Origin of the sequence: Pseudomonas marginalis (assembly GCF_024169655.1) — a bacterium.
Classification (GTDB): Bacteria; Pseudomonadota; Gammaproteobacteria; order Pseudomonadales; family Pseudomonadaceae; genus Aquipseudomonas; species Aquipseudomonas paraveronii.
Genome location: NZ_JALJWV010000001.1, coordinates 2,845,326 through 2,960,668 on the forward strand (window position 1 = coordinate 2,845,326; position 115,343 = coordinate 2,960,668).

95 protein-coding genes and 3 pseudogenes (2 of these 98 cut by a window edge) are annotated in these 115,343 nt (G+C 60.4%); 69 read left to right on the forward strand and 29 right to left on the reverse strand.

All coding sequences use genetic code 11. The annotated features are described in order from the left end of the window. The 5 genes from J2Y83_RS12835 to J2Y83_RS12855 all read left to right on the forward strand — a co-directional run. A protein-coding gene (locus J2Y83_RS12835) for a helix-turn-helix transcriptional regulator (protein ID WP_253395702.1) crosses the window boundary here: on the forward strand, window positions 1-65 show its final stretch. The gene continues 763 nt to the left of window position 1, outside the view; the window shows 65 of its 828 coding nt (coding positions 764-828); the start codon falls outside the window, past its left edge; its stop codon occupies window positions 63-65. An 82-nt stretch (window positions 66-147) separates the two neighbouring features. After that, on the forward strand, window positions 148-576 hold the full coding sequence (locus J2Y83_RS12840; protein WP_253395703.1) for a hypothetical protein: 429 nt from the start codon (window positions 148-150) through the stop codon (window positions 574-576). 168 nt (window positions 577-744) lie between these two features. Next, window positions 745-2,151, forward strand: coding sequence for an NAD(P)/FAD-dependent oxidoreductase (locus J2Y83_RS12845; RefSeq protein WP_253395704.1), 1,407 nt, complete (start codon window positions 745-747; stop codon window positions 2,149-2,151). Window positions 2,152-2,177: 26 nt separating this feature from the next. Then, window positions 2,178-2,519, forward strand: coding sequence for a cupin domain-containing protein (locus tag J2Y83_RS12850; RefSeq protein WP_046383344.1), 342 nt, complete (start codon window positions 2,178-2,180; stop codon window positions 2,517-2,519). A gap of 60 nt (window positions 2,520-2,579) precedes the next feature. Continuing rightward, window positions 2,580-3,659 (forward strand): polyamine ABC transporter substrate-binding protein, encoded by a 1,080-nt coding sequence (locus tag J2Y83_RS12855; RefSeq protein WP_017845708.1) that lies wholly within the window; start codon window positions 2,580-2,582, stop codon window positions 3,657-3,659. A gap of 44 nt (window positions 3,660-3,703) precedes the next feature. Here J2Y83_RS12855 and J2Y83_RS12860 read toward each other — a convergent pair whose 3' ends face one another. After that, window positions 3,704-4,498, reverse strand: a complete 795-nt coding sequence (locus J2Y83_RS12860) for a helix-turn-helix transcriptional regulator (protein WP_253395707.1) — start codon at window positions 4,496-4,498, stop codon at window positions 3,704-3,706. 199 nt (window positions 4,499-4,697) lie between these two features. Between J2Y83_RS12860 and J2Y83_RS12865 the strand changes: the two genes are divergently transcribed. The 7 genes from J2Y83_RS12865 (at window position 4,698) to J2Y83_RS12895 (ending at window position 13,885) form a co-directional block, all read left to right on the forward strand. Beyond that, the gene (locus J2Y83_RS12865; RefSeq protein ID WP_253395709.1) at window positions 4,698-6,062 is read left to right on the forward strand and encodes an APC family permease; all 1,365 of its coding nucleotides are present in this window, start codon (window positions 4,698-4,700) and stop codon (window positions 6,060-6,062) included. Between the two features lie 9 nt (window positions 6,063-6,071). Continuing rightward, window positions 6,072-7,175, forward strand: coding sequence for a DmpA family aminopeptidase (locus J2Y83_RS12870; RefSeq protein ID WP_253395711.1), 1,104 nt, complete (start codon window positions 6,072-6,074; stop codon window positions 7,173-7,175). Between the two features lie 358 nt (window positions 7,176-7,533). Further along, on the forward strand, window positions 7,534-8,967 hold the full coding sequence (locus J2Y83_RS12875; protein ID WP_253395713.1) for a serralysin family metalloprotease: 1,434 nt from the start codon (window positions 7,534-7,536) through the stop codon (window positions 8,965-8,967). Between the two features lie 49 nt (window positions 8,968-9,016). Further along, on the forward strand, window positions 9,017-9,385 hold the full coding sequence (locus J2Y83_RS12880) for a protease inhibitor Inh/omp19 family protein (protein ID WP_253395715.1): 369 nt from the start codon (window positions 9,017-9,019) through the stop codon (window positions 9,383-9,385). 104 nt (window positions 9,386-9,489) lie between these two features. Continuing rightward, on the forward strand, window positions 9,490-11,241 hold the full coding sequence (locus J2Y83_RS12885; RefSeq protein WP_253395717.1) for a type I secretion system permease/ATPase: 1,752 nt from the start codon (window positions 9,490-9,492) through the stop codon (window positions 11,239-11,241). After that, a complete protein-coding gene (locus J2Y83_RS12890) occupies window positions 11,238-12,539 on the forward strand; it encodes an HlyD family type I secretion periplasmic adaptor subunit (RefSeq protein WP_253395718.1) in 1,302 nt (433 codons plus the stop codon). Before J2Y83_RS12885 ends, J2Y83_RS12890 begins: the two co-directional genes overlap by 4 nt. A 2-nt stretch (window positions 12,540-12,541) precedes the next feature. Next, window positions 12,542-13,885, forward strand: coding sequence for a TolC family outer membrane protein (locus J2Y83_RS12895; RefSeq protein WP_253395719.1), 1,344 nt, complete (start codon window positions 12,542-12,544; stop codon window positions 13,883-13,885). 31 nt (window positions 13,886-13,916) lie between these two features. Here the strand turns inward: J2Y83_RS12895 and J2Y83_RS12900 are convergent, their stop codons facing one another. Next, window positions 13,917-14,141 carry a YgdI/YgdR family lipoprotein gene (locus J2Y83_RS12900; protein WP_247405211.1) on the reverse strand — a complete coding sequence of 75 codons (225 nt, stop codon included), beginning with the start codon at window positions 14,139-14,141 and terminating at the stop codon, window positions 13,917-13,919. A gap of 187 nt (window positions 14,142-14,328) precedes the next feature. On the opposite strand from J2Y83_RS12900, the gene J2Y83_RS12905 reads away from it, so the two are divergent. The 3 genes from J2Y83_RS12905 to J2Y83_RS12915 all read left to right on the forward strand — a co-directional run bounded on the left by J2Y83_RS12905 (window position 14,329) and on the right by J2Y83_RS12915 (window position 19,389). Continuing rightward, on the forward strand, window positions 14,329-15,975 hold the full coding sequence (locus J2Y83_RS12905; RefSeq protein ID WP_253395720.1) for a VRR-NUC domain-containing protein: 1,647 nt from the start codon (window positions 14,329-14,331) through the stop codon (window positions 15,973-15,975). Then, window positions 15,972-18,257 carry an ATP-dependent DNA helicase gene (locus J2Y83_RS12910; protein WP_253395721.1) on the forward strand — a complete coding sequence of 762 codons (2,286 nt, stop codon included), beginning with the start codon at window positions 15,972-15,974 and terminating at the stop codon, window positions 18,255-18,257. The genes J2Y83_RS12905 and J2Y83_RS12910 overlap by 4 nt, the downstream gene beginning before the upstream one ends. 211 nt (window positions 18,258-18,468) lie before the next feature. Then, a complete protein-coding gene (locus J2Y83_RS12915) occupies window positions 18,469-19,389 on the forward strand; it encodes an AraC family transcriptional regulator (RefSeq protein ID WP_253395722.1) in 921 nt (306 codons plus the stop codon). Here the strand turns inward: J2Y83_RS12915 and J2Y83_RS12920 are convergent. Together J2Y83_RS12920 and J2Y83_RS12925 are read right to left on the reverse strand one after the other, a co-directional pair. Beyond that, window positions 19,386-20,336 (reverse strand): alpha-E domain-containing protein, encoded by a 951-nt coding sequence (locus J2Y83_RS12920; protein ID WP_247399927.1) that lies wholly within the window; start codon window positions 20,334-20,336, stop codon window positions 19,386-19,388. The two genes, J2Y83_RS12915 and J2Y83_RS12920, sit on opposite strands and share 4 nt — an antisense overlap. A gap of 2 nt (window positions 20,337-20,338) precedes the next feature. After that, the gene (locus J2Y83_RS12925; protein ID WP_247399929.1) at window positions 20,339-21,748 is read right to left on the reverse strand and encodes a circularly permuted type 2 ATP-grasp protein; all 1,410 of its coding nucleotides are present in this window, start codon (window positions 21,746-21,748) and stop codon (window positions 20,339-20,341) included. A gap of 421 nt (window positions 21,749-22,169) precedes the next feature. Here J2Y83_RS12925 and J2Y83_RS29575 point away from each other — a divergent pair, with 421 nt between their 5' ends. Continuing rightward, complete coding sequence (locus tag J2Y83_RS29575; protein WP_301294996.1) at window positions 22,170-22,304, forward strand: hypothetical protein; 135 nt, start codon at window positions 22,170-22,172, stop codon at window positions 22,302-22,304. 51 nt (window positions 22,305-22,355) lie between these two features. On the opposite strand, the gene J2Y83_RS12930 is transcribed toward J2Y83_RS29575, so the two are convergent. From J2Y83_RS12930 to J2Y83_RS12945, 4 genes are all read right to left on the reverse strand, one after another. Next, the gene (locus J2Y83_RS12930) at window positions 22,356-27,353 is read right to left on the reverse strand and encodes a glycosyltransferase family 32 protein (RefSeq protein ID WP_253395723.1); all 4,998 of its coding nucleotides are present in this window, start codon (window positions 27,351-27,353) and stop codon (window positions 22,356-22,358) included. Window positions 27,354-27,574: 221 nt separating this feature from the next. Next, a complete protein-coding gene (locus J2Y83_RS12935) occupies window positions 27,575-28,138 on the reverse strand; it encodes a GNAT family N-acetyltransferase (protein WP_253395724.1) in 564 nt (187 codons plus the stop codon). 100 nt (window positions 28,139-28,238) lie between these two features. Then, window positions 28,239-28,988, reverse strand: a complete 750-nt coding sequence (locus J2Y83_RS12940; protein ID WP_253395726.1) for a helix-turn-helix domain-containing protein — start codon at window positions 28,986-28,988, stop codon at window positions 28,239-28,241. Window positions 28,989-29,198: 210 nt separating this feature from the next. After that, on the reverse strand, window positions 29,199-30,122 hold the full coding sequence (locus J2Y83_RS12945; RefSeq protein WP_253395727.1) for a universal stress protein: 924 nt from the start codon (window positions 30,120-30,122) through the stop codon (window positions 29,199-29,201). A gap of 243 nt (window positions 30,123-30,365) precedes the next feature. On the opposite strand from J2Y83_RS12945, the gene J2Y83_RS12950 reads away from it, so the two are divergent. Beyond that, on the forward strand, window positions 30,366-31,439 hold the full coding sequence (locus J2Y83_RS12950) for an NAD(P)-dependent alcohol dehydrogenase (protein WP_253395728.1): 1,074 nt from the start codon (window positions 30,366-30,368) through the stop codon (window positions 31,437-31,439). Window positions 31,440-31,451: 12 nt separating this feature from the next. Continuing rightward, window positions 31,452-32,690 (forward strand): MgtC/SapB family protein, encoded by a 1,239-nt coding sequence (locus tag J2Y83_RS12955; protein ID WP_253395729.1) that lies wholly within the window; start codon window positions 31,452-31,454, stop codon window positions 32,688-32,690. Window positions 32,691-32,697: 7 nt separating this feature from the next. Here J2Y83_RS12955 and J2Y83_RS12960 read toward each other — a convergent pair whose 3' ends face one another. From J2Y83_RS12960 to J2Y83_RS12990, 7 genes are read right to left on the reverse strand one after another with little or no spacing between them, the layout of a single operon-like run. After that, window positions 32,698-34,062 carry a sensor histidine kinase gene (locus J2Y83_RS12960; protein ID WP_253395730.1) on the reverse strand — a complete coding sequence of 455 codons (1,365 nt, stop codon included), beginning with the start codon at window positions 34,060-34,062 and terminating at the stop codon, window positions 32,698-32,700. Beyond that, the gene (locus J2Y83_RS12965; protein ID WP_017845733.1) at window positions 34,059-34,721 is read right to left on the reverse strand and encodes a response regulator; all 663 of its coding nucleotides are present in this window, start codon (window positions 34,719-34,721) and stop codon (window positions 34,059-34,061) included. Before J2Y83_RS12965 ends, J2Y83_RS12960 begins: the two co-directional genes overlap by 4 nt. Window positions 34,722-34,732: 11 nt before the next feature. Then, entirely contained in the window at window positions 34,733-35,377 is a 645-nt protein-coding gene (locus J2Y83_RS12970) for a tetratricopeptide repeat protein (RefSeq protein ID WP_253395731.1), read from the reverse strand. Further along, the gene (locus J2Y83_RS12975; RefSeq protein WP_253395732.1) at window positions 35,374-36,183 is read right to left on the reverse strand and encodes an SDR family oxidoreductase; all 810 of its coding nucleotides are present in this window, start codon (window positions 36,181-36,183) and stop codon (window positions 35,374-35,376) included. Before J2Y83_RS12975 ends, J2Y83_RS12970 begins: the two co-directional genes overlap by 4 nt. Next, entirely contained in the window at window positions 36,170-36,844 is a 675-nt protein-coding gene (locus tag J2Y83_RS12980) for a TenA family transcriptional regulator (protein WP_247406426.1), read from the reverse strand. Before J2Y83_RS12980 ends, J2Y83_RS12975 begins: the two co-directional genes overlap by 14 nt. Beyond that, the gene (locus tag J2Y83_RS12985; protein WP_253395733.1) at window positions 36,841-38,319 is read right to left on the reverse strand and encodes an AMP-binding protein; all 1,479 of its coding nucleotides are present in this window, start codon (window positions 38,317-38,319) and stop codon (window positions 36,841-36,843) included. The genes J2Y83_RS12980 and J2Y83_RS12985 overlap by 4 nt, the downstream gene beginning before the upstream one ends. After that, a complete protein-coding gene (locus tag J2Y83_RS12990) occupies window positions 38,309-38,986 on the reverse strand; it encodes a thermostable hemolysin (RefSeq protein WP_253395734.1) in 678 nt (225 codons plus the stop codon). Before J2Y83_RS12990 ends, J2Y83_RS12985 begins: the two co-directional genes overlap by 11 nt. Before the next feature lie 182 nt (window positions 38,987-39,168). On the opposite strand from J2Y83_RS12990, the gene J2Y83_RS12995 reads away from it, so the two are divergent. The 6 genes from J2Y83_RS12995 to xylB all read left to right on the forward strand — a co-directional run bounded on the left by J2Y83_RS12995 (window position 39,169) and on the right by xylB (window position 45,847). Beyond that, window positions 39,169-39,720 (forward strand): cytochrome b, encoded by a 552-nt coding sequence (locus J2Y83_RS12995; protein ID WP_247406418.1) that lies wholly within the window; start codon window positions 39,169-39,171, stop codon window positions 39,718-39,720. Between the two features lie 154 nt (window positions 39,721-39,874). Beyond that, window positions 39,875-41,407, forward strand: a complete 1,533-nt coding sequence (locus tag J2Y83_RS13000) for a sugar ABC transporter ATP-binding protein (protein WP_253395736.1) — start codon at window positions 39,875-39,877, stop codon at window positions 41,405-41,407. A gap of 13 nt (window positions 41,408-41,420) precedes the next feature. Further along, complete coding sequence (locus J2Y83_RS13005) at window positions 41,421-42,389, forward strand: ABC transporter permease subunit (protein ID WP_247407449.1); 969 nt, start codon at window positions 41,421-41,423, stop codon at window positions 42,387-42,389. 34 nt (window positions 42,390-42,423) lie between these two features. Further along, window positions 42,424-43,356 carry an ABC transporter substrate-binding protein gene (locus J2Y83_RS13010; protein ID WP_253395738.1) on the forward strand — a complete coding sequence of 311 codons (933 nt, stop codon included), beginning with the start codon at window positions 42,424-42,426 and terminating at the stop codon, window positions 43,354-43,356. Between the two features lie 21 nt (window positions 43,357-43,377). Next, window positions 43,378-44,370: a LacI family DNA-binding transcriptional regulator gene (locus tag J2Y83_RS13015; protein ID WP_253395740.1), complete on the forward strand. Its 993-nt coding sequence runs from the start codon at window positions 43,378-43,380 to the stop codon at window positions 44,368-44,370. A gap of 16 nt (window positions 44,371-44,386) precedes the next feature. Continuing rightward, entirely contained in the window at window positions 44,387-45,847 is a 1,461-nt protein-coding gene (gene xylB, locus J2Y83_RS13020) for a xylulokinase (RefSeq protein ID WP_253395743.1), read from the forward strand. Between the two features lie 126 nt (window positions 45,848-45,973). Here xylB and J2Y83_RS13025 read toward each other — a convergent pair whose 3' ends face one another. Continuing rightward, complete coding sequence (locus J2Y83_RS13025; protein ID WP_253395745.1) at window positions 45,974-46,414, reverse strand: Lrp/AsnC family transcriptional regulator; 441 nt, start codon at window positions 46,412-46,414, stop codon at window positions 45,974-45,976. Between the two features lie 109 nt (window positions 46,415-46,523). On the opposite strand from J2Y83_RS13025, the gene J2Y83_RS13030 reads away from it, so the two are divergent. After that, window positions 46,524-47,420, forward strand: coding sequence for a DMT family transporter (locus J2Y83_RS13030; protein ID WP_253395747.1), 897 nt, complete (start codon window positions 46,524-46,526; stop codon window positions 47,418-47,420). A 40-nt stretch (window positions 47,421-47,460) separates the two neighbouring features. Here the strand turns inward: J2Y83_RS13030 and J2Y83_RS13035 are convergent, their stop codons facing one another. Together J2Y83_RS13035 and J2Y83_RS13040 are read right to left on the reverse strand one after the other, a co-directional pair. Then, a complete protein-coding gene (locus J2Y83_RS13035) occupies window positions 47,461-49,449 on the reverse strand; it encodes a peptidase U32 family protein (protein WP_253395748.1) in 1,989 nt (662 codons plus the stop codon). 116 nt (window positions 49,450-49,565) lie between these two features. Further along, a complete protein-coding gene (locus J2Y83_RS13040) occupies window positions 49,566-49,946 on the reverse strand; it encodes a RidA family protein (RefSeq protein WP_253395750.1) in 381 nt (126 codons plus the stop codon). Between the two features lie 200 nt (window positions 49,947-50,146). Here J2Y83_RS13040 and J2Y83_RS29865 point away from each other — a divergent pair. Together J2Y83_RS29865 and J2Y83_RS29870 are read left to right on the forward strand one after the other, a co-directional pair. Then, window positions 50,147-50,914, forward strand: a pseudogene (locus J2Y83_RS29865) (PAS domain-containing protein); the annotation flags it as partial. 111 nt (window positions 50,915-51,025) lie between these two features. Then, window positions 51,026-51,502, forward strand: a pseudogene (locus J2Y83_RS29870) (methyl-accepting chemotaxis protein); the annotation flags it as partial. A 20-nt stretch (window positions 51,503-51,522) separates the two neighbouring features. Here J2Y83_RS29870 and J2Y83_RS13050 read toward each other — a convergent pair. Further along, window positions 51,523-52,392: an isocitrate lyase/PEP mutase family protein gene (locus tag J2Y83_RS13050; RefSeq protein ID WP_253395754.1), complete on the reverse strand. Its 870-nt coding sequence runs from the start codon at window positions 52,390-52,392 to the stop codon at window positions 51,523-51,525. A 173-nt stretch (window positions 52,393-52,565) separates the two neighbouring features. After that, window positions 52,566-53,468, reverse strand: coding sequence for a diguanylate cyclase domain-containing protein (locus tag J2Y83_RS13055; RefSeq protein ID WP_253395757.1), 903 nt, complete (start codon window positions 53,466-53,468; stop codon window positions 52,566-52,568). A 188-nt stretch (window positions 53,469-53,656) separates the two neighbouring features. On the opposite strand from J2Y83_RS13055, the gene J2Y83_RS13060 reads away from it, so the two are divergent. Further along, window positions 53,657-54,571, forward strand: a complete 915-nt coding sequence (locus tag J2Y83_RS13060; protein WP_253395759.1) for a universal stress protein — start codon at window positions 53,657-53,659, stop codon at window positions 54,569-54,571. A 51-nt stretch (window positions 54,572-54,622) separates the two neighbouring features. Next, window positions 54,623-55,543: a universal stress protein gene (locus J2Y83_RS13065; protein ID WP_253395761.1), complete on the forward strand. Its 921-nt coding sequence runs from the start codon at window positions 54,623-54,625 to the stop codon at window positions 55,541-55,543. A 76-nt stretch (window positions 55,544-55,619) separates the two neighbouring features. Here the strand turns inward: J2Y83_RS13065 and J2Y83_RS13070 are convergent, their stop codons facing one another. After that, entirely contained in the window at window positions 55,620-56,603 is a 984-nt protein-coding gene (locus J2Y83_RS13070) for a zinc-dependent alcohol dehydrogenase family protein (protein ID WP_253395763.1), read from the reverse strand. A 243-nt stretch (window positions 56,604-56,846) separates the two neighbouring features. On the opposite strand from J2Y83_RS13070, the gene J2Y83_RS13075 reads away from it, so the two are divergent. Continuing rightward, window positions 56,847-59,216 carry a phosphoketolase family protein gene (locus J2Y83_RS13075; protein ID WP_253395766.1) on the forward strand — a complete coding sequence of 790 codons (2,370 nt, stop codon included), beginning with the start codon at window positions 56,847-56,849 and terminating at the stop codon, window positions 59,214-59,216. Window positions 59,217-59,232: 16 nt separating this feature from the next. On the opposite strand, the gene J2Y83_RS13080 is transcribed toward J2Y83_RS13075, so the two are convergent. From J2Y83_RS13080 to J2Y83_RS13090, 3 genes are all read right to left on the reverse strand, one after another. Beyond that, the gene (locus tag J2Y83_RS13080) at window positions 59,233-59,658 is read right to left on the reverse strand and encodes a potassium channel family protein (RefSeq protein WP_253395768.1); all 426 of its coding nucleotides are present in this window, start codon (window positions 59,656-59,658) and stop codon (window positions 59,233-59,235) included. A 33-nt stretch (window positions 59,659-59,691) separates the two neighbouring features. Further along, window positions 59,692-61,515: an ATP-dependent zinc metalloprotease FtsH gene (gene ftsH / locus J2Y83_RS13085; protein WP_253395771.1), complete on the reverse strand. Its 1,824-nt coding sequence runs from the start codon at window positions 61,513-61,515 to the stop codon at window positions 59,692-59,694. Window positions 61,516-61,595: 80 nt separating this feature from the next. Further along, window positions 61,596-62,243: a BON domain-containing protein gene (locus J2Y83_RS13090; protein WP_253395772.1), complete on the reverse strand. Its 648-nt coding sequence runs from the start codon at window positions 62,241-62,243 to the stop codon at window positions 61,596-61,598. A gap of 281 nt (window positions 62,244-62,524) precedes the next feature. On the opposite strand from J2Y83_RS13090, the gene J2Y83_RS13095 reads away from it, so the two are divergent. The 3 genes from J2Y83_RS13095 to J2Y83_RS13105 all read left to right on the forward strand — a co-directional run bounded on the left by J2Y83_RS13095 (window position 62,525) and on the right by J2Y83_RS13105 (window position 65,672). Further along, window positions 62,525-63,445, forward strand: coding sequence for a universal stress protein (locus tag J2Y83_RS13095; protein ID WP_253395774.1), 921 nt, complete (start codon window positions 62,525-62,527; stop codon window positions 63,443-63,445). Window positions 63,446-63,480: 35 nt separating this feature from the next. Beyond that, window positions 63,481-64,863, forward strand: a complete 1,383-nt coding sequence (locus J2Y83_RS13100; protein WP_253395776.1) for an MBL fold metallo-hydrolase RNA specificity domain-containing protein — start codon at window positions 63,481-63,483, stop codon at window positions 64,861-64,863. 128 nt (window positions 64,864-64,991) lie between these two features. Further along, complete coding sequence (locus tag J2Y83_RS13105) at window positions 64,992-65,672, forward strand: BON domain-containing protein (protein ID WP_253395779.1); 681 nt, start codon at window positions 64,992-64,994, stop codon at window positions 65,670-65,672. A gap of 10 nt (window positions 65,673-65,682) precedes the next feature. On the opposite strand, the gene J2Y83_RS13110 is transcribed toward J2Y83_RS13105, so the two are convergent. After that, complete coding sequence (locus J2Y83_RS13110; protein WP_253395781.1) at window positions 65,683-67,527, reverse strand: response regulator; 1,845 nt, start codon at window positions 67,525-67,527, stop codon at window positions 65,683-65,685. Between the two features lie 400 nt (window positions 67,528-67,927). Here J2Y83_RS13110 and J2Y83_RS13115 point away from each other — a divergent pair, with 400 nt between their 5' ends. The 8 genes and pseudogenes from J2Y83_RS13115 to J2Y83_RS13150 form a co-directional block, all read left to right on the forward strand. After that, a complete protein-coding gene (locus J2Y83_RS13115; RefSeq protein WP_253395783.1) occupies window positions 67,928-69,310 on the forward strand; it encodes an NAD-dependent succinate-semialdehyde dehydrogenase in 1,383 nt (460 codons plus the stop codon). A gap of 63 nt (window positions 69,311-69,373) precedes the next feature. Beyond that, window positions 69,374-70,513: an NAD(P) transhydrogenase subunit alpha gene (locus tag J2Y83_RS13120; protein ID WP_253395785.1), complete on the forward strand. Its 1,140-nt coding sequence runs from the start codon at window positions 69,374-69,376 to the stop codon at window positions 70,511-70,513. Further along, window positions 70,510-70,851 carry an NAD(P) transhydrogenase subunit alpha gene (locus tag J2Y83_RS13125; protein WP_247396064.1) on the forward strand — a complete coding sequence of 114 codons (342 nt, stop codon included), beginning with the start codon at window positions 70,510-70,512 and terminating at the stop codon, window positions 70,849-70,851. The genes J2Y83_RS13120 and J2Y83_RS13125 overlap by 4 nt, the downstream gene beginning before the upstream one ends. A 9-nt stretch (window positions 70,852-70,860) precedes the next feature. Further along, window positions 70,861-72,297, forward strand: a complete 1,437-nt coding sequence (locus J2Y83_RS13130; RefSeq protein ID WP_253395787.1) for an NAD(P)(+) transhydrogenase (Re/Si-specific) subunit beta — start codon at window positions 70,861-70,863, stop codon at window positions 72,295-72,297. Window positions 72,298-72,489: 192 nt separating this feature from the next. Beyond that, entirely contained in the window at window positions 72,490-72,849 is a 360-nt protein-coding gene (locus J2Y83_RS13135) for a response regulator (protein WP_247396059.1), read from the forward strand. Then, window positions 72,849-73,460, forward strand: a complete 612-nt coding sequence (locus J2Y83_RS13140) for a chemotaxis protein CheC (protein ID WP_253395789.1) — start codon at window positions 72,849-72,851, stop codon at window positions 73,458-73,460. Before J2Y83_RS13135 ends, J2Y83_RS13140 begins: the two co-directional genes overlap by 1 nt. Before the next feature lie 13 nt (window positions 73,461-73,473). Beyond that, complete coding sequence (locus J2Y83_RS13145) at window positions 73,474-74,802, forward strand: ATP-binding protein (protein ID WP_253395791.1); 1,329 nt, start codon at window positions 73,474-73,476, stop codon at window positions 74,800-74,802. A 2-nt stretch (window positions 74,803-74,804) separates the two neighbouring features. Beyond that, window positions 74,805-75,212: pseudogene (locus tag J2Y83_RS13150) on the forward strand (response regulator); the annotation flags it as partial. Between the two features lie 92 nt (window positions 75,213-75,304). On the opposite strand, the gene J2Y83_RS13155 reads toward J2Y83_RS13150, so the two are convergent. Genes J2Y83_RS13155 through J2Y83_RS13165 form a run of 3 tightly spaced genes read right to left on the reverse strand, consistent with a single transcriptional unit; the run spans window position 75,305 to window position 78,363 of the window. Further along, window positions 75,305-76,111 carry a CheR family methyltransferase gene (locus J2Y83_RS13155; protein ID WP_253395793.1) on the reverse strand — a complete coding sequence of 269 codons (807 nt, stop codon included), beginning with the start codon at window positions 76,109-76,111 and terminating at the stop codon, window positions 75,305-75,307. Window positions 76,112-76,132: 21 nt separating this feature from the next. Beyond that, the gene (locus tag J2Y83_RS13160) at window positions 76,133-76,666 is read right to left on the reverse strand and encodes a chemotaxis protein CheW (protein WP_253395795.1); all 534 of its coding nucleotides are present in this window, start codon (window positions 76,664-76,666) and stop codon (window positions 76,133-76,135) included. Window positions 76,667-76,707: 41 nt separating this feature from the next. Continuing rightward, complete coding sequence (locus J2Y83_RS13165) at window positions 76,708-78,363, reverse strand: methyl-accepting chemotaxis protein (RefSeq protein ID WP_253395797.1); 1,656 nt, start codon at window positions 78,361-78,363, stop codon at window positions 76,708-76,710. A 1,041-nt stretch (window positions 78,364-79,404) separates the two neighbouring features. On the opposite strand from J2Y83_RS13165, the gene J2Y83_RS13170 reads away from it, so the two are divergent. From J2Y83_RS13170 to J2Y83_RS13235, 13 genes are all read left to right on the forward strand, one after another. Next, on the forward strand, window positions 79,405-82,287 hold the full coding sequence (locus J2Y83_RS13170) for a sensor histidine kinase (protein ID WP_253395799.1): 2,883 nt from the start codon (window positions 79,405-79,407) through the stop codon (window positions 82,285-82,287). After that, a complete protein-coding gene (locus J2Y83_RS13175) occupies window positions 82,287-82,916 on the forward strand; it encodes a response regulator (RefSeq protein WP_253395801.1) in 630 nt (209 codons plus the stop codon). The genes J2Y83_RS13170 and J2Y83_RS13175 overlap by 1 nt, the downstream gene beginning before the upstream one ends. A gap of 430 nt (window positions 82,917-83,346) precedes the next feature. Continuing rightward, window positions 83,347-84,264, forward strand: coding sequence for a methyl-accepting chemotaxis protein (locus tag J2Y83_RS13180; RefSeq protein ID WP_373423756.1), 918 nt, complete (start codon window positions 83,347-83,349; stop codon window positions 84,262-84,264). A 13-nt stretch (window positions 84,265-84,277) separates the two neighbouring features. Beyond that, on the forward strand, window positions 84,278-84,646 hold the full coding sequence (locus J2Y83_RS13185; RefSeq protein WP_247396048.1) for a response regulator: 369 nt from the start codon (window positions 84,278-84,280) through the stop codon (window positions 84,644-84,646). Window positions 84,647-84,679: 33 nt separating this feature from the next. Beyond that, window positions 84,680-84,997, forward strand: coding sequence for an STAS domain-containing protein (locus J2Y83_RS13190; RefSeq protein WP_247396047.1), 318 nt, complete (start codon window positions 84,680-84,682; stop codon window positions 84,995-84,997). Window positions 84,998-85,001: 4 nt separating this feature from the next. Continuing rightward, window positions 85,002-87,134: a chemotaxis protein CheA gene (locus J2Y83_RS13195; protein ID WP_253395805.1), complete on the forward strand. Its 2,133-nt coding sequence runs from the start codon at window positions 85,002-85,004 to the stop codon at window positions 87,132-87,134. A 26-nt stretch (window positions 87,135-87,160) separates the two neighbouring features. Then, window positions 87,161-89,578: a methyl-accepting chemotaxis protein gene (locus J2Y83_RS29875; protein WP_437181028.1), complete on the forward strand. Its 2,418-nt coding sequence runs from the start codon at window positions 87,161-87,163 to the stop codon at window positions 89,576-89,578. Between the two features lie 3 nt (window positions 89,579-89,581). Continuing rightward, on the forward strand, window positions 89,582-90,088 hold the full coding sequence (locus J2Y83_RS13210; protein WP_253395807.1) for a chemotaxis protein CheW: 507 nt from the start codon (window positions 89,582-89,584) through the stop codon (window positions 90,086-90,088). Window positions 90,089-90,149: 61 nt separating this feature from the next. Further along, complete coding sequence (locus J2Y83_RS13215) at window positions 90,150-90,671, forward strand: chemotaxis protein CheW (protein WP_253395809.1); 522 nt, start codon at window positions 90,150-90,152, stop codon at window positions 90,669-90,671. Continuing rightward, window positions 90,668-91,471: a CheR family methyltransferase gene (locus J2Y83_RS13220; RefSeq protein ID WP_253395811.1), complete on the forward strand. Its 804-nt coding sequence runs from the start codon at window positions 90,668-90,670 to the stop codon at window positions 91,469-91,471. Before J2Y83_RS13215 ends, J2Y83_RS13220 begins: the two co-directional genes overlap by 4 nt. Beyond that, a complete protein-coding gene (locus tag J2Y83_RS13225; RefSeq protein ID WP_253395813.1) occupies window positions 91,464-91,976 on the forward strand; it encodes a chemotaxis protein CheD in 513 nt (170 codons plus the stop codon). Before J2Y83_RS13220 ends, J2Y83_RS13225 begins: the two co-directional genes overlap by 8 nt. After that, window positions 91,973-93,043, forward strand: a complete 1,071-nt coding sequence (locus tag J2Y83_RS13230) for a protein-glutamate methylesterase/protein-glutamine glutaminase (RefSeq protein WP_253395815.1) — start codon at window positions 91,973-91,975, stop codon at window positions 93,041-93,043. Before J2Y83_RS13225 ends, J2Y83_RS13230 begins: the two co-directional genes overlap by 4 nt. Before the next feature lie 284 nt (window positions 93,044-93,327). Beyond that, window positions 93,328-94,605, forward strand: a complete 1,278-nt coding sequence (locus J2Y83_RS13235; RefSeq protein ID WP_253395817.1) for an MFS transporter — start codon at window positions 93,328-93,330, stop codon at window positions 94,603-94,605. On the opposite strand, the gene J2Y83_RS13240 is transcribed toward J2Y83_RS13235, so the two are convergent. Further along, window positions 94,599-95,654, reverse strand: a complete 1,056-nt coding sequence (locus J2Y83_RS13240; RefSeq protein ID WP_253395819.1) for a helix-turn-helix domain-containing protein — start codon at window positions 95,652-95,654, stop codon at window positions 94,599-94,601. The genes J2Y83_RS13235 and J2Y83_RS13240 overlap by 7 nt on opposite strands. Before the next feature lie 638 nt (window positions 95,655-96,292). Here J2Y83_RS13240 and tssA point away from each other — a divergent pair. The 15 genes from tssA to tssK all read left to right on the forward strand — a co-directional run. Beyond that, window positions 96,293-97,849 (forward strand): type VI secretion system protein TssA, encoded by a 1,557-nt coding sequence (gene tssA / locus J2Y83_RS13245; RefSeq protein ID WP_253395822.1) that lies wholly within the window; start codon window positions 96,293-96,295, stop codon window positions 97,847-97,849. 98 nt (window positions 97,850-97,947) lie between these two features. After that, on the forward strand, window positions 97,948-98,445 hold the full coding sequence (gene tssB / locus J2Y83_RS13250) for a type VI secretion system contractile sheath small subunit (RefSeq protein ID WP_247397917.1): 498 nt from the start codon (window positions 97,948-97,950) through the stop codon (window positions 98,443-98,445). A gap of 3 nt (window positions 98,446-98,448) precedes the next feature. Next, window positions 98,449-99,933 (forward strand): type VI secretion system contractile sheath large subunit, encoded by a 1,485-nt coding sequence (tssC, locus tag J2Y83_RS13255; protein WP_253395824.1) that lies wholly within the window; start codon window positions 98,449-98,451, stop codon window positions 99,931-99,933. 159 nt (window positions 99,934-100,092) lie between these two features. After that, a complete protein-coding gene (locus J2Y83_RS13260; RefSeq protein ID WP_017849099.1) occupies window positions 100,093-100,581 on the forward strand; it encodes an Hcp family type VI secretion system effector in 489 nt (162 codons plus the stop codon). 70 nt (window positions 100,582-100,651) lie between these two features. Next, window positions 100,652-101,071, forward strand: coding sequence for a type VI secretion system baseplate subunit TssE (tssE, locus tag J2Y83_RS13265; protein WP_253395827.1), 420 nt, complete (start codon window positions 100,652-100,654; stop codon window positions 101,069-101,071). Window positions 101,072-101,074: 3 nt separating this feature from the next. Beyond that, a complete protein-coding gene (tssF, locus tag J2Y83_RS13270) occupies window positions 101,075-102,790 on the forward strand; it encodes a type VI secretion system baseplate subunit TssF (protein ID WP_253395829.1) in 1,716 nt (571 codons plus the stop codon). Further along, on the forward strand, window positions 102,754-103,761 hold the full coding sequence (tssG, locus tag J2Y83_RS13275; RefSeq protein WP_253395831.1) for a type VI secretion system baseplate subunit TssG: 1,008 nt from the start codon (window positions 102,754-102,756) through the stop codon (window positions 103,759-103,761). Before tssF ends, tssG begins: the two co-directional genes overlap by 37 nt. Continuing rightward, complete coding sequence (gene tssH / locus J2Y83_RS13280) at window positions 103,762-106,494, forward strand: type VI secretion system ATPase TssH (RefSeq protein WP_253395834.1); 2,733 nt, start codon at window positions 103,762-103,764, stop codon at window positions 106,492-106,494. 36 nt (window positions 106,495-106,530) lie between these two features. Further along, the gene (locus J2Y83_RS13285; protein WP_253395837.1) at window positions 106,531-109,158 is read left to right on the forward strand and encodes a type VI secretion system Vgr family protein; all 2,628 of its coding nucleotides are present in this window, start codon (window positions 106,531-106,533) and stop codon (window positions 109,156-109,158) included. A gap of 41 nt (window positions 109,159-109,199) precedes the next feature. Next, window positions 109,200-111,794 carry a DUF2169 family type VI secretion system accessory protein gene (locus tag J2Y83_RS13290; protein WP_253395839.1) on the forward strand — a complete coding sequence of 865 codons (2,595 nt, stop codon included), beginning with the start codon at window positions 109,200-109,202 and terminating at the stop codon, window positions 111,792-111,794. Then, complete coding sequence (locus tag J2Y83_RS13295) at window positions 111,787-112,749, forward strand: pentapeptide repeat-containing protein (RefSeq protein WP_253395841.1); 963 nt, start codon at window positions 111,787-111,789, stop codon at window positions 112,747-112,749. Before J2Y83_RS13290 ends, J2Y83_RS13295 begins: the two co-directional genes overlap by 8 nt. Continuing rightward, a complete protein-coding gene (locus J2Y83_RS13300) occupies window positions 112,746-113,393 on the forward strand; it encodes a DUF3540 domain-containing protein (RefSeq protein ID WP_253395843.1) in 648 nt (215 codons plus the stop codon). Before J2Y83_RS13295 ends, J2Y83_RS13300 begins: the two co-directional genes overlap by 4 nt. A gap of 8 nt (window positions 113,394-113,401) precedes the next feature. Then, on the forward strand, window positions 113,402-113,806 hold the full coding sequence (locus J2Y83_RS13305) for a DUF4150 domain-containing protein (RefSeq protein WP_253395846.1): 405 nt from the start codon (window positions 113,402-113,404) through the stop codon (window positions 113,804-113,806). Between the two features lie 2 nt (window positions 113,807-113,808). After that, window positions 113,809-114,432, forward strand: coding sequence for a type VI secretion system lipoprotein TssJ (gene tssJ, locus J2Y83_RS13310; protein ID WP_253395848.1), 624 nt, complete (start codon window positions 113,809-113,811; stop codon window positions 114,430-114,432). Between the two features lie 63 nt (window positions 114,433-114,495). Next, window positions 114,496-115,343 carry the 5' portion of a type VI secretion system baseplate subunit TssK gene (tssK, locus tag J2Y83_RS13315; protein WP_253395850.1) on the forward strand. 535 nt of this gene lie beyond the right edge of the window, so only the first 848 of its 1,383 coding nucleotides appear in the window; the start codon lies at window positions 114,496-114,498; its stop codon lies beyond the right edge, outside the window.

Here is a 115,343-nt window from a genome sequence, read left to right on the forward strand (position 1 = left end):
ACATTAAAGTGCGCTTTGAGGGCGAGTCGGCTAGATCAACTGGCAATAAAAAAGATGTGGGTTAAACCTGTCATGTTCGACAGGTTTTTCATTCGCGGATTCGTAGTGTAATGCCCAGGCATCTTTTCTTTCAGTTGGAGTGCCGCTATGTCTAAGCACAATAAATCCGCCCACCCGAACGGTCCAGAGAGTGAAGGCCGCATGGACGGAATCATTAACATCGACGGAACGGGTCACACCTTTCAAGCGGACCGTGTGTATATGGATGAGCAAGACGGTGCGCTGAGGTTTTTCGGTGCCCGAACCGTTGACGAGAACCCGGATAAATTCGAAGCGGTTCAAGTGCAACTCACACCGCCCACCATTTCGACGGGTACATACCAGGTGGGCGGGGAGAGTGTTAAAGATGTTATTTACGTCGACCATCAAACCGGTAACAGCTATCCCGCTCACACAGGCAAGGTATCGCTCACCAGGAGCATCCCTCTTAAACGGTTATTCGGGGACGTGAGTTGTGAGCTCAGTGTTGACGGTCGAACGACTATCGTAAACGTCCAATACGCCTTCAAGGGGTGAGATAAATAGTCGGCCCCGCAGCCTCTGCTCGCGTCGGTTAGCGCTAATCATTTGGCGTTGACGGGGCAGCAGGTTGCGCCAACATTTCCCTGCGTGCACGCGCGCAAGACAGCCCCTGACATCCCGCTCTAGGATCCAGCCTATCGAAACGAGGTAGGGGAACCTGGCATGCCGGCATGGCGCACTATCAGTTTATGGATGGACCAGTTGGACGACCCGCTGCTGGCGCGGCCGTCTCTGGAGCACGACCTGGACGTCAACGTGGCCATCATCGGCGCCGGTTACACCGGTCTGTGGACCGCGTATTACCTCAAACGCCAGGCGCCCGAGCTGAACATTGCCATCATCGAGGCGCAAACCGCCGGTTTCGGCGCGTCCGGGCGCAATGGCGGCTGGTTGATGGGCAACCTGTTGGGGGAAGACCGTTTACTCGCCGGCCTCACGCCCGAGCAGCGGCGTGCTTCGTTTGACCTGCTGCACGGCATTCCCGACGAAGTGGCGCAGGTGCTGGCCCGCGAAGGCATCGACTGCGACTACCGCAAGGGCGGCGCCCTGTACTGCGCCGCGCGTTACCCCGAGCAGGAAAGCAGCCTGCGCCTTTATCTGGACAAGCTCTACGCCCAAGGCCTCACCGAGGCCGACTACCGCTGGCTGAACCCGCAACAACTGGCTGAGCAACTGCGAATCGCCAAGCCCTTTGGCGCGGTTTATGCGCCCCATGTGGCGACGATCAACCCAGCCAAGCTGGTCCGCGGCCTGGCGCGGGTGGTGGAACGCATGGGCGTCAAGATCTACGAAAATTCCCCCGTTACCCATTGGCAGTCCGGCCGCCTGCGCACTGCAAAGGCCGGCGTGCGTGCCGCCTGGGTAGTGCCGGCCGTCGAGGGTTACGCGACCACCTTGGCGCCGTTGGGTCGCTACCAACTGCCGGTGCAAAGCCTGATCGTCGCTACCGAGCCATTGCCCGCCAGCACCTGGGACGACATCGGCCTGAGGCATGGCCAGGCCTTCGGCGAAAGCAGTCGCCAGGTCACCTATGGCCAGCGCTCGGCCGACAACCGTCTGGTGTTCGGCGCCCGTGGCGGTTATCAGTTTGCCGGCAAATTGCGCCACGACTTCGATTTGACCGACAGCGAAGTGGCGCTGCGTCGTTACCTGTTCGGCGAGCTGTTCCCACAGTTGAAAAACGTGCGGATTACCCACTCCTGGGGCGGCAACCTCGGCATGTCGCGCCAGTTCCGGCCGCACATGCTCTGCCATCACGCCACCGGCATCGCGCTGTCCGGCGGCTACGGCGGGGAGGGCGTCGGTGCCACCAACCTGGGCGGCCGCACCCTGGCCGACCTGATCCTGGGCCAGGAGACGCCGTTGACCCATCAACCCTGGGTGATCCGCGAGCGTGGCCTGGAGGCGCTCAAGGCCTGGGAGCCGGAGCCGTGCCGCTGGCTGGGCTACAACGCGATCATTCGCAGTTTTGTCCATGAGGACCAGGTATTGGCCAACCCCAATACCGCGCCCTGGCGCCGCAAGTTGGCGATCGGCGTGGCCGGGTTCATGGAAAGTTTCATGCACTGAGCCGTTCCACTCACACAGGTAGCCCCATGAGCATCACTCAATTCAAAGACGCGCTGAATGCCCACCTGCCGGATTCGTCACCGGTCGCCGTGCCCCTGGGCGAGCCGATCGCCGTGGCGTCGACCTTGAGCGTCGAGCGCAGCGACGGCGTCGAAACCGGTATCTGGGCCTGTACCCCTGGCCGCTGGCGTCGACAGATCAAAGCCCAGGAGTTTTGCCACTTTATCCAGGGCCGCTGCACTTTCACCCCTGACGACGGTGAAATCGTCCACCTACAAGCTGGCGATGCACTGATGTTGCCGGCCAACAGCAGCGGAACCTGGGATATCCAGGAAACCGTGCGCAAGACCTATGTATTGATCCTGTAACGCTTTGATCCTTGATCGCCTGCCATAAAAACAGCCCTAAAACCGCCAGGAAATCGAACCATGAAAGCCATTGCCCTGTTGCCCTTGATGTTGGTGGCCGCTATCAGTCAGGCCGCCGAGACGGTGAAGATCTACAACTGGTCGAGCTACATTGCGCCGGACACCACGAAGAACTTCCAGAAACAAACCGGCATCGGTTTCAGCTACGACGTGTACGACAGCAACGAAACCCTCGATGGCAAGTTGATGACCGGTAACTCCGGCTATGACGTGGTGTTCCCCTCCAACCACTTCATGGCGCGGCAGATCCAGGGCGGCGCCCTGAAGAAGCTCGACAAGAGCCAATTGCCCAACTGGAAGAACCTCAACCCGGTGCTGCTCAAGGCCCTGGAAAACAACGACCCGGGCAACGCCCACGGCTTCCCGTACCTGTGGGGCAGCACCGGCATCGGCTACAACGTCGACAAGGTCAAGGCGGTGCTGGGCGATAACGCGCCTGTGAATTCCTGGGACCTGATCTTCAAGCCCGAATACATGCAAAAGCTCAGCAAATGCGGGGTGGCCATCCTCGACAATGGCCCGGAATTGTTGCCGATCGCTCTGAATTACCTGGGGCTGCCACCCCACAGCAAGAAGCCTGAGGACTACAAGAAAGCCGAGGCGCTGCTGATGAAAGTTCGCCCCTACGTGGCGTACTTTCATTCCTCGAAATACACCGGTGACCTGGCCAATGGCGACATCTGCGTGGCCGTCGGTTTCTCCGGCGACGTGCTGCAAGCCGAAAGCCGCGCCAAGGAAGCCAAGAATGGCGTGAACATCGGCTATCAGATCCCCAAGGAAGGTGCCGCGATCTGGTTCGACATGGTGGCCATGCCCGCCGACGCCCCGGACGAAAAGGCCGGGTATGCCTTCATGAATTACTTGCTGGAGCCCCAAGTGATGGCCGACATCACCAACTCCGTTCATTACGCCAACGGCAACAGTGCGGCGGACAGCCTGGTGGACCCGGCAATCAAGGCCGATACCAAGATCTACCCAAGCGCGGAAATGATGGGCAAGTTGTTCGCGCTGGAAGCGATGCCGCTGAATATCGACCGGGTTCGCACGCGGGTGTGGAACACCATTCGTACCGGGCGCTGAAGAACTGATGTGGGAGAGGGCTAGCCCCCTCCCACATTTGGATTTCAGGGGTTTTCCAGGTCATGCCCCAACGACTGGATAAACAACGAGAACAGCTCCGGCTGCGAAGAAATATCCAGCTTGGCGTACAGATGCCGGCGATGCACTTTGACCGTATCCGGCGAGATATTCAGGCGCTCGGCCATGGCCTTGGAGGAGAAACCGCGCAATACCAGGCGGGCGACTTCCAGCTCGCGGTCCGAGAGTACGCCGCAGCCGAAATGGCTCAATGCATCGCGAATCTGGCTGGCCATCGCCTGCGCTGCCGGTACACGCTGGGTGCTTTGCTGCCAATGCTGCTGCATCAACGGCAGCACCCACGCCGCCAAGGTGGTCAGCAGCCCGGTTTCTTCAGCACTGAAGCGCCGCTGCATGCCCAGTGACAGCGACAACGTGCCCGCGCCAGGTAGTTGCAGGATGAATTGCACCTCGTCTTCCAGCACGTTGTCGTGGAAGTAATTGAGGAAGTATTCGCTCTGGCGGAAATGGTCCGGCGCCACTTCCTCCAGGCGGTACACGCCGCTGGCATACTCTTCGCGACAGGCCTGGAAAAACGGGTCAAGCACGTACAGGCCGTTGAGGTACACCAGCATCGACGCCGGTTTGCTGCTGGGCTGGGCGTCGTATTCCTCCAGGGCCTGGGGCAGGCCGTCGAGCGGGTAGAAAATCGCCAGGGCGTTATCGAACGGCAGGCATTGGTGCAACAACAGCACCAGCTGTTTCCAGAATCGCTCGCTGCCGATCTGTGACAGGGTGCGCCCCAGCCCTGCATGCATGCCGACTTCCCTGAACAGGCTCATGTCACAGGTTCCCCTCATCAAAAGATCGGCCAAGGGTTCGGCTTTTGCCGGGTGTCGTCAAGGGGAGTACGCCAATAGGGGAATTGGCTGACAACAGCTCTGGCTTTAACTTCGCGATCATTGAGTGGGAAACATATCCCACGACTTTCAGACTTTTCGTTTCTGCCTCACACCAAAAACAACGACAGAGGATAACGATATGAGTGCTTCCCCCGCGCCTGACGGCGTGCTTAAGCCCACCCTGAGCGTCTTCGATGTGGTGGCCATTACCGTTTCGGCGGTGACGCCCGCCAGTTCGGTGTTCGTGATCGCCCCGTTCGCCATTCAACAGGCCGGCAGCGGCGTGTTCCTGGCCTTTGTCATGGCCGCCTTGCTCGCGCTGATGTTCGCCTTTTGCTACGCCGAACTGGGCCGCGCCCACAACAGCGCTGGCGGTGAATATGTGTATGCCAAGCGGGTATTCGGCGGCATGGCGGGCTATGCGACGTTCCTGACGGTACTGGTGATGTTGTTGTTTATCCCACCGGTACTGGCCACGGGCGCGGCGACCTACTTGAATAACGCCCTGGGCGCCCGGTTCGATGCCCAGACCGTTGCGCTGGTCATTGTGGTGTGCAGTTACGCCCTGGGCATCCTCAATATCAAGCTCAATGCCTGGATCACCGGCACTTGCCTGCTGCTGGAAGTGGCGGCCTTGCTGGTGATCGTGTTCCTCGGCTTCGGCCATCCGGTGCAGCCGGTCAGCGTGCTGTTTCAGCCGCAGATCGTCGAAAACGGCATGTTGCACCTGGCGCCCTGGGCCCTGGTGATCGGCGCGGTCGGCATCGGTCTGTTCTCCTTCAATGGCTACGGGCCGGCGGTGCTGCTGGCCGAAGACATGAAATGCGGCGGCAAGGGCGTACACAAAGCGGTGTTGTGGTCCCTGGGGCTGGTGGTGGTGATCGAACTGGTGCCGATCACGGCGCTGCTGATCGGCGCGCCGTCGCTGAGTGCGATGATCAGCAGCCCCGACCCCATCGGCTACCTGCTGACCAGCCATGGCAACGAAACCTTGTCACGCCTGGTCAGTGCCGGGATCTTCCTCTCGGTATTCAACGCCATCGTCGCCATCGTGATCCAGATCGGCCGCGTGGTGTTCAGCAGCGGCCGCGATGCGCTGTGGACGCCGACCATCAACAAACTGTTCACGCGCATTCACCCGCGCTGGGATTCGCCCTGGCTGGCGACGCTGTTCCTGGCGATCCCTTCGGCGCTGCTGAGTTTCAGCTCCAACCTGGCGGACCTCACCTCGTTCAGTGTGCTGCTGATCATGCTGGTGTACCTGATCGTGGCCTTGAGTGCGCTGATGAGCCGGGTGCTGCTGCGTGAGCGCGCACATCCGTATCGCATGCCCTTGAGGCCGCTGCCGGCATTGCTGGCGGTGCTGGGCGCCGGGTATCTGTTGATGACCTTGATCGCGGAGGCTTCGGTGCGCGACATCATGGTCATCATCGGCTTGCTGGCGCTGTCGGTGATTCTGTATTGCATCAGTGGCCGGTTGAGTCCGGCGTATCAGAAACTGTAAGGAGTGGTTATGCGCGCACGTCAATTGGGCATCACGTTGGGGCTGGGCACGCCCGGCGCGTTGAATGCCATCACCGATGTTCCCGGCGTTCGGGTCGGCCACAGCACGCTCAAGACCCGCGTCGACGGCAAACAGGTGTGTACCGGCGTCACAGTGGTCCAGCCGCGTGCCGGCGAGGCGCGGCAGCAGCCGTGCTTTGCCGGGTATCACGTGCTCAACGGCAATGGTGACGCCACTGGCCTGGAGTGGATCAGCGAAGCAGGGCTGTTGACCACACCACTGGCGATCACCAACACCCACAGCCTCGGCATTGTGCGCGACACCCTGATTGCCCTGGAGCGCGAGCGTCTGGCGGACCCGGCCGTGTACTGGTGCATGCCGGTGGTGATGGAAACCTACGATGGCCTGCTGAACGATATCTGGGGCCAGCACGTCAAGCCTGCGCATGTGCGCGAGGCGCTGGACCACGCCGAAAGTGGCCCGGTGCAGGAAGGCTCGGTGGGCGGCGGCACCGGGATGATCTGCCATGAATTCAAGGGCGGCATCGGCACCGCGTCGCGCCGGTTGCCGGCGGAGCAGGGCGGCTGGACGGTCGGCGTGCTGGTGCAGGCCAACCATGGCAAGCGCCAGGAACTGCGGGTCGACGGCTACCCGGTGGGCCGGCAGTTGATGGCGATTCCATCGCCGTTCGCCGAGCGGGGCACGCCGGGCATGGGCTCGATCGTGGTGATCCTGGCCACCGACGCGCCGTTGCTGCCCCATCAATGCCGGCGCCTGGCGCAACGCGCGTCTATCGGCATTGCGCGCACCGGCGGCGGCACCGAGGACTCCAGCGGCGACCTGTTCCTGGCCTTCGCCACCGGCAATCAGGCGCTGCCCCCGGTGGACTATGGGCGCAAGGACCTGGCGTTCAGCAGCGCGGTGCAGATGGTCAATAACGATCATATGTCCCCGCTGTTCCTCGCCGCGGCGGAGGCGGTGGAGGAGGCGATCGTCAACGCCATGCTGGCCGGTGAGAGCATGACCACCGACGACGGGGTGCGAGTGCCGGGTCTGGACGGCGAAACACTGTTGCAGGCATTGCGCGAGATGGGCTGGAACAGCTGCCGATAATCCGGTGTATTTATAAAGATGCTGGCTCTTTAATGCGGCGAATGACACCGTGACAATATATTGGATCCATCTAAACAAGTGCGCCGCTCAAGTTGAGCGGCTTTACCGCTATTTAATATTTAAATAACAGCGCGGCGGTTTTTGTCGGACAAAAGCAACTAACCCCCTACAAACATTGCGCGCGACTTGCTTAAATTGCTGGCTTGTCGGTTTTCACTGCGTAAATAGATGTAGACGAAAGATTTCAAGTTGTGTCAGTTTCGTGACGCCTTCAAAAGAGGCGAGTGATAGGACGATCTCGCCAGCGAGGTTCCTATCGACCCAAGACTGATGCACTTGCACACAAGGAAGTACGTTTATGTCAAAAGTAAAAGACCAGGCTATTGTATCTGCCGCGCAAGCCAGCACTGCGTATACGCAAATTGATAGTTTCAGTCATTTATACGACCGTGGCGGCAACCTCACGATCAATGGCAAACCCTCTTATTCCGTTGACCAGGCGGCCACTCAACTGCTGCGCGATGGCGCTGCTTACCGGGACTTTGACGGCAACGGCAAGATCGACCTGACCTACACCTTCCTGACCTCGGCCTCCTCGAGCACGCTGAACAAGCATGGCATCTCGGGCTTCAGCCAGTTCAACAGCCAGCAGAAAGCCCAGGCCGCACTGGCCATGCAATCCTGGTCGGATGTCGCCAACGTCGCCTTCACCGAGAAGGCCAGCGGCGGCGATGGGCATATGACCTTCGGCAACTACAGCGGCGGCCAGGACGGCGCGGCGGCCTTCGCCTACCTGCCCGGCACCGGCGCGGGCTACGACGGCACCTCGTGGTACCTGACCAACAGCAGCTACACGCCCAACAAGACCCCGGACCTGAACAACTACGGCCGGCAGACCCTGACCCACGAGATCGGCCATACCCTGGGCCTGGCTCACCCTGGCGATTACAACGCCGGGAATGGCAACCCGACCTACAACGATGCGACCTATGGACAGGACACGCGCGGCTACAGCCTCATGAGTTACTGGAGTGAGAGCAACACCAATCAGAACTTCAGCAAGGGCGGGGTCGAGGCCTACGCCTCCGGGCCATTGATCGACGATATCGCGGCGATCCAGAAGCTCTACGGCGCCAACTACGCCACCCGCGCCGGTGACACCACCTACGGTTTCAACTCCAACACCGGGCGTGATTTCCTCAGCGCAACTTCCAACGCCGACAAGCTGGTGTTTTCGGTCTGGGACGGCGGTGGCAATGACTCCCTGGACTTCTCCGGTTTCACCCAGAACCAGAAGATCAACCTCAATGAGACCTCGTTCTCCGACGTTGGCGGCCTGGTGGGCAATGTGTCCATCGCCAAGGGCGTCACCGTGGAAAACGCCTTTGGCGGTGCGGGCAACGATCTGATCATCGGCAACAATGCCGCCAACCTGATCAAGGGCGGGGCCGGCAACGACCTCATCTACGGCGCTGGCGGGGCGGACCAACTGTGGGGCGGCGCCGGTAACGACACCTTTGTGTTCGGTGCCAGTTCCGATTCCAAGCCAGGGGCGGCGGACAAGATCTTTGACTTCACCAGCGGCTCCGACAAGATCGACCTGAGCGGCATCACCCAAGGCGCGGGCCTGAGCTTCGTCAACGCGTTCACCGGGCATGCCGGCGACGCGGTATTGAGCTATGCCTCGGGCACCCACCTGGGTACCTTGGCCGTGGACTTCTCCGGGCACGGCGTGGCGGATTTCCTCGTCACCACCGTGGGCCAGGCCGCTGTCAGCGACATCGTGGCCTGATGCACGAGCGCGGCGTTTCGGCGCCGCGCTTCCGGGAAGGAGCATGCACATGCCGCGTTTTTCTCATTTGATCGCCTGTGTCCTACAGGTGTTGTTCGTGTCGGCAGGAGCCCACGCAATGGCTAGCAGTCTTGTTTTACCCAGCGCCGCCCAGTTGGCCGGACATTGGCAACTGCACCGAGAGGATCAGGTCTGTGCCCTGGATTTGCTGGAGCAGGCCAACGCCTTGGGTGGCGACGTGGCATGTGTTGAGCAGTGGCTGGGGGACAAACCCCTGACGTGGTCGCCGACACCGGACGGGATCTGGTTGATGAATGCCGAAGGCTCAGGGATTACCCACTTGAATCGCCAGCGCGACGGTGAATACCAGGCACGCACGCCATCCGGCGATCTCGTGACATTGCAACGAATACCTTAGTTTCCAGTTATAACGCTATAACTCGAATTTACTAGTTGGCCGCCGCTTATTCAGGGGTTGGGGTAACTATTGCCGGTCATTGGGTTCAAGGAAGATCAAGCACTATGGCGAAGCCCCAAGTCGTCGCGCCGTTATTCAAGGCGTTGGGTGAATATAAAAGTATTTTGATCAGCGTTGGCTGTTTCACTGCATTGATTAACCTGCTGATGCTGGTGCCGTCCATTTATATGCTGCAAGTGTATGACCGCGTGTTGTCCTCCCAGAATGAAACCACACTGGTGATGTTGACACTGATGGTCGTAGGTTTCTTCGCCTTTATTGGCTGCCTGGAGGTCATCCGCAGTTTTATCGTGATCCGCATCGGTAGCCAGTTGGAGCGACGCTTCAACTTGCGCGTATATAAAGCCGCCTTCGAACGCAATCTGCAGCGCGGCCAGGGGCATGCCGGGCAATCCCTCGCTGATTTGACCCATATCCGCCAGTTCATCACCGGGCCGGCGCTGTTCGCGTTTTTCGATGCGCCGTGGTTTCCGATCTATCTGTTGGTGATTTTCCTGTTCAACGTGTGGCTCGGCGTGCTGGCCACGGCGGGGGCCTTGTTGCTGATCGGCCTGGCCTGCCTGAATGAATACCTGACCAAAAAACCCCTGGGCGAGGCCAGCGGCTACTCCCAGCACTCCAGCCAATTGGCCACCAGCCATTTGCACAACGCCGAAACCATCCAGGCCATGGGCATGCTCGGTGCATTGCGCAAGCGCTGGTTTGCCGTGCATTCAGAGTTTTTGGGTTTGCAGAACACGGCCAGCGACACCGGTTCGGTGATCACCTCACTGAGCAAATCCCTGCGCCTGTGCCTGCAATCGTTGGTGCTCGGCCTGGGCGCGTTTTTGGTGATCAAAGGCGAGATGACCGCCGGGATGATGATCGCCGGTTCCATCCTGATGGGCCGGGTGCTCAGCCCGATCGACCAGTTGATTGCGGTGTGGAAGCAGTGGAGTTCGGCCAAGCTGGCCTATCAGCGGCTTGACGAGTTACTGCGCGAGTTCCCCCCGGAAGTCGCGCAGATGGCATTGCCCGCGCCCAACGGCCAGGTGGGTTTCGAGCAGGTCAGCGCCGGCCCGCCGGGGCGACGCCTGGCGACGCTGCATCAGGTCAGTTTCAGCCTGGGCGCCGGCGAAGTGCTGGGAGTGCTTGGTGCGTCGGGCTCCGGCAAGTCCACCCTGGCCCGTGTGCTGGTGGGCGTGTGGCCAACCCTGGCCGGCACCGTGCGACTGGATGGCGCGGATATCCACCGCTGGGACCGTGACGATCTCGGCCCGCACATTGGCTATCTGCCCCAGGACATCGAACTGTTCAGTGGCAGCATCGCCGACAACATCGCGCGCTTTCGCGATGCCGATCCGCAACAGGTGGTCCAGGCGGCACAACAGGCCGGCGTACATGAATTGATTTTGCGCCTGCCCCAAGGCTACGACACGGTGCTGGGCGACAACGGCGGCGGCCTGTCCGGTGGCCAGAAGCAACGGGTCGCCCTGGCGCGCGCGCTGTATGGCGGGCCGCGGCTGATTGTGCTGGATGAACCCAATTCCAACCTCGACACCGTCGGTGAAGCCGCGCTGGCCAGCGCCATCGTGCAGATGAAGGCCCAGGGCAGCAGCGTGATTCTTGTCACCCACCGCTCTTCGGCCCTGGCCCAGGCGGACAAGTTGCTGGTGCTCAACGAAGGTCACTTGCAGGCGTTTGGGCCGAGCCAGGACGTGCTGCGCGCGTTGTCCGGCCAGCAAGCGGCGCCGAAGGAACAAACCGGCGTCAGTTTCAGTCGTCAGTATCAAGCCGGAAGGAATCCAGGCGCATGAGCATTCTCACTGTTGAACAACGCGGCGCCGGTTTCTTCGTGCGCATGGGCTGGTGGCTGACGGTGCTCGGCGCCGGTGGGTTTTTCCTCTGGGCCAGCCTGGCGCCGCTGGACCAGGGCATTCCGGTACAGGGCACCGTGGTGGTTTCGGGCAAGCGCAAGGCGGTGCAGACCTTCAGCCCCGGTGTGGTCAGCCGGATTCTTGTGCGTGAAGGTGAGACGGTCAAACAGGGCCAGCCGCTGTTTCGTCTTGACCAGACCCAGAACCAGGCCGATGTGCAATCGCTGCAAGCGCAGTACCGCATGGCCTGGGCCAGTGTGGCGCGTTGGCAGAGCGAACGCGACAATCGCGCCGTCATCGTTTTCCCCGCCGAACTCAGCGCCACTCCCGACCCCGCGCTGGCCTTGGTGCTAGAAGGTCAACGCCAACTGTTCAGCAGCCGCCGCGAAGCCTTTGCCCGCGAACAGGCGGGGATTCGCGCGAATATCGACGGCGCCAGGGCGCAGCTCAATGGCATGCGCCGCGCGCGCAGCGACCTGACCGCCCAGGCCCAATCCCTGCGCGACCAACTGAGCAATCTGCAGCCCTTGGCCGACAATGGCTACATCCCACGCAATCGCTTGATGGAGTACCAGCGCCAGTTGTCCCAGGTGCAACAGGACCTGGCGCAGAACACTGGCGAAAGCGGCCGCGTGGAGCAGGGCATCCTCGAATCGAGGCTCAAACTGCAGCAGCACAGCGAGGAATACCAGAAGGAAGTGCGCAGCCAACTGGCCGACGCGCAACTGCGCAGCCTGACCCTGGAGCAGCAACTCACGTCCGCCGGGTTCGACCTGCAGCACAGCGAAATCAACGCGCCGGCCGATGGCATTGCGGTCAACCTTGGCGTGCACACCGAAGGGGCGGTGGTGCGCGCCGGGGAAACCTTGCTGGAGATTGTGCCCCAGGGTACGCGGTTGGAAGTCGAGGGGCATTTGCCGGTCCACCTGGTGGACAAGGTCGGCACCCACCTGCCGGTCGATATTCTGTTCACCGCCTTCAATCAGAGCCGTACCCCGCGTGTGCCGGGAGAGGTCAGCCTGATTTCCGCCGACCAACTGCTCGACGAAAAAACCGGCGCGCCGTACTACGTGCTGCGCACCACCGTCAGCGAGGCCGCGCTGGAAACACTCCACGGCCTGGTGATCAAGCCAGGCATGCCCGCCGAGATGTTCGTGCGTACCGGCGAGCGCTCGTTGCTCAATTACCTGTTCAAGCCGCTGCTCGACCGCGCCGGCTCTGCGTTGACCGAGGAATGAACATGAAACCGTTGTTCATCGCCTTGCTGTTGAGCTGTGCGCCTGCCCAGGCCGCCATGGGCCCGTTCGATGTGTACGAACAGGCTCTGCGCAACGATCCAGTGTTTCTCGGCGCGATCAAGGAGCGCGACGCCGGCCTGGAAAACCGCACCATCGGCCGCGCCGGGCTGCTGCCGCGGCTGTCCTACAACTACAACAAAGGGCGCAACAATTCCCAAGCGCACCTGCCTGACGGGCGCGGCGGCAGCTATCGCGACGAGCGTAATTACAACAGCTACGGCTCCACCTTCAGCCTGCAGCAGCCGCTGTTCGACTACGAAGCCTATGCCAACTACCGCAAGGGCGTGGCCCAGGCGCTGTTTGCCGATGAAAGTTTTCGCGACAAGAGCCAGGCGCTGCTGGTGCGGGTGCTGAGCTATTACACCCAAGCGTTGTTCGCTCAAGACCAGATCGAGATTGCCCGCGCCAAGAAAAAGGCCTTCGAGCAGCAGTTTCAGCAGAACCAGCACCTGTTCCAGCAGGGCGAGGGCACGCGCACCGACATCCTTGAAGCCGAATCGCGCTATGAGCTGGCCACTGCCGAAGAAATCCAGGCGCTGGATGAACGGGACGCCTCGTTAAGAGAGTTGGGCGCGTTGATCGGCGTGCAGAGCGTCAACATCAACGACCTCGCGCCGCTCAATCAGCGTTTCGCCGCCTTCAGCCTGACGCCGGCCAACTACGACACCTGGCACGCGCTGGCGATCAGCAACAACCCGACGCTGGCCTCGCAACGCCAGGCCCTGGAAGTGGCGCGTTATGAAGTGGAGCGCAACCGCGCCGGGCACCTGCCGAAGATCACCGCGTATGCCAGTTCGCGCCAGCAGGAGTCCGACAGCGGCAACACCTACAACCAGCGCTACGACACCAACACCATTGGCGTCGAAGTCAGCCTGCCGCTATATGCCGGTGGCGCTATCTCTGCCTCCACGCGCCAGGCCAGTCGCGCCATGGAGCAGGCCGAATACGAGCTGGAAGGCAAGACCCGTGAAACCCTGATCGAACTGCGTCGCCAGTTCAGCGCCTGCCTGTCGGGCGTCAGCAAGCTACGCGCCTACCAGAAAGCCCTGACCTCGGCCGAGGCGCTGGTGGTGTCGACCCAGCAAAGCATCCTCGGCGGCGAGCGGGTCAACCTCGATGTGCTCAACGCCGAGCAGCAGCTCTACAGTACCCGGCGCGACCTGGCCCAGGCGCGCTACGACTACCTGATGGCCTGGACCAAATTGCACTATTACGCTGGTAACCTGCGCGATACCGACCTGGCACAAGTCGATGAGGCGTTTGGGCCGATGGGCGCGCAGCCATAGCGTCACGCCGATCAAAATGTGCGGAGGGGGATCAGTCTTCCTTGCGAACCGTGGCCACATCGCCGGCTTTGACGCGGATGTGCTTGCCAGCGATGTCGGTGAATTCATAGAAACCGTCGGCGGTATTGGTCTTCGGTATGTCTTTGGTTAAATACTGCGTGCCATTTTGCAATGTCACTACGGTTTGCGTCGCGCAACCGGCCAATACCAGAAAAGTGAGTGCAACCAGTGGCAGCCCCAAATTCTTCATGCTCATAACCCTTACCTTAACCCTGAAAAGTCCCGCTACCTGCGGCTGCGGGACATAAATGTTACGCGATCAGCTCCGCTATCTGATCACTTTTATGCAAAAAGTTGCGTGCGCCATTTATCTATTACCGATTGCAACAATGCGTCTACGACGGCACTCTGTATGCATAACCAGTATTTGATCGCTGTGTACCATGGCCGACCCCCTCGAAGACCCCCTGTATTACCTGCATAACTTCCGCCAGGTGCTCGATTGGCTGGGGCAACGCTATGCCGATTTGCTCGATGCGGACGAAGCGCATTTCATTCAGCAATTTGACAGGTTGCCGCAGCCGTCCCAGGCATTGCTGGTGCGCATGGTGATGCGCAAGGGCGTGCATTTTCGCGCGGGTAAGCTCAATTATCTGGAAATCGGCTGCCCGCATGCTGCGGCGCGCCCGCTGAAGGCATTGGGTTGGGTCGATGATCAGTGCCTGCTGGGTTTTGACGAACTGTTTGGGGTGCTGCAAAAGGGCGAGGTGCTGGGTGCGTTCCAGCCATGGATCGACCAGCCCAAGGGTAAGAAGGCCGACTGGCTTGAGCAGTTGGCGCCGCAGTTCACTGAGCAGCGCCGCTTTGCGCACTGGTGCCCCGAGCTGGATGACGTGCTCTACAGCCTCACCGTGATGGACTTGTGCGATCGCCTGCGATTGATGTTCTTCGGCAACCTGCATCAGGACTGGTCGGAGTTCGTGCTGGCGGACCTGGGTATCTACACCTACGAAAAGGTCGAGTTTTGTGCCGAGTCCCGCGGTTTGCGCAGCCGCGATGATGTGCTGGGGTTTCTGTTCCTGCACCAGTGCCAGCAAGCCTTTGAGTCCGCACAGGCGCTGGACAGCGTGCTGGCGCAGATCGCCATGTTGCAGACCGACAACCCTTGGCTGGAAAAACGCCGGGCCAAGCTGTTGTTTCAGGTCGGCCAGTATTGCGAGCGCAGTGCCGAGTTGGCGCTGGCCGAGCAGATCTACCGCGCCTGTGTTTTCCCCGGCGCACGCTCACGCTTGATTCGCGTGCTGGAGCGCCAGGAAGACTACGCCCAGGCCATGGCCCTGGCATGCGCCGCCCAAGAGGCACCGGAAAGTCCCGCCGAGCAGCAACACCTGCTGCGTGTGTTGCCGCGCCTGCGGCGCAAGTTGGGCGCGCCGGCCTTGCCCAAGGTCAAGCCGCGCGAAGTCACGCGCCTGGACCTGGCGCTGCCGCTGCCGGAACCCTTGGTGTCGGTGGAGTATTGCGTGCAGGCCCATCTGAGCGAGCCCGACGCGCCGGTGTACTACGTCGAAAACGGTCTGATCAATTCGCTGTTCGGCCTGTTGTGCTGGGAGGCGATCTTCGCGCCGCTGCCGGGGGCGTTTTTTCACCCGTTCCAGCGCGGGCCGGCGGATCTGCACAGCGAAGACTTTCATCAGCGTCGTGCGTCACTGTTTGCCGCCTGTTTCGAGCAACTGCGCGATGACCGCTACAAAAACACCATCCGCCAACGCTACGTGGACAAGTGGGGCATCCAGTCACCCTTTGTCTTCTGGAACCTGCTCAGTGAAGAGCTGCTGGAGCAGGCCTTGGCGTGCTTGCCCGCCGAACACTTGCACTACTGGTTCGAGCGGCTGCTGCTGGACATCCGCGCCAACCGCGCCGGTATGCCGGACCTGATCCAGTTCTGGCCCGCCCGGAAAACCTACCGCATGATCGAAGTCAAAGGCCCTGGTGATCGCCTGCAAGACAACCAACTGCGCTGGCTGGAGTTCTGTGGCGAGTACCAGATGCCGGTCACCGTCTGCTATGTGCGCTGGGCGCAGCCCGCTTGAGTTACACCGTGGCGGTGCGCGCCCTGTGTGAGTTCACGGCCAAGGTCGGCGACCTTGACCTGCGCTTTACACCGTCGCCCAGCGCCCAGGAAGGCATCGCCGGTCATCGCACGGTCGCCTCCCGGCGCAGTGCGCATTACCAGAACGAAGTGGCCCTGGAAGGCGAATACGAAGCGCTCAAGGTGCGGGGCAGGGCGGACGGTTACGACCCGGACAGCAACCGCCTCGAAGAGGTGAAGACCTATCGCGGCGACCTCGATGCCCAGCCCGCCAACCATCGGCAATTGCACTGGGCCCAGGTCAAGGTCTACGGCTGGCTGATGTGCCAGAAGCTCGGGCTTGCGCACATCGATCTGGCGCTGGTGTATTTCGATATCGTTGGCGAGGGCGAAACCTTGCTGAACCAGCGCTTTGCGGCCGCCGATCTGCAACAGTTCTTCAACCGGCAATGCGCATTGTTTCTCGGTTGGGCGCGTCAGGAGATGCAGCACCGCGACGCCCGCAACCGCGCTGCGCAGACCCTGACGTTCCCTCACAGCGACTTTCGCCCCGGCCAGCGCCCCCTTGCAGAGTCGGTGTACAAGGCCGTCAGCACCGGACGTTGCCTGATGGCCCAGGCGCCCACCGGCATCGGCAAAACCGTCGGCACGATCTTCCCCATGCTCAAGGCCTTGGCCCCCCAGCAATTGGACAAGGTGTTTTTCCTCACCGCCAAGACCCCGGGCCGCAAACTGGCCCTCGACGCCGCGCAAGTACTGTACGCCAGCAGTCCCGAGTTGCCGCTGCGCGTGTTGGAACTGGTGGCGCGGGACAAGGCCTGCGAACACCTGGACAAGGCCTGCCACGGCGAATCCTGCCCGTTGGCCAAGGGTTTCTATGACCGTTTGCCCGCCGCACGTAACGCTGCCGCCAAGGTGCGCCTGCTCGACCAGCGCAACCTGCGCGAGGTCGCTCTGGAGCACGGCGTCTGTCCGTATTACCTGAGTCAGGAAATGGCCCGTTGGACCGACCTGGTGGTCGCCGACTACAACTACTATTTCGACTTTGGCGCGCTGTTGTTCGGGCTGGCCCAACTCAACCAGTGGCGCGTCGCGGTGCTGGTGGACGAAGCCCACAACCTGGTGGAGCGCGCCCGTTCGATGTACAGCGCAAGCCTTGATCAGTACGCCCTCAAGACCGTGCGCGATATGGCTCCAGAACCGTTGAAGAAACCCTTGCAGCGCTTGAATCGTGAGTGGAACGCCTTGCACAAGGACCAGCTCGCGCCGTATCAGGCCTACGCGGCCAAACCCGACAAACTGCTCCAGGCCCTGAGCCTTTGCGCCAGCGCCATGGGTGACTACTTCAACGACCATCCCGAGGCACTCAGCGGCGATCTGCAAGCCTTCTATTTTGAAGCACTGCAATTTGCCAAGGTCGCCGAGCTGTTCAACGAACATTTCATCTTTGATATCAGCCTGCGCCAACTGCGCGGCAAGCGCAGCGGTTCCACGTTGTGCCTGCGCAATGTGGTGCCCGCCGAATTCATCCGCCCGCGACTGACGGCGGCACGCAGCAGCGTGTTGTTTTCCGCTACGCTGAGCCCGCGTCACTACTACGCCGACCTGCTGGGCCTGCCGGCGGACACCGCCTGGGTCGATGTGGAATCACCGTTCAATGCCGCGCAATTGCGGGTGCGGATTGTCGATGAGGTCTCCACCCGGTTCGTGCATCGCCAGGCCTCACTGGAACCCATCGTTGAATTGATCGCCGAGCAGTTCGCCCGCCAACCGGGTAATTACCTGGCGTTCTTCAGCAGTTTCGATTATCTGCAACAAGTGGCGCTGTTACTCGCCGAGCGACACCCGCACATCGCACTGTGGCAGCAGTCACGCGGTATGGTCGAAACCGAGCGCCAGGCCTTTCTCGAGCAGTTCACCGAACACAGCCAGGGCGTTGGCTTTGCGGTACTGGGCGGCGCGTTTGGCGAAGGCATCGACCTGCCCGGCGCGCGCTTGATCGGCGCGTTCATCGCCACCCTGGGGCTGCCGCAACTGAACCCGGTCAACGAACACATGAAGCAGCGCATGGGCGCGATCTTCGGCTCCGGCTACGACTACACCTACTTGTACCCAGGCATTCAGAAAGTCGTGCAGGCGGCGGGGCGGGTGATCCGCAGCCAGCAGGACACCGGCGTGGTGATGTTGATCGATGATCGCTTCGGCGAAGCGCGGGTGCGGCAGCTGTTGCCACGGTGGTGGGCGATAGCGACTAAAACGGCTTCCAGGCCAATGCCTGAATAACCTCCGGTGACGATGGCAGTCATACCGTGCAAATCTTTACCCGCCAACGCTTGCAAAGCGGTTGTCGTGCCGTCGAATCCACTCTCGATAGGGCTTTGTGTATTGATCATAGGGCGCTCTCCATGGGGGGGGCGGCTATGTTCTCCCCTAGAGGTCGGACGCGAAACGGCCTAAAGTCCGCTTTTCTATCGCGATCGTCCGGAGTTTTTTTATGGATAGCCTGTCCGACGTGGTGGCACTGTTAAAGAGCCATCGCGCCTATTTCGCCGGCCTCAAGGCTGGCGGCGATTGGGCCCTGGATTTTCCGCCGCCGGAGGGCATCAAGTTCAACGCTGTGGTGGAGGGAAAGTGTTGGCTGGAAGTGGAGGGCATGCCGGTGCCGATCCCCTTGAGCGAGGGCGATTGCTTTTTGTTGACCCAAAACCGTCCCTGGAGGTTGTCCAGCAACCTGGCGCGGGAGGGCGTTGATGCGCGCGAGGTGTATCGTGACGCGGTGGGTGGTATTGCCCGTCTGGGTGAAACTGTGGATTTGTTCCTGATCGGCGGACGTTTTAGCTACGGTGACGACGCCCGGCTATTGCTGGAGGGGTTACCGCCGGTGGTGCGCATCAGTGCCAGGTCCGAGCAGGCCAGCGTTTTGCGCTGGTGCCTGGAACGCTTGGCTCGGGAGTATGCCAGCCCGATGCAAGGCGCGGCGTTGATGACCGAACATCTGGCGCAAATGATGTTGGTGCAGATCCTGCGCCTCTATCAGTCATCCATGGGCGCCAGTACCACGGGTTGGTTGGCGGCGTTGAACGATCCGCGGTTGGCGCCGGTACTGCAGCAAATACACGCCGCACCGGCACGCCGCTGGACCTTGAGCGACATGGCCGGTGTCGCGAGTCAGTCCCGATCGACCTTTGCCCTGCACTTCAAGCGGCGGGTCGGGATGGCGCCCCAGGAGTATCTGACTCGCTGGCGCATGCACCTGGCGTTGCAGGCCTTGAACACGTCCGGCAGTAGCGTTTCCCGTATCGGCCAGTCACTCGGGTATCAGTCGGACAGTGCGTTCAGCAGTGCCTTCAAGCGCCTGATGAACTGCTCCCCTCGGGAATACCGCGAGCGAAAGAGCGCGCCCCTCGATGTCTAAACCACCTCCAGATACGAGCTGTGAATCGCCCGCGCCAACTCGCGTACCGTGTCGATGAATTCCGTCAGGCGGCTGTGCAAGCCTTCTTCGAGGATTTCGTCGATCCCGGTATAGCGCAGCCGCGCTTCGAACTCGGCGGCCAAGCGCTGCGCGGTGCGGCCATAACTGCCCGGCAAGTCCGCCAGAATATGGCTCAGTTCCTCGATGCAGGCATGCAACGAGCGCGGCACATCACTGCGCAACAGCAGCAACTCCGACACCGAGCGTGCGTTCAACGCATTCGGATACAGCTCCGTGTACGCTTCGAATGACGACAAGGCGCGGAGCAGGGCGCTCCACTGGTAATAACCGCGCGCCGACAAGTCGCTGACTTCCTCCGATTCCTCGCCGAACATCTCGTAGCGCGCATCCAGCAGCCGCAAGGTGTTGTCGGCGCGCTCGACAAAGGTGCCCAGGCGAATGAACCGGTACGCGTCATTGCGCATGATGGTGCCGGACGTCGCCCCGCGAAACAGGTGCGAACGCTGTTTGACCCAATCGCAGAAGTGGCTGATGCCATGCCGCGCCAGCCCGCCGGCGGCGATGCTGCGCATTTCCAGCCAGGTGGCGTTGAGGTTTTCCCACATGTCGGCGGTGATGCGCCCGCGCACGGCATGGGCGTTGCCCCGCGCGGCGCGCAGGCAGTTGTAGATGCTGGCGGGGTTTTCTTCATCGAGGGCGAAGAAGTGCAACATGCGTTCGGCATCCAGTTGGCCGTGGCGCTCCAGGTAGCTGTCCAGGGTGCCGCTGCTGAGCAACGACATCGCCAGTTCGTCGAGGCCATCGCTGCGCCCGGCCTGGGGCATCAATGACAGCGAATAGCTGACTTCGAGCATGCGCGCCAGGTTCTCGGCACGCTCCAGGTAACGGGACATCCAGTACAAATCTGCGGCGGTTCTACTCAACATACTCAGCCCTCCACCACCCAGGTGTCCTTGGTTCCGCCGCCTTGCGACGAGTTGACGATCAACGAGCCTTCGCGCAACGCCACCCGTGTGAGGCCACCGGGTACCAGGCGGGTTTCCTTACCGGACAGCACGAATGGGCGCAGGTCGATATGCCGGGGGGCGATGCCGTTTTCGACAAATGTCGGGCAGGTGGAGAGGCTCAGGGTCGGTTGGGCGATATAGGCGTGTGGACGCGCCTTGATGCGTTGGCGGAAGTCCTCGATCTCGGCCGCCGTGGACGCGGGGCCGACCAGCATGCCGTAGCCGCCGGAGCCCTGGGTTTCCTTGACTACCAATTCCGGCAGGTGGGCCAGCACATGGGACAGCTCATCCGGCTTGCGGCATTGAAACGTCGGCACGTTTTGCAGGATCGGTTCTTCGTCCAGGTAGAAACGGATCATTTCCGGTACGTAGGGGTAGATCGACTTGTCGTCCGCGACGCCGGTGCCTATGGCGTTGGCCAGCACCACGTTGCCGGCGCAGTAGGCCGCGACCAGGCCGGGCACGCCGAGCATCGACTCCGGGTTGAACGCCTGCGGGTCAAGGAACGCGTCGTCGATACGGCGGTAGATCACGTCCACGGCCTTGGGACCGTCGGTGGTGCGCATGAACACCTTGAGGTCATGCACGAACAGGTCGGCGCCTTCCACCAATTCCACGCCCATTTCCCGGGCCAGGAATGCATGCTCGAAAAATGCGCTGTTAAAGCGCCCTGGCGTCAGCACCACCACATTGGGGTTGTCCAGGCGGCTGGCGCTTTTCAGGGTTTTCAACAGCAGGTTGGGGTAGTGGTCTACCGGCGCGATGCGCTGCTTGGCGAATACTTCGGGGAACAGGCGCATCATCATCTTGCGGTCTTCGAGCATGTAGCTCACGCCGCTGGGGGTGCGCAGGTTGTCTTCGAGCACGTAGTAGGTGCCGTCGCCATCGCGCACCAGGTCCACCCCGGAAATATGCGAGTAGATGTCGCGGTGCAGGTCGAGGCCGACCATGGCCTTCTGGTAACCCTCGTTGCCCAGCACCTGGTCTGCCGGAATGATCCCGGCCTTGATGATGCGCTGGTCGTGGTAGATATCGGCAAGGAACATGTTCAGCGCATTGACGCGCTGGATACAGCCGCGCTCGATGACGCTCCATTCACTGGCGGGGATGCTGCGGGGGATGATGTCGAAGGGGATCAGGCGTTCGGTGTCCTGCTCGTCGCCATACAAGGTGAAGGTGATCCCGGCGCGGTGGAACAACAGGTCGGCTTCGCGGCGACGCTGGGCCAGCAGTTCCGGCGGCGTATTGGCCAGCCAGCGGGAGAAATCCTGATAGTGCGCACGGCACACGCCGTGTGCGTCATTCATTTCATCAAAGAAAGATTGAGCCATTCCAGTACCTTGTCAGTGCCGAGGGAAGCGCGGGGGGCACTGCCGCTTTGAAAAACGCATTTTTATGAGCCCGTGGCGCAGGGTGCCATCGGGCCAGGTCCTTACTTTCTTATGGGGTCGGCTCTGGGTCGGGGGGTAACGAATGCTCCTGTATCCGGGCATGGCAGGTGAACGATGAATGGATTAAGCAATGCCTGTGCCGAAACCGGCAAAGCGTCTCTATTCCCTTGTGGCGAGCGCGTTTGCTCGCCACAAGGGAACGGCGTGCGCACTACAACAGTGCATACGCGAACTTGAACGTCTCTGAATGCCCGGCCAGGGATTCATCGGAACTTTAACGACCCGCGCAGGGCCTCATCTTGACGCAGGCCGCGTTCTTCAAAAGAGCTACTCTATGTCAAGGCGATCAGAGGGGACGGTCATGTCAAAAGATGCGGAAGAAGACCTTAACGACCCCGGCAATGAAGACCCGGGGTCGCTGATGGATGATGCAGAAGTGCCGCTCAAGGACCCGGATGAAGCGGAGGACGTTGGCAGCAACGAGCATCAGGACTGATTGCTCATACCCCGCCAGCGTTGGCCGGCTGCCGGTATGAGCATTAGTTGATCATGTTCCGATCCAGGAGTGTTCAGCGCCAATCTTTATTTGGAACTGGTGAAGAAGTGACAGGTAGTGCTCCTTTATTTTTTTTATCTGATTACCCAGCAGGTCCGGCGGAGTAATACCCTTGCTCGCATAATACTGGCGCGCTTCACCTTCAATATCGACTATTGGTCCGGATGAGACCAGTTTACCGTCGACAATCTTTGATTCTTTAGCCAATCCATCGAGGCCCAGATGGTACATGTCAGGTCTTTTTGACTTGAGCACGTCATCAAACATTGTTGGGCCTACCGTCTCGAAAATTTTACCTTCGTAGGTGCGAAATTCAGAGGTGTATTGGATTGCCCCTCCAGGCCCTCTGGTGACGGTCGGGCGGTTGTTTTCAAAGTATGTTTTGTTAGCGGAAAACCGCTGGTTCATCTCCGCGATCATATCGTTGATCACCGGATTGTCAGGCTGTGTCGCAAAGTTACTGGTGTTGTAGAAGGGCTTGTAGTCCGTAATAGTGTGGGCGACGGGTCTGTTAAGCAGAATGTCGTTGGCGCCCGCCTTCAATGCGGTAGTGCCAATATTGACTGGAATCGCATCATCGGTGTCGAGGTAAATGCCACCGTATTTATTCATCAGTGGATAACGGGCGACATCCGAAGTGGCGGCGAGATTTTTGCCTTGGCCCTGGCGAAAGTAGCGGTACATTTCAGTGTCTTTCAATTGTTTGAAAAAATCTTCCCCGTGCAGATTCATGACGCTTAGGTCCGGCGCTTTGGCGTGCAATTGGCTTTTGATTTTTTCAAACATCGCCGGGCTGTCTGCATCGACATGGATAATGGATTTATACCCAGGTGCATTGGCAGAGTTATTCGCGATGTTTTCTATCAGGTTCGACGGGATATCACTGCCAGCCCAAAAATAGTGAATCTGTTTGGGGATGGGCTGAGCATCTTTTGGAACCCGTAGAATTGTCGGGGGAGAGACATCAACATATTTAAACCCGCGCGCATCGATTTTTTTAGCCTTTTTAAACTCACTAAGCGTTCCTCGTTGCCATTTTCCTTTGCCACTCCTCCAGAAGTAAGCCTGGCCTTGGGCATCGTTTGCTGTTTTGAGGTCGCTGGATTTCCACGCGCCGGCATAGCTGTCGAAGGAGATATCATGTTCTACGCCCTTGTAGTTCAGCGAATAGGGGCGTGCTGGGTTTCCCGTCAGGTGGATATCGTCCAGCGGGATTAAGTAGGTATTTTCTCCGGGTTTCCAAGGATTGCCCCCTGCGCCCCCCAGGAGGCGGTCGGTTCTGGAGAGCGGTTCCCATCCGGAAAGCCCTAGATCCCTGACCGGCAGGTCAGGCCCGGTGCGCGCCGGATGCCGGATAACTCGCTGGCCATCCTTGAGGTGTGATTCATAAAACTTGCCATCGATTTTTACATATTCTTTTTTACTGCGACCCACATACACATTGGACTGCAAGCCTTTTGTCGATAACTCTTGGGGGGCAATGTGCTTGACCTCATAACCCAACAAATCGGCGTCCATCGACCTTACGTCACCATTGGCCGCGACCCGGCTCGGTTTGAAATCTGTCAGCGGCGGGCCGAAGGCACGTTTATTGATCGCATCGTAACGATGCCAGTTACCTTGAAACAAAACCACGTTACCTTCGACCGTCTCTTGCCCCACGGTGAATGTGCCGGTTGCTGCCACGCCGTGCTGCTGACTGGCAGTTTTCGCCACATTATTACTGCCGATCGAGTGCAGGCTATCGGGGTCATTCAACCTCGGCGTGTCGACGCTGAAGTTGTCCAACGGCTTGCCGTATGCCTGCTTCGTGAGCGGATCGTAGGCGTACCACTTATTGGTCGCCTCATCGAATTTGCCCAGTGTTTTGCTTTCGCGTGTGCCATTGGCTGCTTTGAATGTGCCTTCGGCGACATCGGTTTTTTTCGCCAACTCAAGTAGATCGACACCTCGATAAGAGCCGCGCAGATGTTTGACCCCCTTGAACGCTGTGCTGACCCCTTTACGCAGACCGCCCGCCACTCCGCGAGCCAGGTCGGCAACCCCGTCCAATGGATTGAGTGCGCCCACGGTCGCGCGCCCTATAATCTTGGCGACCTGACCCGCTCTGGCAACTGTCGACGCGCCGGCCGCCGCGACTTTCGCGCCTTTTGCCGCGGCGCCCAAGCCGACGGCGAAACCAAAGATATCGAAGGCAAGATCGACAACGCCCCCACCAATATTGCCGTTGGTAAAATTAACGATGGCTGATCGGAACGGGATCAGGTTGAGCGCGATCTCTTCAACGGTCTCATGCAGCGGTACTTCAGCGTCGAAGGTGGTTTTGCCCTTGGCGTACTTCTCCACCGCAGGCAAGTTGATATCCTCTATCAATGCATCAACGATGTATTGGGTTCTAGCGCTACTGAAACTATTAGGTGCGCCTTGTGCATCTTTTTTTTCATGCGTTATCCCCGCTGCAGAGTGACCTGCGGGTTTTACCTGATCAAAACGCTTGCCCGCTTTTATAGAGTGAAGCGTCGGTTCATAGTCCCGATAAGTCTTGTCCGGCAGCTTGGTCACCGTCCCTTTTAGTCGGTCGATTTCATAGGTCATGCGCTGGCCGTTGCGCTCGGTCTCGACCAGCAGAACACCGTCTGAAACCCGCCTGGGCTGATCGGCGCGATGGAACTCCATTTCTTTACGGATGGTTATTTTGCCAAACTCCAGATTCTGCCGATCTTCCAGCGGCTGCTTCGAAATAAGGTGTTTGAGCTGCGCAGCGGTCGTTTTTTTTACGGCACTGGAGTAGTCCGGGAACGTCTCGTTGAATATCTTCGTCGGGCGCGGTAGTTCGTTAAGCCGTTCCAGTACATCGTTAATGTTGAACCCGTCCGAGGAGGACACCCATGCGCTGGGACGACCGTCCGGCTGCAGGGTGACGCCGCCAAATGTCAGTAGGTTCACGAAACTACGGCCCGCTTCCCCCCAGTTATCCGCTGAGTCCGGTGCGGCGTTGAGTCCTCGACCATCGATATACATGTCCAGTATCGAGTAAGGCCCGGGGAAGTGCCGGTTGGAAGGCTGCAGGGTGATGGTTTTTTCTTCGAACAGTTTCGGGTCGACGTGAGGCAGGGCTACTTTTAACTGTTCCAGCGCAATGCCCCTCGTCGTCGGCATCTGCCCGATTTGCATTTGCGCAGCCTCTTTCAACTCGCGAATCTGCGCACTGTAGGCTTCGCGGGCAGTCGTCATCGAGGCATCCGTCGACGGATAATCCATACCGTTGGCAACGGCCCAGTGTTTGATGGCGTCGGTCTGGGCGGCATATTCGACAGTGCGTTCGTCGTCAGAGATCGGCGCAACGCTGGCTTCGAGCATAACGTCTGCATAGCTCATCGACGCGGTGTTTCCCGGCGCTTTGTTTTCGATTCGGGCCGCCGCCGTGGCAAAGCTGACCCAACTGTGGGTGCCCACGACGACGCCTTCCGGAATGTCCTTGATCAGGAATTCCGGAGCCCGGCTGGCCAGCAGCAGGTGAGCCTGAATCATGGCCTTTTGCGGGGATGAGGCGTTGCCTTTGGCGACCAGGTGATCAGCCAGCTCCTGGATAACCGCTGACGGTTTTTTGCCCGAGTTCTCCGCCGAGACCAGCCGATAGCCTTCAATTTGGCCAGGGGCTTGGTGATCGACCTCGTTGCCAGGGACACTGGCGCTTTCGGTGTTCAAGGCCGTGAGCAGCCAGTCAGAAGCGCTGCCTTTGACGCCCCGCGCCTCGAACGCAGTCTGAATCGCTTCACCCAGCGCTTTGCCTCTGGGCGATGCGATCAAGGAATCGATCAGCCGTCGCGGGTTGCTCAGTTCCGCCGGGGAAATTGTCCTGCCGTTCAGCAGATAATCCAGGATATTTTTTGACGGTCCTAAGTCAACATCACCCATTTTGCCTGTGCCAATATCGGCCTTCAGCTGTTGCAGGTCGCCCTGATCCAACGGCTCAGGCCAAGCCAGCGCCCCGCCGAGATTGCCGTGCGCTGGCATCTTGGGCGCCGGGGTCGAGAGGGCGGTCGCGAGGTTCTCCAACTGTTCGTGATCGGTGGGAATATGCCAGCCATGATCTTCGAGGAATTGCACGAGGCTGACCCTGTTCGATTGGCTGGCGCCGATGGGTTGGTAGGTGCTTGCCGAAGACAGAGAGATCGTCCTCTTCTTCAGTTCATTCTGGATTTCCCCAGCCGACTTCGCGCCACTGTCCGCGGACGTTGCCAGGTGGCGCAGCTCGCTGACCGCCTCATAGCGGTTGATGATATCGCCCGATACCGCTTTCTGGTCTTGCAGTGCGTCCTCGCTACGCGCCCTCATCAAGCCTTCGGAGGTGTTTGGGTCCAGCGGTGTAAAACGTTGCTCTCGACCTATTTCTTCTGCACGCCTGCGCATGGCGGACGCCGTGAGGTCCTCCCGTTCTTGATAAAAGCGTCCCACGATCCACCTTGAAACAGGCTGGTCGAGAACGGTTGCCGGAGGCGTGATGGTGGTGTCGGCATGGCCCGCGTTGATGACTCGCGCGGCCTTGAGAATAGGGGCGCTGATCGACGCCCAGCGCCTGTCGTCCTGCCCAACGGTGTTTAGCTTCTGTTCGGGGTCAAGCGACCGCTTGAGCCTGAAGGAGATTTGGCCTGATTCCGGTTTGAGCGTTATCGACGTAGGGTCAATGCCTTTATCCCTGATCCACTGAAGGACGTCGGGTGATTGGAAGGCGTCATGTAAACGCCCCCACCACTGACCGAATGTGGAATTGGGCGGGATAGCACTGATTTTGCTGTTTCTTTCGCCATTGGCGGCATGGAACAGCGCAAAGCTATATTCGGCCGCCAACTCACGATCGCCTTCGGTGCGAGCGTCGCCTGTCGGCTCAGTTGGGGCAGGGGCTTCGCGTTTATGTCTGGCGAGTGGCAGGTGGGATGGGTCGAGTGGTTGGGGTGGCGCGGTGATGTGATTGGAAACACTGATCATGAGGTCTGTCGCCTGAGGTTACGAGATTACGCCAGGGCTTGTGCAGCGCCCGTGGCGTTAACCTTGTGTAGCGACGCAGGCTGTCTTGATTCCTTCACTCAGCCAAAAGACGGTTACCCGGTGTTTCCACCTTGAGCGCTGCCGGACAGGCGTTCGGCGCCGACCGGCGCAGTAATAAAAGGCAAGGGCGGCTGGCCGCCCTTTTTACCGGGCTGTGATGCTCAGAGCACCACGCTGCTGATCACCTGGGTAGCGTCATCGGGGTCGGTTACGGTGTGGAAGCCCAGGGCATGGTTCAGTTCACGTAACGGGGCGTTGGTCGCTTCATCGACCGTGTACATCAACGTGAAGCCGTTTTTTCGCGCGGCGGTCATCAGGTGCTGCATCAAAATGCGCCCTAGCCCCAGGTGCTGCCAAGGGTTAGCCACGGTAACCGCGCATTCGCATTCATGCTCCTTGGCTGCGGCATAGCGCGCGACGCCGATCTCGATCAGCTTGCCGTTGTCATGCACCAGAGCAATAAATGCCACACGTTGCTGATTGTCGACGTCCATCAATTGATCGAGCAGGGTCTTGCCGGGCTCGTTGATTTCACCGAGGAAGCGCGCGTGCCGAGACTCTCGGGACAAATTCTTGATGAAGTTATATTCGCGGTCCCGGTCGTCGGTTCTCAACGGACGGATCAGCACATGGCGGCCGTCATCAACCGCTTCGATCCAGTGTTCGTGCGGGACTGCCGCATAGGCGGGAGCGGCTTGCCGGTTGTGCTCTGCAATGGTGGGCATGGTAAGACCTCCAGGTTGGGGCGGCAGGAACAGCGCCCTATTGCGTCGGTTCTACGCCTTTGCTCACCGGTAAATCTGATGTGGATCAGATGAAGCCCTGTTACTCGGCACCATGGCGGTGACAGCCGGCGATAAACGTCTTGAGTTTCGCCATGTCGAGAATCTCGACATTGCGTGCGCTGATATGCACCAGGCCCAGTTTGCGCAACTGCGCAATACTGCGGCACACCGTCTCCAGTCGCAGCCCCAGGTAAGAGCCAATTTCTTCGCGTCTCATGCGCAATACAAATGATCGCGGTGAATAGCCACGCGTACTCATCCGCATCGATATATTCAAGACAAATGCACAAAGCCGCTCGTCGGCGTTCATATTGCCCATCTGCATTAGCATGCCGTGATCACGCACTATTTCGCGGCTCATGATTTTGTTCAAGTTATGTTGCAATGACGGTATTTGACCGGCCAGTCGCTCAAGTTGATTGAAGTGCAGAGGGCACACCTCGCTGTCTTCCAGAGCAATGGCATTGCAGGCATGGGTGTCGGCGCTGATGGCGTCGAGGCCGAGCATCTCCCCGGCCATTTGAAAGCCGGTGACTTGTTCACGGCCGTCCATGGACAGTATGCACGTCTTGAAAAAACCGGTACGCACGGCGTAGAGCGAGCGCAACGGATCTGCGGTGCGATACAGCGAAGCACCTTTTTTCACTTTGACGCGTTGTGGAATCAGTGTGTCCAGGCGACCCACTTCGAGATCGGTCAGGCCTATGGGCAAGCACAGCTCTAAAACGCTGCAACTGGCGCAGGTTGTTTTTAAATGTTGAACTTGTACAAGGCTGGGTGTTGACTTCATTGCAAAAGCCTCTTGCACACATATATTCCGATTACTAAACATCCAAACATCGGAGAAAGATAGCTGCAAATTTTATATAGTCGAGCCGCTGATCGCTTTCGCGTGCAATGAGTCTCGCGCCGCCCTCTAGATGAGTGTTTTTTGCATGCCCCTCGCTGCGAATGCTACAGCGAGGGTCTGCCAACTACCGCGTGTGCGATCCGATGACGTTCAGTCGAGCACTTCCGGTTTAACCATCCAGACACTGCATGGCATTTTATACAGTAGCGTTTCGGCGGTGCTGCCGAGCAGGCGCGATAGGCCGCGATGACCGACCCGGCCCATGACGATCACATCGACGTTGTAGGCATCGGCATAGCTGGAGAGCACTTTGGCCGGGTTACCCAGGATCATATGGCGCTGTGCCGGCGGAATACCGTTGCGTGCGGCCAGGTCATTGAAGGCCTTGCCCTGTTCGTCGAACAACCGTTTGGCGGCCACTGAAGAGAAAAACCCGGCGCCGCTGCCAAACCCATACTCCTGGGCCCCCAGGTCGGACAAGTCATGGGCGTAGATCACTTCTACCTCGGCATCACACGCTGTCGCCAATTTGACGGCTTCATGCAAGATGCGGTCGTTAAGGCTGTCGTAATGCTCGTCGTGATGGAACGGGTCGACGGCCGCTACGATTTTGCGCGGTAACGCGTGCAGGGCCCCGCTGACAAAATGCAGTGGCACCGGGCATTCGCGAATCAGGTGGACGTCCAACGGCGTAAACATCAAGCGCGACAGCAGTGACTCATGCTCCAGCGCCTTGATCACCAACGCCATGGGCTCTTCTTTAAGACGAATCAGGATCTCCTGCAGCGGGCTCTCCACCCAGGCCACTTCGGTGGTGACGGTCAGGCCGAGCTTGCGCAAGGGCCTGGCCTGATCTTCCAGCCACTGGTGATGGCGCTCAACGTAGCCAATACGCATCTGTTCCAGGGCTTGCTCGTTGACCAGACCGGCGGTGGCCAGGCCCTCCAGATAGTCGAAGGCGAGGATGTGCAGCGCGGCACCTTCAGCCTTGGCCAGGGCGGCGGCCCGGTCGAAGGCGGGGCTGTGTTCCATCAGCGGCGAAACCAGCAACAAGTAACGTGCTTGAGCAGACATGGGCAATCTCCCTTGGGTAACCAGCAGATAGCATCGGGCAGTGATGCTTGCCTCTGATCATGGCGCCGGGCGCTGGCGCCGGTTTGACTTGTATCAAGTCGCCTTGAGCCCGGGCAATGTCAGCGACATCCGGTCGGGTGCCGCGATCAATCAGGGGATTGTTGATCATGATCAACTTGCGCGGCGTCACCGCGGTGCAGTCTGAGTGCCATTCAGGCTTTTCCAGACGCAGGAGGTCACGCCATGGCAACCATGAAAGCAGCTGTCTTCGTTGAAAAAAACCGCATCGTCCTCGACGACAAACCCATCCCCGAAGTCGGCCCGCTGGACGCCCTGGTGCGCATCACCACCACGACCATCTGCGGTACCGACGTGCATATCCTGCGTGGTGAATACCCGGTGGCCAAAGGGTTGACCGTGGGCCACGAACCGGTGGGCGTGATCGAGCGGCTGGGTTCCCAGGTGCGCGGTTTCGTTGAGGGCCAGCGCGTCATTGCTGGCGCCATCACGCCCAGCGGGCAAAGTTATGCCTGCCTGTGCGGGTGCGGTTCCCAGGACGGCCCCGACACCCGCCATGGCTTTCGCGCAGCGGGCGGCTGGAAATTCGGCAATACCCTCGACGGCTGCCAGGCCGAATACGTGCTGGTCCCCGATGCGCTGGCCAACCTGTGCCCGATCCCCGATGGCCTGAGCGACGAACAAGTGCTCATGTGTCCGGACATCATGTCCACCGGCTTTTCCGGTGCCGAGCGCGGCGAGGTGAGCATCGGCGATACCGTCGTGGTATTCGCCCTCGGGCCGATCGGCCTGTGCGCGGTGGCCGGCGCCCGGCTCAAAGGCGCGTCGATGATCATCGGCGTCGATGGCGTCAGCGAGCGCATGAACGTCGCCCGCGGCCTGGGGGCTACCCATATCGTCGACTTCAAGAAAGGCGATGTGGTCGAGCAGATCCTCGCGCTGACCGATGGCCGCGGGGTCGATGTGGCCATCGAAGCCTTGGGCACCCAAGGTACATTCGAGTCGGCATTGCGCGTACTGCGTCCCGGGGGCCGGGTATCGAGTCTGGGGGTGTACTCCAGCGACCTGCGCATTCCCTATGATGCATTTGGCGCCGGACTGGGGGACTACAGCATCGTGTCGACCCTGTGCCCCGGTGGCAAGGAACGCATGCGCCGCTTGCTCGCCGTGGTGGCCAGCGGCGGGGTGGATCTGTCGCCTCTGGTCACGCACCGTTTCAAACTCGACGATATCGAGGCAGCCTATGAGCTGTTTGCCCATCAGCGCGACGGTGTGCTGAAAGTCGCGATCACGCCCTGAAGGCGCCTGTAAATGACGCAGACCCTGGGGCTGGCAGGCGCCGCGGCGGCACTGGGCATCGGCATGCTGATCGGCCTTGAGCGCGAGCGCCACAAGGGCGAGGGTGAGCTGCGCGCTTTTGCCGGTCTGCGCACCTATTCCATCACTGCGTTACTGGGTTACGTCGCGCAGCAAGTCGGTGGCGGCCTGTTGCTCGGGCTGATCGCCGGGTGCCTGGCCGTGATCGTCAGCACCGCTTACTGGAAGAGCCGCGACAAAGACCCGGGGATCACCAGCGAAGTCGCGTTGCTCACGGTGCTGGTGCTGGGCGCCTGGTGTGGGGTCGCACCCGAACTGGCCATCGCCATTGGCGTGGTCATGGCCGGCCTGCTGGCCTACCGCGACAAGCTGCACAACTTTGCCCGCAGCCAATTGACCGATGTAGAAATGCGCGACGGCCTATTGCTGCTGGTCGTTGCGCTGGTGGTCTTGCCGCTGGCGCCGGATCGCACTATCGGCCCCTATGGGGCACTGAACCCGCGCACCATCTGCACCTTGACGGTGTTATTGATGGCGGTCGGCGCGGTAGGGCATGTGGCGGTGCGCGCGCTGGGGCCGCGTTATGGCTATGTTGTGGGTGCCATTGCTTCGGGGTTCGCTTCCAGTACCGTGACCGTTGCCGCCATGGGCCACATTGCCGTCAAAGAGCCGGAGCACCTGCGCACCCTGGCGGCGGCGGCCATTCTCTCGAATATTGCGACGGTGACCCAAGTGGCGCTGATCCTCGGCACCGTGGAACCGACGCTGCTGTCGCAAATGGCCTGGCCGCTGCTCGCCGGGTTTGCCACCACCGCGTTGTACGGTGCGTGCCTGATGCTGCGCGCGCCGCCGGCAGGTGCCAGCCAAGCGATCCGGGTGGGCGGCGCATTCGACCTCAAGCTGGCGCTGATCATGGTCTTGACCCTGAGCGGCATTACCTTCTTGTCGTCGCTGATGCTTTATCACTTCGGCCAGGTCGGCGTGATGTTGACCGCCACCCTGAGTGGTTTTGCCGACGCCCACGCGTCCATCGCCTCGATTGCCGCCCTGGCTACCAGCGGCCAGCTTTCCCTGGCGTCTGCGGCCATCCCGGTGTTGCTGGCGGTCAGTTGCAACGCGCTGAGCAAGTGCCTGGTGGCCGGGGTCAGCGGCGGTCGTCGATTTGCGGCCTATGTGATTGCCGGGCAGGTCCTGCTGGTCGGTGCGATGTGGCTGGGCACACTGGTCGGCTAGCGTCGCGTCAACCCGGGATTTCCAGGGTCGCCCGCAGGCCGCCGGCCGCCAGGTTTTCCAGGCGCACCTGGCCTCCCAGGCGATGGGCGATGGTTTGTACGATGGTCAGGCCCAGGCCTGCGCCTTGGGCATTACCACGGCTGTAGAAACGCTCGAACAGCCGTTCGCGCTGGCTCTCGTCGATGCCGGGGCCTTGATCGTCGACGGTGAGCGCGAAACGCTGGGCGTTTTTGCGCAAGCCCACGGTGATCACGCCCTGATCCGGGGAGAAATTCGCGGCGTTGGTCACCAGGTTGGTCAGGGCGATATTGATCGCGGCGGCATCGGTATTTACGGGGTGTGGACCCTCCTCGACGTCGAATACCAGTTCGAGGCCTTTGCTCAGCAGCCACGGCGTCAACTGAATCAGGGTTTCGCGCACCGTGGTCGCCAGGTCGATGGCCTGTATCGGCGGTTGCCCGGCGCCGGGTTCCAGGCGCGCCATGGTCAGCAGTTGGTTGACCAGACGGCTGGTGCGGTCGACGCCAGCGATCAGAAAGGCCAGGGATTCGCGCCGTTCGGTTTCGGTGCCGGCTTCCAGCAGGTTCTGGGCATGCACGCGCAATACCGCCAGTGGCGTGCGCATTTCATGGGCTGCATCGGCAATGAAGCGTCGCTCGCGGCCGAGCATTTCCTGGATCTGCGCCAGCATGCGGTTCAGCGCCGCCTGCATCGGCTCAAGCTCCGTGGGCAGCGGGGTCAGTTGCATCGGTTCGAGGGAGCCGGAATGCCGCGCGCGCAGGGTGGCGGCCATATCGGCCAGGGGCTTTAGACCCCAGCCGATTGCCAGCCAGACCATCGCGGCGAGAATCAGGCTACCCAGTACGTTGGGCCACAAGGTATGCCGCACGATGCGCTGCACCAGGTCGGTGCGCACATCGTCGCGTTCGCCCACCCAGATCCGCAGGCCGTTGTCCTTGTCCTTGAGGACGAAGCCGCGCCATTGACGGCCGTTCAGGTCGTCGACGTTGCTGAAGCCGGGCTGGGTGGGCGCCGGGACAAATGAGGGGGCGCTGGCGGTAAACACCAGCAGTTCGCCCTTGGGGTTCCACACCTGGAAGGCGACTTTGCTTTCATAGGGGTGCCCATCGACCTTGGGCACTGCTTCGCCCAAGGCTTTGTTGAAGGCGCGGTACAGGTCTTCCTGGTCTTGGCTGGCCAACGGCATGCTCATCACGCCCTGGAGCAGGCGGGCGTTCTGTGCCAGTTGTGCGTCATAGACTTCGGCGATTTCGTGGTTGCTGTCATGCAGGTTGAGCACGCTGATCAACAACAGCCCGGCAAGCAGCAGGCCAATGATCAGGGTCAGGGTACGCCGCCGAATAGAAGTCATCCGCGCTCCTCCACCAGGTAGCCGACGCCGCGAACGGTGCGGATCAGCTCGCTGGAGAATTTCTTGCGCAGGTGATGGATATGCACCTCCAGGGTGTTGCTTTCAGCTTCTTCGTTCCAGCCGTAGAGCAACTGCATCAACTGGTCACGGGTCATGACGCGGCCAGGTGGCGACAGCAGTTCGTGCAGCAGCTGATACTCCTTGGGGGTGAGCAACACCGGTTCGCCGTGGTAGCTGACTTGTTGCGTGCTCGGGTCCAGGCAGATGCCGGCGTGTTCGATCATGACCCGCGCACGGCCGGCGCTGCGGCGCAGCAACGCGCGCAGGCGCGCCTTGAGCTCGGCCAGGTCGAAGGGCTTGATCAGGTAATCGTCGGCGCCGGCGTCGAGCCCGGCGATACGGTCTTCGGTAGCATCGCGCGCCGTGAGGATCAGCACCGGCAGGTTCGAGCCGCTGTCACGCAGGCGGCGCAGCACCTCCAGCCCATCCATGCGCGGCAGCCCGAGATCGAGCACCGCCACGTCAAAGGTTTCGCTGAGCAGTGCATGCAATGCACTGCTGCCATCTTTGAGCCAATCAACGGTGTAGCCCTCACGTACCAGCGCCTGGTGAATACCTTCACCCAATGCCTCGTCATCCTCGATCAGTAATAAGCGCACGCGGACTCCTGTCAGTTGAGTTTTTTGTTGATGTCTGCCAGCACGCTTTCGATTTCTTTGCGCCGTCCGGCATCGGCGGTTTCCCGGCCAGGTCGTGGGGCTGCCAGCAGCGCTTTTTGCAGGGCATCACGGGCTTCGCCGTAGCGTTTTTGCCGGTACAGGTGATCACCCCAGAAATACAGACTATCTATGCCCGTCGGGTTCAGTTGCAAGGCCTGTTTGAGTAACTGTTCAGCCTTGTCGGCATCCCCAAAGCCGATCGGCCAGCCGGGCACCCGATCATACAGTGCGGCCAGGCTGGTATAGGCAGAGCCTTGCAGGGCCTTGGGGTCGAGGGCGAGGGCTTTTTCCAGGTCGACCTTGGCCGCCTTGACCTTGCTCAACGCGCCAAGCCCGCCCTGGGCACCGGCCCAGCTGCTGCTGACAATCCCGGACCAAATCCAGGCCTCGGCCGCCTGAGGACGCGTCTGGGTGAAGGCCGTCGCCTGGGAGGCAAGCTGCTCAAAGGCTTGGGCGCGCTGTTCCTCGGGCAGGCTGTATTGAATGTGCGCCCAGCGCGTCTGGATATCGGTCAGCCGTTGCTGGTCGGCGGCGTCCAGCGCCCAGGTGAGCGGGCTCAAGGCGGTGAGCAGCAGCGCGGCGAAGAGGCGTTTCATGGGTTCAGGTCCTTTTTAACGGGTTTATCGCTCAGGCGGCGTACCAGTGGCAGTTGTTTACGCAAACCACGGTCGACCAGATTCGGCAGCAGGCTGTTGAGGCGCACAAAGAAGCGCTCCGGCCAGCCCAGGTAAAGATCGCGGCGGTCGTTGGCAATCGCTTTGATCACGGCGGTAGCCACGCTGTGCGGTTCGTCGACGTTGGACTTGAGCGCATCGTTCAAGGCCTGCGCCGCCGGGCTGTTCATGCGGGTTTGGGTGGCGCGCGGCGCGACATACAACACACCGACGCGGGTGTCGGCCAGTTCCCGGCGCAAGGCTTCGGAAAACCCGCGCAGGGCGAACTTGGTGGCGCAGTAGGTGGCATAACCGGGGTAACCGATCGAACCGTAAGTCGAGCCGACATTCACCACCATCGCGCTCGCGGCTTGCTTGAGCATGGGCAGCAGCAGCTTGGTCAGGCAGATCGGCGCGGTGATGTTCAACGCGAGCATGCCGTTGATTTCGTTTTCGTCCAGCTGTTCCAGCATGGCGAAGTGGTTGACGCCGGCAGCGTTGATCAGCAGGTTGACGCCGCCGATGGCTTGCGCGGCGGCCAGCACCTTGCGTCGGTCGTTGAGGAAGGTCAGGTCGGCCCCCACCCAGCACAGTTGCTCCGGGTACTGGGCCAACAAGGCTTCCAGCGGTGCGCGATGACGCGCCACGGCCAGGACGTGCGCGCCACTGGCGCACAGCGCGGTGGCGATCGCCAGGCCAATGCCACCGCTGGCGCCGGTCAGCACCACACGGGCGTCAGACAGTTGCATGGGGGGCCTCCCCGATACGCGGCAGGTTGCGGAACATGTCGGTGTAGAGGGCGTACACCACCTTGGATGCGTGGATCACGGCGGCCTGGTCGGCGGGGTCGTCCAGGCTGTTCATCAAGCGGCGATACGTCTCCATGTGCCCAATGTCCAGGGAACCGTGGGAACTCAGGTAGCTGAATGCCGTCTCTGGCAGTTGCAGGCGGTCACGGATGCTGCCGGCCGCGTGGGTGGCCAGGGCGATGCTGGTGCCTTCCAGCACATTGACCATGCCAAACAGGCCGACGGGGTTGTCACGGGCGATCAGGTCATAGAGGTAGCTGACCATCAACTCGATAGGCAAGCCAGGGCGGCCGTCACGGACCGCGTCCCGGTCGCCACCACAGGCAGCGATGTCATCGAGCACCCATTGCTCGTGGCCATACTCTTCCTCGATGTACTCGCAGACCGCCTTGCGCAGCCACTCCAGGCGCGAGGGCAGGCGCGCACCGCAAGCCATCATCAATGGCACGGTGTGCCGCACGTGGTAGTAGGCCTGGGCCAGGAATTCACGGTAGCTTTCCAGGCTGACCTTGCCTTCCAGTGCATCACGGATGATCGGCAGGCTGAACAGTGCCTGGCGTTCCTGTTGGGTAGCGTCTTGCAGGGTGTCGAAAAAGTTCACGATGAGGTTTCCTCGTTGAGTGCAGGGGCAAGTCGGGATTGATAGCGCGCGACGATGGCGTCACGCCGTGGCCGGCCATTGGCGGTGAGCAAGCCATTGGCGGCGGTAAACGGTTCTTCCAGGCGCGTCCAGCGATGCACCTGCGCGTAGTCGGGTAGGCTGCTGTTGGCCAGGGCCACGGCGGCGGCCAGTTGGGCGTCGGTGCAGTCGGCGCGATGCGGCCATAGCAGCGCGTGGTTCTCCGGCAGGGCTTCGCCGTAGACGAAGGCCTGGGCGATGGCGCCGCCCTGGGTCAGCTCGGCCTCAACCCAGTCCGGGTTGACGTTGCGCCCGTAACTGGTGACGAACTGATGTTTCTTGCGGCCTTTGAGGTAGAGAAAACCGTCGTCATCGAACGCGCCCAGGTCGCCGCTGGGCCACCACTGTTCGGGCTGTTCGGTCTGCCCCAGGTAACCGAGCAAGGTCGAGCCCTTGATCAGCACTTCGCCGTCCTCGGCGAGGCGGATCTCCACATGGGGCAGCGGTTGGCCGACACTGCCTGGCCGTTGCGCACCGGGCCGATTGAGGCACACCACCGAGGCGCATTCAGAGAGCCCGTAACCTTCGAACACCGGCACGCCCAGTTGCTGCGCCCGTAGCAGCAAGGCCTTGGAGACCCGTGCACCGCCCACGGCAGCAAAGCGCAAACCTTGCGGGTTGAACGCCTTCTGCTCGGCGGCGATGACCAGCATCAACAGCAACTGCGGGACCAGGATCAGGCTGTGGGGCTGGCGCACCGCCAGGCAGCCGAGCAATTGCGCGGCATCCACTGCACTGGCGCCCTGGATGCCCAGGCTCTTCTGGCTGGGCAAGCTCAAGGTGGCGCCGGCATACAGCGCGGCGTAGCACCCCAGGTTCTCGAGCAGGATGGCAAGTGGCAATAATGCCAGGTGATGACGCGGGTCGCTGGTGTGGCTGGCCTGATACAACTCGCGGGCCACCCGCAGCACGCTGTCGGCGCTCAGGCACACGCCTTTGGGCGTGCCGGTGGTGCCCGAGGTAAAGGTCACTTTGGCGGTGCCCAGGGGCATCGAAGGGCGGCCTTCGAACGCGCGGCACCAGAAGTCGCCGGTTTTGCGGTAACCGCCGGCGTGCAATTCGGCTTCCAGGTACGGTTCGGCGATCACGCGCTCGGCGTGGCTCTGTTCCAGGCAGTGGGCGCGCTGGGCAGGGCTGAAGAACGGCGGCAGGGTCAGGCAGGTCAAGCCTTCGAACAGGATCGCCAGGTCCCACAGCATGGCCTCAACGCCATTGTCCAGGGCCAGGGCCACCACCTTCACGCCTTCAGCGCGCAGGCGTTCCTGCCGATAGGTCACCTCGGCGAACAGCGCGGTGTAATCCATCTTCAACGTGTCTCCCCACAGGGCGACGGTGCCGTCATTGCGCTCGGCATAGCCGCGAAGAACAGCGTGGAAACGGCGGGTTTCAGGCGACATGGCTGGCGTCCTCAATCGTGGCAGGCAACCCCAGGCGCGAGAACAGGCCCATGTTGCGCAAATGGATGAAGCCGGCGCGGATATTGCCGACATGCACCCAGGGTTGGCTTTCGTAATAACTGCCCCAGTGATGGCGTTCATCGCCCAGGCGCTGCGGGTCGGCGGCGCACAGGGTGACGGGCTTCAAACCGAGACGATGGAAACTATTGACCAGGCCGATATTGCCGGTGAACGCCACCCACTCCAGGCCGGCCATGGCCAGCAGCCAGGTGATGGCGATGATGCTCAGGCGCGCACTGCCGGTATCGCTGGCGGCCAGGTTGCCGACTTCGGCGATCGCCCGGCGGTCTACCGGTTGCGCGGCGGCCGCGCTGATCAGCGGTTCGATCGGATGGTCCAGGTAACGCTCCAGGAACAGCGGCTCGTCGCTTGCCAGGCGCACACCGGCGACGGCACACAGTTCACCGTTGGCCTGACTGACGCCAAACAGCTGCGGCATGAAATGACGGATATCGGCACCGTGGGCAATGCGAAAGCGCTGTTGGATGAAGGCCTCGAAGGCAGCGCGCTGAGGGTCTTGGGGCAGGGCGCGGGCAAGGGACAGCGGCGCACTGTCGGCTTGGCCGAATAACAGGGGCAAGGGAATGTTCCAATCGATACCGGGCATTGGCGTTATGCCTCCCAAGTGAAGTTGGGAGGAGTATCGAGGGCATTTCTTAACGAAGTCTGAAGGTGGTGAAAATGATCGTTTCAGCCATCTTCAGATTGTCTTAAGGCTACGCGGGCAGGGTGACGGCGACTCTTCAAGGCCGGGTCCGGCCACCGCCCCTTGCACAAGGCACCTTATCTATGACCGAAAACCTGATGACACCACGCTATGCAAGGCTGTCGATGATTCTGCACTGGTTGATGCTGGCGTTGTTTGTCGGCGTATACGGTTGCATTGAAATCAAAGGCCTGTTGCCTCGCGGGCACGCACTCAAGGGGCTGTTCCTCGGCGCCCACGCGCTGTTTGGTATCGGGATTTTCCTGCTGGTGTGGCTGCGCCTGCTGGGGCGCCTGATGCCGCGTCCACCGATCGTGCCGCGCCCGCCGGCCTGGCAGACGGGTGCGTCGCACCTGATGCACCTGGCGCTGTATGGGCTGATGATCGTCACGCCGCTGCTGGCCTGGCTGATGCTCAACGCCGCGGGCAAGCCGATACCGTATTTCGAGTTTTCCTTGCCGACCCTGGTCGCGGCGGACCCGGACCTGGCCAGGCAGTTCAAGCACTGGCATGAATGGTTGGGCAGCGCCGGGTATTGGCTGATTGGCCTGCACGCCGCCGCCGGGTTGTTCCACCACTACTGGGTGCGGGACAACACCTTGGTGCGCATGCTGCCTAAACGCTACGAACGCTGAAATCGCGGAAAATTCGCCTGATGAAACGTTTCATCAGGCGACAAACGGGCTGCGCAAGCGCTTGCGTAAGTAAATGTATCTGATTAGAGTCGGTGGCAATCGGCTCTGATCCAAGGAGCGCGAATACAACAATAATAAAATCAGGAGCTCATTCATGAGCCTCGAACCCTTGCTAGAGATGCAGGGCATCAGCAAAACCTTCAACGGTTTGCGCGTGCTCAAGAATGTCGGCCTGAAAGTCTACCCCGGCGAAATCCACGCCTTGATGGGGGAGAACGGCGCCGGCAAATCCACCCTGATGAAAATCCTCTCTGGCGCTTACCAGGCCGACCCGGGCGGCACCATCCGCATTGCCGGCCAGCCTGTCGCAACGTTCGATCCCGCCACCGCCAAAGCCCTCGGCATCGCCGTGATTTACCAGGAACTGAGCCTGTGCCCGAACCTGAGCGTGGCCGAGAACATCTACCTGGGCCGTGAACTGCGCCGTGGCTGGACCATCGACCGCCAGGGCATGCAGGCCGGTTGCGTGGAAGTGCTGCAACGCCTGGGCGCCGAGTTCACCGCGGCAACGCGGGTCAGCAGCCTGTCGATTGCCGAACGCCAATTGGTGGAAATCGCCCGCGCCCTGCATGCCCACGCCAAGATCCTGGTCATGGACGAGCCCACCACGCCGCTTTCGTCGCGCGAGACCGACCGCCTGTTCGCGCTGATCAAACAGTTGCGCGGCCAGGGCCTGGCGATCATCTATATCAGCCATCGCATGGCCGAGATCTACGAACTGTCGGACCGGGTTTCGGTGCTGCGTGACGGCCAGCACATCGGCGAACTGACCCGCGATGCGCTGTCGGCCGAGGTGCTGGTGAAGATGATGGTGGGCCGCGACCTCTCCGGTTTCTACAAGAAGGAGCACGCGGCCTATGACCCCGGCGCGGTGGTGATGCGCGTGCGCGACATGGCCGACGGCAAACGCGTGCGCAACTGCAGCTTCGACCTGCACGCCGGTGAAGTGCTGGGTATCGCCGGCCTGGTGGGGGCAGGGCGCACCGAACTGGCGCGGCTGATCTTCGGCGCCGACCCGCGCACCGCCGGCACCCTGGAAGTGGTGGGCAAGACAGTCACGCAACTGCGTACCCCGGCCGACGCGATTCGCGCCGGCGTGGTGTACCTCACCGAAGACCGCAAGGCCCAGGGCCTGTTCCTGGACATGAGCGTGGCCGACAACATCAATGTCTGTGCCTGTGTGCCGGACGCGCATGCCGGTGGCGTGCTCAATCGCGGGCATGCTGCGCAGCGCTCGAACGACGCGATCAAATCGCTGTCGATTCGCGTGGCGTCCGGCAATGTCAATGTCGGCGCGCTGTCCGGCGGTAATCAGCAGAAGGTCTTGCTGGCGCGGTTGCTGGAGGTCAAGCCGCATGTGCTGATCCTCGACGAACCCACGCGCGGCGTGGACATCGGTTCCAAATCCGAGATCTACCGCATCATCAATCAACTGGCGCAGGCCGGCGTGGGCATCGTGGTGATTTCCAGCGAGTTGCCGGAAATCATCGGCACCTGCGACCGCGTGCTGATCATGCGCGAAGGCCAGTTGGTGGCCGAAGTCGGCGGGGCTTCGGGCCACGTCATTTCCCAGGAACGTATTATTGACCTCGCCACCGGTGGCGATCAGGTGGCTGCCCATGGCTGATTCGAACAACACAATGACCCTCCCCGTAATCGGCAAGGCCGAGCGCGTCAGGGAACTGATGCGCAGCGTCGGCATGCTGCCGGTGCTGGTCCTGCTGCTGGTGGGCTTTGCCCTGGCCAGTGAAAACTTCCTGACGGTGCAGAACCTGTCGATCATCACGCAACAGGCCTCGGTCAACGTGGTGCTGGCGGCGGGCATGACCTTTGTGATCCTGACCGCCGGCATCGACCTGTCCGTCGGCGCGATCCTCGCGGCTTCGGCCGTGGTGGCGTTGCAGGCCTCGATGTCGCCGCAGTTCGGCATGTTCGGGATTGCCGCCGGGATTGGCTTTGGTCTGTTGCTGGGCCTGGTCAACGGCGGGTTGATCGCGTTCATGCGCTTGCCGCCGTTTATCGTCACCCTCGGCGCGCTGACCGCCATGCGCGGCCTCGCACGTTTGCTGGCCGACGACAAGACCGTGTTCAACCCCGACCTGCCGTTTGCCTTTATCGGCAACGACTCGATCCTCGGCGTGCCGTGGCTGGTGGTGATCGCGGTGGCGGTGGTGGCGCTGTCGTGGTTCATCCTGCGGCGCACGGTGATGGGCGTGCAGATCTATTCGGTGGGCGGCAACCCGGAAGCGGCGCGGCTCTCCGGGATCAAGGTGTGGAAGGTGCTGCTGTTTGTCTACGCAATGTCCGGGGCGCTGGCCGGGCTTGGCGCGGTGATGAGTGCTTCACGCCTGTTCGCCGCCAACGGCCTGCAACTGGGGCAATCCTACGAACTGGATGCGATCGCCGCAGTGATCCTCGGCGGCACCAGCTTTACCGGCGGCGTCGGCACCATCGGCGGCACGCTGATCGGCGCACTGATCATTGCGGTACTGACCAATGGCCTGGTGCTGCTGGGCGTCTCGGATATCTGGCAGTACATCATCAAGGGCATCGTGATCATCGGCGCGGTGGCGCTGGATCGCTATCGCCAGTCCGGTGCGCGGACCTGAGTTCACTCCTACAACAATCACAAGAGAGACCCGCATGAACCTAAAACACATCGTTCCCGTCATCGCCTTGGCTGCCCTGATGTCCCAGGCCGTGGAAGCACGTGAATTGAAGGCCCTGGGCATCAGCATGGGCTCGCTGGGCAACCCGTATTTCGTGACCCTGGCCGACGGCGCCACGGCCCGTGCCAAGGAGCTGAACCCCAGCGTCAAGGTCACGTCGGTGTCGGCCGACTATGACTTGAGCAAGCAGTTTTCGCAGATCGACAACTTCATCTCGTCCAAGGTCGACCTGATTCTGATCAACGCCGTCGACCCGTCCGCCATGGCCTCGGCGATCAAGAAAGCCCGTGACGCCGGCATTGTCGTCGTGGCGGTGGATGTGGACGCCAAGGGGGTCAACGCGACCGTGCAGACCGACAACGTCGAAGCCGGCAAACTGGCCTGCCAATTCCTGGTGGACAAGCTCGCGGGCAAAGGCAACGTGATTATCCAGAACGGCCCGCAAGTGACCGCCGTGACCGACCGCGTCAAGGGTTGCAAGGCCGCCTTGGCCGCTGCGCCGCAGATCAAGGTGCTGTCCGATGACCAGGACGGCAAAGGCTCGCGTGAAGGCGGCCTGAACGTGATGCAGGGCTACCTCACGCGTTTTGCAAAAATCGACGGTCTGTTCGCGATCAACGACCCCCAGGCCATCGGCAGCGACTTGGCGGCCAAGCAGCTTAAACGCGGCGGTATCATCATCACCTCGGTGGATGGCGCACCGGATATCGAGCATGCGCTGAAGACCGACACTCAGATCCAGGCGTCGTCCAGCCAGGACCCATGGGCCATGGCGCAGACGGCGGTGAACATCGGTAATGACCTTCTCAACGACAAGGCTCCCGCCGAAACGGTTACGCTGCTCACGCCAAAACTGATCACCCGCGACACCGTCGCGACGTACAGCGGTTGGTCGAGTAAACACTGAGTCACTGAGGGGAACAGCGCCGTGGTCACCATGGATGACGTCGCAAGCAGAGCGGGGGTGTCGACGTCAACGGTGTCCCATGTGTTGAACGGCACCCGCAAGGTCAGCCCGGCCACGGTGCAGGCGGTGCAGCGCGCGATCCAGGAACTGGGGTATATCCCCAACACCCTGGCGCGTTCGCTGGCGCGGTCGAGCACCAGCACGATTGGCGTGGCGATCTCGGCGCTGTCCAACCACTACTTCAGCGAAACCGTGCACGCGATCGAAACCGAGTGCGCCAAGCACGGTTACATGATGCTGTTCGTCGATACCCACGATGACCCGGAGCAGGAGCTGCGGGTGGTCACGGCTCTGCATCATCGGCGCGTCGACGGCATTGTGTTGGCGCCCTCGAACGGCTCGCTGGCCCTGGAGTATCTGCGGGCCAGCGAGATTCCGGCGGTGCTGGTGGACCGGATGATGAGTGAGCAATTCGATCAGGTCGGGGTGGAGAATACCCAGCCGACCCAAGCGCTGATTGCCCACCTGATCGCCCATGGGCATCGCCGAATCGGCTTTATCGCCGGGCGCGCGGGGTTCAGCACCACGGATGAACGGGTCGCCGGTTATCGCGCGGCATTGGCGGCCGCAGGGCTGGCGTTCGATGCGCAACTGCTGGTCAACGGCGGCTCCAACACCGAGCCGGCACGCCAGGCCACGGTGCAGCTACTCGGTCTGGCAGCGCCGCCGACCGCGATCATGGCTGGCAACAACCTGATGACCCTCGGCGCGATGCAGGCCTTGCGCGATGCCCATATCGAAGTGCCGGCGCAGATGGCGCTGGTGGGCTTCGATGATTTTGATTGGGCCGATTTCTTTGTACCGCGCCTGACATTGATCGCCCAGCCGGTCCAGGCGCTCGGTGCTCAGGCGGTCAACCTGTTACTGCAACGCATGGCAGCGCCCGCCGCGCCGACCCGCAGTGTGCGTCTGGAGCCGACCCTGCAAATACGTAACTCCTGTGGCTGTGATTGATTGGAATGACATGCGTATGAACAGTGCTGTTTCCCTCGGCATCGACCTGGGCACCTCGGAACTCAAAGCCATCCTGATGGACACCCGCGGCGCCGTGCTGGCTCAGGCCGGCGTGCGCTTGAGCGTCTCGCGTCGGCACGCCGGCTGGTCCGAACAGGCGCCGCAAGACTGGTGGCAAGCCTGTTTGCAGGCGCTGGATGTGTTGCGCGCGCATGAGTCGTTTGCCCGCGTGGCGTGCATCGGCCTGTCCGGGCAAATGCACGGCGCGGTATTGCTGGGGGACGACGACCGCGTGTTATACCCGGCAATTCTGTGGGACGACTCGCGCGCGGTAGCCGAAGCGGCACAGCTCGGCCCAGGGTTCGCCGACGTCACCGGCAGCTTGCCGATGGCCGGGTTGACCGCGCCGAAACTGCTCTGGCTGCAACAGCATGAGCCCGAGGTGTTCAAGGCCATCGATTGCGTGCTGTCGCCCAAGGACTATCTGCGCCTGCGCTTGAGCGGGGAGCGCATCAGCGAGATGTCCGATGCGGCCGGAACGCTGTGGTTGGACGTGGCCAATCGTCAATGGTTTAGCCCCATGCTACGGGCCACCGGCCTTACACCGGAGCAGATGCCCAGGCTGGTGGAGGGCGGTGCGGCGAGTGCGTTTTTGACCGCCCGCGAACTGGGTTTGCCCGCCGAGGTGGTGATTGCCGGCGGCGGTGGCGATAACCCGGTTGCGGCCGTGGGCATCGGCGCGATCAACGCCGGTGACGGTTTCATCACGCTGGGTACCAGCGCGGCGATTGTCGCCATCACCGACCATGCGGCGGGCAACCCGGCCACTGCGGTGCACAGCTTCTGCCATGCGTTGCCTGAGCGTTGGTACACCATGGGCGCGATGCTGGCCGGCGCCAGTTGTTTGCGTTGGGTCACGCGCCTGACGGGCATGCCGGATGAACAGGCGCTGTTGGACCAGGTCCAGGCCCAGTTGCCCATCGGCCAATCGGTGCCGCTGTCCACCCCGTTGTTCCTGCCTTACCTGGCCGGCGAACGCACGCCGCATAACGACCCCTTGCTGCGCGGCGGCTTCATGAACCTGGGCCACGACTGTACCCCGGCGATGCTCGGGTATGCGGTGATGGAAGGCGTGGGCTTTGGCCTGCTGGACGCGTTGCGCGCAGTGCAATCGAGCGGCGCCGACGTCACTGCCTGTGCGCTGGTGGGCGGCGGGGCGCGCAGTGCGTATTGGGCGCAGTTGTTGGCCAACATCCTGCAGCGGGAAATCTTCACCCTGCATGGCAGTGAATTGAGCGCGTGTATCGGTGCGGCGAAGCTGGGGTTCCTGGCCATCGGGCAGGGCGCGGACTTGCTCGCGGCGGGCATGCCGGTCAAGGCTCGGTACGTGCCGGATGGGGCGCAACAGCCGGTGCTGGAGGCGCGTTATCGCAAGTTTCAGGGGCTGTTGGGCGCGGCCAAGGCCTTGCACCACTGATTTGACCCGGCGCAGGGCTCATGTGGGAGGGGGCTTGCTCCCGATAGCAGTGGTTCAGGCACTCATGCAGTGCCTGACACTCTGCTATCGGGGGCAAGCCCCCTCCCACATTGGGTGGGCGCGCATTCAGTCGGTCAGCGGCGGCAGGCGCCGCTTCACCGGGGTTTTCTTGACGATGGCGGTGTTGGTTTCGGCATAGGCGTTGAGCCGATCCAGCAGGCTGTCGAGGTGGTCCATGGTGCGTACATGCAGGCGTGCGATGAAGCAGTCCTCGCCGGTGACTTTGTCGCATTCGGTGAATTCGGGGATGGCCTGGATCTGCCGTTCCACTTCCTGCAACTTGCCGGGCAGGGGGCGGATGCGCACGATGGCTTGTAGCAGGTAGCCGAAGTGCTTGGGGTCGATGTCGACGGTGTAATGGGTCAGCACGCCGCGCTCTTCAAGGCGGCGCAGGCGTTCGCCGACGCTGGGCGACGACAGCCCGGTGATGCCGGCCAGGGCCTTGAGGGACAGCCGGGAGTCGTCCATCAAAGCGGCGATCAGTTGTTGGTCGATAGTGTCGATCATGGTATCTGCCTAATAAGTAAAGGTGATCCGAGTGTTTGGCCTTTCTTAGTCGCTGTCGCCTGCCTAAGTCAGCTTGCCATAATTGAGCCTCACTTGAGGAGCTTCAATCATGGACACATCCATCCGTCGCGGGTCGTGGGAAATGGTCGCCGCCATGCTGATCTCGGGCACCATTGGCTGGTTTGTCTTGGTGTCGGGCGTCTCGGTGCTCGAAGTGGTGTTCTGGCGCTGCGTGATCGGGGCGCTGACGTTGTTGCTGGTGTGCGCGCTGCTGGGTTACCTGCGCCGGGACTTGCTCAGTTGGGCCGGGCTCGGCTTGGCGATGCTCAGCGGCGTGGCCATCGTCGGCAATTGGTTGCTGCTGTTCGAGTCCTATTCCCGCGCCTCCATCGCGATCAGCACGGCGGTGTACAACGTGCAGCCATTCATGTTGGTGATGTTGGCGGCGCTGTTCCTCGGTGAAAAGATCAGCGTGCAGAAACTGGCGTGGCTGAGCGTGGCGTTCCTGGGGATGCTGGCGATTGTCAGCGCCCATGGCGATCAGCCAACCGGCGCTGGGGATTACCTGGCCGGTATCGCGCTGGCCCTCGGCGCGGCGTTTCTATATGCGATTGCCGCGCTGATCATCAAGCGCTTGAAGGCAGTGCCGCCGCATTTGATGGCGCTGATCCAAGTCACGACCGGCGCGTTGTTACTGGCGCCCCTGGTGCCGTGGAACAATTTGCCGGTGGCGAACAATGCCTGGGCGGCCCTGGTGACGCTCGGGGTGGTACACACCGGTTTGATGTATGTGTTGCTGTATGGGGCGATCCAGAAGCTGCCGACGGCCATCACCGGCGCGTTGTCGTTCATCTACCCGGTTGCGGCGATCCTGGTCGATTGGATTGCCTTCGGGCATCGCCTGGGCTGGCTGCAATGGCTGGGAGTGGCGACGATCCTATTGGCGGCCGCTGGCTTGCAAAGGGGCTGGTGGTGGCGCGCAAAGACCGCGATGCAAGTGGAGTAATTGGCCGCGAGCGCGCCATTGCAGCGCGCCCGCGGTTCGATCAATGCGGCGCGCGCGGGATCGTCTTGAGCAGGTCGTCCGGGCTGATGTAGCCGACCACACTGCCGGGTTGCGGCAGACCCAGGATGTGCCCCTTGATCTTGCCGACCACATGCATTTCGCAAGGCTTGCAGTCGAACTTCAAGGTCAGCACTTCATCGCCATGGATCAACTGCATCGGCGCGACTTTGGTCTTCACGCCCGTCACGCCCTTGGCCTGTTTGGGGCAAAGGTTGAACGAGAAGCGCAGGCAGTGCTTGGTGATCATCACCGGCACTTCACCGGTTTCTTCGTGGGCTTCGAAGGCCGCGTCGATCAGTTTCACCCCGTGCCGATGGTAGAAGTCCCGGGCCTTCTGGTTATACACGTTGGCCAGGAACGACAGATGCGCCTCCGGGTACACCGGCGGCGGGTTGGTCTGCGCCTTGCGCCCACCGCGTGGGTGAGCGTTGATGCGGGCCGCCGTCAGGGCTTCGATCACTTCGCGGCGCACGGCCTTGAGCTGCGAGTTGGGGATGAAGAACGCCTGCGGTGCATCCAGCTCGATGGCGGTGGCGTGGTATTCGGTGGTGCCCAGTTGGCCGAGCAAATCGCGCAGGGTGTCCAGCGCCTGTTCCGGCTTGTTGGCCACGCCGAACGGGCCGGGCAGGGCGACGCTGGCGCTGATGCCTTCTTCGCTGGTGGCGGTCAGTTCCAGGCGCTCTTCGCGCAGACGGGCAACCCACGACAGGCCGATACGGCGTTCGGCAGAGGTCTTGAGCAGCGCCTGTTGCCAGTTGTGGTCGAGGTTGCGGTTCAGCGGGTGGTTCGGGCGCAACTGATGCAGCCCGGCCGGCATTTCGTTGGGCTCGACGCGGTAGCGGTAGCGCTTCTCGCCGTCTTCCTCGAACTCGCCCTTGGCCTCGGCGATATTGGCGCGGAAACCCACCACTTCACGCTTGACCAGCACATTCAGGCCGTCGCCGTTGGACAGCGGCTCATGGGTGACCACTTGCAGGTCGCGTTTGCCGGCTTTTTCCACCACGCCCACCGGCAGGCCGGTGAAGGTCGGGGTGTCGAAGGCGCCGATGTCGATCTTGCGGTCGCTGACGAAGTAGTCGGTGCTGCCTCGGTGGAAGGTTTTTTCCGGGTCGGGCAGGAAGAAATGCGCAGTCCGGCCGCTGGAGGCGCGGGCCAGGTCCGGGCGGTCTTCGAGGATGTCATCCAGGCGCTGGCGGTAATAGGCAGTGATGTTCTTCACATAGCCCATGTCCTTGTAGCGACCTTCGATCTTGAACGAGCGCACACCGGCATCGACCAGGTCACGCAGGTTGGCGCTCTGGTTGTTGTCTTTCATCGACAGCAGGTGCTTTTCAAAGGCGACGACGCGGCCTTGATCGTCTTTCAAGGTGTACGGCAGGCGGCACGCCTGGGAGCAGTCGCCGCGGTTGGCGCTGCGGCCGTTCTGCGCGTGGGAGATATTGCACTGCCCGGAGAACGCCACGCACAGGGCGCCGTGGATGAAGAACTCGATGGCGGCATCGGTCTCATCGGCGATGGCGCGGATTTCCTGCAGGTTCAGCTCACGGGCCAATACCAACTGGGAGAAGCCGGCCTGGTCGAGAAATTTGGCGCGGCCCAGGGTGCGGATGTCGGTCTGGGTACTGGCGTGCAGCTCGATCGGCGGGATATCCAGCTCCATCACGCCCAGGTCTTGCACGATCAACGCATCGACACCGGCGTCGTAGAGCTGATGGATCAGCTTGCGCGCGGGTTCCAGTTCGTTGTCATGCAGGATGGTGTTGAGGGTGGTGAAGACGCGCGCGTGGTAGCGCCGGGCGAATTCGACCAACTGCGCGATATCGCTCACCTCGTTACAGGCATTGTGGCGGGCGCCGAAACTTGGGCCGCCGATGTAGATGGCGTCGGCGCCATGCAGGATGGCCTCGCGCGCGATGGCGACATCGCGGGCAGGGCTGAGCAATTCCAGGTGATGCTTGGGCAAGGACATAGTTTTTTTAGTCAGGCTTGTCACGGTCGAAGCGCGCATTGTAGCCGTGAAACGCCTGACCGGCACCTACCGCAGGGCTTGGCCTGCAGGGTGCAAGGCCATGTATCGGCGCGGATTCAGGCTTTGGCCGCCATTGCGGTGACTTCCACGCGCATGCCTTCCACTGCCAGGGCCGCCACGCCAACCGCGGCGCGCACCGGCCACGGCTTGGCGAAGAAGCGTGTGTAGACCTCATTGAACGCTGCGCGGTCGGCCATGTCGGTGAGGTAGATGGTCAGGTGCATCACCCGGTCCATGGAACTGCCGGCGCGTTCAAGGGCGACTTTCAGGGCTTGCAGGGTGCATTCGCTTTGCAGGGTTATGTCGCCCAGTTCCAGGCTGCCATCGGTGCGGGTCGGGATTTGGGTGGAGACCAGGATGCCGTTGAAGCCGATCACGTCGGAGGAAATAGAGTCGGCATCCGGGTCAGGGGTGAAGCACAGGTCGTGGTTGGCCATGACGTTCTCTTGGCAGGGAAAGGGGTCGCCAATTTAAACACAGGGCGCGCGCGGACCAGTACCCTTTGGCCTTGCAAGGCTCGTGGCGCGACGAGTATTTGACGTCAAGTAATATTTATTTTTTGTCTGTCAAGTCACGTATTTATTGGCCGATAGCGCGGGAGAGCAACCCCGACTCCACGCACGGCTGAGGCTACGTCATGTTCAATCAAGCACTAAAAACAGAACTGGCGGCCAGGAGGGCCGAAGTCACTGAATACCAAGGATTGATTGCCGCGCTTGAACGCTCCATGGCCGTGGTCGAGTTCGACCTGAACGGCAAGGTATTGCGCGCCAACGACAACTTTATGAAAACCCTGGGTTACAGCGCGGCTCAATTGGCCGGCAAGACCCACCGTGACTTTTGCCCGCCGGCGCTGACCAGCAGCCCTGCCTATGCCGAGTTCTGGCAGGAACTCAGGGCCGGGAAGTTCGTGTCGGGCACCTTCAAACGCGTGGACGCCCACGGCAAGATCATTTGGCTGGAGGCCAGTTATAACCCGGTGCTGGATGCGCGCGGCCAGGTATCGAAAGTGGTCAAGTACGCGCTCGACGTCACGCGCAAAGTCGAACAGGAGGCGGCGACCCACAGCAAGCTGGCCGCGCTGGACCGTGCGATGGCCGTGATCGAGTTTGACTTGAACGGGCAAGTACTCGACGCCAACGAGAATTTCCTCACGGTCATGGGGTATTCACTGACGGAACTCAAAGGCAAACATCACCGTATGTTTTGCGAACCGGCCCAGGTCAACAGCCCTGAGTACGCCGACTTCTGGCGCCGCTTGAACAATGGCGAATTCTTCACCGGGCAATTCAAACGCATTGGCAAGCACGGCCGCGTGGTGTGGTTGGAGGCGAGTTACAACCCGGTGTATGACGGCGACGGCAAGCTGATCAAAATCGTCAAGTTCGCCAGCGACATCAGCGAGCGTGTCGAGAAGTTCGAGGAGGATTCACGCGGAGCCTCCCGCGCCTACCATATTTCCTCGGAAACCGAGCGATTCGCCGAGCACGGCACCCAGGTGATCCACGAAACCGCCAGTGAAATGCGCCGGATTGCCGAGAACATCGGCGCCTCCGCACGGCTGGTGGGGCAGTTGGGCGATCGCTCCGAGCAGATCACCGCCATCGTCAATACCATTCGCGGTATCGCCGACCAGACCAACCTGCTGGCGCTCAACGCTGCCATTGAGGCCGCGCGCGCGGGCGATCAGGGCCGTGGTTTTGCCGTGGTGGCCGATGAAGTCAGGCAACTGGCGGGACGCACCAGCCGTTCCACCGCAGAGATTGCCGAGATGATCGGCCTGATTCTGTCGGAAACCCGCGATGCGGTAGCCAGCATGAGCGCGACCCAGGAAGGCGCGCAACGGGGTGTCAGCCTGGCCGACCAGGCGGGTTCGGTGATCCTGCAAATCCGCACCAGCACCAGCGATGCGGTGCAGGCGGTGAGCATGTTTGCATCAAAGCTGGATGAGTCGGAGGTCGTTCCGAAAGCCGCTGTCGGCTGGGTCGGCTAGACGCGTGCCCTGGGTCAGTCTCACTCTTCTACATCCATGAACTCTTTGGCCCAGGCCACGTAGCTCTCTGGCAGGGTGTAGGTATGGGTAAGCTCGGTGGCACTGAGGTTCGAGGTGCTGTGAGTGAGCTGGCGCTGGGCGCGAAGGCTATCGTAGGTGGCCTTGATTGCCGCGAAGTAGGCGCCATGGCCGGCTACCACGATGCGCACGCCCAGGCTTGCCAGGCGCTGGCTGTCATTGAGTTTCGGATTGCCGTAGGTCACCAGCATCAAGGGCACCGTGAGTTTTTCGGCAATCTGCTCAAGGTGCTCGAAGTCGCTGATACCGACCATGCAGATGCCGTCGGCGCCGGCTTTTTCATAGGCCAGGGTGCGTTCGATCACGGCCTCGGTCGGCAACACCGCTGCGTTAGTCCGGGCGATGATCGACAGTTGGGGGTCGACACGCGCCTCAAGGGCTGCCCTGACCTTGCCGATGCCTTCCTCGATGGAAATCAGATCGGTCGATTTACGCCCGAATTGTGCCGGCAGCAGGGTGTCTTCAATCGTCAGGGCCGCCACGCCGGCGCGCTCAAGTTCCTCGACGGTGCGCATGACATTCAGGGCATTGCCATAGCCGTGGTCGGCATCCGCAATGAACGGCAACTGCGCGACGCGGCCGATCCGGGTTGCCTGTTCAACGAACTCACTCAAGGTGATCAATGCAAAATCGGGTGCCGCCAGTACCTGCAGCGAAGCGACCGAGCCCCCCAGGATGCCGACCTCGAAACCCAAGTCAGCGGCGATACGCGCAGACATCGGGTCGAACACAGAGGCTGTCTCAACGCACAGTGGCGCAGCAAGCAATTCACGGAAATTACGACGCAGAGCTGAGTGGGACACTTTTGGCATGATCTTTCCTGGTTCTGGCGATTGTCGACTGATGATCAATGCCTATTCATAGTCGTAGGAGATTACCACGCCGCCAAACCCAGGATTATGACGTTTCAGAATGGGGTATGCCCACGGCACATACCGTGGGGCGGGCGTTTCGGGCGGAGGCCATGCCTTGGCGTGCGCTTCTTTCAGTCGGTAGGCAGGTTCAGCAGGCTGAAACGACAAGCACTGCCGCCGTGACGTTTAGCCTGGTACATCGCGTCGTCGGCCCGCGCGAGCAGTTGCTCGACACTCGCCCCATCCACTGGATACAGGCTGATGCCGACGCTGATGTGCGCGTTCAGGCGGTGCGCGTCGATCATGAAGGGCTGGTTGATCGCGCCGACAAGCTTATCGGCCAACACCTCGACCTGCCAGGCATGGTCCATGCCGGTGACCAGGATCGCAAATTCGTCGCCGCTCAAGCGGCTGACCACATCGGACCTGCGCACCGACTGGCTGAGGCGCTCGGCCACCGCCACCAGCAATTTGTCGCCACACGCATGCCCATGGGTGTCATTCACGGCTTTGAAACGGTCCAGGTCGATAAACATCAAGGCCAGCGGCTGTTGCTGCTGGGTGGCGTGATTCACCGCTTGGTTGAGCAGGCTCAAAAACAGGCTGCGATTGGGCAAACCGGTCAGGTCGTCATGGAACGCCAGCTGTTGCATGCGTGCGCGTTCTTCATCCATTACCTTGAAATTGTGCAGGATGGCGATGAAATGCGTTACCACACCCTGGGGATCAAGCACCGGGGTAATGACCTGATTGATCGTACAGTCGGAGCCATCCTTGCGGCGTTCGACCATCTCGCCCTGCCAGGTCAGGCCTGCCAAGATGGTCATCCACATCTCCCGGTAGAACGTGGTGGTCTGGCGTCCCGACGACAGCAGGTGCGGGGTTTTACCGACCAGCTCCAGTTTGGAATAGCCGCTCAACAGGCTGAACGCTTTATTGATCCACACAATGCAACCCGATCTCTCAGTGATCAACACCGGGTTAGTCGCCGCATCCAACGCCCTCACCAATACTTGCTGCTCATCTTCGATCATGGTGCCCTCCGACGGCGCAGGTGACGCTGCAAGCCTTGATGCAGGCTAGGGGCAAGGGGCAGGGTGGCTGTTGATGAAAATCAACTTTTGCGGGCACCCACTGATAAAGATCAAGTAGTCGCCGGCCCGGAAGGCTCATTCTGAAAACCTATCCACGGAATCAGATGGCCGCGTGCCGAGGTGCCCCAATGTCGCAGACTCAGCGTTTACTGTTGATTGCCCCTTCGTCCATGACCCGCACACCCGCGTTCGATCGTGCCGCCGCCCTGGCGCGCGCGATGCAGTTGCCGTTGCATATCGTGGCCTTCGACTATTTGCAGGCCCTGGCGATCGCCGGGCTGTTCGCGCCCGAACAGATCAACCGGGCGCGGGAAGCGTACCTGGACACTCATCGCCATTGGCTCACCGAGCAGGCAGACGTGATGCGCCAACACGGGGTCGAGGTCACCAGCGAGGTGGTGTGGGTGCATCATCCTTATGAGGAAATCCTGCATTTCGTCAACGAGATGTCGTTGGCCCTGATCATCAAGGATGCTGAGGAAGAGCCCGCCTTGAAACGGGTGTTCTTCACGCCGCTGGATTGGCAACTGCTGCGCGACTGCCCGGTGCCGGTGCATCTGGTCACCGACTCGCGCCACCCGCTGCCACGCAAGGTGCTGGCGATTGTCGATGTGTTGCGCAGTGAGGACCAGGACCAGATCTTCAACGACCAGATTGTCGAAGCAGCGGTCAAGCTGGCTGCGCAATGTCAGGCTCAGCTTGAGTTGCTGCATGTGTACGACTGGGCTGCGGTGTATGCCAAAGACATGGGCTTTGGCGCGGTCCCTCTGGCCTCCGGGCTCTATGAGGCGCTGAATGAAGCCCAGCATGAGGCATTTGCCGCGTTGGCCGAGCGCCAGGGAATTCCTGTCGAACATCGGCACTTTATCGAAGGCACGCCGCTCTTCAATATTTGCGACTTCGCCCGCGATCACCAGAGCGACATCATGGTCATGGGCACCGTGCAGCACTGGGGCTTGAACAAGCTGTTGGGCACTACCGCTGAAAGTCTGCTGCACCACGCGCCATGCAGCATGTGGGCGATCAAACCGACGCGCAGCTGATGCAGGATTGAACCTGGCGCCAGGGGCAACCGGTGCCTGAAGAGGTGCGAAATGAGCCAATACCGACGTCTGTTGCTGATCACCGACCGCTCGCTGTATCACTCCCCGGCGCTGCTGCGCGCAGTGGCCCTGGCCAAGGCGTGCGGCGCGGCGCTCGATATCAGGGCCTTTATCGAACCTGCGCCGATCATTCATTTGTGGGAAGAACGCGTCGATGAGTCGGCTTTTCAGGACTATCTGCACCGCTATCGCGATTGGCTGGTCGACGAAGTCCAACGCCTGGGCGGTAATGGGCTGAAGGTGACGGTTGAACTGCACTTCACCACCCACCCTGTGCTGGAGATCCTGCGCACGATCGCCGATCTGAACCCGGACCTGGTGATCAAGGACGTGAAGCTGGAGCCGGTTCTCAAGCGCATATTCATCACCCCGCTCGATTGCCACCTGCTGCGCGAGTGCCCGACACCCCTGCATCTGGTGAGTCAGGCGCGCTACGGTTTGCCCCATCGTGTGGTGGCGGCCGTCGATCCGTTCGACCCCGGCACGCAGATCAGCGGTCTGAATGACACCATCATTGAGTGCGCCCACTCCATGGCCTTGCAATGCGATGCACCGCTGCATCTGTTGTACGCCTATGACCTGTCCGCGGCATTCAACGGCGATGCGCCGATGGCCATGGGCGGTTGGAACGTGGATTTCGCCGAAGAGCTGCGCCATTCGCTGCACCAGGCATTCGTGACCTTGGCCGACCGTTATGGCGTGCCGCCGGAAAGACGGCACTTTGTCATGGGGCAGCCAGTGCCGGTGATTCAGGAGTTTGTCGAGCAATTCCAGGCCGACGTGGTGGTCATGGGGACTGCTCACCGGGTCGGGCTCGACCGACTGATCGGCAGCAATACCGAACGGGCGCTGTATTCGGTGCCGGGCAGCATTTTGGCGATCCGGCAGCCGGTAAGCGACGTCAAGGGTTAGAGCACCGCCGACGAAGCCAACGAGAGAGCGATCCATATGCTGACCAGCGCGACGCGCAAATAACCGCTGCTGCGCGTTACGGGGTCAGCACGATCGCACCGTTGAATTGCCCGCTGCGCAGGTGTGCCAGCGCCTGATTGGCATCTTCCAGGGCGAAGCGGGTGATGTCGCAGTGGACAGGTGTCTGCTGCACGGCTTGAAAAAACGCCGTACCGTCCTGTCGGGTCAAGTTAGCTACTGAACGCACGCTACGCTCGCCCCATAGCAGTCGATAGGGGAAGGCCGGAATGTCGCTCATGTGAATGCCGGCGCAAATCACACAGCCGCCCTTGACCGTGGCGGCCAATGCCAGCGGTACAAGCGCTCCCACGGGGGCGAATATCAGGCTGGCATCCAGCAGGTGCGGGGGCGGCTGGTCCGAAGGGCCGGCCCACACGGCGCCCAATGAGCGCGCATACGCCTGGCCTTCACTGTCACCCGGGCGGGTGAACGCGTACACCTGTTGGCCTCGGCCCAGCGCGACTTGAATCGCCAGATGGGCGGCCGCACCGAAGCCATAAAGCCCCAGGTGGGGAGCGTCTGCGGCCATTTGCAAGGCGCGAAAACCGATCAGGCCGGCACACAGCAGGGGCGCGGCTTGAACGTCTGACAGCATGTCGGGAATCGGCAGGCAAAAGCGTGCGTCCGCCACCGTGTATTCAGCGTAGCCGCCGTCCAGATTGCACCCGGTGAACTGCGCCCGGTCGCAGAGGTTTTCCCGGCCTGATCGACAGAAAGCGCATTCGCCGCAGGTCCAGCCGAGCCACGGCACCCCCACGCGGCGGCCGATCCAATGAGCGTCGACAGCGGCGCCCACGGCCGTCACTTCACCGACGATTTCGTGGCCCGGCACCCGTGGCAGTTGCGCTTGCGGCAACTCACCGTCCACCAGGTGCAGGTCGGTGCGGCACACGCCACAGGCCAGGACCTTGATCAACAGCTGCCCGGCGCCGGGTGTCGGGACCGGGCGCTCCTCTAGTTGCAGCGGCTGGCCGGGGGTGTGCAGAACCATCGCACGCATAACAAATCTCCAGGTGTTCGAGCGGTGATGCCAGGTCGGCCGAGGGTTTCAAGCCCAGAACCGTGACGTTGCGGCCGAGTGAATAATAGACGCACGAAGAACGTGCGCCTCCCGCGCCTTCGCACGGGATCAATTGAGCTTAAGCGTCGGCCTGAAGACTTGATGTACATCAAGCCCCGCGCATTTGAGGCACCCAGAATCGACGAAGGATAATCCACTGGTCGAACCTTGGCGGAGGGGCGTATGAGCGATTTTTTGAGTGCAGAGGAGCTGGACGGGGTGGACGCGTATTGGCGGGCGTCCAATTACCTGGCAGTCGGGCAGATCTACCTCAAGAGCAACCCGTTGTTACAGACCCCCCTGACCCTGGCGCACATCAAACCGCGCCTGTTGGGGCATTGGGGCACCACGCCGGGGCTGAATCTGCTGTATACGCACCTCAATCGGCTGATCAACCAGTACGACTTGAACATGCTCTTCGTCGCCGGTCCCGGACACGGCGGCCCGGCGGTGGTCGCGCAGACTTACCTGGAAGGCACCTACACCGAGTGTTATCCCTCGGTGGAGCGCAATGCCAATGGGCTGTTGCGGCTGTTTCGGCAGTTTTCCTGGCCCTACGGGATTTCCAGCCACGTCTCGGCCCAGATCCCGGGGTCGATCCATGAAGGCGGCGAACTGGGTTACTGCCTGGCCCACGCCTATGGCGCGGTCTTCGATAACCCGGACCTGATCGTCGCCTGCGTGATCGGCGACGGCGAAGCCGAAACCGGCCCGCTGGCCGCCAGTTGGCACTCCAATAAATTCATCAACCCCGCGCGCGACGGAGCGGTGCTGCCGATCCTGCACCTCAACGGCTACAAGATCGCCAACCCCACGGTACTCTCCAGGATCAGCGAAGATGAGCTGTCAGCCCTGTTGTATGGCTATGGCTACGATCCGTACTTTGTCGAAGGCGATGACCCGGCGCAGGTGCATCAGGAGCTTGCCCGTACCCTTCACACCATGCTGCTGAAAATCCGCGAGATTCAGCAGGCGGCGCGCCAGCCCCGGCGCGCCGAGGCGCCGGAACGCCAGTTGTGGCCGGTGCTGGTATTGCGCACGCCCAAAGGCTGGACCGGGCCCAAGTTTGTCGATGGCTGTCGGGTCGAAGGCACCTGGCGCGCCCATCAAGTGCCGTTGGCCAACTTTCAGGTGCCGGGGCATGTGCTGCAGTTGGAGGAGTGGCTGAACAGCTACCGCCCCGACGAACTGTTCGATGCCGACGGCGCCTTGCTCCCGCAAATTGCCGCGCTGGCGCCCACCGGGCACCGCCGCATGAGCGCCAACCCCCACGCCAATGGCGGGCTGTTATTACGCATGCTCGACTTGCCACGCTTTGCCGACTACGCGGTAGCACTGCAGGCCCCCGGTTCCCTGCGCGCCGAGGCGACTCGGGTACTGGGGAGTTTTTTGCGCGACGTGATGAAAAACGCGCAGGGCGCCAGCAACTTCCGCCTGTTCGGCCCGGATGAAACCGCCTCCAATCGCCTGGACGCCGTGTACGAGGTCACCGCCAAGGCGTGGATGGACCCATTGGAGGCCGACGACCTGAACCTGGCCGCAGATGGCCGGGTCATGGAGATTCTCAGCGAGCACGTCTGTGAGGGCTGGCTCGAAGGCTACCTGCTCACCGGGCGTCATGGCCTGCTGTCGTGTTACGAAGCGTTCATCCATATCGTCGATTCGATGGTCAACCAGCATGCCAAGTGGCTGAAAACTGCGGCCGACGTGCCCTGGCGCAAGCCGCTGGCGTCGCTCAACCTGCTGCTGACGTCCCATGTCTGGCGCCAGGACCACAACGGGTTCTCTCATCAAGACCCCGGCTTCATCGACCTGGTGGCGAACAAAAAGTCCGACGTGGCGCGCATCTACCTGCCGCCGGATGCCAACTGCCTGCTGTCGGTGGCGGATCACTGCCTGCGCAGCCGCAACTACATCAATGTCATCGTGGTGGGCAAGCAGCCGGAGTGGCAGTGGCTGGATATCGACGCGGCGGTGCAGCATTGCCTGGCGGGCATCGGTCGCTGGGACTGGGCCTGCCGCGATGATCAGGACCCGGACGTGGTCATGGCCTGCGCTGGCGACGTCCCGACCCTGGAAACCCTGGCCGCCGTGACATTGCTGCGCGAATACGTGCCGGATCTGCGGGTCAGGGTGATCAACGTGGTGGACCTGATGGTGCTGCAGTCGTCATCGCAGCATCCCCATGGGCTGGCGGATGCGGCTTTCGATGGGTTGTTCACCACCGACAAACCGGTGATCTTTGCCTTCCACGGCTACCCGGCGCTGGTGCATCGGCTGCTGTACAAGCGCACCAATCATGACAACTTTCATGTGCGTGGCTTCATCGAGGAGGGCGCCACCACCACCCCGTTCGATATGGCGGTGATCAACAACCTGGATCGCTACCGCTTGGCATTGGACGTCATCGAGCGCGTACCTCGGCTGTGCGAACAGCGCCACATTGCACAGGCGCGGTACTGGTCGACGATGGAGAAACACAAGCTGTACCTGATCGAACAGGGTGAAGACCTGCCCGAGGTACTGAACTGGCAATGGACACCGGCCACCTAGGGGCTGATGGACGGCGTTACTTGTTCTTCCAGTATTTCTGCATTTCGATAAACAGAAACGACGCCGTCCAGCTGATCAGCACCAGACCGGTCAGCGCTTGCACGCCGGTCAGGAACTTGAGGTTGCCCATGGGGGAGATGTCACCGAAACCGATGGTGGTGTAGGTCGTGAACGAAAAGTACACACAGTCCATGAACGAACCATCGAAGTTGCCTGACAGGCTGCCCCATTCGCCATCGCGGATCATCAGGTAGTAGGTCAAGGCGAAGCACCAGACTTCGATCGCGTGAGCCAGCAGGGCGCCGAATACGCCAATCATCATCCTTAAACGGCTCTTGACCTTGAGGCGCGGTAGCAACTCGTTCAGGCGCAACAGGAATTCGTAATGAATGATCACGGCGATGATGACCACCAGCGTGTTAATCAGCGTGACGGCCAGCATGGCGATCCTCAGTGGGTGGTTTCAGGGCGACGCTCAACCTGCGGCGACCGGTACGGGTTTCATTGGCAACAGCGCGGGGAAGTCCTCTGGCGTCAGGCTTTCCTTTTCCATCAATAGACGCGCGCCGGCCTCGAGGTCGGCGCGATGCGCCTGGAGTAGGGTTTTGGCGCGTGCGTAGGCCTCGTCGAGCAGGGCGCGTATACATAGGTCGACTTCTCTGGCCGTCTGTTCCGAATAATCTTTTTGCCCCGTGCTCTGCATCTGCTCACCCAGGTAGGTCATGCTTTGTCGCTCCAGCACCGACTGCCCCAGCTCGGCGCTCATGCCGAAGCGGGTAATCAACTGCCGGGCGATATCGGTTGCGCGGGCCAGGTCATCGGCGGCGCCGGTGGAGGTCTGGCCATACATCAGAAACTCGGCGGCGCGGCCGGCCATCAGCACGACGATGCGGTCCTTGAGCATCTGGCAACTGATCAGGAAGTGGTCTTCCGTTGGGCGCTGCAAAGTGTAACCCAAGGAGCCAATGGCACGCGGCACGATGGACACCTTGTGTACCGGGTCCATGGCCGGTAGGTGACTCGCCGCCAGCGCGTGGCCCATCTCGTGGTACGCCACCACCTGGCGTTCTTCGGGGCGCAGCACGCTGCTCTTGCGTTCGATGCCCGCGATCAGGCGTTCCACGGCCGCGGTGAAATCGTCCAGGCCGACGGTGTCGGCGCCACGGCGAGTGGCGACGATCGCCGCTTCGTTGACCAGGTTCGCCAGGTCGGCGCCGGTGAAGCCGGTGGTGATGTCGGCAATGCGCTCGCTGTCGAGGGCCGGGGCCACGGTGATTTTTTGCAGGTGAACCTTAAGGATCGCCTGCCGTCCCTTGCGGTCAGGGCGATCGATCAACACCTGGCGGTCGATCCGCCCTGCGCGCAGCAGCGCCGGGTCGAGCACTTCCGGGCGATTGGTCGCGGCCAGCAGCACCACGCCCTCGCGGGGGTCGAAGCCGTCCAGTTCGGCCAGGAGCTGGTTGAGGGTCTGTTCCTTTTCGTCATTGCCCCCCATTACGCCGACGCCACGCATTTTGCCCAGGGCATCCAACTCATCGATAAAAATGATGCACGGCGCGGCCGCGCGCGCCTGTTCGAACAGGTCGTGGACCCGTGCGGCGCCAACGCCGACGAACATCTCGACGAATTCCGAGCCCGAGATCGAGAAAAACGGCACCCCGGCTTCGCCGGCGATGGCTTTGGCCACCAGGGTCTTGCCGGTGCCCGGCGGGCCCACCAGCAGCGTGCCTTTGGGAATATGCGCGCCCAAGCGCGAGTACTTGGCCTTGTCCTTGAGGAACGAGACGATCTCCACCAGTTCGGCCTTGGCTTCATCGATGCCCGCGACATCCGCAAAGGTGATCCCCGTGTCCCGTTGAACAAACACCTTGGCCCGGGACTTGCCGATGTTCATCAGCCCGCCCAAGCCCTGTTTTTCCGCGACGCCGCGAAACACAAAGTGCCAGACCACCATGATCAGGATAAAGGGCAGCAGCCAACCCAGCAGGCCGCTCAAAAAGGTATTGTCATTGACCCCGGTGAAGCGGGTGCCCGACTGGGCCAGGTTCGTGGCCAACGCCGGATCGATCCGCACCGTTGTGAACAGGTTGTGGCCGTCGATCGGCACTTGCAGCTTGCCGCTGATCTGGTCTTTCTCGACTTGCAAGTCGCTGACCTTCTGCTCGTTCAACAGTTGCAGAAACTGACTGTACGGGATGCTTTGCACCGTGCGGTGTTCCGCCCACAGAAACTGTACGACGGTGAACACGACAAACGCGGTCAGAAAGTAAGACAGGTTCCACTGATGGTTTTTTTTCATAACATTGACTCAAAAAGAAAGCCCGCAACGCATATGCCGCCGTTGAATGCCCCGGTTGGCTGCCTGGGACATTCATCATTTCAGGCGAGCAACAGGTGATCCTCCACCCGCATGACACCCGGCACCGACCAGGCCGCCCGTTCCACGATTTTGCGCTCACTCCATAGGTGAACCTTGCCGTCGAGCCTGACAACGTCACCGTCGACCCTGACGTGAATATCCTTGGCGTCCACTTCAGCATTGCGTTTGAGCGCATCTTCGATGTGCTTGCGGATATCGACGATGTCTACCCGGGGGCTCAGGGTCAGCCGATTATCCACCCCGAGTACGCCGGACAACTTGCGCACGGCCTTCTCTACGGCTTCCTTCTGGTACTGCCAGTCGACTTCACCTTCAAGGGTGATCCAGCCGTTCTGAACGATGACTTTAACGGCATTCGCCGGTACGTCGGCGCTCCAGTTGATGATGCTCAGGGCACGGGAGGCGATGGTGTCGTCTGCGGTTCCGGCGCCTTTGTGCAGCCGCACCTGGATCTCCTCGGCCACTGCACGCACGCCTTTGATGCCTTTTACCGCGCGCTCGGCGCAGACCTTCTGTTCGTAACTACTGACATGTCCGGTGAGCGTGACAACGCCGTTTTCCACGGCGACACCGATGCTGGCTGCATCGATCTGCGGTTGGAATTCAAGCTCTTCCATGATGGCTTTGCGCAAACTCAAGTCGCTCATGTTGGTGTCCTCAGTCGAATGCGTGGCTTAGGGAGGGCCTTACATGGCCGCTCACTGGTTTCTACGCCCGCACCGCGAAAAATTATTGAGCTATATCAACAAGGCCTGAGTGATTCGCTCATTGAGTGAAAGCCGGCCATTAGTTGACAAAGATCAGAGTGCCTGCCTCACGACGCCAGATACTTGACCGACGGTTTTCAGTCACAACGCAGGGTGCCACGCTGCTCGCAAGGAAGTCGGGTGCAGTCAGGCGGTTACACGCGCTCAGGCCGAGGTATCTAATGCTGCCACTCAAACGTGTTTTATTGATTGCACCCTCCGAGATGACGCGCACCCCGGCCTTTGACCGGGCCCAGGCACTGGCCAAGGCTACCGGTGCGTTGTTGCACATTGTTGCGTTTGACTACGTCACGTCGCTGGTGATGGCGGGGTTGCTTGACCATGACGCGATGGCCCAGGCCAGGGAGGGCTACCTGCAGGTCCATCGCCACTGGCTGGAGCAGCAAGTGCGCTTTCAACGGCGCGCGGGGCTGCAGGTCAGTTGTGAAGTGGTGTGGGCCAAACCCAGCCTGGCGCAGGTGCTGGCGTATGTGAACGACTTTCACGCCGACCTGGTGATCAAGGACGTCGAGCATGTGTCGGCGCTTGACCGGACCTTCCATCAACCCTTGGATTGGCTGTTGTTGCGCGATTGTCCGGCCTGCCTGCACCTGGTCACCGACGCCAGGCATCCCAAACCGTTGAAAGTCCTCGCGGCCATCGACTTGTCGCACCTTGAAGAACTGACATACGGGCTGAACGAGCGCGTCCTCGAACTGGCGTCGACATTGGCACTGGCTTGCGATGCGCAACTGCACCTGCTCAATGTCAGCAACTGGTCGGTGGTGGGCGATACCCACGTAAGTGTGCCGACCCAGAGCCTGGAGAGTAGTTTGGGCGAGGCGGTCAACGACGCGCAGGCGGAGGCCTTCGACGCACTCGCCGAACGCTATGGCGTCGAGCAGAAACACCAGCATGTGCTGACCGGGATTCCGCACAAAGTGATCAGCTTGTTCGCGCGGCGCAACGCCTTCGATGTGGTGGTGCTTGGCACGGTCTATCGCGACAGGCTTGACCGGCTGATTGGCAGCACCGCCGAGAGCGTGCTGAACCGCACCTCCTGCAGTTTGATGATCGTCAAGCCATCACCCTGGGTTGACTGAAACCACCGATTCCATGAGATATCAAGGACACAACCATGCGTATGACATTTCTGGGCGCGGCCGGCACGGTCACCGGCAGTAAGTACTTGTTGGAGCATCGAGACGTGCACGTACTGATCGATTGCGGCCTGTTCCAGGGCTATAAGCAGTTGCGCCTGCACAACTGGGACGCGTTCCACCTGCCGGTTCAAGACCTGCACGCCATCGTGTTGACCCACGCCCACCTGGACCACAGCGGTTACCTGCCGGTACTGGTGCGCAACGGCTATCGCGGGCCGGTGTATGCCACGCCGGCCACCTGCGAGCTGGCGAAAATCCTGCTGCGCGACAGTGGCCGCTTGCAGGAAGAAGAGGCCGAGTTCGCCAACCGGCATGGCTTTTCCAAGCACGACCCGGCGCTGCCGCTCTATACCGAACAGGACGCCGAGCGAGCGTTGAAGTTGCTGCGGCCGATCGAGCTGCACCACCGGGTCGCGATCGCGCCGGGCTTGACCATCCTGCTGCGTGACGCCGGGCATATTCTCGGCGCAGCGACTGTCGAAGTGGTTGCCGATGGCGTCACGCTGGTGTGTTCCGGCGACCTGGGGCGGCCGAACGATCCCTTGATGTTCGCCCCGGAAACCATCGAGCAGACCGATTACCTGCTGGTGGAATCGACCTACGGCGATCGTCGACACCCCGTTGAGCCTCCCGAACAGCAACTGGCGGACGTGATCAACCGCACCGCGCTGCGGCGCGGCATCACCCTGGTGCCGTCGTTTGCGGTGGGGCGCGCGCAACTGCTGATGTATCACCTGTATCGACTCAAGCAACAGCACGCGATCCCGGACCTGCCGATTTACCTCAACAGCCCGATGGCCACCGAGGTCACTCGCCTGTACCAGCGCTTTCGTTCTGAGCATCGGTTGTCGCTGGAGGACTGCCAGGGTATGTGTGATGGCACGCACTTTGTGTGCTCCGTGCAACAGTCGATTGACCTGGACCAGCAGCGCACCCCCGCGATCATCATTGCCGCCAGCGGCATGGCCACCGGCGGGCGGGTGCTGCACCACCTCAAGGCGCTGGCGCCCAACCCGCTCAACACCCTGTTGGTGCCGGGCTTTCAGGCCGGCGGTACACGTGGCGCGCAGATTGTCGCGGGGGCGCCGTCGGTGCGTATCCACGGCCAGGACGTGCCGATCAACGCCGAGGTGGTGCCCATGCAAACCCTGTCCGCGCATGCCGATGCCGATGAAATCATGCAATGGCTGCGTGGCTTCAAGCGGGCGCCGAAACACACCTACGTCGTACACGGCGAGCCGAACGCCTCGGACGTGCTGCGCCGGCGCATCAGCCAGGAACTGGGCTGGTCGGTGTCGGTGCCGGAGTATCGGGACAGTGTCGAACTGCCGGCGATCGAACAGCCTCTGCCTGTCTAGTGCAAAAAGCGCGGGGCTTGAATGGCGGCTCCCGCCCCAGGGATGGGTACTTTCCGACCTGCTGAAGATCATCGCAACCCGATACGCTTTGGCTGACTGAGACTTTTGAAAAACTCTGGAGCTTTTTTATGAATACCGATGAAAAGCTAAGGCAGCGAGTGATCGAAGAACTGAATTGGGACCTGGCACTCAAGGCCGGGCAGATTTTAGTTCAAGTGGCCGATGGCATCGTCACGCTCTCCGGCAACGTTGCCAGTCATGCCGAGCGGTGGCACGCGGAACAGGCTGTCGCACATGTCGCCGGTGTCGTGGATCTGCTCAACCAGATCGATGTTGTGCTGCCGTCCAGTCATGTGCGGACCGACAGCGATCTCGTCGCGGCAGCCGTTGCAGCATTGCAATGGAACACCTCGCTGGCAGACCACCGCGTCAAAGTCAGCGTGGCCGATGGCTGGCTGGTGCTCAGCGGAGAAGTGGACTCTGAGCATCAGCGCCAGACGGCCGGATATGCGGTGCGCTATCTGCAGGGGATCAAGGGGATCAGTAACGATATCGTGGTCAAGACGCACGCTTCTGCGCAAACGATCAAGACCGATATCGAATCAGCGTTTCGACGCAAGGCCATCATCGACGCCCACGCTATCGACGTGCGTGTGGAGGGCGGGGAAGTCACGCTCTCGGGCGTTGTCGGATCGCTCCCGGAGCGGGATATGGCGCGGTTGACGGCATCGGGCACGGCGGGTGTGCAGAAGGTTGTCGACAATCTGATGGTGTCGCCCAGCGGCCTTGAATCGCCGGGTTCGACATAACCGTCCGCGATTACCCGCCGATGAGCCCGTTGCGTTTGTCATTGGCAGCCGCCGAGAGTGTTTTTTCGCCGGCTGCCAGGGCGATGCGGGCGAGTTCGGGAATCGATTTGGCTTCGGTCCTGCTCATGATCTGCGCTCGGTGCTTTTCCACTGTCCGTTGACTGATCCCTAGGTTGGCAGCAATGTTTTTGCTCGGATGACCGTCCAGGACCATCGCCAGAATCTGCCGCTGACGGGCGGTGAGATGGCTGATATGGTCGATCGCAGCCTTGCGAAGGACCTGGGTACTTTCGGTGGCGACTTGACTGGCCAATGCTTTTTTCACGCTGGTTAACAGCTGCTGATAACGAAATGGCTTTTCAATGAAGTCGCATACCCCTGCCTTCATCGCATCGACGACATCGGCAACGCGGCTGTTGCTACTGATCATCAGAATGGGCAACTCGTCGCCCTGTGCTTTAAGACGGGCCACCACCTCAAGCCCGCTGATGCCCGAGGGGCGCGCATCAATGATCAGGCAGCCCGGTTGATCAGCGGTATAGCTGTCGAGAAACTGCTCGGCACCGCCGTAGTCGCGCACCCGGTAACCTTCTGACTCGAATACCGTGCGCACGTCGTTGCGCAGCGTGGCGTCGTCGTCCACCACGTAAATGACGGGTTGGCGCGCAGAGGGCATGGCGTGAACAGCGTGTACTGCGGCGTGTGTACTCAATGCACTGGCGAGGGTGATGCGCAACAGGTTCAGGCTCACAGGTTTGCGAAGGAGCATGCAGTCGGCGGTCAGGGCTGAATGGGAAACCTGCTTTTTCGTCTCGGCGGTCAATATGACAGCGGGTGTGGTTCGCCTGAATTGATCGCGTATCTTTTGCACGAGTTGGACGCCGTCCAGGGACCGGTCGAGCACATGCTCGGTCAGGATCAGGTCCGGTTGAATGCCCGAACGCGCGATCCATTCCAACGCGGCGACGCTATCGCGGACCGCTGCTGTTCGATAGCCCAGCGAACCCAATTCGCAACTGAGCATATCGCCTAGCAGCGCGTCCGGTTCGACGATCAACAGCAGGCAAGTGCGAGCCATGCTCAGTGCTCGCGCGTTCTGTTGTCTGCGCGCGCAGGGCTGAGCGACTGATGGGGATAACGGCACGCTGATGGAGATGAGCGTACCTCGCTCGTGCGAGGTTTTGACCTGTAACTGTAAACCCAGCATCGCGCTGAGTTCCGCTATCGGGCGAGGGTTGGGCTTGCCAGATGAACTCGGCAGTGAACCCTCGTAGACCGGCATCGACACGATATGCAACGCGGCGTCGCGGCTTTTGCAGCCCGAAAACCACAGCTCGATGCTCAGCCACTCCGGGTGGCGCCTGCAGCCCAGCGTCAGGCGTAGCGTACTGGCACTGTCCATGATGTTGGCTATCAGGCCGCTCAACAGTTGCCTGAGGCAATCGGGAAGGCTCCTGACCCACGACGAACACGGCACGATCCGCAGGTTGCGGCGCTGCGCGGCGGCCAACGGCAAAAAGTCTTGAGCCAATGCCTTGAAGAGGGCCTGTATGGGGAAATCCACAGCTGCATGGCGATCAAAATCTGTCGCGGGGGAGGGTTGGTCGAGCCCGAATCGACTCAACAGTTTCTCCACCGTGGCATCCAATTGTTCAAGCACCCTGCGCGCCGGTGTCGCGGGGTCGAATTCACAGGCCTCAAGCTGGCCGACAATGAGTGAAACCAATTGCGCTGTCTGGCGAAGTTTCTGATCGATGCCGGACAACCGTTCAGCGGAGATAGGACAGTAGGTCGATGCCGGGCCTGATGTCTGACGTGGCAACACTTCTTCCGACATGGATTGCTTGGCTTGCATGATTCCCCCTCCTGACAAGACACAAAGTCGTATTGCCTGATGCGCAATCCTATGCAGTTTGTAAGGCGTCTTAATTGATCTATGTAAGTATTTACCGAGCCCCGACAGCTCTAAATCCCTCGGTTGATTGCGAGCGCGCAGGCCTTTCACGCCAAGCGTCTTCTTCAGGCTGCCTTTCGGTTCACATCACCGCTCTTTGCACCATCGAAGTGCGCTCATGGCACCGTTAGCGTGCCCGCTCTTCAGGCCCTAGCCTGGGCTCAAGGGTTGAGACGTAAGTAGTTTCCGACGCTAGCCACTCGTATGCATTCAGGCCAACGTAATGCCGGTTCATGGAGACGGCGACTGAACGTGGCCGGTTAGACGTTGGATAACTCAATCTCATTGGAAGGCAACCGTTATGGCTTATACGACTATCAATCCATACAACGGCGAGTTGCTCGCTCAATTCGATACCCTGACGGCTGCGCAACTGGAGCACAAACTGGCGGCCGCAGCGCAGTGCTACGCATCGTGGAAAAATACAACGTATGCCCAGCGCGCCTCGATCATCGCGAAGGCCGGTGAATTGATGCATCAGCGCTTCGATGCCCTGGCCCGCAAGATCACGCTGGAAATGGGCAAGCGAATCAACGAGGCCCGAGGCGAAGTCAAATTCAGCGCCGACATCATGGCGTACTACGCTAAAAACGCTGAACGCTTCCTGGCCCCGCAAACGCTTGACCCGACCCAAGGTGAGGCGCATATGGAGAGCAGTCCCATCGGCGTGATCTTCGGTGTCGAACCGTGGAACTTTCCTTTCTATCAGTTGGCTCGCGTGGCCGGCCCGCATTTGATGGCAGGCAACGTGCTGGTGATCAAGCATGCCGGTTGCGTGCCTCAATGCGCGATGGCCTTTGAGCAAGTCCTGCTCGAAGCCGGCGCGCCTGCCGGGCTCTATACCAACCTGTCGATCTCCCATGAACAGTCCAGACAGGTGGTCGATGACCCGCGTGTGCGTGGGGTTGCACTGACCGGCAGTGTCGCCGCCGGCCGCAGCCTGGCGGCCTGGGCCGGACAGAACCTGAAACCGTCCTCCATGGAACTGGGCGGCAGCGACGCGTTCATTGTGCTGGAAGACGCTGACCTGGAGTTGGCCGTCAAATGGGCGATCTGGGGGCGGATGTATAACTGCGGGCAGACCTGTTGCGCGGCAAAACGCTTCATTGTCGTGGATAAGGTCGCCGATGCGTTCCTCAAGGGCTTTCAGGCCGGGCTCGCAGCGCTGAAACCCGGCGATCCCATCGAAGAAGCGACGACCCTGGGCCCGCTGTCTTCGGAAGCGGCATTAGTGCAGTTGCTCGGGCAGGTTCGCACGGCGACCGATCACGGTGCCAGGATTCTGCTGGGGGGCACACGTATCGATCGCCCCGGCGCCTTTATGACGCCGACCATTCTCACCGATATCGCCCCTGAAAACCCCGCGTTCCGGGATGAGTTCTTCGGCCCGGTGGCGCTGTTTTTCCGGGTCAAGGACGAAGACGCTGCAATCGCCTTGGCAAACGACTCCGACTTTGGCCTGGGCGGCTCGGTGTTCACACGCGACCTGGACAGGGGGCGTCGTGTGGCCAGTCGCGTTGAGACCGGGATGATGTTTATCAACAACATTAGCTGGAGCGATGCCGAGTTGCCCTTTGGCGGCATCAAGGACTCAGGCTATGGACGCGAGCTGGGCGACATGGGGATCCAGCAGTTCGTCAATAAAAAACTCGTGCGTTACGTGTCGGCTCAAGCGCCCGTCTGAAGCCTTGTCTTTTTTACATTCCGGGTGCCCGGCGATACGCGGGCGCCTTCAATGGAGCGCGCAATGTACGTCAATGTGGCTGTGCTGAAAGAAACCCACCCGCACGAACGCCGTGTGGCCCTCGTGCCTGGCCTCTGCGCGAAGTTAAGTGCTTTAGGGGCAAAACTTCATATGCAGTCGGGGGCGGGTGAAGCGAGTTTTTTGCCGGACGCGGCGTATTCGGACGTGTTGTTCGTGTCCAGCGGCGGACAGTGGCTGCATGAGGCCGATGTGCTTCTCGCAGTGCAGGCGCCTTCGCTTGAGGTCGTAGGCAAGATGAAGCCCGGATCGGTACTCCTGTGTTTTGTGTATGCGCAGAAGAATCCGGCCTTGGTGCAACGTTTATTGGAGCGCCAAGTCACGTGTTTTGCCATGGAGCGCCTGCCGCGCATCACGCGAGCCCAGTCGATGGATGCGCTGTCCAGTCAATCGGCGTTGTCTGGGTACTATGCGGTCCAACTGGGCTCGGTGCAGATGTCTCGCATCCTGCCAAAAGTCACCACGGCGGCGGGTATCGTGGGGCCGGCGCGGGTGTTGGTCCTGGGATTGGGCGTGGCGGGGCTGGAGGCCATCGCGACCGCGCATCGCTTGGGCGCCGTGGTAGAGGGCTACGATGTGCGCCCGGAAACCGCGGAGCAGGCCAGATCCCTGGGCGCCAACTTTGTCGATGTGGGGGTCGATGCGCGAGGCAAAGGCGGTTATGCGCGGGAGTTGAGCGACACAGAAAAAACGCAAGTCGCTCAAGTACTGACTGAGCATATCCAGCAAGCGGACCTGGTCATTACCACCGCCGCAGTGCCGGGGCGGCCCTCGCCGCGCCTGGTCAGTGCCGCACAGCTTGCCGGGATGAAGCCTGGCGCGGTGATCGTCGATCTTGGCGCCGAAGGCGGCGGCAATTGCGAAGGCTGCGTGCCCGGACAGACCGTCACGATCGGTCAGGTAACCCTGATGGCGCCGTTGAATCTGCCCTCATCCTTGAGCCAGGACGCCAGCCTGCTGTACGCGAAAAATCAATTCAACCTGTTGGCGCTGATGTTGAAGAACAACGTCATCAGCATCGACTGGGACGATCAGATTCTGGCGCAAACGGTACTCACCCACGCTGGCAAACTCATGCATTCGCTGAACCCAACGGATGCCGCAACCCAGGAGAAGACCTCATGAACAGTGTTGGCTTCGTCGGGCTTTATATTTTCATGCTCGCCGCGTTTGCCGGCTGGGTGATCATCGGGCGGGTCCCGGCCATTCTGCACACGCCGTTAATGTCGGGCTCGAATTTCATCCATGGCATCGTGGTGATCGGCGGGCTTATCGGTCTGCTCGATGCCGCAAGCGTGCCCGAACAAGCGGCCGGTTTTGTCGCGGTGTTGCTGGGGGCGGGGAATGCCGCAGGCGGCTATGCCGTCACTGGCCGGATGCTGGCGATGTTCCAGACCAGCGCGCCGGAGCCCAAGCGGCGTAAAGCTCATCACTCTGCCACCCGGAAACCTGAAAAGGCTTGAGGTTTGATCATGTTGATTATGACGTCGCAGTGGCTGATCGGGCTGGTGTATTTCTTCGCGGCTTTTCTACTGATTTTCGGGTTGTGGCGCATGTCTTCGCCCGTCACGGCGGCTGGTGGCATTCATGTCGCCGGTTGGGGCATGGCGGCCGCCGTCATCGTGAGTTTTCTCTATGCATTCTCCGTGAGTGAGGCGGCCCGTCCACATTTGCCTGTCAACGTCAGCCTCGCGCTCGGCGCGCTGCTGTTGGGCGGTGGTGCAGCGTGGTGGAGCGGGCGCAAGGCGGCAATGACCGCTATGCCGCAGATGGTCGCGATATACAACGGCATGGGCGGGGGCGCCGCCGCCGCGATCGCCGCCATGGAGTTGTTCGGGAATCGAGTGTTCGACCTTTGCGCATTGGCCGGCACGTTGTTTGGCGCGTTGATCGGCGCCATCTCGTTATCGGGTTCCTTGATTGCCTGGGCCAAGTTGGATGGCCGCATCAACAAGCCATTGCGCATGAAAGGCCTGCAACTGATCAACGCGCTGCTGATGCTGGTGACGCTCGGTGTAGGCGCTTGGCTGATGGTCGTCATGCAGGCCGCACACGGTTCGTTAAACGACGTCCTGTGGTTGATCGGTGTGTTCTTCGGCTGTGCGTTGTTGTTCGGGGTGTTGATGACGTTGCCCATCGGCGGTGCCGACATGCCGGTGGTTATCTCCATCTACAACGCCTTCACCGGACTGGCGGTCGGCCTTGAAGGCTTTGTGTTGCAGGTTCCGGCCATGATGATCGCCGGCATGCTGGTTGGCGCCGCTGGCGTACTGCTCACATTGCTGATGGCCAAAGCCATGAACCGCACGGTCGCGCATGTGCTGTTTGCACGTTTTGGCGATCAGCCGGTTCGTAAAGGCGCAGCGATCGTGGGTGAGCTCAAGCCGACGGCGGCGAGTGATGCAGGCGTCGCCATGCGTTACGCCAATAAAGTCATCATCGTGCCCGGCTATGGCCTGGCCGTCGCGCAGGGGCAACAAAAGCTCTACGAGTTCGTGAAGTTGTTGCAAGCCCACGGCGTGCTTGTGCGATTCGCGGTACACCCGGTAGCGGGGCGTATGCCGGGACAAATGGACGTGTTACTGGCCGAGGCCGGCGTGCCTTACGACCTGATATTCCAGTTGGATGACATCAATAGCGATTTCGCCGACACCGATGTGGTGCTAGTGATCGGCGCCAACGACGTGGTCAACCCCGCCGCGCGCAACGACAAAGCATCGCCCATCTATGGCATGCCGATCCTTGATGTGGACAAGGCTCATCACGTGTATGTGGTCAAGCGCGGGGAGGGCAAGGGTTATGCCGGTATTCAGAATCAGCTGTTTTACGCAGAAAACTGCAACATGGTGTACGGCGATGCGCAGGCCGTCCTGGTCAAGATGATCGAGGCGGTCAGAGGTTTGGGATAGCGCGTTTTCGGGCTTGGCCAGGCATCTTGTAGGGAATGCCCTACATGCGTCTCAAATCAATCGGGCAGTATCCGCATTGGCTGATGGCTCTTTGATATTCTTCAGGCTAGAGTGGTTAAAAGATTCTGACGAATCTTAGTTTCTGCGGCCTCGACCGAGGCTGCGGGACACTTCATAAATGTGGAGTGCGCCATGAAAGTGCTAATCGCCGATGACTCATCCATGTCCCGCAAGCTGGTCTTGCGATCCCTGCCAGAATCACTGACCGAAGATATTCGCCAGGCCTGTAATGGTGCCGAGGTGATGGAGGCGTATCACGCCGGTTTGGTGGAGCTGCTGTTTCTCGACCTGACCATGCCGGTCATGGACGGCTTCCAGACGCTAGAAGCCCTCAAGCGTGAAGACGCCAACGTGGTGGTCGTAGTGATCAGCGCAGACATCCAGCCGCTGGCCAGGCAGCGAGTATTCGAGCTGGGCGCTGCTGCATTCGTCGCCAAGCCCGTTACGGCTGAAGCTGTACTCGATGCATTGCACCTCATAGGAGTGCTGTGATGGAAACCTTGGCCGCGCTCACCGAAGACCAACGTGATGCCCTGCAGGAACTGATGAATATTGCCATGGGGCAGGCCGCCGAGCGACTGGCCCTGCTGACCAACACCATGGTTACGCTTTCGGTTCCGTTCATTCACCCGCTGATCCGCGAACAGAACAAACTGTCGATTCCGGAGCATCTTCGCCGACGCTTCATGATTGTCACCCGCCAGTCTTTTCTGGGTGAGTTACGCGGCGAGGTGTTCGTGTGCTTTGGCTCAATGGGGGCCGATAAGCTGGCCGAGCTGCTGGGCTATAACGACGACGGCCCTGCGCAGCAGGAAGAGCTCATGTTAGATGTCACCAACATCCTGTCCGGCGCCTGCATCAGTGGCCTGGCCAGGCAGGTGGCGATACAAGTGAGCTATGACGCGCCGTCGATTCTGGTCCACAGAGAAGAGCCCACGAACGCACTGGATGAATTGAACCTGAACGAACACCTTGCGATGGTGTTAGAAATCCGCTTCGAGGTTCAGGCTCATCAATTCTCGTGCGACCTGCTGATCTGCATCACCGAACGCACAGCCGGTGTTGTCATTCGGGCGATCGATCGTTTGCTTTACGAGCTTTGAAAAGGGCGTCTTCATGACAGACAACAAGGCAATTTCCCGGGAAACCCTTGAGTCGATGCTCAAGGCGATCAATATGGGCGTGCTGCTCGTCGATCAGGACTGCAAGGTGCTGTTCTCTAACAACTTTATGTCCATCAATAGCGGCCGCAGTGCCCAGGAGCTGGTGGGTCGCACGCTGTTCGAAGCATTTCCGGAGCTGCCGGAGGTCTGGACCCGGCAGAAGATCAACAGTGTCTTCACGCTGCAAAACTTTGCTTTTACCTCCTGGCAGCAACGGCCGCACCTATTCAATTTCGAAAGCACCCGGCCCATCAGCGGCATGGTCCGGCACATGTATCAGAACTGCACCTTCTTCCCCGTGCAGGACGCCGATGGCGGCAGTCTGGGTGTAGGCCTAGCGATCAGTGATACGACCGACACCGCGGCCCGCCAACTCGAACTGACGCACCTTAACGAGTTGCTAGAAGAGGAAAAGAGCGCCCAGGCACTGCTTATCGCACGGCTCGAAGACGCCCAGGCGCAGTTGCTGCAGTCCGAGAAGATGGCGGCGATAGGGCAACTGGCTGCGGGGGTGGCCCACGAGATCAATAACCCGATTGGCTTTGTTTGCTCCAACGTCAACAGCCTGCGCCGTTACCTCGTGGATATTTTCGCGCTGCTCGATGCCTATGAGCAGGCCAGTGACGAAACGCATGCCCATGCTCATCCTGAGATCGCGGCCATGCGGGACAAGGCGGATTACAATTTCATGCGTCAGGACATCGACGAATTGCTCACCGAATCGGTCGACGGGCTGGACCGCGTCACTCGTATAGTCAAGGACCTGCGCGAGTTCTCCCATGTCGACAGTTACGAATGGCAGTTGGCCGATCTGCACAAGGGGCTGGATAGCACCCTCAACGTTATCTGGAACGAGATCAAGTTCAAGGCTCAGGTCATCAAGAACTACGGCGATATCGAACCCATCGAGTGCATGGGATCACAGATCAATCAGGTTTTCCTGAATCTGCTCATCAATGCCAGCCATGCCGTCGGCGCCGACGGCGAAATCATCATCAGCAGTGGCAGGGAAGACGGCGGCGTTTTCGTCGAGATCACCGACAACGGTCATGGCATCCCGCTGGAAATCCAGAACCGGATATTCGAACCGTTCTTCACAACCAAACCGGTGGGCATGGGATCGGGTCTTGGCCTGTCGCTGTCGTACAGCATTATGGTCAAACACCATGGAAGGCTCACCGTCAGAAGTGAACCGGGCAGGGGTAGTTGCTTTCGCGCATGGTTGCCATTGCGCCAGCCCCTGGTACAGGCCCAATTGGCCTCTGCTGTTGAAGGTAGCTGATCATGGACACCACTTCCTTGAGCGAAAAACGCCACACCGTCATGCTGGTGGACGACGAAGAAAGTATCCTCAACAGCCTGCGCCGCTTGCTGCGCGGCAAGCCTTACGACTTGCTGCTGGCCACCAGTGGGGCGCAGGCGCTGAGGCTTTTCGAACTGCACCCTATAGACATGATTATCTGCGACGCGCGCATGCCGTTTATGGACGGTCCGACCCTACTGCGGGAGGTGCATAAGCGCGATCCGGCGTGCATGAATATCCTGCTGACCGGTTATGCCGACATGAGCATGATCACTCAGGCAATCAGCGACGGGTATATTTTCCGCTACATCAGCAAGCCCTGGAATGATGAAGAGCTTCAGCGCACCCTCGATGAGGCTCTGGACACGCAGAATGTGCTGCGTGACCGTGACAACCCGAAGGCGCGCATTAGCGAATAGAACGAAAATTTGCGTGCGATCGGGCTATCACCCCAGTGTCGCCACGCAACTTCAGTTGAAGCTCATGGCTTTTGATAAATCGAAGGCGCCACCAGCTTGAGCGCATCGCTGACGCCGTTCAGGCTTTCCGAATGACTGATCATGAAATAGCCGCCCCGTCGCAGAAATGGGAGGAGGCGGCTGACCACTTTTCGCTTGGTCTCCTGATCAAAGTAAATCATCACGTTGCGCAGGAAAATCACATCGAATTCGCCCAGTTTGGGCAGGGTCTCGATCAGGTTGACTTGAACGAAACTGACCCGGTGGCGCAGGGTTTTGTCGATCAGGAAGGTGCCTTCCTGCCGGCCAATGCCCTTGAGGCAGTATCGGCTGAGCAAGGGTAGCGGCAGTCTGTTCGCGCGTTCCATCGGGTAATGCCCATTCCGGGCCTTGGCCAGGACCTGGGTGCTGATATCCGATCCGATGACCTCCCAGGGCGTGCTGCGCAGGTGTTCGGCAAGGGTCATTGCCAGGCTGTAAGGTTCTTCGCCGGAGGAGCTGGCCGCGCTCCACACCCTGAAGGTCTTGCCTGGCGATGCGAAGGGCAATACCCGCTCGCGCAGGAACTCGAAGTGCTTGGGTTCACGAAAGAAATACGTTTCGTTGGTGGTCAACAGGTCCAGGGCAAACTGCAGCTCGTCGGGGTTCTCCTTGCCCATTATCATTTTGAAATACGCGCCGTAGCTTTCCAGCTCATGGAACTGCAGGCGCTTGAACAGACGTCCGGCAACCAGGGCCTTTTTCATGGGGGACAAGTGGATGCCCGCCGCGCCATAGAGCCAGGACTGGAACTGGGTGAATTCGCGATCTTCAAGATTGATCTGTTTCAATCCGAACTCCTTGTTCGTGGCTCACTGGTCCTGGAGGGTGGGGCTGTCGCCGGCGTCCGCCAGTTGAGATATTTCATCCACGGATAACACCTTGTCCACCTGCAAAACGATGACGAACTTGCCGGCGACCTTTGCCATGCCGCTGATAAAGTCAGGGCGAATGCGCGCGCCAAAGCTGGGAGGGGGCTCGATCTCGTCCGCCGGAATTGCCAGTACCTCTGACACACTGTCCACCAGAAGCCCAATATCCTGGGGCTGGCGGTCTTCACTGCTGGCTTCGAGGATCACTACGCAGCTGCGTCGAGTCACCTTCGTGCACGGCTGCCCGAACCGTGCCTTGAGGTCCAGCACCGGCACCACGGCACCTCGCAGATTGAGCACGCCGCGCACGAAGTCGGGCATCATCGGCACCGGGGTCACGTGCCCGTACTCGATGATTTCCTTGATACCCAGGATATCTATGGCGAACATTTCGCCGCCCAGCAGGAGCGTCAGGTACTGCGCCTCCTGCTTTTGAATCGCAGTCGTTTGTCGGGTATTGGTTAACGCGCCCATGTCGCTCTCCTGCATGAAAAAACATCGCGTCCGGTTTGCGCTTAGAACCGCGTGAACTCGCTTTCGTCGGGGCCTGCGCTCTTGAGGAAGTTTTTCTGCTGGACCGCTCGCGGTGCCCGCGCCACCGCGCGCGATACGCTGCTTGCCGGGCTAGGCTTGGCAAGTGTGACGCTCGATGCCCGATCACCCGCCTCCAGTGTGAAAAAGCTCATGGACTGCTGCAACTGTTCGGCCTGGGTACTCATTTCTTCGGCGGTAGAAGCGAGCTCCTCGCTGCTGGAGGCATTTTGCTGCGTGACCTGGTTGAGTTGGTTCATTGCCGAATTGATCTGCGACACGCCGGCTGCCTGTTCTTCGGAGGCGGCCGTGATCTCCTGGACCAGATCGGAGGTCTTGTTGATCGAAGGCAGCATCTCGCCAAGCAGACGGCCCGCCCGTTCGGCCATTTCGACACTGCTGGTGGATAGCTCGCCTATTTCCAGCGCGGCCACCTGGCTGCGCTCGGCCAGTTTGCGCACTTCGGCCGCTACCACTGCGAAGCCCTTGCCATGTTCGCCGGCTCGCGCCGCTTCAATCGCTGCGTTCAAGGCCAGCAAGTTGGTCTGGTAGGCGATGTCGTCGATGATGCTGATGCGTTGCGCGATTTTTTTCATCGCCTGGACCGTCTGCTGAACCGAGTCGCCTCCGTCCCCGGCTTCCTTGGCCGCCTTGCTGGCCATGCCGTCGGTTATCTTGGCGTTCTCGGTGTTCTGGTTGATGCTGGCACTCATTTGTTCGATGGACGCGCTGGTTTCTTCGACGCTTGCAGCTTGTTGGCTGGTGGTCTGGCTGATGGACTGGGCTGTAGCGCTGACTTCCTCCGACGCGCTGGCCAGACCGTCGGCGGCATTGCGCACCTCACCGATAATCTGCGAAAGCTTGCCGACCATTGCCTGCATCGCCGTGAGCACCTGCCCGGTTTCGTCCCTGGAGCCCCCTTCGATCTTCACGGCCAGGTTACCTTCGGCCAGTTGGCTGGCCACATCCACGGCCCTTCTCAGCGGGTTGGAAATGATGCGTGAAATAAACAACGCCAGCGCGATGCCCACCAGCAGGGCCACGAGTACTGCGGCGATGATTGACAGTCGCGCATTCGCGTAGATTTCGTTACCGCGTTGATTGGCGGCCGTCGCCCCGGCGTCGTTGAAGTCGATAATTTTTACCAGGTCGCTGGCGACTTGTTCGAAGTCGCGTTTCGAGTCCCCTTTGAGAATGGCGTTGGTCTGTTCCTTCGCACCCAGTCGGGACTCGGCCAACAGGTTCTTGCTGGTATTGAGGTAGTTGTTCCAATCGTTCTTGAATGTATCGAGCAACGCCTGATCAGCCGGGCCTGCGATCAGCTCTTTTTCATAGCGCGCCATGCGGGTATCGACTTCCTTGCGGGCATCGACGGCCTCCTGTTCATATTGCGTCTGTTCCGCCGGACTGTCGGCCATCAGATGGCGCAGTTCCTTGATCCGATAGTTGGCGACAAAAAAACGCATGCCGGAGGCAACCCGCACTGAGGGCAACCAATTGTCGCGCATCTCAGTGGCGGTCTCGTTGACCAGGCCCAACTGGATGATGGCGAACCCGCCCGTCAGGGCCGTCAGCACCAACACCAGCAAAAACGACGTGATGAGCTTGGTGGCTATTCTTAAATCGTAGAACCATTTCATTGAAAGGCCTCTCCATGTGCGGTGCGGTCGGCTGAATTGCCGGGATTGCTATCGTTCAACGAATAAACAGCGGTCTGCCCGGGTGTACGCCGGGCGCGTTTCCTGGTTGTCGGCGGGTTGATTGACGTTGACTCGTCTGCTGGGGATGGTCGCTACTTCATTGGCCATCGCCCGTCGTTCTGACGCAGGCTCGGGGCGCGAGTCGCGCAATAGCGGGGCTCACACACCGCCGGCGGCGGGTATGAGCGGTAAGCGGAGAAAAGCACCCGCCTGAGGAAGGGGGCTGCAAGTTGCCGTATGACGACATAAGTTCCTCCCTGAATCAGTAAGCATCGATCCTTCTCATACCCCTATCGGCCCAGGCCAAGATCAACTTGAGCACACAACCGGTCAGTCGTCGGCCAGTGGCAAAATTGTTCAGTTCTACAGGGGCGCTAAGTAATGGCAGTCATCTTGCACTGATGATTTATATAATCGCTCGTCGGCCAGTGGAGGAAGGGCGTTATATAAAGCGCGCGCAACAACGACTCTGTAGCCGCGGCCCTTCGCCAGTCCTACCAGGGTATTAACCCGTTTTTTTCATTTCTATTGACGATGTTCATCGACGATTGAGATCGGCGCGATGACCCTCGCAATTGCTTGGTTCTGCTCAAAGGTATCAGACGATGATATCATTGTGATATCATTTTTTTCATTCGCTCGATCGCTCAAAAGTCTGCGCGTCGGCGGCCTGCCGTGGCACTCTTCGGCGAGCAGTGCCGGCTGTCGCTAGCGTCGGTTGCCTTCTCTTCTATCGTGCCGTAGTTCTTTGAAGCTTGAGATTGAGCTACAGTTCGAGCAAAGAACCAGTAGTGAGTCTGAGGCCACACTCAAAACGATATATACAAGTTGGCGGTTAATCGCGATTGAAGGGTTCTATTCTCCTAGAAAGATCAATGTTCAGTCGTTTCCGACTTCCAGCGCTGTGTAGAAGGTTGCCAGGCGTTTTGCACGCCTTTCAAATATTCTTAAGCACTGTCAAAGACCGAGGTACAAGGACGTATGGCTCGCGACACACTGGCAATGGTTGACGACGATACGTTGCAAACCCTCGAGAGCGTGCTCGGCTGTCTGTCAGTTGCGGTTGTGGCGCTGGACCGAGCCGCTCGGGTTGTCGCTGGCAATCGCGCGTTCTCACATCTGCACATTCAAAATGGTGTTTCTCCGGCCGCGGGCGGCGAGTTTATCGCCCTCCTGCGGTCTGAAGACCATGGCGTTTTTTACGCGGCGCTGGAACAGGCAGCGGCGAAAACGCGAGCTGGTTTTTCGGCGCAGAGCAGGGAGGCGTGCGGGCTGGACATCACCTTGACGCTGTGGCGCGAGGATTATTTTATTGTCGAGGTCATTGCCCGCCAGGGACCGTTGGCCGCGCAATCCGATACCGAAAGCTACTCGCAGATTCCGCTCAGGTCGATTTTCGATTCCTCCGGCACCGGCCTGGCGCTGGTGTCGCTGGACGGTCGTTGGCTACGGGCCAATGGCGTCATTTGCAGGCTGCTTGGGTATAGCGAAGCGCAGTTGCAAACCACCACGTTCATGGCTCTGACCCACCCCGAAGACCGCGAGGTCGGCAAGCAGTTGATCGACGAACTCAAGCGCGGTGCAAGGTCTGGGGCTACATTGCATAAACGCTATATCCACCGCGACGGACGGGTGGTGTGGGTGCGGTTGACCGTGGGGTTGGTACGCGACGATCAAGGGCAGCCGACCTGCTTTGTGTCCCAACTGGAGGACATCACCGAAAACTGGCAGCTTCGCGAAACGCTGATGGGCAGCGAACTCAAATTTCTCACCCTCGCAGAAAACTCTCCCAACATCATTGTTCGTTACGATCGCAACCTGCTGCGCACTTACGTCAACCCGACATTTTTGCTCTTGACCGGTATGTCTTATGACGAGTCGATAGGCGCCAGCCCTGGCGCGGACGCGGGTGAGTATCTCAACCAACTGCGCCATGTCGTCGCGACGGGCGAAACGGCGCAATTCCTGGACAGTTGGACCTTCGCGGACAGTACCGAGTCTGTCAGTTGTGCGGTCAGCCTGACGGCCGAGCGCAGTCCGACAGGCGAGGTGGTCGGCGTGCTGGCGCTGGCCCATGACATTACGGAGTTGCGCAAGCAACAAGTCCTGGAAGATGCGCGCTTGGGCATTTTCGAAAAAATGTCGATGGGTGCCCCCCTGGAGGAAACGCTGGGGCTCCTTGTGGGTTATCTGCAATTGGCCTTGCCCCACCGGTCCTGCAGGGTGCAGCTCGGCACTGGCGCTGTGGTGAGTAAGGCGTCTGCTGCCGGCTGGTCCGAACCGATTGTGGACAAGCAAGGACACCTCCTCGGTACTTTCGAGTTGTCCCAGTCTCCCGGCACCGGGCCGGATGAGAGCGACATGCTGCGCGTGCGCCAGACGTGTCACATTGCGGCGATTGCGATCGAACGCTGGCAATCAGAGTCGTTACTCCGCGAGCGCGAGCGTCGTTATCGTGACATTTTCGACCATACCCTGGACATGCTTTGCCTGCTGGAAATGACGGCGGTCGGTTGCCTGCGCTGTGTCGAGGTCAACCCCGCGTTGTTACGCGCGCTGGGCAAAGCTCATGCCGATGTTATCGGTGAGCCCCTGGAGCCGATCTTTGGTCGGTTGAGCGCGCAAAAAATCCAGGCGCTGTGCGAGCAATGCACGAGCGCCGGGCGGGTGGTTGAGTCCGATGAGGGCGTGATGCTTCGCAACGAAGTTCGTCAACTGCACTTTACGCTGGTGCCGGTAGCGGATTCGGGACGTGTGGCTCCGCAGATATTGGTGATCAGTCGCGACATTACCCTGTTGACAAGGGCCAGGCAGAAAGAACTCGGACGCCAGCACGATATCAGCGCGCTGGTCGAAAACAGCCCGGATGCTATCGCTCGTCTGAGTGCTCATGGCGAGGTGCTCTACGTCAATGCGCAACTGCGCAAATGGGTGGGCGGGGCCTGGCCGGAACTGATGGGAATGCCCATGGATGCGGTGGCGCCCCTGAACCACCAGTCTCAGCTGTTTCGCGAATTGGTGGCCCAAGTGATTCAGGAAAATAAAGCGACCGAGCAAGAGTTTCTGCTCTCGGGGTTGAAGGCCGCACCCAAAGTGGTGCTGATCCACTTTGTGCCGGAGGTCGACGGCCAGCGGGTCGTGAGTGTGCTGGCGGTGGGGCGCGACATTTCCAAACTGCGCGCTGCCGAGCGGCGCCTGGCCAATTCCAATGCACAATTGCGCGATCTGTCGACCCGCCGCGAAACGGCGCGGGAAGAGGAGCGCAAACTGATCGCCAGGGAGATCCATGACGAGCTGGGCCAGCACCTGACGGCACTGCGCATGGGGATATCGCTGCTGAGGTTTCAGTTCGGCGCCTCCACACCTGAGCTGACCCCGCAGGTCGAGCGGCTGATGGTGCTGACCGATAAGACGATCCAGGTCGTGCGCGATGTCTCCACCAGTCTGCGGCCATCCGCCTTGAACCTGGGACTGGTCTCCGGCCTTGAATGGCTGACAACCGAATTCGTCACCTTGACCCGGGTTCCCTGCGTGTTGCACCTGCCTTTGATTCCCCTGACGCTCCCCGATACGCACGCCACCGCCGCGTTTCGCATCGTGCAGGAGTCGTTGACCAATATTGCGCGCTACGCCGAAGCGACACAGGTCAGCGTCACCCTGAGCCCGCAGGAAACGCACTGGCTGCTGGAGGTCCAGGATAACGGCAAGGGATTTGACCCCGACGCAGTCACCCGCCAGACCTTGGGGTTGGCGGGGATGCGTGAACGCGGCCTGATGTTGGGCGGCAAAGTCATCATTTTCAGCCATCCCGGACAGGGCACTACGGTGCAGGCGTTCATTCCGATGCACAAGGATACGTATTGATGATTCGCATGCTGATTGCCGATGACCACACCATCATGCGCGAAGGGCTCAAGCAGTTGTTCATGCTGGTCGCCGACGTCCAAGTGGTGGCCGAGGCCGAGAGTGGAGCGCAAGTGATCGAACTGTTGCGCCAGGTCGAGATCGACCTGCTGCTGCTCGACATGAATATGCCAGGTATCAGCGGCGAGATTCTGATTGCCCGCCTGCATGCCCAGTACCCGAATCTGCCGATCCTGGTGTTGAGCATGCATAACGAAATCCACATCGCGCAACGCGCACTGCGCGCCGGTGCGCTCGGCTACCTGACCAAGGACCGCGACCCCGAGACCCTGTTGATTGCCATGCGCCGCGTGGTCAGCGGTCAACGTTACCTGGACCCTGGGCTGGCGGAGCAGATTGCCCTGCAGAGCAGTGGCTTGAAGCAACAGACCTACGTTGAAAGCCTGTCCGATCGCGAGTTCCAGATTCTGCGCTTGCTGGCTCATGGCATGAGCGTCAACCAGATTGCCGAGCAGTTGGTCATCAGCAACAAGACGGTCAGTACCCACAAGACTCGACTCATGGAAAAAATGGGCTTCAGCTCTACGGCGGACATTGTTCGCTTCGCCATGACCCTGGGGATTTCGTAGTCAGCACCCTCGGGTAGGGATTTTCCTACCCGGGTTCCCGGTATCCCTACCCCAGAATAGGGATGGTCTGATGGCTGGAGTGCCATTACTGGGCCATCATCCTCCTCAAGCAATCCAACTGCCGATCAACCGGTGATGAGATGCTTTGACTGGGAGACAGACCGTGAACGAACAGACCACACCCCCCTCGGCTGCTTTGACACTGTTTCCCGTGGCCTTGGCCGGTCTGCTCGGTGGGCTGGCGGTCGCTTACAGCAATGGTTTCAGCGCGTGGGCGGTAGGGGCGGGGAGCGTGTTGTTGGCGTTGTGTATCGGCCTGGGCCTTTGGGCAAACAGGTGCTACCAGGCGCACTGGGTCCGACTGCGCCAGCAGCTCGATCAACCGGCAGAGGCCTCGGCGACATTGGCCGTCGATAACGGCTTGGCAGATGTGTGTCTGAGCGTACTTCCGATCTGGTCCAGACAGATAGAAGCGGCTCGACTGATCAGCGAAACGTCCATCCTCAAGCTCAGCGAACGTTTTGGCACGCTGTCATCAAACATCAGCAACAGCGTAGCCAGCAACGGCGGGCAAGACGCTTCCCAACAATTGGTCGACTTGCTGGAAGTCGGCCAGCATGACCTCAACTCCATCGTTCTGGCCCTGCGCTCCGCGCTCTCGAATAAAGAGAACGAACTCAAAGAAGTCCTGCAACTCTCCGGCTTCACCGAGCAACTTCAGCAGATGGCCAAGTTCGTCGGTGACATCGCCAGCCAAACCAACCTGCTTGCCCTCAACGCTGCCATCGAAGCCGCCCGAGCCGGTGAGGCAGGGCGAGGTTTTGCGGTAGTTGCCGATGAAGTGCGCAAGTTGTCGAGCATGTCCGGCGAGACCGGGCGCAAGATCAGTGACACCGTCAATACCGTCAACGCGGCCATCGCCCGCACAGTGCAAATGTCCCGCCACCACGCCGAACAAGACACCTTGACCCTCGCGGATTCGGAGCGCGTGGTCTCGCAGGTCATCGAACATTTTCGCGGGACCGCCCAAACCATCGTGCGCAACAGCCATGACTTGCAGCAGCAGAGCGCCAACGTCGCCGACGAGATTGCCCAGGTGCTGGTCGCCCTGCAGTTTCAGGACCGCGTCAGCCAGATGTTGACGCTGATTACCCGCGACCTGGACAAGCTGCAGCAGCAATTGGACGAGCGCCAGGCATCGAGCCTGAGCGGGCATGCCCTGACCCCGATGGTCAGTGATCGTTGGCTGCAAGAGCTCTCAACGGCCTACACCATGCCGGAGCAACACTCGATCCATGGCGGTAAGACGCACGCCAAGGCTGATTCCAGCGAAATCACCTTTTTCTAGAGGAGCTTTTCCGATGAGCAAAACCATTCTGATTGTCGACGACTCGGCCTCCATCCGGCAGGTGGTGAGCATCACGCTCAAAGGCGCGGGTTACGACGTGATCGAAGGCTGTGATGGCAGAGATGCACTGAGCAAGCTGGATGGCCGCAAAATCCACCTGATTGTCAGTGACGTGAACATGCCGAACATGGACGGCTTCAGCTTCGTCAAGGCCGCCAAACTGCTGCCGGCCTACAAGTTCACCCCGGTCATCATGCTGACCACCGAAGCCAGTGATGCGATGAAGCAGCAAGGCCAGGCTTCCGGTGCCAAGGCGTGGATGGTCAAGCCCTTTCAGCCGGCGCAAATGCTCACCGCCGTCTCCAAGTTGATCCTGCCATAGCGATGGCCAGCGACCGCTGACCAGGAGGTTTCCATGAAAAGCACCGTCCCGATGCTGCGTCGAATCCAGGTCATGGAAGGCCCCCTGACGATCTACACAGCCACTGAACAAAAAGACCTGTTGTTGTCGTTGTTTCCGCTGGCCCATGAAGTCGAGTTGGACTTGTCCAATGTCGATGAACTGGACAGCGCCGGTTTGCAATTGTTGATCCTCATCAAACGCGAGTCGCTCAAAGGGAGCACGCAGCTGTTGCTGAGCAACCCGAGTGTGGCCGTGACCGAAGCAATACGGCTCAGCGGTCTTGACGACTACTTCGCCAATCCGCCTTTCGCTCAGTCGCTTGGAGCATGATCGTATGAACATGGATGACGTGCTGCAGACCTTCATTGCGGAGAGTCGCGAGCTTTTGTTGCAAATGGAAGATGCGCTGCTGCAGATCGAGAAGTCGCCCCAGGACCTGGATACCATCAACGGCCTGTTCCGTGTGGCCCACACCATCAAAGGCTCGGCCGGCTTGTTTGGCTTGATGCCCATCGTTGAATTCACCCATGTCGCCGAAAGCGTCCTGGATCGGGTACGCAGCCTGGAAGTGCGCGTCGATGAGGCGTTGAGTGCGTTGTTTCTCGACGCCCGTGACCATATTGGCCAATTGATCGACCTGCTGGCCGAGGATGGCAACCTTGATCGATTGGACGAACCGTTGCAGGTCCAGGGCCAACGCCTGGGTGAGCGGCTCGCTCTGTACCTGGAAGGCTCGGTACCGACTGCTTCGCCTGCGCCTCAACATAGGCCTGCGGCGGATGACCGGGGGGACAGTCCCGGCCACTGGCATTTGTCCCTGCGCTTTGGTCCGGATGTGTTGCGTAACGGCATGGACCCCTTGGCGTTCCTGCGTTACCTGAGCACGTTGGGGCGTTTGCTGCATACCGTCACACTGTTCGAGGCGTTGCCGCCGATAGCGTCAATGGACCCGGAAACCAACTACCTGGGGTTTGAACTCGCGCTGGCCAGCGACGCCTCCCGGGAGGTCATCGACGGCGCCTTTGATTTTGTTCGCGATGACGCGCTCGTACAGATCCTCGCACCGCAAGCGACTGTCCAAGCGTGTCGCGCGCATCTCGACGCGTTGCCGGAAGACAACGCCGCGCTGCTCGAGCTGCTGGTTCGTTGCGGCACATTGACTGAATCCCAGGCCTTGCTCGTCGCTCAAGAGGGTGAGCAAGCACCGGCCGAGACGCACGGCGAGCTTGAGGCACCGCAGGATTCGATCACGCCGCTGATCAAGGCCGGCAAGAGCGCAGCGAGCAACGAAAGCAATCTGATTCGGGTCGATGCGGCCAAGCTGGACCAATTGATCAACCTGGTCGGCGAGCTGATCATTGCCGGTGCCGGCGCCAACCTGGTGGCGGTGCGGAGCGGGATTGGCGAGATGATCGAAGCCACCAGTCTGTTATCGCGTTTGGTGGAGGAGGTGCGTGACTCGGCACTGACCCTGCGCATGGTGCAGATCGGCGCGACATTCACGCGTTTCCAGCGGGTGGTGCGGGACGTCTCCAAAGAGCTGGGCAAGGACATCGTGCTGCACATCGGCGGTGGCGAAACCGAGCTGGACAAGACGGTCGTCGAGCGTATCGGCGACCCGCTGACGCATCTGGTGCGAAACGCCATGGACCATGGCATCGAGCCCGCGTCGATTCGCCTGCAACGGGGCAAGCCGGCCCAGGGCACGGTGCGCCTGAATGCCTATCACGAATCCGGCAGCATTGTGATCGAGGTGTCGGATGACGGCGGCGGCCTGGCCAAGGACAAAATCCTGGCCAAGGCCCGCGAGCGTGGCCTGGTGGGGGACGGCCAGCAACCGGCGGATAAAGACATTCTGAATTTGATTTTCGAGCCGGGCTTTTCCACGGCCGACCAGGTCAGCAACCTGTCGGGCCGAGGCGTGGGCATGGACGTGGTCAAGCGCAATATCACGGCTTTGCGCGGCAGCGTGAGTCTTGAGAGCGAAGAAGGGCGGGGCACGACGGTACGGATTCGTCTACCGCTGACGCTGGCAATCATCGACGGTTTTCTGATCGGAGTGGGCAAGGCCTCCTATGTCATTCCGCTGAACATGGTGGAGGAGTGCATCGAGCTGGCGCCTGGGCAGGGGGCCGAAACCGGCTACCTGGACCTGCGGGGAGAGGTGCTGCCGATCTTGCGGCTACGCGACATGTTTGACGTGCAAGAGCCTCGAGGTACCCGAGAAAACGTGGTCGTCGTGCAATACGCAGGCCTGCGTGCCGGCTTGGTGGTCGATCGCTTGCAGGGGGAGTTTCAAACCGTGATCAAGCCATTGGGCAAAGTGTTTGGTGAGGCCCATGGACTGGGTGGGTTCACCATCCTTGGCAGCGGAGCTGTCGCCCTGATTCTGGATATACCCAATTTGTTAGGACTCGTTGCCAAGGACGCCACCCACCGCTCGATTCAAAGTCCTTTATCGACTTAATGAAGCGTCATCAGGAGTTCCTCGCCATGACCGTTATCAGAAATATCATGTTGTTGGTTTTCACGGCATTGCTGGGTGTCGTCGTGTTGGGTGGCACCAGCTTATATCTGGCCGGTGAAATCAATACGAGCGCCAGTTATGCCAACGTCAACACAGTGCCCAGCTTGCTGGAAATCGACCGTGCTGCGGCGGCGTTCACCGAGCTTCACGCCTTGGAATGGCAACGTTTGAACGGCCCTGAAAAAAATCTCGTGCCGAGTTACGCAGACAGCGTGGCACAGAGCTTCAGTGTCATTGGCAAAGCCCTGGATCATTATCAGGCCAAGTTGATCTCCGACGACCATGACGCGTCACTGTTGACGCAACTGCGCGGCCACCTGGGCGAGTTTGCCACCTTGCAGGCGCATTTCGACAAGCTCATCGACAGCGGTGATCAAGCCTCGGCCCGCGCATTGATTGAGGCGAGCCAGCCACTGCAGAACGCGGTGCTGACGGCGATCAGCGACCTGCGTGATTACAACCTGGAACTGGGGCGCAAGGGCCAATTGCTCGCCACCGCGACCGAGCAAAATGCGCGCTACATCATCCTGTTGGTGAGCGCCCTGACCCTGTTGGCAACCCTGCTGATCGGAGGCTTGCTGGGGCGTAACCTGATGCGCCAGCTCGGCGCTGAGCCGTCGGTGGTTCGAGCCTTTGCTGCACGTCTATCCGCCGGCGAGCTGAATGCAAAGGCGACGCTCAAGGCGGGTGACACCACCAGCCTGATGGCGAGCATGCAGCAGTTGGGGGCGAGCTTGAATGAATTGATCGTGGAGATGGACCGTATGTCCAGTGAACACGATAAGGGCGACATCGACGTACAGATCGATGCCAGCCGCTTTCATGGCAGTTACCGTTCCATGGCCCAGGGCATCAACGCTATGGTCAACGGCCATATCGCGGTCAAGAAAAAAGCCATGGCGTGCCTCCGCTCCTTCGGCGAAGGTGATTTGTCGGCGCCGCTTGAGCGCTTCCCTGGCAAAAAAGCCTTTATCAATGAAAATATTGAGTTGTTGCGCACCACTATCCTGGCGCTGATCAATGAAATGCAGCACATGTCCAGCGAGCACGAAAAAGGTGACATTGACGTGATGATCGACGTCGATCGCTTCTCGGGTTCGTACCGTGATATCGGTCGGGGTATCAATGAGATGGTCAGCGGCCATATCAACGTGAAGAAAAAGGCCATGGCCTGTATCCGTTCATTCGGCGAAGGCGATCTGTCTGCACCCCTTGAGCAATTCCCCGGCAAAAAAGCCTTTATCAACGAGAACATCGAGCAACTGCGGGCCAATATCCTCGCGCTCGTCGAAGACACCCGCCAGATCAGTGACAGCGCGCTGATCGGCAAACTGGACACTCGCCCTGACGTTACACGGCATCAGGGTGACTTCCGCCGCATCATCCTGGGTATCAATGGTTCGCTGGACGCGATCATCGTGCCGATTACCGAAGCCATGGATGTGTTGTCGGCAATGTCCGGCGGCGACCTGACCCGTAGCATCAACGGTGACTATCAAGGCAAGTTCCTGGAGCTCAAGCACTCGGTCAACGGTACCGTGGAAAAACTCTCGGAAATCATCGGCGAAGTGCGCGGCTCGGCTGACTCGCTGTCCAGTGCGTCTGAGGAGATCTCCGCCACGGCCCAAAGCATGGCTCAATCGGCGTCCGAACAGGCCGCATCGGTGGAACAGACCTCGGCGTCGATGGAGCAAATGTCGGCGTCCATTGCCCAGAACACCGAAAATGCCAAGGTCACCGACGGCATGGCAGGCAAAGCCAACAAGGAAGCCTCTGAAGGTGGTCGAGCCGTGAAGGACACTGTGGCGGCGATGAAGACCATCGCCGAAAAGATCGGCATCGTCGATTCCATCGCCTACCAGACCAATCTGTTGGCGCTCAACGCGGCTATCGAAGCGGCGCGTGCCGGCGAGCACGGCAAAGGGTTCGCGGTAGTGGCGGCAGAAGTCCGCAAATTGGCTGAGCGTAGCCAGATTGCCGCGCAGGAAATCAGTGAAGTGGCCAAGAACAGCGTGGCCTTGGCTGAACGGGCGGGCAACCTGCTTGACGAGATTGTGCCGTCGATTGCCAAGACATCGGACCTGGTGCAGGAAATTGCGGCCGCCTCGGAAGAACAATCCATCGGCTCCGAGCAAATCAACAGCGCGATGTCGCAGATGAGCCAACTGACTCAGCAAAACGCGTCGGCATCCGAAGAGCTGGCGGCGACGGCCGAGGAAATGAGTGGCCAGGCCGAGCAGTTGCAGGAGTTGATGGGCTTTTTCAGCGTACAGAGCAAGCGTGCCGGGCGGGCGGTCTCGATGCCCGTCGTCAGCCGTGCGGCGTCCACGTTTGACCAGGATAGCCGTTCGGCGGAGGGCGGTTTCGTCCGCTTCGGGAGTTGACCCATGAGTGCCTCAGCCGTTACGTCAGGCACTTGTGAATCAGCGCTGCAAGTCGATGAACCCTTGCAGTACCTGACCTTCCTGGCTGCTCAGGAAATGTATGCGGTCAACACACTGAGTGTTCGTGAAATCATCGAATACAACCAGGTGACAACCGTGCCGATGATGCCGGCGTTCCTGCGAGGGGTCATTAACCTTCGCGGTTCGGTGGTGCCGGTCGTAGACCTCAAGGCGCGGTTTGGCAAGGGGGTGACGGTATTGGGCAACCGAACGTGCATTGTCATTCTGGAGGCGGCGAAGGAGGGCGAGTCCCAGGTCTTGGGCGTGGTGGTGGACTCGGTCAGTGAAGTGATCGAGATCCTCGATATCGATATCAAGCCCGCCCCAGCGTTCGGCAACCATATTCGTACCGACTTCATCCGGGGGATGACCAAGGTGCGAGGCGAGTTTGTCACGCTGCTGCAAATTGAGCATGTTTTGTGTGTCGATGAGATGGCCGGCTTGATGTGACCGTGACGCATACGGCCGCGCCTCCAGGCGCGACCGGAAAGTAATTGATCCGAGGTGAATCATGGCGCTATCCATCGAAAGTCCAGGCAATTCCACGGCCTCAAACCCCAGCCAATACCTCACCTTTGAGCTGGGCAATGAGATGTTCGCCGTCGGCACGCTCAATGTTCGAGAGATCATCGAATATGGGCCGATTACGAGCGTGCCGTTGTTACCCCCCAGCATACGCGGCGTGATTAACCTGCGAGGCGCCGCGGTGCCGGTACTCGACCTGGGCGTGCGCTTTCGCGGCGAACGCACGGTGCAGACCTCAAAAACCTGCTTTGTGATCCTTGAGGTACAGACCAATGCCGTGCGCAAGCCGGTGGGCATCATTGTGGATGCGGTCAGCGAAGTCCTTGAAATCGCCGAGCAGGACATCGAACCCTCGTTGAATTTCGGTACCGATGTCAGAGCCGATTTTCTATTGGGTATCGGCAAACTGGAGAGCGGTTTCGTGCTGCTGCTGGACATCGGTCGTGTGTTGTCCCTGGAACAGGTCGATGCGCTGGCAAGCCTTGAAGCCTCGGGCACGTCCTTATGAACGTAATTCTCTCCGACGCCGAGTTCCAGCAATTTCGCAACCTCATTCATCAAATCGCGGGCATCAGCATGTCCGATGCCAAGAAACAGTTGGTGAGCGCTCGGCTCGCCAAGCGCCTGCAAGTGTTCAAGCTCAATACCTACGGCGCTTACTACAAGGTGTTGATGAAGGACAGTACGGAGCTGCAGGTGGCGGTCGACATGCTGACCACCAACGAAACCTACTTCTTTCGCGAGCCCAAGCATTTTGACTTCCTGCGCGACGTGGCGCTTCCCGAACTACGCGGCAGCGGGCCTTTGCGCGTATGGAGTGGCGCCTGCTCAAGCGGAGAAGAGCCCTATACCCTGGCGATGGTCCTGGCGGACAACCTCGCCGGCCGGCCCTGGGAGATTGTGGCCTCGGACATCAGCAGCCGCGTGTTGGACAAGGCCCGCGAAGGGCGTTACCCCCTGGAAGCTATACGCGGGATACCCGAAGCGCTGCTCAACAAATATTGCCTCAAGGGTGTCGGCGCCAACCACGGTTGCTTCATTGTCGAACCGGCGCTGGCGTCGCGGATCGATTTCCAGGCCATCAATCTGAATAATCCGTTGCCCAAACTGGGGATGTTTGACGTGATCTTCCTGCGCAACGTGATGATCTATTTTGACAGCGATACCAAAGTCCAAGTCGTCAAACGGCTGATCAGCCACCTCAAGCCCGGCGGGTACTTTCTGGTGAGCCACTCGGAGAGCCTCAATGGCGTCACCGATGAGCTGCGGCTGGTCAAGCCTTCGATCTACCGGAGGCCACATGCCTGACGCCCGTGAGATTTTCCTTAATCCCGGCGATTGGTTTTTCGGCGCAGGCGCGATTCGGCTACGTACTGTGTTGGGCTCGTGTGTGGCCCTGGTGTTCTGGCACCCACGGCATTTGTTGGGCGGCATGTGTCACTACTTGCTGCCCCAGCGTGCAGCGGCGAATTCTGGTGTCCTGGATGGTCGCTACGGCGATGAGGCGCTCCAATTGTTGCTCGGTCGAATACACGCGAGCAACGCCAAACCAGCCGAGTTCAGAATCAGCGTATTTGGCGGTGGCAACATGTTTCCAGGGCTTGTGCGTCCGGACAATCACTACGTCGGGCAACGCAATGTCGAGCAAGCCAGGTACCTGCTCGATTTACATCAGTTGCACTGCAAAAACTTCCACGTAGAAGGCGTGGGTTATCGGACCGTGGTGTTCGATCTCGCCAATGGCGACATTGCGCTCAACTACCTGGCCCTGCCGCAACCCCCCAGCAGCCCTCATGGAGAGCGTGCGACATGAGCCTTATTAAAGTGCTGATCATTGATGACTCCGCGGTGGTACGTCAGGTGCTGACCGCGACCCTGGGACAAGACCCCGCGATTGAGGTGATCGGTGCAGCGGCGGACCCGGTGTTCGCCATGGACAAAATGAACAAGCAATGGCCGGATGTCATTGTGCTGGACGTCGAGATGCCACGGATGGATGGCATTACGTTCCTCAAGAAACTGATGGCTGAACACCCCACACCGGTGGTCATCTGCTCCACGTTGACCGAGAAGGGCGCGGCCACCACCATGCAGGCACTGGCGGCCGGTGCGGTCAGTATCGTGACCAAACCACAACTGAATTTGCGTCAGTTTCTGACCGACAGTTCCGATGAGCTGGCCGGTGCCGTCAAGGCCGCCGCCCGGGCCAACATGAAACGTATGGTGCCGTCCGGGGCGCGAGCCCCGGCCAAGCTGAACGCCGACGTCATACTGCCTGCGAGCACCCAGGCAATGGCGCGCACCACCGAAAACATCGTCGCCATCGGTACGTCCACGGGCGGGACTCAAGCCCTGGAGCTGGTGTTGACCGCGCTGCCCAGGGTGTGTCCAGGCATCGTGATTGTGCAGCACATGCCCGAACACTTCACTGCGGCGTTTGCCGAGCGCCTCAATCGGCTGTGCGAGATCGAGGTCAGAGAGGCCAAGCATGGCGACCGAGTCGTTCCGGGTTGTGCCCTGATCGCGCCCGGTGGCCGGCACATGTTACTCAAGCGCAGTGGTGCCCAGTACCAGGTTGAAATTGTCGACGGCCCTCCCGTCAGCCGACATCGCCCTTCGGTGGATGTGCTGTTTCGCTCCGTTGCCCGCAGTGCCGGGGGCAACGCGTTGGGCATCATCATGACGGGCATGGGGGACGATGGCGCCCGTGGCCTGAAGGAGATGCACGACAACGGTGCCCACACCCTCGGCCAGGATGAAGAGTCGTGTGTGGTGTACGGCATGCCCAAGGAAGCCTTCAAGCTGGGGGCGGTGGAGCGTGAATTGCCGCTTGAGCATATTGCTGCGGCGATTCTGCAATCCATGCATCAGCGGCGTTGACTGTTCCGGCTGTATTGAGCCAGGTCGGGCTTGAAGCGCCCAATGAAGGCGTGGAGGGTTCACGAGGCGGTTGTAGAAGACGTTAAGCCACCGGGGATCCCGTTATAAACGGGTTACATACAAGCCTGACATTGTTCCGTAGGATGCACGCGCCAGGACGGCGCTACATGGCCGATAGCCAGTCTCTCGGGCTCTTAGCGCGGTACGTGCCCAGGAGGGGCCTTTTTGGCCCTCCTGTGCGCGACCAAGCGTGCTTTGATTTATTCGACGGGACCTGCGTTTATATGTCGAAATTTGAAACTGGCGATTGTCCGGTGGCCTTCAGGCAATCGAAGAAAGTGATACTGGCGACAGTCGTTGGCAATGGCCTGGTGATCTACGACTTCACGGTATACAGCTTTTCTGCCGTGATCATCGGCAAGCTTTTTTTTCCATCGGACAGTTCCTTCGCTTCGTTGCTGATGGCGTTGCTGACGTTTGGCATCGGTTTCGCGATGCGCCCGCTGGGCGCAATCGTGATCGGCAACCTTGCAGACCGCAAAGGGCGAAAAGCCGGTTTGAATGTCACCAATTTATTGATGGCAGCCGGTACCGCCTTGATCGCTTTCATGCCGACTCATGCCTCTATCGGCGTCACCGCAACGGTGTTACTGGTCGTCTCGCGGTTGCTGCAGGGGTTCGCGACCGGGGGAGAGATCGGGGTGTCGTCGGTGGTGCTGATGGAGCTGGCGGCCCGCAATCAACGCTGCTATCTGGTCAGTTGGCGCTCTGCCAGCCAGGCTGCTGCGGTGTTGGTGGGGGCTGTCGTCGGCGCCGCAACGACCTCGTTGCTGACGCCCGAGCAGTTGCTGGCCTGGGGCTGGCGCATCCCTTTCGTGCTTGGGCTTTTGATTGCTCCGCTTGGGTGGTTCATTCGGCGCAATATGGTGGAGACAGCACGGCGCGGTATCCAGCTACCGTCGCTGCGTGTCTTGCTGAAAAGCCACCGACCCCAGCTATTGCTGGGGATTTTGATGATGGCAACCCCCACCGCAAGCATCTACCTGATGGTGCTCTATATGCCGACCTATCTGGTCCGCACGTTAGGCATGTCGCCGAAGATGAGCTTGCTCTCGGCGTGCTTTTCCAGTGCGGTGCTGTTCATCGCCGCGCCATTGTTTGCCCGGCTCGCCGATCGGCTGCCGCGACGCAAACCCACCCAATACGTGACGATGATCGTCAGCATCCTGCTGGTTTATCCGGTGTTTCTCGCCTTGACCCATGGTGTTGGCGAGCTGGCTTCGTTGCTGATCATCGGCCTCTATTCGGCTGTAGCGATGGGCAACAACGGTGTCGCCACCGTGATGATCATGGAGGCTTTTCCGGCGCATCATCGCGCCACCGGGATGTCGATGGTCTACAGTTTCGGCGTGACGATCTTTGGGGCGTTCTGTCCGTTTTTTGTGACGTGGTTGATCGGCATTACCCAGAACCCAATGGCGCCTTCCTGGTATCTGCTGGGTGCGCTATTGGTCAGCCTGTTCGCGTTAGTGAAGTTTCCATCCCGCCCGCCGGCTCACTGATCAATCCAGCCGGCGACGTTACGGTTACCCGGCATCGCTTTGCCCATGCGCTGTGCCGCCATCAGGCGATGGTCCTGCGGCGCCAGGTCATAGCGGCGACGAAACGCGCGGGTAAACGCCGATGCGCTGTTAAACCCCAGGCTGTAGGCGATCTCGATCACCTGGCGGTCCGGATAGCGCACCAGTTCGTCTGCCGCTTCGCGCAGGCGGCAGTTGAGGATATAGCGGCCCAATCCACCCTCATGCTGGAACAGACGGTAGAGCGTGGCGCGGGGTAGCTGCATGGCCATCAGCACGTACTCTGGCGTCAACCAGGGTTGATACAGGTTGTTTTGCACATAACGCCTGGCTTTATCGAACATCGCGCTGCGCGCTGCCGCCCGCGCGTGCCCACCCAGCTTGGCCTGTTTCGAAAATGCCGCGAGCATGAGTTGAACGGCAGTATCGAATGTCGACGCGGCCTCGGCGCTGGTCATGGCGGGCAGTTTTCTTGAAAACGCCTCGACATGGTCGATCATCAACTGGGTCATAGGCGTCGTATTCTCGAAGACCCGTCCGTGGATCGACTCGGCATGCGGCAGCGCCGCCTCCACGACCGAGCGCGAGACAAAGAAGGTCAATACGCGGCAACGCCCCCGGTTCATTCTGATCGGCTGGTTCATGTCCATGGCAACGATGCTTGCGATGGCGGATGTGCCTTGTTCCTGTGGTCCGCCTCGAATGGACTCCATTGCGCCTTGGGTGAAGACCTGAAACACATAGTCCCGGACCTTGTCGGTCGAGATGCGTGCAATCGAACGGTCCAGCAACAAGGCGTCGCTCGAGCAGTCGGTAAAGACCCGATCACCCAATTTGTAGCGGTCAATGCTCGCGTTGAAGTGCGTGGTCGTTGCGTGGGAGGTAGGCAGCACGTCAATGACGTGCCCAACCCGATCACGCCAGGCCAGCAATTGGTTGGCAACCGGCTCGGCGCTGACCTCAAAGTGATCGTGGGCGTGCCTGGAGGCGAAGTGTTTAGGGGCGTATATGACTGAAGCTGATTTGTTCATGAATTCACTACAGCCCGGAAAGCCTAGGTTATCGACCCGTGAACAGGCGTTGGATCTACCCACTAGATGTCCACGCTCCCTACCGGCAGCCCGTCAGAATGGGGTGTCGTTCTCCTTATAGCCGGTTTTTTCCTGAAAGTAATGACAATCCCTCTTTGTATCCAACTTGTTGCGTACTTTCAGGCGCCGACAAGACCGGGGCAGGGCGCCTGAAAATAGTTGAAAAGTTGCAACGCAGGGTCAAGCCATCTGCAACGCGCTTGATAGATTGACGCGAATTCGAATTTGACAGCGTTTATGTGCTTCGCACGCTGTGAAAGCGTGTGCTTGTTTCTCAAACAAAGTCCGCTCGGTATTGGCCTTGTTATTTTCGGCGCGATGATCTGAAAGGGCGCTTTCAACCGGTGAGTACTTCAGGTGTTCACCCGATGGCCCCGACGTCTTGGCTGACACATGCTTGTCCGGCGGCTCAACGGTCGAGGCTTCGGCCTAGAGGATTACCGCACTGGCGGGCGGAATGTCGGGTCTTGGATCAATCAATGAAGATCGTGACCGGTGCAGAAATCAACCGCGCATCGGCAGCCAGTTTTGACGCTGCAACGATGTATCAAACAACCTATTGAAGTAAGGAGTAACGGATGAGTTGCGCCGACTGGGAAGTAGGTTCGTTTGCGATCAATTTGACGCATCCCGCTGGCGCCAATCCTCGGGAAGGCGCGGCTTTTTCGCTCGCGCAAATCGAAGTGGATAAATTGAACAATATCCACGCCGAGTCCGGAGTGGATTGGCAGAAAGTAGCCGATGCCTGTGTAAAAGTGCTTCGAGAAGAGGGCAAGGATTTTAATGCCGCGGTCTGGTTGTTATGTGCCTGGACCACCCTGCAAGGCGTTGCCGGCCTGGCGACCGGCGTACATATAGTGCGCGAAATGCTTGAGCTGTATTGGGAGACCCTGACCCCGCCGCCGGCTCGATTGCGTGCCCGGCGCAACCAGGCCGAGTGGATGCTCGAGTGGCTTGCGGTGAAACTTGAAGGCAGCTTCGAAGCGGTGCCCGGAGAGCAATTGGCGCAGTTGCTCGAAGACTGGGACGCTATCGATAGCCATTGGCGCGACCGTGACGCCGACGGCCCGAGCTTTTTTGCGTTGCGTCGCCGTCTATCGCAGTTGCCCGTGCAAGCGAGTGCCGAGCCGATACCCGTTGCGTCAGCGGCGGTTCTGCCGGCAGTCGATGCGCAACCGGCGATCACGCCGCCGGTTGCGCACGCCCCCTCGGCCCCTGTGCCGCCTCTGGTCCTCGCGCCGGTTCAGCCATTGGGCCGTCTGGAGAGCGATGAGGCCATCGAGAGCGCGGTCAATAGCGTGTTTGCCTCGCTGGCGCCGCTGCTGGGGTTCTGTCTGGAGTCTCGAGCGACCTTGCCGTTGCTGTTTCGCCTCAATCGCCAATTGGCCTGGACGACCCTGGAGCAGGCACCTCCTGCGCAAGGCTACGCCACGCGCCTGCCGCCGCCTTCGGACGCGGAACTCGAAGGTTTCAGTCGCTTGCAAAGCGCTGGCGAGCCGCTGGACATCGTGCGCTTTTGCGAAGGTCGCTTGACGAGTTATCCGTTTTGGCTGGACCTCAATCGGGCCAGTCATGCCGCGCTCTTACGACTGGGTTCGGCGGCGATGGCCGGTGCCGCCAGCCTGGCCCTGGAAACCCGTCATTTTCTGGCGCGCCTGCCATCGCTGGTCGAGCTGACATTCGCCGACGGTCAACCGTTCGCCGATGGCGCGACCCGCAGTTGGCTCGAAGGTTTGGCTCCGACGGCGAGCAGCGGCGTCACGGATGGGCTGCAGACGCTGATCGACGAGGTCGGACGTGATGCCGCTGAAGGCCGTTTGAACGAAGCGTTGGCGCGTTTGCAGGCCGCCGTGCGTGAGGCTGGCAGCGGCCGCGAGCGGTTTCGCCTGCGCGCCGCCCAATGCCATTTGCTACAGCGTTTCGACCCGCGCGCGCAGTTGCGTGTGGCCGTGGATGTATTGCTCCAGGAAGCGACGGAGCAGGGCTTGGATCGTTGGGAGCCGGATCTGGTCCGGCCGTTATTGGAGTTGGCCCTGACGCACGAAGACGGCGGTTCGAGAGCCTTGTGGGGGCAACAGTTGGCAGCAATGGATTTGCCGGCTTTCTGGCGTTTGGCCAGCCAGCCGGCAAGTTGAATGAGCAACAGGCAATACCTGGCAGGCGTGTGCATATCCATGCCATGAGTTTTCTAACGGCTGCGTTGAGCGAGTCCGGTAAACAGGAGTGAGATTTAATGGCTAGTGAAGGTTCGGTCGCGCCTAAAGAGCGCGTCAATATTGTTTACAGCTCTGACACCGGCGGCGCGCAGGAACAGGTCGAGCTGCCGCTCAAGCAGTTGGTGATCGGCGATTTCACCTTGCGTGAAGACGATACGCCGGTTGAAGACCTCAAACCGATCCGCGTCGACAAAGACAACTTCACCGATGTGCTCAAGGGCCAGAACCTGAGCCTGCAGTTGGCGGTGCCCAATCGTCTGGCGGAAAACGCGCCAGAGGATGAGCAACTCCCGGTATCGCTGACCTTCCAGTCCATTCGCGATTTTGAGCCGGATGCCATCGTGGCCCAGGTTCCCGAGTTGCAGCAACTGATCGCCCTGCGTGATTCGCTCAAGGCCTTGAAAGGGCCGATGGGCAATTTGCCGGAATTTCGCAAGCAGCTTCAGGCCCTGATGAACGATGACGGTGCCCGCGAGCGTTTGCTCTCGGAACTCGGCGTAAAGGACAAGGAATAACCCATGAGCGAAGAAAAGAGTCAGGCAGCGAATACGACCGGCCAGGCGGTCGAGTCGGTTTCCCTGTTGGATCAGTTGGTGGAAGCGACTCGCGTCAAGCCGGGCGACGAGGCGTATGCCGTCACCCGTCAGGGCCTCGAAGCCTTTGTCGCCGAGCTGCTCGAGCCGGCCCGGCAGTCCGAGAAGGTCAGCGCCGGATTGATCGACGACATGATCGCCACGCTGGATGCCAAGCTGTGTCGGCAGGTCGACGCGATCATTCACCACCAGCAATTTCAGAAGTTGGAATCGTCCTGGCGCTCGCTGAAATTTTTGGTCGACCGCACGGATTTTCGTGAGAACAACAAGCTGGAAATCCTCAGCGTTTCCAAAGAGAAGCTGCTCGAAGATTTCGAGGATGCGCCGGAGATCACCCGTTCGGGTCTGTACAAGGCGGTGTACACCGCAGAGTTCGGCCAGTTCGGTGGCCAGCCGTTCGGCTCGATCATTGGTAACTACGAGTTCAATCCTGGCCCGCAGGACATGAAGTTGCTGCAATCGGTCGCCGCCATTTCGGCGATGTCCCACACGCCCTTCATCGCCTCGGCCGGACCGCAGTTCTTCGGCATCGACAGCTTTGCCGACCTGCCCAACCTCAAGGATCTGCAAGCCGTCTTCGAGGGGCCGCAGTTCACCAAATGGAACGCCTTTCGCGAAAGCGACGACGCGCGTTTCGTTGGCCTGACGTTGCCGCACTTCCTGCTGCGCACGCCGTATGGCGAAGACACGATTCCCGCCAAGACGTTCCGCTACAACGAAAACGTCGGGGGGGGTAACCAGGACTTCCTATGGGGCAACGCCGCGTTTGCCTTCGCCAGTCGCCTGTCCGACAGCTTTGCCCAGTACCGCTGGTGCGCCAACGTCATTGGCCCACAGGGTGGCGGCACCGTCGGTGATTTGCCGATCTACAACTACGAGGCCATGGGTGAAACCCAGACCAAGATCCCGACCGAAGTGCTGATTTCCGAGCGCCGCGAGTTCGAACTGGCCGAGCAGGGGTTTATCGCACTGACCATGCGCAAGAACACCGACAACGCGGCGTTCTTCTCCGCCAACTCGTGCCAGAAGCCCAAGTTCTTCGGCAATGACAAAGAAGGCAAGGAAGCCGAGCTGAACTTCAAGCTGGGTACCCAACTGCCGTACATCTTTGTGGTCAGTCGCCTGGCCCATTACATCAAGGTCATCCAGCGCGAAAACATCGGCACCTGGAAAGAGCGCGGCGACCTGGAGTCGGAACTCAACACCTGGATTCGCCAGTACGTGGCCGACATGGATAACCCCGCGGCCGGTGTACGCAGCCGTCGTCCCCTGCGTCAGGCGGACATTACCGTCAGCGACGTCGAGGGTGATCCAGGCTGGTACCGCGTCGGTTTGAAAGTTCGCCCGCACTTCAAGTACATGGGCGCGTCTTTCACGCTGTCGCTGGTGGGCAAGCTCGACAAGAGCTGATCGGTAGCGCGAATGGGCCACGCAGCCGTTGCCCATTCAGGTGTTCACCCGAGGGTCATTGCCTCGGCGTTTCCATAAGATGGATTCAACGCAGCGAGACAGGGCCAGAGGCGCTGATCGATGCCTGAAAACTAACTGATTAACCCCGGAGTACACGTTATGCCAATGCCATGCTACTTGAGTATCGAAGGCCAGAACCAAGGCAAGATCGAAGGTTCCAGCACTGTTACCGGTCATGAAGGAAAGATCCTTGTTCAGGCCGTCGAACACCTGATCGATATTCCGAAGAACCCGCAGACCGGCCTGCCGGCTGGTAAGCGGGTTCACCAGGGCATGACCCTGACCAAGGAAATTGACAAGTCCTCTCCAAAGTTGCTGCAAGCCCTGACCTCCGGCGAGCAACTCAAATCCGTAGTCCTGGAGTTCTATCGGATCTCGCCTAAAGGCACCGAAGAAAAGTACTACACCATCACCCTGAGCAATGCCGTGCTCGTTTCGGCCCGCACCTGGGTGCCGAACGTATTGAGCCCTGAGTTCAAGCAAATGGGCCATATGGAAGACATCGGCATCACCTACGAAAAAATCGTCTGGACCTGGGTGCCGGACGGTATCGAAGCCGAAGACTCGTGGTTGGCGCCAAAAGCCTAAGCCGGGCTCGACTGTTCAATGCCGCCCTGGTCCAGGGCGGCGTTCTTGCTATCGCAGAAGGTACACCGCGTTGAGAGAAAAACGATTGCTGGAGCGCATCACAGGCCTGCAGGCCGAGACCGGCCGCACGCACCTGACCCAGGCTGAAGTGTTGACGCAGTCGATCGTCCAGCATCTGCAACGCATTTTGAATACCCGGCGCGGCAGCGTGCCTATCGACGCCGAGTTTGGCGTACCCGACTTCACCAATCTGGCCGGTTCGTTTGCGACCGGCGAGACCACGCAAATAATCGAGAACATGACTCGCATGATCGCCCGCTACGAGCCTCGCTTGAAATCGCCGCGCATCCTGGTCGCCGAAGGTGCTCAGGAAGTGTTGTCGCTGAGTTTCAGTCTTGAAGGCGTGGTGTCGATCGATGACCGGGACATTCCCATTCACCTGGCAACGCGTGTGTCTTCGGACGGTCGCGTGTCCCTGGCGATGCACTAAGTCATGCTCAACAGCCATTATCAAAATGAACTCAACCAACTGCGACGTCTGGCCGATGAGTTTGCGCGCCGCAACCCGGCCCTGGCGCCGCTGCTGGGGGTGGACTCGGCCAATGACCCGGATGTCGAGCGCTTGCTCGAAGGCGTGGCGTTTCTTACCGGGATGGTTCGCCAACGGTTGGATGACGAGTTTCCCGAGTTCATTCAAGAGTTGGCGCAACTGCTCTATCCCCATTACCTGCAACCCTTGCCCTGCCTGACGCTGCTGCAATTTCAGCCGCGTATGGCATTGCAGGCGGTCTCGCGTATCGAGCCCGGATGCGAAATTGCCTCGGTGCCGGTCGATGGCCAGCGGGTGCGCTTTCGCAGCACCGCGGCGGTCGATCTGGAGCCGTTGCAATTGGTCAGTAGCCGCTGGGACGGCGCCGCCGGTGAAGAGCGCAGCCTGGTTCTGGACTTCGCTTTTACCACCGCCGATCCCAATAGCTGGCTGGCCGACAGTCTGCGTTTCTATCTGGGCGATGGCCTGGCCGATGGCTCGAAGTTGTTGCGTCTGCTGCAGCTCAACCTGCGTGAGATTCGTATCTGCGCCCAAGAGCAGCCCATGACCATCCTGCCGGCCAGCCATTTGCGCGGCCTGGGATTCGATGCGAGCAACACCTTGCTGCCGTTTCCCGATACCGCGCACCCGGCCTATCGTTGCCTGCAGGAATACTTCGCGCTGCCCGAGAAATTCCTGTTTATCGAGCTTAGCGGGTTCAAACAATGGCGGGCGAGAGGCGCGGACGGGCGCTTCAGCGTGCGCCTGATGTTCGAAAACCTGCCGGACTGGACACCGAATCTGTCGACCAACAGTTTCATGCTCGGGGTGACCCCGGCGATCAATCTGTTCGCCCAGGAAGCGCACCCGCTGCGCATCGACCACAAGCAAGTCGACTATCGCATCCAGCCTGCCGACCATGGCCAGCGCATGAGCATGCGGATTCATTCGGTGCTCAAGGTCAGTGCTTATTCCGCCGCAGGCGGCGAGCGGCTGCTGGAACCGTTCAATACCTTTTCGCAGCGCGACACGTATAACCTGCGCATCCGCGCCTCGAGCATCGATGCCCAAGGCTATGACCACTATCTGAGCCTGCCCTACGGCGAAGGCAAAGTGCCCGGCGAGATGACCTTGTCCATCGGCTTGCTCTGCACCAATGGCAAGTTGCCGGAAAGCCTGCGCCTGGGCGATTTGAACCAGCCGACCGACAACACGCCGCCCAGGGTCGAGTTCAAGAGCATCCGTGGCATCACACCGTGCCAGCCGCCCAAGTTCGACGACAAGTTGCTGTGGCGCATGCTCTCGCAGCTCAATGCCAACCACTTCCGCCTGGCCGATCGCGACTACCTGCGCGGGCTGCTCGCGCTGTACCTGCCCAGTGTCGGCGAAGGTGCCCAGGACGCCAACCAGCGGCGCATCGATTCCATCGAAACCGTCACCGTCAGCCACCAGCGGCGCTTTATTCGTGGGCTGCCGATCGAAGGCAGTGAGGTCCGGGTCGAGTGCCGGGGCGACTATTTTCTCAGCCCCGGCAATTTCTACCTGTTCGGTTGCGTGCTCGATCAGTTTTTCGCCGGCTGTACGGCAATCAACAGCTTTACCGCTTTCACGCTGTTCGACAGCGTCAACCACGAGACCTTGAAATGGCCAGCGAAGATCGGGCACCAACGCCTGTTGTGATCGATCCGCTGCTCGATGACGGCGGCGAGTTCGGGTTTTTCCAGGCCTTGCGCCTGTTGCGGTTACGTTTCCCGAGCGAAAAAGACTTCGTCGACAACGTGCGGGTCCGGCCGCGTCTGGGGCTTGGGTTTCCGCTACGGGATATCGAGGGGATCGAGCAGGGCGACGACGGTCGCTATCGGATCGAGGCGAACTTTTTCGGTTTGTATGGCGTCACCTCGCCGTTGCCGACGTTTTACACCGAAGACCTGATCGACGAGCAACTGCTGGGCCACTCTGCGGGACGTGACTTTCTCGACATCCTGCATGCCTCGCTCTATCCGTTGCTGTTCCGCGCCTGGGAAAAGCACCGGATCTGGATCGACATTACCGAGCGGCGCGACGTCAAGAGCCTGCGCCAGTTGCAGGCGCTGATCGGCATTGCGGACGCGCGTCCGGAGCAACGCGATCAATCCAACGATTTGCTGCGCTATGCCGGGTTGTTCAACCAGTACCCGCGCTCGGCCCTGGGTCTGCAGCAACTGGTCAAGGCCGTGCTCGGTGATGTCGCGGTGGAAGTCGTGCCCTGTGTCGAGACGCGTTTGCGCATCGACCGTGGGGCGCGCACTTACCTGGGCATGCAGTGCGGTGTGTTGGGCGAAAACAGCCTGCTCGGTCGTGAAGTCATGGACCGCAGCGGCACGCTGGATATCCGCCTGACGTCACTGAGCACCGAGCGTTTTCACGGGCTGCTGCCGGGGCAAGCGCTGTATCAAAAACTTGAACGGTTGGTGGCGTTGTATCTGCAGACACCGCTACGCAGCCGATTGGTCATGCGGCTTGCGGCAGATAAGCAGCAGTGCGCTTCGCTGGCGGGCGGCTGGCAGCGGCTGGGCCTGGATACCTGGCTCGGTGACGGAGACACACAGGACGACGTTGTATTCATGCTGACGGCCGAACACGGACCAATGCTCGAAGAGAGGGCTCGCTAGATGATTCAGGTAGAACTCAAACCGCTATTCGCACGGCTTAATGTGTACAGCACCAAGGCCCTGGAGAACGCGGCGGGCCAGACCCTGGCGCGGGCTCACTACGAGATTTCCCTGGAGCACCTGCTGCGCCAGTTGCTGGAAGATCCGGATGCCGATACGACGCGCATTCTCGCTCGATTCGAGATCGATCCGCTGCGCCTGCGTGCGCTGCTGGATGAGGGCCTGGCGCAACTGAAAAACGGCAATCCTGGGCGGCCGGTATTTGCCGGCCTGCTCACCGAGTGGATTCAGGACGCCTGGCTGATTGCCTCGCTGGTGGTCGGCACCGGGCGGATTCGCGGCGGCTCGCTGTTGCTGGCGCTGGTATCGCGCCTGGGTTATTACACCGCCGGCACCCGTTACGGCGAACTGCTCAAGCCGATTTCCACCGATGCCCTGACGGCCGAGTTCGCTCAGCTGTTGGGCGGCTCCAGTGAAGGTCCGCTGGACAGCCTGCAGACCGGCGCGGCCTCCGCTTCGCTGGGCAGTGCCGGCGGTGTTGCGCCGGCTGCCGAAGACAATATCGCGCGTTTTTGCGAGGACCTGACCGCCAAGGCGGTGGCGGGGCGCATCGACCCGATTTTCGGGCGCGATGATGAGATTCGCCAGATGATCGACATCCTCGCCCGGCGGCGTAAAAACAACCCCATCGCGGTGGGCGAACCGGGTGTGGGCAAGTCCGCCGTGGTGGAGGGGCTGGCGTTGTTGATCAGCCAGAACGAAGTCCCCGACTTCCTCAAAAACACACGCCTGCTCAGCCTGGATCTCGGTGCGCTGGAAGCGGGCGCCAGCGTCAAGGGCGAGTTCGAAAACCGTCTGCGTGGCGTCATCGAAGAGATCAAGGCGTCCACCACGCCGGTGATCCTGTTCATCGACGAAGCGCACATGCTGATCGGCGCCGGCGGCGCGGCGGGTGGCTCGGATGCGGCCAACCTGCTTAAACCCGCGTTGGCCCGTGGCGAGCTGCGCACCATCGCTGCCACGACCTGGTCGGAGTACAAGAAGTACTTCGAGAAAGACCCGGCCCTGGCGCGCCGTTTCCAACTGGTCAAACTGGACGAACCGAGCGTTAAAACCGCGGTGTTGATCTTGCGCGGGCTCAAGGGGCACTACGAAAAAGTCCACGGTGTCAGCGTGCGTGATGACGCTATCGTTGCCGCCGCCGAATTGTCCGATCGCTACATCACCGGGCGCTTGCTGCCGGACAAGGCCGTGGACCTGCTCGACACCGCCAGCGCCCGCGTGCGGATCGGCCTGGGCATCAAGCCTGCCGAGTTGGAGCGCATGGAGCGGCAGTTGTCCGGCCTGGCGCGTGAACTGAACGCCCTGGAGCGTGACCGTGGCAATGGTTTCCCTGTGGAAGACCAGCGCCTGATAGATATCGCCGACGAACAGGCTGAGATTGACGCGCTTCGTGCTGCGCTGGAAGTTCGCTGGCTGGCCGAGCGTGACGCGGCGCTGCGCGTCCTTGAAGCACGCAAGCAACTGACCCTGCAAGAACAGGACCTGCCGGTTCCGGCCGAAGGCGAGGTCGCGCAGGTACTGGCCTCGCTGGAGGACCGTCAGGCCGAGCTGGATCAGGCCCGTGAAACCCTGGCCGCACTGCAAGGCGACGCGCCGCTGCTGTTCACCGAAGTCAGCCCCGATGCGATTGCCCAGGTCGTCTCCGACTGGACCGGCGTGCCGCTGGGCAAAGTGCTGCGCGATGCGGCAGGCGGTGTATTGGCCCTGGCCGACAACCTCAAGCTGCGCATTCGCGGGCAGGACACCGCCGTCGAACAGATCGCGGAAATCCTCAAGGCCGCGCAATCCGGCCTGCGCGATCCGCAACAGCCGTTGGGCGTGTTCCTGCTGGTCGGGCCATCGGGTGTCGGCAAGACCGAAACCGCCCTGGCCGTGGCCGAGCATTTGTTCGGCGGCGAGCAAGCGATGATCTCGGTGAACATGAGCGAGTACCAGGAGAAGCACACCGTCAGCCGCTTGGTGGGCTCGCCCGCCGGCTATGTCGGCTTCGGCGAGGGCGGCATGTTGACCGAGGCGGTGCGCAAGCGTCCGTATTCGGTGGTGCTGCTCGATGAAGTGGAGAAAGCCCACCTGGACGTGGTGAACATTTTCTATCAGGTCTTCGACAAGGGCAGCCTGTCCGACGGCGAAGGGCGGCAGATCGATTTCTCCAACACCGTGGTGTTGCTGACCAGCAACCTGGCCACCGAAGAGATCCAGAACCTGTGCGTCGATGGGCGGCCCGATCCGGACACCCTGGCGGAAAAGATCCGTCCAACCCTGTCCCGGCATTTCAAACCGGCGCTGCTGGCGCGCATGACCATCGTGCCGTTCTTCACCCTGGGTGGCGAGCAACTGGCGGGCATCGTGCGCCTCAAGCTGGGCCGGCTCAGCGAGCGCCTGCTGGCTTCGTCGAAAGTCCGCCTGACGTTTGCAGACGAGGTCGCCGCCGCCATCGCCGCACGCTGCACGGAAGTGGAGAGCGGGGCGCGCAATATCGACTTCATTTTGCGTAAAAGCCTGACGCCGCGGCTGTCGGACGTGTTGCTCGGGGCGATTGCCGATCAGCGCGCCCTGGCCGGTTTGCATGTGGCGGTGGATGCGCGCGGCGAGTGGGTCATTACCGCGCAAGAAGTCGATGCGATCAGGTCTTTACCCGAGCGTGAAGCGCTGCTTGAACCCCTAGAGTGACCGCTCGTTTACCGATTGAAGAACAAGGATTGATTGATGGCTCTCAATGACCACGCGCTCTGCACTTTCGCCAGCCTGGCACCTTCGCTGCTGCTCGAAACATTATGGGTGCAGCAGTGGCAGGGCGAGGAAAAGCTCTCTCAGCCGTATCGATTCGAGGTTCGGCTGGCCACGATCAATCCGTTGTTCGACGACGAAGCGCTGCTCGGCAACCGAGCGGTATTGACCCTGAGCGATGCGTTGGGGCAACCGCATCCCTATCAGGGCGTGGTCACGGAGGTGGATTATCTCGACGCCGATTCCCTGTATTTCTACTACCGCGTGGTGCTGGAACCGCGCTTTGTACAGTTGCGTCATTTCCGCTTTTCCGAAATCTGGTTGGACAAAAGTCTGCCGGAGCTGATTCGTGACGTACTCAAGTTAGCCGACCTTAATGTCGAAGGACCGGGTATGAACGGTTTGCCCGGTTCGGCGTATGACTTCGATATTCGCCTGCCGCTGGCCGATGATCCGCTGACTCAGGCGACGTTTACCTGCCAGTTCGAAGAAACCAGTTTCGCCTTTATTTCACGTCTTCTTGAATATTTCGGCGTGTATTACTTCTTTGAACAGGGGCCTGACGGCGAGGCGCTGGTGTTCTGTGGCGACCGACTGTACCAGCCGCAACTCCCCAGTCTGCTGACCTATCGTCGTCAAGATTCGGAACTGGATGTAGGTCGGGTCCTGGCGGTGGCGCGTACCTTCGAGCGCAAACTCGTCCGGCAAGCGGCGGGGGTCACGCTCCAGGACTTTTCCGCGAGCAACGCGCAGTTGAAGCTGGAGGTCAACGCTTCGGTGGCAACTGCCAGCCTTGGCGCAGATGCCTCAACCGAACAACGAGAGGCCGTCTCTGGTTCGTCTGTATTTGTCGGCGGGCAAGGGTTGTATGGCGAGCACTTCGGTTCGCTCGAACAGGGGCAATGGTTGGCCAATCGTCGCGCCCAGGCCATCGGTTGCCGTCAACGGGAGTTTCATGGCAGCGGTCGGGCCACGGGGCTGCGCGCCGGTTATCCGATGCTGTTAGTCGGCCACCCGCGTCCGCTGTTCAATGCCGGTTATCAGGTTATTGAAGTTCACCATGACGGTTATCAGCCGTTGCCGGGCCTGGGGTCGGAGGGGGAAGGACCGGGGCAGGGGATCAACACGCGGTTTATCGCCTTGCCCGGCGAGGTGCAGTTCCGCGCACCCTGCGTGACCCCGCGGCCTTATGTGCAGGGCGTGCTCAGTGCGGTAGTGGACGGCGATGAAGATACCGGTCGGCCGCTGCTCAATGAGCATGGTTGCTACAGGGTGAGTTTCCCGTTCATTCGCGGCGAGAAGAATGCAACGCGCGGTTCGGCCTGGTTGCGTATGGCCACGCTGTCCAGTGGTTCGAGCCACGGCATGAATTTCCCGCTGCTCAAAGGCACGGAAGTGCTGGTTTCGTTCTTGGGCGGCGACCCAGACCGCCCGGTGATCACCGGTAGCGTGCCCAACTCCGAGAACCCTAATGTGGTCACCGGCGATAACGCGACCCAAAGCGGCTTGAGCACCCCCGGTGGGCATTTGTTTGCGATGGAAGACAGCCCGTCCGGACCGATGATGAAGATGGGCGCGTCTACCGGTTGCAGTTTTACCTTGGGCGAGGGCGATGTCAGTGGGGCGCATTTGCGCACGGATAAGCATATGCAGTTGGCGTCCAGTTCTTATAAACATCAGGTGCCAGGTGTTTATTGGCAATCCATAGGGGGAGGGCATGCGCCGGCCCCGGTGGAGGGGAAGAGCTCTTCAGAGAGCTTGATGGGTGCCAACTTTAAAGATGGGCCTCCCACTCCCGGAAGTAGCAGCAAGCCGGCCTCCGCGGCAAGCACAACAGATAGCGCATCAAAGAAAAGCGGATTTGATAATTTCAAAGACGCAATAACCAACCCACAACTGAGCACAAAATTAGACGTTACAACTTCAATGCTTCAATTGAAGGGTGACGTAAATATAGCCAGCGGAAGTCTCTCTCTCTACGGAGTTGGCGTGTCAGTAAAACTTGGGTTGGTTTCGCTTTCGGCAGACTACAGCCTATATAAGAAAAGTATTGGTAACAGTGCCTGGGAGTATCATAAGGCGAGTATTAAAAATTCAGAGTATCTGAAAGGAAAGCATATCGTTCGAGCGTCTAACTCAAAAATGGAGTTGAAAAATACAGATATTTACTGCCATGAAAATGTAACCTCATATGAGATTAAATTGGGTGGGAATAGCATACTTATTAATGCCGCAGGGGTTGTCATAAGGTCGGACAAAATTATACATCTTGAAGGTCAGGTGCATGTTACTGGTGATGTTCTTGTGGGTGGAGATTTAGAAGTCTGCGGTAATGCTTTTTTTAATAAGTTCATGAAAGTTAGCGGCACTATAGTGGGAGCAACGATTACTTCTGATCAAGTACAGGAGTTTCCGTGTTTTGAATTAGCCCCCAGCCCCAGCCTGTTAAGTCTGAAGGTAGCATCACGCCCAAGTCTTGCTGCGGTGAAAGTGGCCGCGGGCGGAGCCAATGCGGTTGTAAACGGTGCCGTTGACCTGCTTGATGGCGTCGCCGATGGGGTCGCGGCAGCGGGCGATGCTGCTGCACCGCCCGCTGCCGCGCCGTGATACGGAAAAAAGAGGCGTAAGTTTCCTATTCGGAGAGTCCGATGCAGCTCAAATGTGAACAGGCCAGCCTTTTATTGCTCGCCAATGCCAAACCACTGGACCTTCATTGCATGGTCGTCACCCTTGGTCTGCTGGTGGACGCTGAAGATCAGGTAATGGCCGCTGGGAAAACTTGGGCCTGGTTAACCGAGCGACTTGGTAAGCAGACGCTTGACAGTGGCCTGAAGAAAAGTCGAGGCACATTCGCCGTGCAAGGTAAGGCTTATCCACTGGTAGATGCACAACGGAGTGGCATGGCGGTGCGGGTGCGTCTGGGGGATATGGAAAAAACGTTGCATGTATTCGCGCCGCGGCAATGGCGCAAAGGGCCTCTGGGTTGGACGTCCGTTGTGACCGGTCAAGTGGATAACCTGCCATTGGACTTTGAAAACGCTTATGGCGGTAATCAGTGGCCAGATAATCCGAAAGGCAAAGGCCATTATCCAGAGGTGGACGCCGCACAAGGAATGCCGTTGGCACAACTGGAGGTGGCGAATGCCACAGTTGTTGACCCCAATGATCGGCCAGCCCTGGCGAGTTTTTTGCCATTGCCAGCACAAAGCGCTGAACGCCGCCAGTTCATGGGTACCCTTGACGAGCATTGGACTGCTTATCGCGCCCCATTCTTACCTACGGATACTGATGCTCGCTGGTTCGATGAAGTGGCACAGGACCAATGCAATTCCGGGTTTTGGCGTGGCGACGAAGCCTGGTCGATCGCAGGCATGCACCCTACCGAGGCTCGGGTCGTCGGGCGTTTGCCGGGCCTACGGCCACGGCTGTTTATTGAGCGTGCGGATAAGCGTGTACCCGTTACCGAGATGGCGCTGGACCTGGATACGGTATGGCTGTTCCCTGATGTGCAAAGTGCTCTTCTGCTGTACCGCGTCGAAGTACCGGTACTCGATATAGATGCGCAAGATATCGTCAAATTAGCTATGGCCCTCGAACGAGCGGGTGATCCTGTGCTGGACACGCAAGTCTGGATTGAGCGGCTTTGGCCAAGCCCTCCCGTCGAGCCGTTCAAGGTGGCGCCTGTCGAACCAACCCCATTCGACTCCGAGCCGATAATCGCCAGTTTGCAGGCCGCTGCGGATTCGCAGTATGCGGAGTTAAGTGCAGCTCATGAGCAGTGCATGCAATACGCTCAGATGATGGCGACTCGCATGAATCTGCCTTTCAATCCGGCCGATTATCCGCCGTCAGCGAAAACGGACTTTACGGTTTTGATGCGCGAACCGATGCCCCCCGTCAAACCCTTTGACCCCAAGGCATTGGCGCTAGAAATTAATTCGGAAATCGCCAAGGCTCAGGCCCAAGGCATGGAGTATGCCCATCAGATGATGAGCCGCTTGGGCATAGATGCAGAGCAAGCGCTGGCGCGTGCTAAACAGCCAGCACCCAAGGTCGACATCATGGACATGCTTGAGCGCCTGGAGCTGCCTCCAGACCAGCAGGCGCAAGCCAAGGAAAAACTGACTGCCGCAATAGCAGAGTCTCAAACCGTGGAAGCTGAGATAGACCGTGTTTTAAGCGCCATGGACAAAGCGCTGGCGGCTGATCGACTCCAATTCGCCCCCATTCTCCCGCTTCCTGAATACTGCAGTCTGACCCGTGAGCGGCTGCTAGCCTTGCACGCGGCAGGTAAGACGCTGCAAGACCTCAATTTGGAGAGCCTTGATCTTTGCGAAATCGATCTGAGCAGCGCCGACCTGAGAAATACCACTTTCAAGAGCTGCAAGCTCAATGGCACTCGACTGAAGGATGCCGATCTGAGCCACTGTCAGTTCATCGACTGCGACTTGGGGGCTTCGGATCTGAGCAAGGCGCGCTTGCAGTACGCAATGTTTCATAGGGTTCTATGCCAAGGCGCCTCGTTCTGCGGCACTAGCTTGATCGATATCCGCGCTCAGAACTGTGATTTCTCCACTGCCGATTTCACCGAAGCCAACCTGCAACAAGCTCAACTCAACGAATGCAGCCTCGACAAGGCTCAACTGAGCAACGCCAATCTAAGCCAACTGCATCTCAATAGATGCGACCTGAGCGGCGCACTACTCACCGACAGCAACCTGCACAAAGCCAAGCTCTACGACTGCACACTGGACGCGACGGACATGCACCGCGCCAATCTCAGCAAAGCCGATTTTTCCAAGATAGTGGGCCGTGATCTGGACTTGCGCGAGTGCAACCTGCAGAACCTGCGTCTGGCCGCTCACTGCGTTTTGCCGGGTGTGCGCCTGGACGATGCCGACCTGACCGCTGCCAGTTTTCAAGATGCCGATCTGAATCACGCCAGCCTGCGCGGCGCACGGCTTAACGACGCGCTGCTGAGCGGTTGCGACCTGAGTGATTCCGACGGTGTCGGGCTCGTCGCGCAAGGGGTCTACCTGTCGGGATGTGACTTGAGTCGCGCTGATTGGTCTGGCGCCAACCTGCTTAACGGCCGCTTGCGCAAGGTGTGCCTGGAGCAGACCAACCTCAGTGGCAGCAACTTGCATGGCTTGGCCAGTGACGCTGTGCACGGCAGCGGCGTGCGCCTGGAGCAGGCATTGATGACGCGTTGCCGACTCAAGGAGCGCCTGACTCATGCTTGAGGTATTAAGTGCCGAGCGTCTAAGGGAGTTGCTGGCTGATTGGCAGCCCTTGCGCGCGTTGAATCTGGCCGGTGGCGACTATCGCGGTGTTGATTTGAGCAACGCGCGGCTGGAAGAAGTGGATGCGCGTGGCGCGCAATTCAATGGCGCCATGCTGACCCAAAGCTACTGGAAAGACTGCCGCCTGGACGGCGCCAATTTTTCCGACAGCACTGCGCACGCGTCGCACATGAACGGGTGTTCATTGCAGGGCGCATTGTTCACGAATGTGCGTTGGAACAAGGCCTACTGGGCGCAATGCTACGGCGAGGATCTGGATCTGTCGGGGGCGCAGCTAGAGGCTTTTACGCTCTCGGAGTGCCGCGTGCCGCGCATCAGGCTCGCCGCCGCCCAGTTGAGTAAATCCCAATGGAACCGCTGCGATCTGACGGGCCTTGATGCGCAGTCGGCGCATTTTACGAAGGCACGGTTGATCGATTGCCAACTCGATCAGGCGCGCTTCGGCCTGACGTCGTTGCAGCAGTGTGCCTTTGATGAATCGTCGTTGAGTGGCGCCGATTTTCATGCCGTGCAGGCCGAAGGCGCGTCGTTCTACCGCAGCAAGGGAACCGCGCCGATGTTTGTCGGTGCCCATCTCAAGGGCGCTCTGTTCAATGCCAGCCATTTTGACTCGGCCGATTTCAGTGATGCCGTTCTGGAGATGGCCATCCTGATAGACGCCCAGATGCCAGGCGCGCGCTTTGACCGCGCCCTGTTGCGTTATGCCGATTGCACCGCGTTGCTTGCGCCACGCGCCTCGTTCGTCGCCGCCGACGTGACCGGCATGAATGCGCATGCCGCTGATTTCACCCAGGCCGACTGGCAGCAGAGCACCCCCCAGGCCATCCAGCCCGTTGATACCGAACGCCTCGCCGCCGAGCAATGGCGGCCCGCCTCTTTAGGAAAATCGAGATGAATGAAGCCCCGCAGTATTGCGATGCCGCTGCTCAATTGCGTCATGCACAGGTCAACGCACTGGATGGCGAGCGTTTCGGCGTGGTCAGCAGCGATGGCCGCCGCTATTGGCTAAAACCCGCATTCGGGTGCCTGGTGCGTCCGGCAGTGGGGGACAAGGTGTTGGTCAGCCTGGACGCGCAAGGCGGTTACATCCTTAGCGTGCTGGAACGCGCCATCGCTCAACCGGCGCGTCTGCATCTGGAGGGTGACCTGCATTTGAGCCTGCCCGCTGGCGCGCTGAGCATTCAGGCTCGCGACGGCGTGAGCCTTGACGCCGGTAGCGCATTACGGGTGTGCGCCGAGCAGGGCAGTGTGCTGATGCAGCGCGCGCATCTGACGGTCGGGACCCTGGTCATGAGTGGCGAGCATCTTGAGAACCATTGGGTCGAGCGCCACGACAACAGCCTGTATCACCGCGAAAAGGCCGTGCGCCACGAGGCGGATTTTGCTGACAGCCGCCGTCGCGTCGAAGGCCATGAAGAACTTCATTCCGGCTCGTTGCGCCAGCGCGTGCGCGATGACTGGAGCGTGCAGGCCGACACGCTGGACCTGAATGCACAACGTAGCGTTGCCATTGATGGCGACAGCATCAAGCTGGGGTGAGATCGATTATGTATATGCTCAATAACGGCGGTGCGATGGCGATGTCCACCGTGCCCGATATCTGCAAGACGCCCGTTCCGCCAGCGGGCCCCGTGCCGTTGCCTTATCCCAACTCTGCCGATACCAGCGCCGCAGACCCGGGTGGATTGGTGATGGAAGTGCTGGTGGACGGCATGCCAGCGATGAATATGTCGAGCAAAGTGTTGATGACCAGTGGCGATGAGGCGGGTGTGGCCGGTGGCGTCACCAGCGGTAAGGTCAAGGGTGAAATGATCTTCATCGAGGGCAGCGCCAAAGTGATGGTCGCAGGTAAGCCCGCCGTGCGTGTCACCTGCCAGACCATGCACAACGCCAATAACACCATGGGTACGGTTTCGCAGCCGAGCCAGACCGCTGTTCTGGTGATGGAGTGAGCATGCCCTCCATCAAGTGTTCCATGGGCGGACTCGTCCTGTGCATCCTGCTCGCCGCCTGCAGCAGCCAGGAACTGACCCCCGAGCAAAAGGCTCTCACCGCGCTCAAATGGGACTACACCGAAAACGCTATCGAGCTGAGCTTCACCGCCGATAACGACCTCAATCAGTACGACGGCCAGGCGCATAACCTGTTGGTGGTGGTCACGCAGTTCGATCAGATCAGTGCGTTTTCCGCCTACACCGGCAGCTCCCAGCAACTGAGCAACCTGCTGCTGATGAACAGCGCGCCGCCCGGGATGATCGGGCTTACGCGGCTGTTTATCGAGCCGGGGCAGACCCGGCAGTTAAGCCTGCCGCGACTCGAGGGCGCGAAGATGGTCGGTGTCGCTGTTGGCTATGCGCATCTGGACCCGACGCGCAGCGTCAAGCTCTATCAGATCGGCGTCGACGTGACGTCGACGGGGTTTTTCAGCAAGACCTGGACCGCCACACCGCGCCCCATCGCCATTGACCTGCTCGTCGGGCCTGATGCGCTGTTGCGCGGCAAGGAAAGTCGTCTGGCGTTGCCCAAGCCGGTGCAGCCCCGAGAGGGCGAGGTGCGCCTGCCCGGCGCACAGGACTGACCTGCTTGTCGTGAGCGTTGCAACGGCCACGCTTTTTCAATTTTTTGCCTGAAACCGAGCCCTATGAATATCGATCAGTTGTTGTATTGGCACCAGGGATTGTTCCTCCAGCCTCAGCATTTCCAACAGAACGATGCCCGTATCGAGCATCGTCTTGCCCGTACCACGGGGTTGAACCATCCCTATCCGTGGGGCCTGATCTCGCTGAAGATCAACGAACCCGCGCTGGTTGCCAAACAATGCCTGCTCGATCAATTGTCGGTGCGCTTCGCCGAAGGCACGTTGGCCGAATATCCGGGTAATGCGGTGCTCGAGTCGCGCAGCCTGGACCTGAGCGAATTCAGTGGCGGCCGCACGCTGTTTGTGGGGTTGCGCCGCTTGCTGCCAGGCGAAGTCAACGCGCAAGTGTTCGAGACCCTCTCGGCCGGTTCCCGGGCGGAAGCGCGGTTTATCGTGGCGGCTGACCCGGAAGTGATCGGTGACCGTCTCGGCAATTCCCCGGAAGCACGGGTGCGCCCGATGTCCTATGTATTGCGGCTGTTCTGGGAGGATGAGCTGGAGCATTTGAGCGCCTACGAGCTGCTGCCGATTGCCCGCCTTGAACTGGACGGTGATCGCGTCCGGCCGGCCCAGCGCTACGTGCCGCCGTCGATCAATCTGGCGGCATCGCCGATGCTCCTGCAAACCTTGCGTGAAGTCCGTGACGAACTGGTCGGCCGGGCGCGGCAGTTGTCGGTGTACAAGCAGCCGGGGGAGTCGCGGCGCGGCGATCTCGACGCTGCGCAGGTCAACCATCTGATGGCGCTGGCGGTACTGAATCGCTATGGCCCGTTGCTGACGCATTTGCTCGAAACACCGCAGGTTTCGCCATGGGAGCTTTACGGCACCCTGCGCCAACTTGTCGGTGAGTT

Excerpts from the sequence above, each read along its gene's own strand:
- J2Y83_RS12840 (WP_253395703.1), top strand. The coding sequence starts at position 148 with ATGTCTAAGCACAATAAATCCGCCCACCCGAACGGTCCAGAGAGTGAA.
- J2Y83_RS12845 (WP_253395704.1), top strand. The coding sequence starts at position 745 with ATGCCGGCATGGCGCACTATCAGTTTATGGATGGACCAGTTGGACGAC.
- J2Y83_RS12850 (WP_046383344.1), top strand. The coding sequence starts at position 2,178 with ATGAGCATCACTCAATTCAAAGACGCGCTGAATGCCCACCTGCCGGAT.
- J2Y83_RS12855 (WP_017845708.1), top strand. The coding sequence starts at position 2,580 with ATGAAAGCCATTGCCCTGTTGCCCTTGATGTTGGTGGCCGCTATCAGT.
- J2Y83_RS12860 (WP_253395707.1), bottom strand. The coding sequence starts at position 4,498 with ATGAGCCTGTTCAGGGAAGTCGGCATGCATGCAGGGCTGGGGCGCACC.
- J2Y83_RS12865 (WP_253395709.1), top strand. The coding sequence starts at position 4,698 with ATGAGTGCTTCCCCCGCGCCTGACGGCGTGCTTAAGCCCACCCTGAGC.
- J2Y83_RS12870 (WP_253395711.1), top strand. The coding sequence starts at position 6,072 with ATGCGCGCACGTCAATTGGGCATCACGTTGGGGCTGGGCACGCCCGGC.
- J2Y83_RS12875 (WP_253395713.1), top strand. The coding sequence starts at position 7,534 with ATGTCAAAAGTAAAAGACCAGGCTATTGTATCTGCCGCGCAAGCCAGC.
- J2Y83_RS12880 (WP_253395715.1), top strand. The coding sequence starts at position 9,017 with ATGCCGCGTTTTTCTCATTTGATCGCCTGTGTCCTACAGGTGTTGTTC.
- J2Y83_RS12885 (WP_253395717.1), top strand. The coding sequence starts at position 9,490 with ATGGCGAAGCCCCAAGTCGTCGCGCCGTTATTCAAGGCGTTGGGTGAA.
- J2Y83_RS12890 (WP_253395718.1), top strand. The coding sequence starts at position 11,238 with ATGAGCATTCTCACTGTTGAACAACGCGGCGCCGGTTTCTTCGTGCGC.
- J2Y83_RS12895 (WP_253395719.1), top strand. The coding sequence starts at position 12,542 with ATGAAACCGTTGTTCATCGCCTTGCTGTTGAGCTGTGCGCCTGCCCAG.
- J2Y83_RS12900 (WP_247405211.1), bottom strand. The coding sequence starts at position 14,141 with ATGAGCATGAAGAATTTGGGGCTGCCACTGGTTGCACTCACTTTTCTG.
- J2Y83_RS12905 (WP_253395720.1), top strand. The coding sequence starts at position 14,329 with ATGGCCGACCCCCTCGAAGACCCCCTGTATTACCTGCATAACTTCCGC.
- J2Y83_RS12915 (WP_253395722.1), top strand. The coding sequence starts at position 18,469 with ATGGATAGCCTGTCCGACGTGGTGGCACTGTTAAAGAGCCATCGCGCC.
- J2Y83_RS12920 (WP_247399927.1), bottom strand. The coding sequence starts at position 20,336 with ATGTTGAGTAGAACCGCCGCAGATTTGTACTGGATGTCCCGTTACCTG.
- J2Y83_RS12925 (WP_247399929.1), bottom strand. The coding sequence starts at position 21,748 with ATGGCTCAATCTTTCTTTGATGAAATGAATGACGCACACGGCGTGTGC.
- J2Y83_RS29575 (WP_301294996.1), top strand. The coding sequence starts at position 22,170 with ATGTCAAAAGATGCGGAAGAAGACCTTAACGACCCCGGCAATGAAGAC.
- J2Y83_RS12930 (WP_253395723.1), bottom strand. The coding sequence starts at position 27,353 with ATGATCAGTGTTTCCAATCACATCACCGCGCCACCCCAACCACTCGAC.
- J2Y83_RS12935 (WP_253395724.1), bottom strand. The coding sequence starts at position 28,138 with ATGCCCACCATTGCAGAGCACAACCGGCAAGCCGCTCCCGCCTATGCG.
- J2Y83_RS12940 (WP_253395726.1), bottom strand. The coding sequence starts at position 28,988 with ATGAAGTCAACACCCAGCCTTGTACAAGTTCAACATTTAAAAACAACC.
- J2Y83_RS12945 (WP_253395727.1), bottom strand. The coding sequence starts at position 30,122 with ATGTCTGCTCAAGCACGTTACTTGTTGCTGGTTTCGCCGCTGATGGAA.
- J2Y83_RS12950 (WP_253395728.1), top strand. The coding sequence starts at position 30,366 with ATGGCAACCATGAAAGCAGCTGTCTTCGTTGAAAAAAACCGCATCGTC.
- J2Y83_RS12955 (WP_253395729.1), top strand. The coding sequence starts at position 31,452 with ATGACGCAGACCCTGGGGCTGGCAGGCGCCGCGGCGGCACTGGGCATC.
- J2Y83_RS12960 (WP_253395730.1), bottom strand. The coding sequence starts at position 34,062 with ATGACTTCTATTCGGCGGCGTACCCTGACCCTGATCATTGGCCTGCTG.
- J2Y83_RS12970 (WP_253395731.1), bottom strand. The coding sequence starts at position 35,377 with ATGAAACGCCTCTTCGCCGCGCTGCTGCTCACCGCCTTGAGCCCGCTC.
- J2Y83_RS12975 (WP_253395732.1), bottom strand. The coding sequence starts at position 36,183 with ATGCAACTGTCTGACGCCCGTGTGGTGCTGACCGGCGCCAGCGGTGGC.
- J2Y83_RS12985 (WP_253395733.1), bottom strand. The coding sequence starts at position 38,319 with ATGTCGCCTGAAACCCGCCGTTTCCACGCTGTTCTTCGCGGCTATGCC.
- J2Y83_RS12990 (WP_253395734.1), bottom strand. The coding sequence starts at position 38,986 with ATGCCCGGTATCGATTGGAACATTCCCTTGCCCCTGTTATTCGGCCAA.
- J2Y83_RS12995 (WP_247406418.1), top strand. The coding sequence starts at position 39,169 with ATGACCGAAAACCTGATGACACCACGCTATGCAAGGCTGTCGATGATT.
- J2Y83_RS13000 (WP_253395736.1), top strand. The coding sequence starts at position 39,875 with ATGAGCCTCGAACCCTTGCTAGAGATGCAGGGCATCAGCAAAACCTTC.
- J2Y83_RS13005 (WP_247407449.1), top strand. The coding sequence starts at position 41,421 with ATGACCCTCCCCGTAATCGGCAAGGCCGAGCGCGTCAGGGAACTGATG.
- J2Y83_RS13010 (WP_253395738.1), top strand. The coding sequence starts at position 42,424 with ATGAACCTAAAACACATCGTTCCCGTCATCGCCTTGGCTGCCCTGATG.
- xylB (WP_253395743.1), top strand. The coding sequence starts at position 44,387 with ATGAACAGTGCTGTTTCCCTCGGCATCGACCTGGGCACCTCGGAACTC.
- J2Y83_RS13025 (WP_253395745.1), bottom strand. The coding sequence starts at position 46,414 with ATGATCGACACTATCGACCAACAACTGATCGCCGCTTTGATGGACGAC.
- J2Y83_RS13030 (WP_253395747.1), top strand. The coding sequence starts at position 46,524 with ATGGACACATCCATCCGTCGCGGGTCGTGGGAAATGGTCGCCGCCATG.
- J2Y83_RS13035 (WP_253395748.1), bottom strand. The coding sequence starts at position 49,449 with ATGTCCTTGCCCAAGCATCACCTGGAATTGCTCAGCCCTGCCCGCGAT.
- J2Y83_RS13040 (WP_253395750.1), bottom strand. The coding sequence starts at position 49,946 with ATGGCCAACCACGACCTGTGCTTCACCCCTGACCCGGATGCCGACTCT.
- J2Y83_RS13050 (WP_253395754.1), bottom strand. The coding sequence starts at position 52,392 with ATGCCAAAAGTGTCCCACTCAGCTCTGCGTCGTAATTTCCGTGAATTG.
- J2Y83_RS13055 (WP_253395757.1), bottom strand. The coding sequence starts at position 53,468 with ATGATCGAAGATGAGCAGCAAGTATTGGTGAGGGCGTTGGATGCGGCG.
- J2Y83_RS13060 (WP_253395759.1), top strand. The coding sequence starts at position 53,657 with ATGTCGCAGACTCAGCGTTTACTGTTGATTGCCCCTTCGTCCATGACC.
- J2Y83_RS13065 (WP_253395761.1), top strand. The coding sequence starts at position 54,623 with ATGAGCCAATACCGACGTCTGTTGCTGATCACCGACCGCTCGCTGTAT.
- J2Y83_RS13070 (WP_253395763.1), bottom strand. The coding sequence starts at position 56,603 with ATGCGTGCGATGGTTCTGCACACCCCCGGCCAGCCGCTGCAACTAGAG.
- J2Y83_RS13075 (WP_253395766.1), top strand. The coding sequence starts at position 56,847 with ATGAGCGATTTTTTGAGTGCAGAGGAGCTGGACGGGGTGGACGCGTAT.
- J2Y83_RS13080 (WP_253395768.1), bottom strand. The coding sequence starts at position 59,658 with ATGCTGGCCGTCACGCTGATTAACACGCTGGTGGTCATCATCGCCGTG.
- ftsH (WP_253395771.1), bottom strand. The coding sequence starts at position 61,515 with ATGAAAAAAAACCATCAGTGGAACCTGTCTTACTTTCTGACCGCGTTT.
- J2Y83_RS13090 (WP_253395772.1), bottom strand. The coding sequence starts at position 62,243 with ATGAGCGACTTGAGTTTGCGCAAAGCCATCATGGAAGAGCTTGAATTC.
- J2Y83_RS13095 (WP_253395774.1), top strand. The coding sequence starts at position 62,525 with ATGCTGCCACTCAAACGTGTTTTATTGATTGCACCCTCCGAGATGACG.
- J2Y83_RS13100 (WP_253395776.1), top strand. The coding sequence starts at position 63,481 with ATGCGTATGACATTTCTGGGCGCGGCCGGCACGGTCACCGGCAGTAAG.
- J2Y83_RS13105 (WP_253395779.1), top strand. The coding sequence starts at position 64,992 with ATGAATACCGATGAAAAGCTAAGGCAGCGAGTGATCGAAGAACTGAAT.
- J2Y83_RS13110 (WP_253395781.1), bottom strand. The coding sequence starts at position 67,527 with ATGCAAGCCAAGCAATCCATGTCGGAAGAAGTGTTGCCACGTCAGACA.
- J2Y83_RS13115 (WP_253395783.1), top strand. The coding sequence starts at position 67,928 with ATGGCTTATACGACTATCAATCCATACAACGGCGAGTTGCTCGCTCAA.
- J2Y83_RS13120 (WP_253395785.1), top strand. The coding sequence starts at position 69,374 with ATGTACGTCAATGTGGCTGTGCTGAAAGAAACCCACCCGCACGAACGC.
- J2Y83_RS13125 (WP_247396064.1), top strand. The coding sequence starts at position 70,510 with ATGAACAGTGTTGGCTTCGTCGGGCTTTATATTTTCATGCTCGCCGCG.
- J2Y83_RS13130 (WP_253395787.1), top strand. The coding sequence starts at position 70,861 with ATGTTGATTATGACGTCGCAGTGGCTGATCGGGCTGGTGTATTTCTTC.
- J2Y83_RS13135 (WP_247396059.1), top strand. The coding sequence starts at position 72,490 with ATGAAAGTGCTAATCGCCGATGACTCATCCATGTCCCGCAAGCTGGTC.
- J2Y83_RS13140 (WP_253395789.1), top strand. The coding sequence starts at position 72,849 with ATGGAAACCTTGGCCGCGCTCACCGAAGACCAACGTGATGCCCTGCAG.
- J2Y83_RS13145 (WP_253395791.1), top strand. The coding sequence starts at position 73,474 with ATGACAGACAACAAGGCAATTTCCCGGGAAACCCTTGAGTCGATGCTC.
- J2Y83_RS13160 (WP_253395795.1), bottom strand. The coding sequence starts at position 76,666 with ATGGGCGCGTTAACCAATACCCGACAAACGACTGCGATTCAAAAGCAG.
- J2Y83_RS13165 (WP_253395797.1), bottom strand. The coding sequence starts at position 78,363 with ATGAAATGGTTCTACGATTTAAGAATAGCCACCAAGCTCATCACGTCG.
- J2Y83_RS13170 (WP_253395799.1), top strand. The coding sequence starts at position 79,405 with ATGGCTCGCGACACACTGGCAATGGTTGACGACGATACGTTGCAAACC.
- J2Y83_RS13175 (WP_253395801.1), top strand. The coding sequence starts at position 82,287 with ATGATTCGCATGCTGATTGCCGATGACCACACCATCATGCGCGAAGGG.
- J2Y83_RS13185 (WP_247396048.1), top strand. The coding sequence starts at position 84,278 with ATGAGCAAAACCATTCTGATTGTCGACGACTCGGCCTCCATCCGGCAG.
- J2Y83_RS13190 (WP_247396047.1), top strand. The coding sequence starts at position 84,680 with ATGAAAAGCACCGTCCCGATGCTGCGTCGAATCCAGGTCATGGAAGGC.
- J2Y83_RS13195 (WP_253395805.1), top strand. The coding sequence starts at position 85,002 with ATGAACATGGATGACGTGCTGCAGACCTTCATTGCGGAGAGTCGCGAG.
- J2Y83_RS29875 (WP_437181028.1), top strand. The coding sequence starts at position 87,161 with ATGACCGTTATCAGAAATATCATGTTGTTGGTTTTCACGGCATTGCTG.
- J2Y83_RS13210 (WP_253395807.1), top strand. The coding sequence starts at position 89,582 with ATGAGTGCCTCAGCCGTTACGTCAGGCACTTGTGAATCAGCGCTGCAA.
- J2Y83_RS13215 (WP_253395809.1), top strand. The coding sequence starts at position 90,150 with ATGGCGCTATCCATCGAAAGTCCAGGCAATTCCACGGCCTCAAACCCC.
- J2Y83_RS13220 (WP_253395811.1), top strand. The coding sequence starts at position 90,668 with ATGAACGTAATTCTCTCCGACGCCGAGTTCCAGCAATTTCGCAACCTC.
- J2Y83_RS13225 (WP_253395813.1), top strand. The coding sequence starts at position 91,464 with ATGCCTGACGCCCGTGAGATTTTCCTTAATCCCGGCGATTGGTTTTTC.
- J2Y83_RS13230 (WP_253395815.1), top strand. The coding sequence starts at position 91,973 with ATGAGCCTTATTAAAGTGCTGATCATTGATGACTCCGCGGTGGTACGT.
- J2Y83_RS13235 (WP_253395817.1), top strand. The coding sequence starts at position 93,328 with ATGTCGAAATTTGAAACTGGCGATTGTCCGGTGGCCTTCAGGCAATCG.
- J2Y83_RS13240 (WP_253395819.1), bottom strand. The coding sequence starts at position 95,654 with ATGAACAAATCAGCTTCAGTCATATACGCCCCTAAACACTTCGCCTCC.
- tssA (WP_253395822.1), top strand. The coding sequence starts at position 96,293 with ATGAGTTGCGCCGACTGGGAAGTAGGTTCGTTTGCGATCAATTTGACG.
- tssB (WP_247397917.1), top strand. The coding sequence starts at position 97,948 with ATGGCTAGTGAAGGTTCGGTCGCGCCTAAAGAGCGCGTCAATATTGTT.
- tssC (WP_253395824.1), top strand. The coding sequence starts at position 98,449 with ATGAGCGAAGAAAAGAGTCAGGCAGCGAATACGACCGGCCAGGCGGTC.
- J2Y83_RS13260 (WP_017849099.1), top strand. The coding sequence starts at position 100,093 with ATGCCAATGCCATGCTACTTGAGTATCGAAGGCCAGAACCAAGGCAAG.
- tssF (WP_253395829.1), top strand. The coding sequence starts at position 101,075 with ATGCTCAACAGCCATTATCAAAATGAACTCAACCAACTGCGACGTCTG.
- tssG (WP_253395831.1), top strand. The coding sequence starts at position 102,754 with ATGGCCAGCGAAGATCGGGCACCAACGCCTGTTGTGATCGATCCGCTG.
- tssH (WP_253395834.1), top strand. The coding sequence starts at position 103,762 with ATGATTCAGGTAGAACTCAAACCGCTATTCGCACGGCTTAATGTGTAC.
- J2Y83_RS13285 (WP_253395837.1), top strand. The coding sequence starts at position 106,531 with ATGGCTCTCAATGACCACGCGCTCTGCACTTTCGCCAGCCTGGCACCT.
- J2Y83_RS13290 (WP_253395839.1), top strand. The coding sequence starts at position 109,200 with ATGCAGCTCAAATGTGAACAGGCCAGCCTTTTATTGCTCGCCAATGCC.
- J2Y83_RS13295 (WP_253395841.1), top strand. The coding sequence starts at position 111,787 with ATGCTTGAGGTATTAAGTGCCGAGCGTCTAAGGGAGTTGCTGGCTGAT.
- J2Y83_RS13300 (WP_253395843.1), top strand. The coding sequence starts at position 112,746 with ATGAATGAAGCCCCGCAGTATTGCGATGCCGCTGCTCAATTGCGTCAT.
- J2Y83_RS13305 (WP_253395846.1), top strand. The coding sequence starts at position 113,402 with ATGTATATGCTCAATAACGGCGGTGCGATGGCGATGTCCACCGTGCCC.
- tssJ (WP_253395848.1), top strand. The coding sequence starts at position 113,809 with ATGCCCTCCATCAAGTGTTCCATGGGCGGACTCGTCCTGTGCATCCTG.